The sequence below is a fragment of the Corynebacterium sp. FDAARGOS 1242 genome (assembly GCF_016889985.1).
GTDB lineage: Bacteria > Actinomycetota > Actinomycetes > Mycobacteriales > Mycobacteriaceae > Corynebacterium > Corynebacterium minutissimum_B.
Genome location: NZ_CP069568.1, coordinates 748,370 through 863,243, shown reverse-complemented (window position 1 = coordinate 863,243; position 114,874 = coordinate 748,370). Strand labels below are relative to the sequence as shown.

108 protein-coding genes, 8 tRNA genes and 1 pseudogene (2 of these 117 cut by a window edge) are annotated in these 114,874 nt (G+C 59.2%); 46 read left to right on the top strand and 71 right to left on the bottom strand.

What is annotated here, in order from left to right; genetic code table 11:
• The 4 genes from I6J72_RS04125 to I6J72_RS04110 form a co-directional block, all read right to left on the bottom strand.
• A protein-coding gene (locus I6J72_RS04125) for a universal stress protein (RefSeq protein WP_039675608.1) crosses the window boundary here: on the bottom strand, positions 1-172 show its beginning. The gene continues 269 nt to the left of window position 1, outside the view; only the first 172 of its 441 coding nucleotides appear in the window; it begins with the start codon at positions 170-172; its stop codon lies off the left edge, out of view.
• 113 nt (positions 173-285) lie between these two features.
• Positions 286-735, bottom strand: a complete 450-nt coding sequence (locus I6J72_RS04120; protein WP_039675610.1) for a universal stress protein — start codon at positions 733-735, stop codon at positions 286-288.
• 75 nt (positions 736-810) lie between these two features.
• Positions 811-2,910 carry an excinuclease ABC subunit UvrB gene (uvrB, locus tag I6J72_RS04115; RefSeq protein ID WP_204100021.1) on the bottom strand — a complete coding sequence of 700 codons (2,100 nt, stop codon included), beginning with the start codon at positions 2,908-2,910 and terminating at the stop codon, positions 811-813.
• A gap of 21 nt (positions 2,911-2,931) precedes the next feature.
• The gene (locus I6J72_RS04110; RefSeq protein ID WP_204100020.1) at positions 2,932-3,294 is read right to left on the bottom strand and encodes a DUF4259 domain-containing protein; all 363 of its coding nucleotides are present in this window, start codon (positions 3,292-3,294) and stop codon (positions 2,932-2,934) included.
• A 104-nt stretch (positions 3,295-3,398) separates the two neighbouring features.
• Here I6J72_RS04110 and I6J72_RS04105 point away from each other — a divergent pair, with 104 nt between their 5' ends.
• Positions 3,399-4,769: a DUF4185 domain-containing protein gene (locus I6J72_RS04105; protein ID WP_204100019.1), complete on the top strand. Its 1,371-nt coding sequence runs from the start codon at positions 3,399-3,401 to the stop codon at positions 4,767-4,769.
• On the opposite strand, the gene coaE is transcribed toward I6J72_RS04105, so the two are convergent.
• Both coaE and rpsA read right to left on the bottom strand, forming a co-directional pair.
• Complete coding sequence (gene coaE / locus I6J72_RS04100) at positions 4,770-5,369, bottom strand: dephospho-CoA kinase (protein WP_204100018.1); 600 nt, start codon at positions 5,367-5,369, stop codon at positions 4,770-4,772.
• 120 nt (positions 5,370-5,489) lie between these two features.
• Entirely contained in the window at positions 5,490-6,953 is a 1,464-nt protein-coding gene (gene rpsA, locus I6J72_RS04095) for a 30S ribosomal protein S1 (RefSeq protein WP_042531028.1), read from the bottom strand.
• 229 nt (positions 6,954-7,182) lie between these two features.
• On the opposite strand from rpsA, the gene I6J72_RS04090 reads away from it, so the two are divergent.
• Positions 7,183-7,923: a class I SAM-dependent methyltransferase gene (locus I6J72_RS04090; RefSeq protein WP_204100017.1), complete on the top strand. Its 741-nt coding sequence runs from the start codon at positions 7,183-7,185 to the stop codon at positions 7,921-7,923.
• A gap of 44 nt (positions 7,924-7,967) precedes the next feature.
• Entirely contained in the window at positions 7,968-8,438 is a 471-nt protein-coding gene (locus I6J72_RS04085) for an RDD family protein (protein WP_204100016.1), read from the top strand.
• Between the two features lie 3 nt (positions 8,439-8,441).
• On the opposite strand, the gene polA is transcribed toward I6J72_RS04085, so the two are convergent.
• Positions 8,442-11,105 (bottom strand): DNA polymerase I, encoded by a 2,664-nt coding sequence (polA, locus tag I6J72_RS04080; protein ID WP_204100015.1) that lies wholly within the window; start codon positions 11,103-11,105, stop codon positions 8,442-8,444.
• Between the two features lie 145 nt (positions 11,106-11,250).
• Here polA and I6J72_RS04075 point away from each other — a divergent pair.
• The 6 genes from I6J72_RS04075 (at position 11,251) to I6J72_RS04050 (ending at position 15,227) form a co-directional block, all read left to right on the top strand.
• Positions 11,251-11,327, top strand: a tRNA-Leu gene (locus I6J72_RS04075).
• Between the two features lie 75 nt (positions 11,328-11,402).
• Entirely contained in the window at positions 11,403-11,690 is a 288-nt protein-coding gene (locus I6J72_RS04070; RefSeq protein WP_115022321.1) for a hypothetical protein, read from the top strand.
• A 141-nt stretch (positions 11,691-11,831) separates the two neighbouring features.
• Positions 11,832-12,647, top strand: a complete 816-nt coding sequence (locus I6J72_RS04065; protein WP_204100014.1) for a DUF368 domain-containing protein — start codon at positions 11,832-11,834, stop codon at positions 12,645-12,647.
• Between the two features lie 3 nt (positions 12,648-12,650).
• On the top strand, positions 12,651-13,532 hold the full coding sequence (locus I6J72_RS04060; RefSeq protein ID WP_204100013.1) for an ABC transporter substrate-binding protein: 882 nt from the start codon (positions 12,651-12,653) through the stop codon (positions 13,530-13,532).
• Complete coding sequence (locus I6J72_RS04055; RefSeq protein ID WP_204100012.1) at positions 13,525-14,463, top strand: amino acid ABC transporter permease; 939 nt, start codon at positions 13,525-13,527, stop codon at positions 14,461-14,463. Before I6J72_RS04060 ends, I6J72_RS04055 begins: the two co-directional genes overlap by 8 nt.
• Complete coding sequence (locus I6J72_RS04050) at positions 14,463-15,227, top strand: amino acid ABC transporter ATP-binding protein (protein ID WP_304505309.1); 765 nt, start codon at positions 14,463-14,465, stop codon at positions 15,225-15,227. Before I6J72_RS04055 ends, I6J72_RS04050 begins: the two co-directional genes overlap by 1 nt.
• A 58-nt stretch (positions 15,228-15,285) precedes the next feature.
• Here I6J72_RS04050 and nusB read toward each other — a convergent pair whose 3' ends face one another.
• From nusB to aspS, 15 genes are all read right to left on the bottom strand, one after another.
• Positions 15,286-15,813 carry a transcription antitermination factor NusB gene (nusB, locus tag I6J72_RS04045; RefSeq protein WP_204100011.1) on the bottom strand — a complete coding sequence of 176 codons (528 nt, stop codon included), beginning with the start codon at positions 15,811-15,813 and terminating at the stop codon, positions 15,286-15,288.
• Position 15,814: 1 nt separating this feature from the next.
• Positions 15,815-16,378, bottom strand: a complete 564-nt coding sequence (gene efp / locus I6J72_RS04040; protein ID WP_039675637.1) for an elongation factor P — start codon at positions 16,376-16,378, stop codon at positions 15,815-15,817.
• Between the two features lie 127 nt (positions 16,379-16,505).
• A complete protein-coding gene (locus I6J72_RS04035; protein WP_204100010.1) occupies positions 16,506-17,597 on the bottom strand; it encodes a Xaa-Pro peptidase family protein in 1,092 nt (363 codons plus the stop codon).
• Between the two features lie 44 nt (positions 17,598-17,641).
• Positions 17,642-18,067 (bottom strand): type II 3-dehydroquinate dehydratase, encoded by a 426-nt coding sequence (aroQ, locus tag I6J72_RS04030; RefSeq protein WP_204100009.1) that lies wholly within the window; start codon positions 18,065-18,067, stop codon positions 17,642-17,644.
• A 32-nt stretch (positions 18,068-18,099) separates the two neighbouring features.
• The gene (aroB, locus tag I6J72_RS04025; protein ID WP_204100008.1) at positions 18,100-19,170 is read right to left on the bottom strand and encodes a 3-dehydroquinate synthase; all 1,071 of its coding nucleotides are present in this window, start codon (positions 19,168-19,170) and stop codon (positions 18,100-18,102) included.
• A 41-nt stretch (positions 19,171-19,211) separates the two neighbouring features.
• Positions 19,212-19,721, bottom strand: coding sequence for a shikimate kinase (locus I6J72_RS04020; protein ID WP_204100007.1), 510 nt, complete (start codon positions 19,719-19,721; stop codon positions 19,212-19,214).
• Complete coding sequence (gene aroC, locus I6J72_RS04015; protein WP_204100006.1) at positions 19,718-20,929, bottom strand: chorismate synthase; 1,212 nt, start codon at positions 20,927-20,929, stop codon at positions 19,718-19,720. Before aroC ends, I6J72_RS04020 begins: the two co-directional genes overlap by 4 nt.
• A gap of 51 nt (positions 20,930-20,980) precedes the next feature.
• Positions 20,981-21,373, bottom strand: a complete 393-nt coding sequence (locus I6J72_RS04010) for a prepilin peptidase (protein ID WP_204100005.1) — start codon at positions 21,371-21,373, stop codon at positions 20,981-20,983.
• Between the two features lie 74 nt (positions 21,374-21,447).
• Positions 21,448-22,248, bottom strand: a complete 801-nt coding sequence (locus tag I6J72_RS04005) for a shikimate dehydrogenase (RefSeq protein ID WP_204100004.1) — start codon at positions 22,246-22,248, stop codon at positions 21,448-21,450.
• Positions 22,249-22,254: 6 nt separating this feature from the next.
• Positions 22,255-23,448 carry an endolytic transglycosylase MltG gene (gene mltG / locus I6J72_RS04000; protein WP_204100423.1) on the bottom strand — a complete coding sequence of 398 codons (1,194 nt, stop codon included), beginning with the start codon at positions 23,446-23,448 and terminating at the stop codon, positions 22,255-22,257.
• A 22-nt stretch (positions 23,449-23,470) separates the two neighbouring features.
• Positions 23,471-24,019 (bottom strand): Holliday junction resolvase RuvX, encoded by a 549-nt coding sequence (ruvX, locus tag I6J72_RS03995; RefSeq protein ID WP_204100003.1) that lies wholly within the window; start codon positions 24,017-24,019, stop codon positions 23,471-23,473.
• Positions 24,020-24,048: 29 nt separating this feature from the next.
• Complete coding sequence (gene alaS, locus I6J72_RS03990; protein WP_204100002.1) at positions 24,049-26,736, bottom strand: alanine--tRNA ligase; 2,688 nt, start codon at positions 26,734-26,736, stop codon at positions 24,049-24,051.
• A gap of 67 nt (positions 26,737-26,803) precedes the next feature.
• Positions 26,804-28,162: a replication-associated recombination protein A gene (locus I6J72_RS03985; protein ID WP_204100001.1), complete on the bottom strand. Its 1,359-nt coding sequence runs from the start codon at positions 28,160-28,162 to the stop codon at positions 26,804-26,806.
• Positions 28,162-29,319: a phosphotransferase gene (locus I6J72_RS03980; RefSeq protein WP_204100422.1), complete on the bottom strand. Its 1,158-nt coding sequence runs from the start codon at positions 29,317-29,319 to the stop codon at positions 28,162-28,164. Before I6J72_RS03980 ends, I6J72_RS03985 begins: the two co-directional genes overlap by 1 nt.
• Before the next feature lie 213 nt (positions 29,320-29,532).
• The gene (aspS, locus tag I6J72_RS03975) at positions 29,533-31,338 is read right to left on the bottom strand and encodes an aspartate--tRNA ligase (protein ID WP_204100000.1); all 1,806 of its coding nucleotides are present in this window, start codon (positions 31,336-31,338) and stop codon (positions 29,533-29,535) included.
• A 202-nt stretch (positions 31,339-31,540) separates the two neighbouring features.
• On the opposite strand from aspS, the gene I6J72_RS03970 reads away from it, so the two are divergent.
• The 6 genes and pseudogenes from I6J72_RS03970 (at position 31,541) to I6J72_RS03945 (ending at position 37,813) form a co-directional block, all read left to right on the top strand.
• On the top strand, positions 31,541-32,434 hold the full coding sequence (locus I6J72_RS03970; protein WP_039675667.1) for a neutral zinc metallopeptidase: 894 nt from the start codon (positions 31,541-31,543) through the stop codon (positions 32,432-32,434).
• Positions 32,435-32,767: 333 nt separating this feature from the next.
• Entirely contained in the window at positions 32,768-34,357 is a 1,590-nt protein-coding gene (locus I6J72_RS03965) for an inorganic phosphate transporter (RefSeq protein ID WP_204100421.1), read from the top strand.
• 107 nt (positions 34,358-34,464) lie between these two features.
• A complete protein-coding gene (locus tag I6J72_RS03960; protein WP_204099999.1) occupies positions 34,465-35,187 on the top strand; it encodes a CBS domain-containing protein in 723 nt (240 codons plus the stop codon).
• Between the two features lie 152 nt (positions 35,188-35,339).
• A pseudogene (locus tag I6J72_RS03955) lies at positions 35,340-35,654 on the top strand (5,10-methylene tetrahydromethanopterin reductase); the annotation flags it as partial.
• The gene (locus I6J72_RS03950; protein ID WP_204099998.1) at positions 35,655-36,335 is read left to right on the top strand and encodes an FMN reductase; all 681 of its coding nucleotides are present in this window, start codon (positions 35,655-35,657) and stop codon (positions 36,333-36,335) included. It begins immediately after the preceding pseudogene.
• Between the two features lie 68 nt (positions 36,336-36,403).
• Positions 36,404-37,813, top strand: coding sequence for an L-serine ammonia-lyase (locus I6J72_RS03945; protein ID WP_204099997.1), 1,410 nt, complete (start codon positions 36,404-36,406; stop codon positions 37,811-37,813).
• Here the strand turns inward: I6J72_RS03945 and hisS are convergent.
• From hisS to tpx, 3 genes are read right to left on the bottom strand one after another with little or no spacing between them, the layout of a single operon-like run.
• Complete coding sequence (hisS, locus tag I6J72_RS03940; protein ID WP_204099996.1) at positions 37,810-39,087, bottom strand: histidine--tRNA ligase; 1,278 nt, start codon at positions 39,085-39,087, stop codon at positions 37,810-37,812. The two genes, I6J72_RS03945 and hisS, sit on opposite strands and share 4 nt — an antisense overlap.
• 5 nt (positions 39,088-39,092) lie before the next feature.
• Entirely contained in the window at positions 39,093-39,737 is a 645-nt protein-coding gene (locus tag I6J72_RS03935) for an MBL fold metallo-hydrolase (RefSeq protein WP_204099995.1), read from the bottom strand.
• The gene (gene tpx / locus I6J72_RS03930; RefSeq protein ID WP_204099994.1) at positions 39,738-40,235 is read right to left on the bottom strand and encodes a thiol peroxidase; all 498 of its coding nucleotides are present in this window, start codon (positions 40,233-40,235) and stop codon (positions 39,738-39,740) included.
• A gap of 102 nt (positions 40,236-40,337) precedes the next feature.
• Between tpx and I6J72_RS03925 the strand changes: the two genes are divergently transcribed.
• From I6J72_RS03925 to I6J72_RS03910, 4 genes are all read left to right on the top strand, one after another.
• Positions 40,338-41,198 (top strand): peptidylprolyl isomerase, encoded by an 861-nt coding sequence (locus I6J72_RS03925; RefSeq protein WP_204100420.1) that lies wholly within the window; start codon positions 40,338-40,340, stop codon positions 41,196-41,198.
• Between the two features lie 288 nt (positions 41,199-41,486).
• Positions 41,487-41,903: a hypothetical protein gene (locus I6J72_RS03920; protein ID WP_115022357.1), complete on the top strand. Its 417-nt coding sequence runs from the start codon at positions 41,487-41,489 to the stop codon at positions 41,901-41,903.
• A 38-nt stretch (positions 41,904-41,941) separates the two neighbouring features.
• The gene (locus tag I6J72_RS03915; RefSeq protein WP_039675689.1) at positions 41,942-42,193 is read left to right on the top strand and encodes a hypothetical protein; all 252 of its coding nucleotides are present in this window, start codon (positions 41,942-41,944) and stop codon (positions 42,191-42,193) included.
• A 91-nt stretch (positions 42,194-42,284) separates the two neighbouring features.
• Positions 42,285-43,394 carry an HNH endonuclease signature motif containing protein gene (locus I6J72_RS03910; RefSeq protein WP_204099993.1) on the top strand — a complete coding sequence of 370 codons (1,110 nt, stop codon included), beginning with the start codon at positions 42,285-42,287 and terminating at the stop codon, positions 43,392-43,394.
• A gap of 156 nt (positions 43,395-43,550) precedes the next feature.
• On the opposite strand, the gene I6J72_RS03905 is transcribed toward I6J72_RS03910, so the two are convergent.
• From I6J72_RS03905 to ruvC, 11 genes are all read right to left on the bottom strand, one after another.
• Positions 43,551-44,102: a DUF421 domain-containing protein gene (locus I6J72_RS03905; RefSeq protein WP_181815454.1), complete on the bottom strand. Its 552-nt coding sequence runs from the start codon at positions 44,100-44,102 to the stop codon at positions 43,551-43,553.
• 178 nt (positions 44,103-44,280) lie between these two features.
• Positions 44,281-46,440 carry a bifunctional UDP-sugar hydrolase/5'-nucleotidase gene (locus tag I6J72_RS03900; protein WP_204099992.1) on the bottom strand — a complete coding sequence of 720 codons (2,160 nt, stop codon included), beginning with the start codon at positions 46,438-46,440 and terminating at the stop codon, positions 44,281-44,283.
• Positions 46,441-46,610: 170 nt separating this feature from the next.
• A complete protein-coding gene (locus tag I6J72_RS03895) occupies positions 46,611-48,905 on the bottom strand; it encodes a bifunctional (p)ppGpp synthetase/guanosine-3',5'-bis(diphosphate) 3'-pyrophosphohydrolase (RefSeq protein WP_204099991.1) in 2,295 nt (764 codons plus the stop codon).
• 34 nt (positions 48,906-48,939) lie between these two features.
• The gene (locus I6J72_RS03890; protein ID WP_115022369.1) at positions 48,940-49,494 is read right to left on the bottom strand and encodes an adenine phosphoribosyltransferase; all 555 of its coding nucleotides are present in this window, start codon (positions 49,492-49,494) and stop codon (positions 48,940-48,942) included.
• Complete coding sequence (locus I6J72_RS03885; RefSeq protein ID WP_204099990.1) at positions 49,491-51,104, bottom strand: ABC transporter substrate-binding protein; 1,614 nt, start codon at positions 51,102-51,104, stop codon at positions 49,491-49,493. Before I6J72_RS03885 ends, I6J72_RS03890 begins: the two co-directional genes overlap by 4 nt.
• 3 nt (positions 51,105-51,107) lie before the next feature.
• Entirely contained in the window at positions 51,108-52,238 is a 1,131-nt protein-coding gene (gene secF, locus I6J72_RS03880) for a protein translocase subunit SecF (RefSeq protein WP_204099989.1), read from the bottom strand.
• Positions 52,239-52,241: 3 nt separating this feature from the next.
• Entirely contained in the window at positions 52,242-54,137 is a 1,896-nt protein-coding gene (gene secD / locus I6J72_RS03875) for a protein translocase subunit SecD (RefSeq protein WP_204099988.1), read from the bottom strand.
• Between the two features lie 174 nt (positions 54,138-54,311).
• Positions 54,312-54,644: a preprotein translocase subunit YajC gene (yajC, locus tag I6J72_RS03870; RefSeq protein ID WP_115022379.1), complete on the bottom strand. Its 333-nt coding sequence runs from the start codon at positions 54,642-54,644 to the stop codon at positions 54,312-54,314.
• 39 nt (positions 54,645-54,683) lie between these two features.
• A complete protein-coding gene (gene ruvB, locus I6J72_RS03865) occupies positions 54,684-55,769 on the bottom strand; it encodes a Holliday junction branch migration DNA helicase RuvB (protein ID WP_204099987.1) in 1,086 nt (361 codons plus the stop codon).
• 13 nt (positions 55,770-55,782) lie between these two features.
• Complete coding sequence (gene ruvA, locus I6J72_RS03860; RefSeq protein ID WP_204099986.1) at positions 55,783-56,388, bottom strand: Holliday junction branch migration protein RuvA; 606 nt, start codon at positions 56,386-56,388, stop codon at positions 55,783-55,785.
• A gap of 9 nt (positions 56,389-56,397) precedes the next feature.
• Complete coding sequence (gene ruvC, locus I6J72_RS03855; protein WP_181815455.1) at positions 56,398-57,012, bottom strand: crossover junction endodeoxyribonuclease RuvC; 615 nt, start codon at positions 57,010-57,012, stop codon at positions 56,398-56,400.
• A 104-nt stretch (positions 57,013-57,116) separates the two neighbouring features.
• Between ruvC and I6J72_RS03850 the strand changes: the two genes are divergently transcribed.
• Positions 57,117-57,815 carry a nitroreductase gene (locus tag I6J72_RS03850; RefSeq protein ID WP_239107486.1) on the top strand — a complete coding sequence of 233 codons (699 nt, stop codon included), beginning with the start codon at positions 57,117-57,119 and terminating at the stop codon, positions 57,813-57,815.
• Between the two features lie 12 nt (positions 57,816-57,827).
• On the opposite strand, the gene I6J72_RS03845 is transcribed toward I6J72_RS03850, so the two are convergent.
• Together I6J72_RS03845 and I6J72_RS03840 are read right to left on the bottom strand one after the other, a co-directional pair.
• Positions 57,828-58,583, bottom strand: a complete 756-nt coding sequence (locus I6J72_RS03845) for a YebC/PmpR family DNA-binding transcriptional regulator (protein ID WP_115022389.1) — start codon at positions 58,581-58,583, stop codon at positions 57,828-57,830.
• Positions 58,584-58,709: 126 nt separating this feature from the next.
• A complete protein-coding gene (locus tag I6J72_RS03840; RefSeq protein ID WP_204099984.1) occupies positions 58,710-59,576 on the bottom strand; it encodes an acyl-CoA thioesterase II in 867 nt (288 codons plus the stop codon).
• 105 nt (positions 59,577-59,681) lie between these two features.
• On the opposite strand from I6J72_RS03840, the gene I6J72_RS03835 reads away from it, so the two are divergent.
• Positions 59,682-60,164 carry a DUF3817 domain-containing protein gene (locus I6J72_RS03835; protein WP_204099983.1) on the top strand — a complete coding sequence of 161 codons (483 nt, stop codon included), beginning with the start codon at positions 59,682-59,684 and terminating at the stop codon, positions 60,162-60,164.
• Between the two features lie 70 nt (positions 60,165-60,234).
• On the top strand, positions 60,235-61,413 hold the full coding sequence (locus tag I6J72_RS03830; protein WP_204099982.1) for a glycosyltransferase 87 family protein: 1,179 nt from the start codon (positions 60,235-60,237) through the stop codon (positions 61,411-61,413).
• Here I6J72_RS03830 and I6J72_RS03825 read toward each other — a convergent pair.
• The 16 genes from I6J72_RS03825 to I6J72_RS03750 all read right to left on the bottom strand — a co-directional run bounded on the left by I6J72_RS03825 (position 61,410) and on the right by I6J72_RS03750 (position 73,042).
• Positions 61,410-61,868: a hypothetical protein gene (locus tag I6J72_RS03825; RefSeq protein ID WP_115022394.1), complete on the bottom strand. Its 459-nt coding sequence runs from the start codon at positions 61,866-61,868 to the stop codon at positions 61,410-61,412. The two genes, I6J72_RS03830 and I6J72_RS03825, sit on opposite strands and share 4 nt — an antisense overlap.
• On the bottom strand, positions 61,869-62,987 hold the full coding sequence (locus tag I6J72_RS03820) for a glycosyltransferase family 4 protein (protein WP_115022396.1): 1,119 nt from the start codon (positions 62,985-62,987) through the stop codon (positions 61,869-61,871).
• 17 nt (positions 62,988-63,004) lie between these two features.
• Positions 63,005-63,910, bottom strand: coding sequence for a phosphatidylinositol mannoside acyltransferase (locus I6J72_RS03815; RefSeq protein ID WP_204099981.1), 906 nt, complete (start codon positions 63,908-63,910; stop codon positions 63,005-63,007).
• 38 nt (positions 63,911-63,948) lie between these two features.
• Positions 63,949-64,575 (bottom strand): phosphatidylinositol phosphate synthase, encoded by a 627-nt coding sequence (pgsA, locus tag I6J72_RS03810; protein ID WP_204099980.1) that lies wholly within the window; start codon positions 64,573-64,575, stop codon positions 63,949-63,951.
• Positions 64,568-65,146, bottom strand: coding sequence for an HIT domain-containing protein (locus tag I6J72_RS03805; RefSeq protein WP_304505308.1), 579 nt, complete (start codon positions 65,144-65,146; stop codon positions 64,568-64,570). The genes pgsA and I6J72_RS03805 overlap by 8 nt, the downstream gene beginning before the upstream one ends.
• Positions 65,147-65,214: 68 nt before the next feature.
• Entirely contained in the window at positions 65,215-67,278 is a 2,064-nt protein-coding gene (gene thrS / locus I6J72_RS03800; RefSeq protein ID WP_204099979.1) for a threonine--tRNA ligase, read from the bottom strand.
• Between the two features lie 94 nt (positions 67,279-67,372).
• Positions 67,373-68,644, bottom strand: a complete 1,272-nt coding sequence (locus I6J72_RS03795) for a Dyp-type peroxidase (RefSeq protein WP_204099978.1) — start codon at positions 68,642-68,644, stop codon at positions 67,373-67,375.
• A 19-nt stretch (positions 68,645-68,663) separates the two neighbouring features.
• Positions 68,664-69,290 carry a copper chaperone PCu(A)C gene (locus I6J72_RS03790; protein WP_204099977.1) on the bottom strand — a complete coding sequence of 209 codons (627 nt, stop codon included), beginning with the start codon at positions 69,288-69,290 and terminating at the stop codon, positions 68,664-68,666.
• Between the two features lie 76 nt (positions 69,291-69,366).
• The gene (locus I6J72_RS03785; RefSeq protein ID WP_204099976.1) at positions 69,367-69,951 is read right to left on the bottom strand and encodes a copper resistance protein CopC; all 585 of its coding nucleotides are present in this window, start codon (positions 69,949-69,951) and stop codon (positions 69,367-69,369) included.
• 203 nt (positions 69,952-70,154) lie between these two features.
• Positions 70,155-72,239 (bottom strand): VWA domain-containing protein, encoded by a 2,085-nt coding sequence (locus tag I6J72_RS03780; protein WP_204099975.1) that lies wholly within the window; start codon positions 72,237-72,239, stop codon positions 70,155-70,157.
• Between the two features lie 176 nt (positions 72,240-72,415).
• Positions 72,416-72,491: transfer RNA gene (locus I6J72_RS03775), tRNA-Gly, on the bottom strand.
• A gap of 44 nt (positions 72,492-72,535) precedes the next feature.
• Positions 72,536-72,607, bottom strand: a tRNA-Val gene (locus tag I6J72_RS03770).
• 32 nt (positions 72,608-72,639) lie between these two features.
• Positions 72,640-72,710, bottom strand: a tRNA-Cys gene (locus I6J72_RS03765).
• 31 nt (positions 72,711-72,741) lie between these two features.
• Positions 72,742-72,817 (bottom strand) — tRNA-Gly (locus I6J72_RS03760).
• 38 nt (positions 72,818-72,855) lie between these two features.
• Positions 72,856-72,927 (bottom strand) — tRNA-Val (locus I6J72_RS03755).
• Positions 72,928-72,966: 39 nt separating this feature from the next.
• A tRNA-Gly gene (locus tag I6J72_RS03750) sits at positions 72,967-73,042 on the bottom strand.
• 215 nt (positions 73,043-73,257) lie between these two features.
• Here I6J72_RS03750 and I6J72_RS03745 point away from each other — a divergent pair.
• The 4 genes from I6J72_RS03745 (at position 73,258) to msrB (ending at position 75,730) form a co-directional block, all read left to right on the top strand.
• Positions 73,258-73,332 (top strand) — tRNA-Val (locus tag I6J72_RS03745).
• A gap of 129 nt (positions 73,333-73,461) precedes the next feature.
• Positions 73,462-74,103, top strand: a complete 642-nt coding sequence (locus I6J72_RS03740; RefSeq protein ID WP_204099974.1) for a dihydrofolate reductase family protein — start codon at positions 73,462-73,464, stop codon at positions 74,101-74,103.
• 20 nt (positions 74,104-74,123) lie between these two features.
• A complete protein-coding gene (locus I6J72_RS03735) occupies positions 74,124-75,320 on the top strand; it encodes a glycosyltransferase family 87 protein (RefSeq protein ID WP_204099973.1) in 1,197 nt (398 codons plus the stop codon).
• Positions 75,317-75,730 (top strand): peptide-methionine (R)-S-oxide reductase MsrB, encoded by a 414-nt coding sequence (msrB, locus tag I6J72_RS03730; RefSeq protein WP_204099972.1) that lies wholly within the window; start codon positions 75,317-75,319, stop codon positions 75,728-75,730. The genes I6J72_RS03735 and msrB overlap by 4 nt, the downstream gene beginning before the upstream one ends.
• 44 nt (positions 75,731-75,774) lie before the next feature.
• Here msrB and hemQ read toward each other — a convergent pair whose 3' ends face one another.
• Complete coding sequence (gene hemQ, locus I6J72_RS03725; protein ID WP_204099971.1) at positions 75,775-76,476, bottom strand: hydrogen peroxide-dependent heme synthase; 702 nt, start codon at positions 76,474-76,476, stop codon at positions 75,775-75,777.
• A gap of 125 nt (positions 76,477-76,601) precedes the next feature.
• On the opposite strand from hemQ, the gene I6J72_RS03720 reads away from it, so the two are divergent.
• Entirely contained in the window at positions 76,602-77,267 is a 666-nt protein-coding gene (locus tag I6J72_RS03720) for a DUF3000 domain-containing protein (RefSeq protein WP_370552154.1), read from the top strand.
• Positions 77,268-77,304: 37 nt separating this feature from the next.
• On the top strand, positions 77,305-78,537 hold the full coding sequence (locus I6J72_RS03715; protein WP_204099969.1) for an HRDC domain-containing protein: 1,233 nt from the start codon (positions 77,305-77,307) through the stop codon (positions 78,535-78,537).
• Here the strand turns inward: I6J72_RS03715 and dxs are convergent.
• From dxs to dut, 5 genes are all read right to left on the bottom strand, one after another.
• Positions 78,534-80,450, bottom strand: a complete 1,917-nt coding sequence (dxs, locus tag I6J72_RS03710; RefSeq protein ID WP_204099968.1) for a 1-deoxy-D-xylulose-5-phosphate synthase — start codon at positions 80,448-80,450, stop codon at positions 78,534-78,536. The two genes, I6J72_RS03715 and dxs, sit on opposite strands and share 4 nt — an antisense overlap.
• A 99-nt stretch (positions 80,451-80,549) precedes the next feature.
• Positions 80,550-81,857, bottom strand: coding sequence for a class I SAM-dependent RNA methyltransferase (locus I6J72_RS03705; protein ID WP_204099967.1), 1,308 nt, complete (start codon positions 81,855-81,857; stop codon positions 80,550-80,552).
• Positions 81,850-82,500 (bottom strand): DUF3159 domain-containing protein, encoded by a 651-nt coding sequence (locus I6J72_RS03700; protein WP_204100418.1) that lies wholly within the window; start codon positions 82,498-82,500, stop codon positions 81,850-81,852. Before I6J72_RS03700 ends, I6J72_RS03705 begins: the two co-directional genes overlap by 8 nt.
• Before the next feature lie 174 nt (positions 82,501-82,674).
• Positions 82,675-83,628 carry a DUF3710 domain-containing protein gene (locus I6J72_RS03695; protein WP_204099966.1) on the bottom strand — a complete coding sequence of 318 codons (954 nt, stop codon included), beginning with the start codon at positions 83,626-83,628 and terminating at the stop codon, positions 82,675-82,677.
• Between the two features lie 74 nt (positions 83,629-83,702).
• On the bottom strand, positions 83,703-84,179 hold the full coding sequence (dut, locus tag I6J72_RS03690; RefSeq protein ID WP_204099965.1) for a dUTP diphosphatase: 477 nt from the start codon (positions 84,177-84,179) through the stop codon (positions 83,703-83,705).
• A gap of 117 nt (positions 84,180-84,296) precedes the next feature.
• Here dut and I6J72_RS03685 point away from each other — a divergent pair, with 117 nt between their 5' ends.
• Positions 84,297-84,827, top strand: coding sequence for a DUF3093 domain-containing protein (locus I6J72_RS03685; RefSeq protein ID WP_204099964.1), 531 nt, complete (start codon positions 84,297-84,299; stop codon positions 84,825-84,827).
• A gap of 91 nt (positions 84,828-84,918) precedes the next feature.
• Here the strand turns inward: I6J72_RS03685 and I6J72_RS03680 are convergent, their stop codons facing one another.
• On the bottom strand, positions 84,919-85,209 hold the full coding sequence (locus tag I6J72_RS03680; RefSeq protein ID WP_204099963.1) for a DUF4193 domain-containing protein: 291 nt from the start codon (positions 85,207-85,209) through the stop codon (positions 84,919-84,921).
• Between the two features lie 314 nt (positions 85,210-85,523).
• Here I6J72_RS03680 and ppgK point away from each other — a divergent pair, with 314 nt between their 5' ends.
• Complete coding sequence (ppgK, locus tag I6J72_RS03675) at positions 85,524-86,309, top strand: polyphosphate--glucose phosphotransferase (protein WP_204099962.1); 786 nt, start codon at positions 85,524-85,526, stop codon at positions 86,307-86,309.
• 201 nt (positions 86,310-86,510) lie between these two features.
• A complete protein-coding gene (locus I6J72_RS03670) occupies positions 86,511-88,007 on the top strand; it encodes an RNA polymerase sigma factor (protein WP_204099961.1) in 1,497 nt (498 codons plus the stop codon).
• 82 nt (positions 88,008-88,089) lie between these two features.
• Here the strand turns inward: I6J72_RS03670 and I6J72_RS03665 are convergent, their stop codons facing one another.
• The 6 genes from I6J72_RS03665 to I6J72_RS03640 form a co-directional block, all read right to left on the bottom strand.
• Complete coding sequence (locus tag I6J72_RS03665; RefSeq protein WP_204099960.1) at positions 88,090-88,524, bottom strand: hypothetical protein; 435 nt, start codon at positions 88,522-88,524, stop codon at positions 88,090-88,092.
• Between the two features lie 121 nt (positions 88,525-88,645).
• Positions 88,646-89,338 (bottom strand): dihydroxyacetone kinase phosphoryl donor subunit DhaM, encoded by a 693-nt coding sequence (gene dhaM, locus I6J72_RS03660; RefSeq protein WP_204099959.1) that lies wholly within the window; start codon positions 89,336-89,338, stop codon positions 88,646-88,648.
• Positions 89,339-89,341: 3 nt separating this feature from the next.
• Positions 89,342-89,986, bottom strand: a complete 645-nt coding sequence (gene dhaL / locus I6J72_RS03655; RefSeq protein ID WP_204099958.1) for a dihydroxyacetone kinase subunit DhaL — start codon at positions 89,984-89,986, stop codon at positions 89,342-89,344.
• Positions 89,987-89,988: 2 nt separating this feature from the next.
• A complete protein-coding gene (gene dhaK / locus I6J72_RS03650; RefSeq protein WP_204100417.1) occupies positions 89,989-90,990 on the bottom strand; it encodes a dihydroxyacetone kinase subunit DhaK in 1,002 nt (333 codons plus the stop codon).
• Positions 90,991-91,140: 150 nt separating this feature from the next.
• On the bottom strand, positions 91,141-92,895 hold the full coding sequence (locus I6J72_RS03645; RefSeq protein ID WP_239107484.1) for a DEAD/DEAH box helicase: 1,755 nt from the start codon (positions 92,893-92,895) through the stop codon (positions 91,141-91,143).
• A 174-nt stretch (positions 92,896-93,069) separates the two neighbouring features.
• Positions 93,070-93,321 (bottom strand): DUF3039 domain-containing protein, encoded by a 252-nt coding sequence (locus I6J72_RS03640; protein WP_082013938.1) that lies wholly within the window; start codon positions 93,319-93,321, stop codon positions 93,070-93,072.
• A gap of 48 nt (positions 93,322-93,369) precedes the next feature.
• Here I6J72_RS03640 and I6J72_RS03635 point away from each other — a divergent pair, with 48 nt between their 5' ends.
• The 9 genes from I6J72_RS03635 to galE all read left to right on the top strand — a co-directional run bounded on the left by I6J72_RS03635 (position 93,370) and on the right by galE (position 103,228).
• Positions 93,370-93,819 (top strand): DUF3099 domain-containing protein, encoded by a 450-nt coding sequence (locus I6J72_RS03635; protein ID WP_204099956.1) that lies wholly within the window; start codon positions 93,370-93,372, stop codon positions 93,817-93,819.
• A gap of 82 nt (positions 93,820-93,901) precedes the next feature.
• Positions 93,902-95,443 (top strand): methyltransferase, encoded by a 1,542-nt coding sequence (locus I6J72_RS03630; protein WP_204100416.1) that lies wholly within the window; start codon positions 93,902-93,904, stop codon positions 95,441-95,443.
• A gap of 54 nt (positions 95,444-95,497) precedes the next feature.
• On the top strand, positions 95,498-95,941 hold the full coding sequence (gene dtd, locus I6J72_RS03625) for a D-aminoacyl-tRNA deacylase (protein ID WP_115022471.1): 444 nt from the start codon (positions 95,498-95,500) through the stop codon (positions 95,939-95,941).
• A 288-nt stretch (positions 95,942-96,229) separates the two neighbouring features.
• The gene (locus I6J72_RS03620) at positions 96,230-97,654 is read left to right on the top strand and encodes an HAAAP family serine/threonine permease (protein ID WP_204099955.1); all 1,425 of its coding nucleotides are present in this window, start codon (positions 96,230-96,232) and stop codon (positions 97,652-97,654) included.
• A gap of 46 nt (positions 97,655-97,700) precedes the next feature.
• Entirely contained in the window at positions 97,701-99,077 is a 1,377-nt protein-coding gene (locus I6J72_RS03615; protein ID WP_204099954.1) for an L-serine ammonia-lyase, read from the top strand.
• 127 nt (positions 99,078-99,204) lie between these two features.
• Positions 99,205-99,963 (top strand): transcriptional regulator, encoded by a 759-nt coding sequence (locus tag I6J72_RS03610; protein ID WP_239107482.1) that lies wholly within the window; start codon positions 99,205-99,207, stop codon positions 99,961-99,963.
• A gap of 195 nt (positions 99,964-100,158) precedes the next feature.
• A complete protein-coding gene (locus I6J72_RS03605) occupies positions 100,159-101,172 on the top strand; it encodes a sigma-70 family RNA polymerase sigma factor (protein ID WP_204099952.1) in 1,014 nt (337 codons plus the stop codon).
• 389 nt (positions 101,173-101,561) lie between these two features.
• Entirely contained in the window at positions 101,562-102,242 is a 681-nt protein-coding gene (locus tag I6J72_RS03600) for a metal-dependent transcriptional regulator (protein WP_204099951.1), read from the top strand.
• 2 nt (positions 102,243-102,244) lie between these two features.
• A complete protein-coding gene (gene galE, locus I6J72_RS03595) occupies positions 102,245-103,228 on the top strand; it encodes a UDP-glucose 4-epimerase GalE (RefSeq protein WP_204099950.1) in 984 nt (327 codons plus the stop codon).
• On the opposite strand, the gene I6J72_RS03590 is transcribed toward galE, so the two are convergent.
• Entirely contained in the window at positions 103,185-104,360 is a 1,176-nt protein-coding gene (locus I6J72_RS03590) for a DUF4192 domain-containing protein (RefSeq protein ID WP_204099949.1), read from the bottom strand. The two genes, galE and I6J72_RS03590, sit on opposite strands and share 44 nt — an antisense overlap.
• Before the next feature lie 359 nt (positions 104,361-104,719).
• Between I6J72_RS03590 and I6J72_RS03585 the strand changes: the two genes are divergently transcribed.
• From I6J72_RS03585 to I6J72_RS03570, 4 genes are all read left to right on the top strand, one after another.
• Positions 104,720-105,754, top strand: coding sequence for a PAC2 family protein (locus tag I6J72_RS03585; protein ID WP_204100415.1), 1,035 nt, complete (start codon positions 104,720-104,722; stop codon positions 105,752-105,754).
• 100 nt (positions 105,755-105,854) lie between these two features.
• On the top strand, positions 105,855-108,416 hold the full coding sequence (locus tag I6J72_RS03580) for an RNA helicase (RefSeq protein ID WP_204099948.1): 2,562 nt from the start codon (positions 105,855-105,857) through the stop codon (positions 108,414-108,416).
• Between the two features lie 90 nt (positions 108,417-108,506).
• Entirely contained in the window at positions 108,507-108,884 is a 378-nt protein-coding gene (locus I6J72_RS03575; RefSeq protein ID WP_204099947.1) for a hypothetical protein, read from the top strand.
• 148 nt (positions 108,885-109,032) lie between these two features.
• Positions 109,033-109,743: a VIT family protein gene (locus tag I6J72_RS03570; RefSeq protein WP_204099946.1), complete on the top strand. Its 711-nt coding sequence runs from the start codon at positions 109,033-109,035 to the stop codon at positions 109,741-109,743.
• 111 nt (positions 109,744-109,854) lie between these two features.
• Here I6J72_RS03570 and I6J72_RS03565 read toward each other — a convergent pair whose 3' ends face one another.
• Both I6J72_RS03565 and I6J72_RS03560 read right to left on the bottom strand, forming a co-directional pair.
• On the bottom strand, positions 109,855-110,385 hold the full coding sequence (locus tag I6J72_RS03565) for a carboxymuconolactone decarboxylase family protein (RefSeq protein WP_204099945.1): 531 nt from the start codon (positions 110,383-110,385) through the stop codon (positions 109,855-109,857).
• Between the two features lie 46 nt (positions 110,386-110,431).
• Positions 110,432-111,025 carry a peroxiredoxin gene (locus I6J72_RS03560; protein ID WP_204099944.1) on the bottom strand — a complete coding sequence of 198 codons (594 nt, stop codon included), beginning with the start codon at positions 111,023-111,025 and terminating at the stop codon, positions 110,432-110,434.
• 159 nt (positions 111,026-111,184) lie between these two features.
• Between I6J72_RS03560 and I6J72_RS03555 the strand changes: the two genes are divergently transcribed.
• On the top strand, positions 111,185-112,156 hold the full coding sequence (locus I6J72_RS03555; protein ID WP_204099943.1) for a hydrogen peroxide-inducible genes activator: 972 nt from the start codon (positions 111,185-111,187) through the stop codon (positions 112,154-112,156).
• A gap of 89 nt (positions 112,157-112,245) precedes the next feature.
• On the opposite strand, the gene I6J72_RS03550 is transcribed toward I6J72_RS03555, so the two are convergent.
• Complete coding sequence (locus tag I6J72_RS03550; protein WP_204099942.1) at positions 112,246-113,370, bottom strand: hypothetical protein; 1,125 nt, start codon at positions 113,368-113,370, stop codon at positions 112,246-112,248.
• Between the two features lie 94 nt (positions 113,371-113,464).
• Here I6J72_RS03550 and hrpA point away from each other — a divergent pair, with 94 nt between their 5' ends.
• Positions 113,465-114,874 carry the 5' end (the start) of an ATP-dependent RNA helicase HrpA gene (gene hrpA, locus I6J72_RS03545; protein WP_204099941.1) on the top strand. The gene runs 2,466 nt beyond the window's last position, so only the first 1,410 of its 3,876 coding nucleotides appear in the window; the start codon lies at positions 113,465-113,467; its stop codon lies off the right edge, out of view.

Genomic DNA, 114,874 nt, shown 5'->3' with positions numbered 1-114,874 from the left:
TTACGGAATCCTGGCGCAGAGTCTTGGACGCCTGCTCCTGGTTCTCGTAGTAGGCACAGCCGATAATGAGGGTGGCATCGAAGGCTGCGGCGATCTTGGCGGCGCGCTCCACTGCAAGCAGGGAGGACTTGGAACCGTCGGTACCGACCACGATCTTGTTGTAATCGCTCATGATGACCTTTCTTCGCGAGCCCTCACGCACACGGGGCTCGGTTGACAATCAAATAAAGTTTTCGCGCACCCGCTAGTCTAACAACGCGGGCGCCACCACGTCGATCGGAACCCCTAGTCCTCGGTGGTGTTGACCACAACGACGTCAGCATGCGCCTTGCGGGTCAGCTCCGTAGCCACTGAGCCGAAGACTCGGCCACGCACGGAATGGATGCCCTTATTACCCACGACGAACAGGTCAACGTTGTAATCGCGGCCCACCTCGATGAGGGCATTCACAGGGTCGCCCGACTTTGCGATGATTTCGATATGCTTCGCTCCCTCATTGTGAGCAATTTCAGCAGCGTTGTTGAGGTAGCTTTCGGACATCTCCTCGCTCACCACTGGTAGGCGAGCATCCTCCGAGTTCGGGGCGCCCAACATGGAACCGGAGTGGTTGTAGAACGCAGAAACGATGATCAAGGTGGCGTCGTAGGCGCGCGCCATCGATGCGGCGGACTGCACCGCACGCAAGGACGTCTTCGAGCCATCGGTGCCGACGGCGATAACGTTATAGCTCAGCATAATTCTCCTTATAAGTAGCGTTTAATCTGTTTCTAGTATGACACGCCAACCCACAACAAGGGCGCTCATTTTCACCTAAATTCCCGCTTCCCTGAGACCGCGCTGTTCCTTCTTCAAATCCGCAATCTCGTCGCGCAGGCGCCCCGCCAACTCAAACTTGAGCTCGCGCGCGGCGTCCCGCATTTGGGACGTGAGATCGTCGATAAGCGCCTGCACTTCATCTGCTGCCATGCAGGACACATCGCGCTTCTCGACGATTGACGTCGGATCCCCATCCGCACCGTCCTCAGCGCCGTCACCATCCTCATAGACTTGGTCGAGAATATCCGCGATCTTCTTGCGCAAAGGTTGAGGATCAATGCCGTGCTCGGTGTTATAGGCAATCTGCTTCTCGCGGCGGCGCTCGGTTTCCTCGATAGCCTCTTGCATTGAATCAGTAATCTTGTCCGCGTACATGATGACCTCACCGGAGACGTTTCGAGCGGCACGGCCAATGGTCTGAATGAGCGATGTTGTCGAGCGCAGGAAACCTTCCTTATCAGCATCGAGGATGGCCACGAGGGACACCTCCGGAAGGTCAAGCCCCTCACGCAGCAGGTTGATGCCGACGAGCACGTCGAACTCTCCCAAGCGCAGCTGCCGCAAGAGTTCCACACGCTGCAGCGTGTCGATATCCGAGTGCAGGTAGCGAACCTTGATGCCGTGCTCCAGCAGATAGTCGGTGAGATCCTCCGCCATGCGTTTGGTCAAGGTCGTAACGAGGACGCGCTCCTGCTTGGCGGTGCGGGCACGGACCTCATCAATCAGGTCGTCGATCTGTCCCTTCGTGGGCTTGACCGTCACCTTCGGATCCACCAGGCCGGTCGGGCGAATGACCTGCTCCACGAACTCGCCGCCGGAAGCCGTCATCTCAAAATCACCCGGGGTCGCAGACATGTACACGGTTTGCCCCACGCGATCCTCGAACTCGTCGAAGGTCAACGGGCGGTTATCCACCGCCGAGGGCAGGCGGAAGCCGAACTCCACGAGGTTGCGCTTGCGGGCCATATCGCCCTCAAACATGCCGCCAATTTGCGGAACGGTGACGTGGGACTCGTCGATGATGGTGAGGAAGTCCTCGGGGAAATAATCCAACAGCGTTGCTGGTGCCGAGCCGGCTGGACGGCCATCGACGTGGCGAGAGTAGTTCTCAATTCCGGAGCAGAAACCGACCTGCTCGATCATTTCCAGATCGTACTCAGTGCGCATGCGCAGACGCTGCGCCTCGAGCAGCTTGCCGCGGTTTTCCAAGTCCGCAAGACGCTCCGCCAGCTCTTCCTTGATGTCCTCGATGGCGCGAGCCATGCGTTCGGGACCGGCGACATAGTGGGTCGCTGGAAAGATGCGAACCTCGTCGACCCGCTCGATGACATCTCCGGTCAGCGGGTGAATGTAGTAGAGCTCATCCACGTCATCGCCGAAGAATTCGATGCGCACCGCGCGCTCCTCATAGGCGGGGATGATGTCCACGGTGTCGCCCTTGACGCGGAACGTACCGCGGGTAAAGCCCACGTCATTGCGCTCATATTGAATATCAACGAGCAGGCGAAGGAAGCGGTCGCGGTCAATCTCCTCGCCTTCCTCGAGCACCACGGAACGGTCCAGGTAAGACTGCGGGGTGCCGAGGCCATAAATACACGACACGGACGAGACCACGACGACGTCGCGGCGCGAGAGCAGCGCCGAGGTGGCGGAGTGGCGCAGGCGCTCCACGTCCTCATTGATGGAGGAATCCTTTTCGATGTACGTATCGGTCTGCGCGATATAGGCCTCAGGTTGGTAGTAGTCGTAGTAGGACACGAAATACTCGACGGCATTGTGAGGCAGCAGCTGGCGCAGCTCGTTGGCCAGCTGCGCTGCCAGGGTTTTATTCGGTGCCATGACCAAGGTGGGGCGCTGCTGCTTCTCAATCAGCCACGCGGCGGTGGCGGACTTACCCGTACCCGTGGCGCCCATGAGAACAACATCGCGCTCGCCGCGCGTGAGGCGCTCATCCAGTTCTGCAATCGCCGTTGGTTGGTCACCAGCGGGTTGATACTCTGATTCGACCTTGAACTCGCCGGAACGGCGCTCGACTTCACCGACGGGGCGGTGTTCAGAAACGGGCAGGATGGGATGTTCAGCAGCGAAAGCCATGCCGACCAGTCTAACGCGTCTTTAGGGCAAGGCGGCACGGGTCGAGCGCAGCCAGTCCTCCAGCTCACCTGTCGTCTCCCAGAGAGCATAGACCGGAGAGGATTCTGGTTCCATCGCTCTATTCATTCGCTTGCGCAACCAAGCCTTGGTCTGCGGGGTGCGCAACATTTGCACATCGTCCAGACACAAGCCGGCGGGAAGTTGATCGGGCGGCGTCGTGGCAAGGGCCCCAAGAGCGATAATGACTTCGGCATCATCGACGTCTAGGGGTGTATCCACACAGGAACGCTTAAAGTTGTCGAGATCGAAGGAGCCATCACGAATATCCGCGAGCACGGCGCACGCGGCGTGATTATCGAATGGTCCAACATCCCAGGTTCCCATGGAGGATGAGGTTAAGCAGTGAATGTGAACGACGCGGGAGCGAAAGGTAAATTTTGTCTACCAAGTCCTTTAAATGTTGCTGCGCTGTTTTAGAATCGGCAGTCATGAAGTTTCGTTCCCTTGCTAGCGCGGTAACCGTGACCGCTCTCCTCCCCGTCGCCCTCGTGGCACACGCCCCTCACGCCCTTGCTGCTCCCTGCACGCCGTACTCCAAATCCGGCAGTTTCACTTCGAAGCCTTCTGGCCCCGCAGGTGGCTCCTCAGTGGGCGGACTAAGTGCACTGTTCAATGGCTCGTCCAAGCCGTCGCAGCCTGAGCGCTCCACTACTGGCCAGCGCAGTAACTATAACCAGCGCCAGATCACCGGCGGCCCAACCCAGATCATGCAACTCATTACTGGCGCCGGCTCCCCCAACCGTACGGATCTTGACTTCGGTGTTTCCGGTACGGACCTCGGCATTGCCTACGCGGATGATGCTGGGCATTCCTACTACGTCTTCGGTGACACCATGGATTGTGTCGGCGAAGGTGATGGCTGGCGCTCCAATGTCATCCTGCGGACCACCGACCAGGATTACGGCGACGGTCTGAGTCTCGATGAAGCGCTCACCAATAGCGGCTGGTCAGGCTCCGGCCGCGCGAAAGAATTCATTCCCTCTCAAAAAGTCGGCGATGCCGACACTAACGGTGAGCGCACGACCATCCCTACGGCCGGCATTGCGGTCGACGGCGTGCACTATATCGATTACATGTCGGTACGCTCCTGGCATGACCCGAAGACCGGCTGGTCCACCAACTATGCTGCGACGGTGAAGTCCACCGACGGTGGTGTTACCTGGCACGCGGTTCCGGAGGCGACCCGCACCAACGCCAGCCACGGGTCACACGCGCCCATCCCGGGCGGAGCAAACTACCAGGACGGTTTTGAGAAGCTTCAGCAGTCGGCTTACGTCGAATACGGCGATTACGTTTACCGCTTTACCACCGGTCAAGGCCGCCGCGGCCCGGCGTACCTTTCCCGCGCGCTCAAGTCCGAGTTCCCTAACGAAGATGCCTTCGCCTACTACGCTGACGGGTCCTGGGTGGAAGATCCATCCCAGGCGAGCGTCGTGCTTGATGGCAAGGTCTCTGAGCTTTCCGTCGCCTACAACGATTACCTAGGCAAGTTCGTCACGATGTATGGCGTCGAGGGCGAGGGAATTGTCATGCGCACGGCGGATTCTCCCGAGGGCCCGTGGTCGCCACGCCGCAAACTTGTCGACGAATCCACGGCCAAGGTCATTAGCGGTGAGCCCCTCAATGACACGTACGCTCCCTACGTGCTGCCACACCAAGATGACCAGCACCTCTACTACACGCTGACCTCATGGCGCGATTACAACACCATGCTCATGCGCACGGATCTTGACTTCGTGGGCGAGGACATGGAAAACAACGATCACATCGCTGTCTCTGACGTCGTGGCGACGCGCTAGCTAAAAGCGACGCTTCAGCTCTTCAACGGCCGCCGCAACCTGCGCATCCAGCGCCTCGCGGGGGCCGTTGTTGTCAATGAGGACGTCGGCTGCTGCGCGACGAACATCATCAGGAATCTGCGCCGCAATGCGGCGGCGCGCGTCGTCTTCCTCAAGCCCCCGAAACTCCACGAGGCGGCGCACGCGTTCTTCCACATCGACGTCCACGACGATGGTCGCGTCCATGTCCTTATGCAGGCCATTATCCACCAACAGAGGCATGTCATAGACCACAAACTCCTCGCCAGCACGGCGAGCAGCGGCGAATCGAGCTTGCGTTTCCTCATGGATGCGGGGATGGGTAATGGAATTGAGAAGGTCCGTCTTCTCCCGGCTCGCAAAGGCACGCGAGGCAAGCAGGCCTCTATCGAGCGAGCCGTCTGCGCGCAGGATATCCTCCCCAAAAGCCTCTGCCAGCTCCGCTAGTGCGGGCTGACCAGGTTCGACGATGTCGCGGGCGATCCGGTCGGCGTCGACAAGCGCCCAGCCCTGCTCCACCAACAACTGTGCCACTGTGGATTTGCCGCTACCGATACCGCCAGTGAGTCCAATGAGTTTCATACCGGCCCACGATACGCCAGTAGATGCACTAAGGCCGCCCCTCCCGCTATACGGGGAGAGACGGCCTTGGTCTACTCAGAACCTCACGCGCTTCAGCGCGCCGAGGCCACGGAGTTCAGCTTAGTTGCCGGCGAGCTTGTCGCGCAGAGCAGCGAGCTGCTCGTCGGATGCGAGGGAACCGCCAACCTCTGCCTCGGTCTCGGATGCCGGAGCTGCATCCTGGGACTCGGAGGAGTAGTTGGAGTTGTTCGCAGCGGACTCAGCGGCCTCAGCAGCTGCTGCACGGTTGCGCTCGATCTGAGCGGTATGCAGGTTGAAGCGACGCTCGGACTCGGCGTAACGAGCCTCCCATGCCTGGCGCTGCTCGTCGAAGCCTTCCTTCCACTCGTTGGTCTCCGGGTCGAAGCCCTCGGGGAAGACGTAGTTGCCCTGCTCGTCGTAGGAGTCAGCCATACCGTACTTGGACGGATCGAACTCTTCGGTGTAGTCCTCGTCTGCCTGCTTAACAGACAGGGAGATACGACGACGCTCGAGGTCGATGTCGATGACCTTGACCATGACTTCCTGGCCAACGGTGACAACCTGGTCCGGAACCTCCACGTGGCGCTGAGCCAGCTCGGAGATGTGGACGAGGCCCTCGATGCCCTCCTCGACGCGAACGAAGGCGCCGAACGGAACAAGCTTGGTGACCTTGCCCGGGACGATCTGGCCCACAGCGTGGGTGCGGGCGAAGACGCGCCACGGATCCTCCTGGGTTGCCTTCAGGGACAGGGACACGCGCTCGCGGTCCAGGTCGACGTCGAGAACCTCGACGGTGACCTCGTCGCCCACGGTGACAACCTCAGACGGGTGGTCGATGTGCTTCCAGGACAGCTCGGAAACGTGAACCAGACCGTCGACACCGCCGAGATCGACGAAGGCGCCGAAGTTGACGATGGAGGAGACGACGCCCTTGCGGACCTGGCCCTTCTGCAGCTGGTGCAGGAACTCGGAGCGGACCTCGGACTGGGTCTGCTCGAGGTAGGCACGGCGGGACAGGACGACGTTGTTGCGCTGCTTGTCCAGCTCGATGATCTTGGCCTCGAGCTCCTGGCCGATGTACGGCTCCAGGTCGCGAACGCGGCGCATCTCAACGAGGGAAGCCGGGAGGAAGCCACGGAGGCCGATGTCGAGGATGAGACCACCCTTGACAACCTCGATGACGGTACCGGTAACCGGCTCTTCCTTGGCGTGCAACTCTTCGACGGCGCCCCAAGCACGCTCGTACTGTGCGCGCTTCTTGGACAGGATCAGACGGCCTTCCTTGTCCTCCTTGGTGAGAACAAGTGCGTCGATCTCGTCGCCGACCTCGACAACCTCATCCGGGTTGACGTCGTGCTTGATGGAAAGCTCGCGGGACGGGATAACGCCCTCGGTCTTGTAACCGATGTCGAGCAGGACCTCGTCGTGGTCAACCTTGACCACGGTGCCCTCGACGATGTCACCATCGTTGAAGTACTTGATGGTGGCGTCGACAGCTGCGAGGAAGTCCTCTGCGGTTCCGATGTCGTTGATCGCAACCTGAGGGGTGTTAGAAGTTGGCATGTAGTTATGCTCCGAAGTGACGTAGGAGATCGTGATTGGACAGTTACGCGTCTCTTGAAAAGCGTCATTAAGCAGCGTAAATACGCAAGGCTTAAGATGGATTTCAATCCCGACTCGCGGTCCGGCTGAACTCTCCTACAGTAGCCCAGTTCGTCCCGAGTCATAGACACGCTCGTCCAACACTACATCCATGCAGCTACAAGGGCAAATGTGCCACGCGAAAGGACCTATGTTTTCTGCCTCAGCGGCCAACCGCGTCTTTTGGGACTCCGACGCTGACTCATATCACGCTACCCATCCGGAGTATTTGTCCTCCTTCTATTGGTGCCCGGAGATGCTTCATGAGGCTGAGGCGCAGTTGCTTGGCGATGTCTCCTCGGCCACCGTCCTCGAACTCGGTTGCGGCTCTGCGCCCTGCACGCAGTGGCTGCAGGGACGCGCGGAGTTCGCGACAGGATTCGATCTCTCCGCCGGGATGCTCTCCCACGCCGAGCCCGGTCTACCACTAGTCCAAGCGGATGCCCTGGCACTTCCCTATCGCGACGACGTCTTTGACGTCGTCTTCTCGGCCTTTGGAGCCCTGCCCTTCATCGCAGATCTGGACGCAGCGCTTGCCGAGGTATACCGCGTCCTTCGTACCAGTGGCCGCTTCGTCTTCTCCGTGCCGCACCCGATGCGCTGGGTCTTCCCCGACGACCCGACCAGTCTGACAGCAGAGCTGTCCTACTTCGACCGCGCGTACCTTGAGCAGAACTCCGACGGTGAGCTGACCTACGCCGAGTTTCACCGCACCGTGGGCGATTGGCTACGCGCTCTCCAGGTCCGTGGAGGCTTCCAGATTCTTAACTTGCTAGAGCCAGAATGGCCGGAAAATCTCGACATCACATGGGGACAGTGGTCGCCTGAGCGCGGCGCACTCTTCCCCGGAACCGCGATTTTCGTCTGCCAGGCCATCGAAGCCTACTCATAACCCCACAGCACAGCGTGAACGCGCGGGGACGTAAGCTGGCAGCTATGGTTCTAGAACGCCTCGGGATTGCGCTGCGCCGCATGGTGGCATGGTGGATCGATGCTTTCCTCGCTGCGGCTATCATTCTCGTCATCAAGTGGCTCACCAACCTGGCCACCGATGGCGTGCTCAGTGGGCGCGCCGGCGAAATCTACGACATCACGGCCCTCGCCCTAGTTTTCTACGTCTACCGCGTGTGGGTCGAGGCGCAGAAGCAGACATCGCTGGGTAAGTGGTCCCTCAAACTGGAGGTTATTGCGCAACGCCCCGGCATTACCAGCGCCGCTATCCGCAACAGCTGGCTGTTGCTCACGCTGCTAGCGCTCACCGGGCTGCCCATGGTCGAAGGCATCATTCTCGCAGTTTTGGGTCTCAGTGTCGTGCTGATCGGCCAAACGCCCTTCGACCTGTTGGCGGGCTGCCTTGTGGAACGCCGCACGCCCACTGAGGATGAACGTGCGGTGGGATTGACCTAATTCCTAGTGTGCGGCCGCATCCCAGTTCTTGCCCTGGCCCACGGAAACCTCCAGCGGCACCGTTAACTCGATAGCCTTATCCATCTCGCGTTCCAAGATAGTATGCACCTTTTCCACCTCACCGGCTGCGACCTCCACGACGAGTTCGTCGTGGACCTGGAGCAATACGCGCGACTCCATACCCTCAAGTGCCTTGTCCACGCGAATCATGGCCACCTTGATAATGTCAGCCGCCGTGCCCTGAATCGGGGCATTGAGCGCAGCGCGCTCAGCATTCTCGCGAGCTACACGGTTGTCGGAGTTGAGTTCTGGTAGGTAGCGACGGCGACCGAAGACTGTTGAGGTATAGCCGTCCTTTCGAGCTTGGATCACCACCTCGTCGAGGTAGCGCTTCACGCCTCCAAAGCGCTCGAAGTAGCTCTCCATAATCTGCTTTGCCTCGCCGGCCGGAATTCCCAGCTGCTGCGATAGGCCATAGGCCGACAAGCCGTACACCAGGCCATAGGACATGGCCTTGACGCGACGGCGCAGCTCCGGAGTGACCTCATCGACGGGCACATCAAAGACCCTTGACCCCACATAGTTGTGCAGGTCCTCGCCTTCTCGGTAGGCCTCGATGAGTCCCGGGTCGGCTGAGAGGTGCGCCATGACGCGCATCTCGATTTGGGAATAGTCGGCAGTAATAAGCGTGTCAAAGCCCTCGCCCACCACAAACGCGGAACGAATCTGGCGTCCGGCTTCCGTACGCACCGGAATGTTCTGCAGGTTGGGTTCCGTCGATGACAAACGTCCAGTGGAGGTCACCGTCTGGTTAAAGGTGGTGTGGATGCGACCATCCGGGTGGATCGTCTTGATAAGTCCTTCCAGCGTGGTCTTCATCTTCTGGTACTCGCGGTGCGCCAAAAGATGGTCGAGGAAAGGATGCGGGTGGCTGGCAGCCAGCTGCTCAATTTCCTTGGCAGCGGTGGAATAGCCGGTCTTGGTCTTCTTCGTCTTCGGCATATCGAAGGTCTCGAAAAGCACTGCCTGCAGCTGCTTGGGCGAGTTCAGGTTGAGGGAGTCATCCCCTGCCAACTCGCGTGCAGCGCGTTCCTGTTCATTGACCTGCTCGATGAAGGCATCACGCTGGGTTTCCAGGATGTCCTTGTCCACGGCAATGCCGGCAGCCTCCATACGAGCCAAGATAGTTACCAGCGGTAGCTCAAGATCGGTATACAGCTCGAAGGAATCGATCTCTTGCAGTTGGGTCGTAAGCTCCGCGGCGAGCTCCATAATTGCCCCAGCTTGGTCTACCAACGGGTTGTCGTCGAGGATAGAGAGCTGCTCGCTTGCCTGCCCCAAAGACTTCTTCAGGTGACGCTGGTAGACGTCACTCAGCTCGTACGTGCGCTGGCCCGGCCGCAAGAGGTAGGCAGCGAGGGCGGTGTCATGCGCGATACCTCGCAGCTCGATGCCACGGCCGGCCAACATGTGGAAAGCGGCTTTGGCTTCATGGAAGTACTTCGGCGCGTCCGAGGACAGCCACTCAGCAAGGGCAGCATCATCCTCCGCGCTGAGATCAGCAAGTTCGAGCTGGAGGCCTTCAAAGGATTCGTCGACAAGCGCCAGCGCTGAGGCATCACCCGCACTCGGAGTTCCATTTCCTTGCACAAAAACCGCAACGTTCTTGCGCAAACTATCGCCGTCCTTGAGCCACTCCGCCACTGTTTGGTCAGTAATAGACACTGCGACCTCAGGCGACTCTTCCGCCGCTGCGGCCTCAGCATCCGCGTCGTGCGGAATGGCGCTCAGCACACGCTCGCGCAAGTTAGTGCCGAACTCCAACTCGTCAAAGCGCGCGGCTACGTCACTGGCGACTGCCCCTTGGAAAGCCAGGTCTGCCGGCCCCACCTCAAGCTCCATGTCCGTCACCATCTGTGTGAGCTGTCGGTTCAGCTTGACTTGCTCGATGCGGTCACGGAAATTCTGACCGGCCACGCCCTTAATCTCATCAGCATGATCGATGAGTTCGTCGAGGGAGCCATACTGCGTAATCCACTTCGTAGCGGTCTTCTCCCCCACCTTCGGCACACTAGGCAGGTTGTCAGAAGGATCTCCACGCAGGGCCGCAAAATCCGGGTATTGCTGCGGAGTCAGACCATACTTTTCCTCCACGGCCGCTGGGGTAAAGCGATGCAGAGTGGACACGCCGCGCATCGGATACAGAACCGTCGTGGACTCATCGACCAACTGCAAGTAATCGCGGTCACCCGTCACCAGCAGGGTCTCGTAATCAGATCCTGCCTGCGTTGACAAGGTGGCCACGATATCGTCGGCCTCAAAGTTCTCACGCGACAACGTCGTAATACCCAGCGTGCCCAAGACCTCGCGGATGAGCTCTACTTGACCGCGAAACTCCTCCGGGGCTGCTTCTCGTTGAGCCTTGTAGTCTGGGAACATCTCAGTACGGAATGTCTTGCGGCCAACATCGAAAGCCACGGCCACGAAATCAGGCTTCTCCTCGTTGAGAATATTGGCCAGCATGGACAAGAAGCCATACACCGCGTTGGTGTGCTGACCTCCCGAGGTGGAGAAATTCTCCGCGGGAAGTGCATAAAATGCGCGGAAGGCCATAGAGTGGCCGTCGATAAGCAAAAGTCGGGGCTGAGAAGTAGTCACCCAGCCCATCCTAACGTGTTGCGTGACGCGCCACCGCTCGCCCTCATTCCGCGCCCCATGGTCTTCTCCTACCGCCTTCAAACCGCCCTCAAACCGCGCGCGGGCAGGCAATTAGGTTTGCGTTAGTCGGCTGCGCTAATATCTTTCCCAGTGCGCCCCTGTAGCCCAATTGGCAGAGGCAACGGATTCAAAACCCGTCCAGTGTGAGTTCGAGTCTCACCAGGGGCACCATTCCACCCCACGACAGAGTATGTTGTGGGGTGTTAGCGTTTTCCCTATCTTCCCTTCCGAAAGGTTTCCCTTCCTATGCGTCGCACCATCATCGCTCTCAGCACCGCAGCTGCCCTCACCTTTTCTGGCACGGCCGTAGCCACCGCCGCTGAGTCGAGCGTGAAGACTACCAACTCCTCCACTATCTCTTCCAAAGCTGAGGACTCTTCCTACTACCAGAAGCTTCGTGAGTCTGCGGCGTCCTCCAACGACCCGGACCTCAACCGTTTCTACGTTGTCCTCCTCGACGGGCTCATCGGTCTCGCCGCCTTCGCCGTCATTGGTTCCCTGTACGGCGAGTTGGCCAAGCGCCTGCCCTTCTAACACTCCAGCGCATATCCTTCCTTCGAGTGAATAATTTGCATACGACTGCCGTTCGGTGAAAGAATAGGGAGTCATCTGCTCATCTCCTTCCCCTCGGCACGGCATTCCCACCGCAGGGGTAGTCAACGATACTTTCGGTTTATGCACTTTATTCTTAACGCCATCCGCGGCGCCCTCATTGGCATGGCCGAGTTGGTCCCCGGAATTTCCGGTGGAACCGTCGCGCTCATCGTCGGAATTTATGAACGCGCTCTGCGCAACGCCAATGATCTCATTTCCGGCCGCTTCACAAAGGTCGAATGGGGCTTTCTTCTATCCGTTGCCGCTGGCATGTCTATTGCTGTCTTCGGTTTCTCCACGCTGCTCCACAACTTCGTGGAGGGCCAAGTTTCCCTCTCCCGCGCACTGTTCCTTGGCATGGTCGCTGTGTCCATCATCGTGCCGCTGAGCATGATGTCGCGCTTTTCGCCGGGAGCCATCGTCGCGTTTGTCATCGCCACCGTCGCGATCTTTTTTGTCACAGGCTTTACCTCCAGCCCCGTCGAGGATCCCAGCCTCATCGTGGTCTTCTTCGCCGCGATGGTCGCCGTCTGCGCTCTCGTTCTGCCCGGTGTATCTGGCTCCCTCATCCTCTTAACGATGGGTCTCTACGAGCCGATCATCGGCGCAGTATCTGACCGTGACATGGTCACCGTCGGTGTCTTTGCGCTGGGTGCGGTGTGCGGCCTTGCGGCCTTTGTCAAGGTTCTCAACTACCTTCTGGATAATCACCGCGATCCCACCCTCGCGGCCATGGCAGGTTTCATGCTGGGTTCCTTGCGCGCACTGTGGCCCTGGGGCGCTGAGCAAGACGCATCCACGCCGATGATTCTGCTCATGCTCGTCGTTGGCGCTGTCATCGTGTCCATTTTTATTGTTGCGGACAGGCGCAAGGCCGCAACCTATCAAGAGAGTTAAGCCATGAAGAAAACCACGGCCGTCGTGGGCGCTGCTGGGCTGGCGGTGACAGCCATGCTCTCTGGCTGCGTCACCAACGAGGAACCCGCGCTTCCGGAAGGGTGGACCGCACCCAACGTCGACGAGGTCCCTGAAATCGCTGCCATGTATGAGGACGCCGACGGTGTCCTCACTGTGGGCACTAACCCACCTTTCGCACCTTTTGAGTTCAAGGACTCGGACGGCTCCATTATCGGGCTCGAGATGGATCTGGCACATGCCGTAGCACAGGTACTGGGCTTAGAGTTTCAACCAGTTGAGCAAGACTTTTCCATGATTCTCCCAGCTGTCCAGTCAGGCCAAGTTGACCTCGGCGGTTCTGGTTTTACAGACACTCCCGAGCGCCGAGAAAACTTTGACTTCGTCGATATTCTCTACGCCGGTATCCAGTGGGCCGCCCTTACCGATGGGCCCCGCGAGGTCGACCCCTCCAACCCCTGTGGCCTCACAGTTGCGGTTCAGCGCACCACCGTGTCGGAGACTGATGACCTCCGCCCCAAGCAGGAAGCATGCAACGGTGACCTCACTATTTTGCCGTATGACACGAGCGACAATGCCGCCCTCGCCGTCCTCATGGGCCGCGTCGATGCGCTTTCTGCCGACTCCCCCGTTTCTGCTTGGTCGGTGAACCGCTCGGACGGCCGCATGGAGATGGTCGGCGAGATGTTTGACGCCGCCCCCTACGGCTTCGCAGTGCCCAAGGACTCCGACTTGGGCCCTGCTGTGGCCGCGGCGTTCCAGCACCTTATCGACACCGGCGTATATGCGGAGATTCTTCAACAATGGGGCGTCGACGAGGGCCTCGTCGAGCACGCCATGATTAATGAAAGGCCGATCAATGACTAACTCTTCCTCTCCGGCAACGTCTACACCCCCGCCTAAAATCGAGGCCCGTCCGCTCCGCCATCCTTGGCGTTGGGTTTTCGCGACTGTTCTTATCCTCTTGGCCGTCTGGTTCATTATTGCCTCGGCCCGCAATGAGGCCTTTGGGTGGGGCACATATGCGCAGTATCTCTTCGACACCCGCATCGCCACTGCGGCCCTGCACACCATCGCCATTACTATCTTGGCCATGATCATCGGCGTTGTGGGTGGCGCCGCCCTCGCCGTTATGCGCATGTCCCCTAACCCGGTGCTCAGGGGCGTGTCCTGGGTCTTCCTGTGGCTCTTCCGCGGCACTCCTATTTATGTCCAGCTGGTGTTCTGGGGTTTGCTGTCTGCCCTCTATCAATCCATCAACTTGGGCTTTACGGAGATTTCTCTTACCGCCGTGCTCACCAATGCTTTCCTGCTCGCCGTACTGGGCTTGGGTCTCAATGAGGCTGCCTACATGGCCGAGATTGTGCGCTCCGGTATTTCCTCGGTTCCGGAAGGTCAGAAGGAGGCCTGCAAGGCGCTGGGTATGGGCTGGTGGATGACCATGCGCCGCACGGTTCTGCCACAGGCCATGCGCATCATTATCCCACCGACCGGCAACGAATTCATCTCCTTGCTGAAAACCTCGTCCTTGGTCGTGGCCATCCCCTACACGGCAGAAATCTTTGGCCGCGCAACGGATATCTCGGCCGCTCTCTTCGAGCCCATTCCGTTGCTCATGGTCGCTGCCACGTGGTACCTCGTCATCACCTCCCTCCTCATGGTGGGCCAATACTTCCTCGAGCGCCGCTTTGAGCGCGGAGCTACGCGTGAACTCACCGGCCGCCAACTTGCCGCGCTTGCCGACGCCGAAGGCACCATCCCACGCAACGTATCCGTCATCCCGGAGGTTAAGAAGTAATGCCGACTCCCATGATTTCCGCGCAAAACGTGTACAAGTCCTTCGGCCAGCTGGAGGTGCTCAAGGGCATCGACATCACCGTCATGCCAGGTGAGGTTGCATGTCTCCTGGGCCCGTCTGGTTCAGGTAAGTCCACGTTCTTACGCTGCTGCAATCACTTGGAAAAAGTCACGGCGGGGCGTCTCTACATTGACGGAGAGATCATTGGCTACCGTGAAAGCGATGGCGTGCTCTATGAGATCTCCGAAAAGGAGGCCGCCACTCAGCGCCAAGACATCGGCATGGTGTTCCAGCAGTTCAACCTGTTTAGCCACCGCACGGTTCTCGAGAACCTCATTGAAGCACCTATCCAGGTCAAGAAGCAGAATCCCCAGCAGGCTAAGGAACGTGCCATGGAGCTGCTGGACAAGGTCGGGCTAGCCCACAAGGCTGACGCTTACCCGGTGCAACTGTCCGGTGGCCAGCAGCAGCGCGTCGCCATTGCCCGAGCTGTGGCCATGGAACCCAAGCTGATGCTTTTCGACGAACCCACCTCCGCCCTCGACCCCGAGCTCGTGGGCGAGGTCCTGCGCGTCATGAAGGAGCTTGCCGCCGATGGCATGACCATGCTCGTCGTTACCCACGAGATGGGTTTCGCTCGCGAGGTTGCAGACAAGATCTTCTTCATGGACGGCGGCACCGTCGTCGAGTCAGGCACTCCGGAGGAGGTCCTAGACAACCCGCAGCACCAGCGCACCAAGGATTTCCTATCCTCGCTGCTCTAAGCAGCGTAAAACGACTAAAGTCCGGCCAGATTGTCATGATCTGGCCGGACTTTTGCTTTTAAGAATCGGAAGAATCCGACGTCTCTTCTGTGCCCTCATCCTCGGCTTCTTCGGATGAAGAAGCCATCGGGTTATCAGCAGACTGTGCTTGGATAACATCATCCAACACCGCGTGGATATAAGGCGCGGCCTGATTGTTGGAGTACTCCGAAGCAAGCTCTACGCCTTCGACGAGTGCAGTAGCGTTCGGGACGTCCTCATTGAAGAGAATCTCCCACACAGCCACGCGCATAATTGCACGGTCGACTGCCGGGATACGCTCGAGTGACCACTCATCAGAGAGGAAGCGGGCGATAGCCTCGTCGATGGAGTCGAGCTCCTCAGCGGCACCCGTCACAATGACGCGGGTGTAGTCAGCGATGGGAGCAACACCGTTCTCTGGGTCACGGGCAAGAACCACGCGGTCTTCGACGATAGCTACAGGGTCAACGTCGCGAGACTCAGCTTCGAAGAGGATGTCGGCGGCACGACGGCGCGCACGGTAGCGCGCGGTGTGGCGCTTATAGTTTGGCTCAGGCTGGGTCATCTTAGTTGTTGACGCGGGAGAGGTACTCGCCAGTACGGGTATCGATCTTCAGGATGTTGCCAATTTCGATGAAGAGCGGAACCTGGATCTCAGCACCGGTTTCCAGGGTGGCCGGCTTGGTGCCACCGTTGGAGCGGTCACCCTGCAGGCCCGGCTCCGTGTGTTCGACCTTGAGATCAACGGAAATCGGCAGCTCGCCAAAGAGAGCCTCGCCATCGTGGAAGGAGACCTGCACGCGCATGTTCTCCAGCAGGAACTTGCCGGCGTCACCGAACTTATCAAACGGCAGCTCAAACTGCTCGTAGGTCTTGTCATCCATGACCACGTAGTTCTGGCCATCGTTGTACAGGTAGGTCATGTCGCGGCGGTCTACGTTAGCGGTCTCCACCTTGACACCAGCGTTGAAGGTCTTATCCGTTACCTTGCCGGAGACCACGTCCTTGAGCTTGGTGCGCACGAAGGCAGGGCCCTTGCCCGGCTTTACGTGCTGGAACTCAACGATCTGCTGCAGCTTGTTGTCGATCTTCAGAACGAGGCCGTTCTTGAAGTCAGTGGTATCTGCCATGAAATGACTCTCCTGAACACATTGAAGTAGAAACTATGAAAACAGTGTCTAAGCATACCGTACGGCATATGAGTACTGTAGGTAGGGCCGCTGGAATGTCTCCAGCTCCTCCCGGCTGCCAGGGAGCCTAAAGCACCTGCAGGTCCTTCGGGTAGGCAGTAATAATCTTCGGTGCACCGGAGGTGATGATGAGGCTGTCTTCGATGCGTACTCCACCTTTACCTGGGACATAGATGCCCGGCTCGATGGTCAGGGTCATACCTTCGGCCAGTTCACCCGTCCCGGTCTTCGCGGCCGACGGCCCCTCGTGAACATCGAGGCCAATACCGTGGCCGGTGGAGTGGACGAAATACTCGCCATAGCCGGCTTCGCTAATAATGTCGCGGCAGGCCGCGTCGACGTCGACAAGCGAGGCTCCCGGCACCGACGCCTTCACGCCCGCTTCCTGTGCGCGCAGGACGATGTCGTAGATCTCCTGGGCGAACTCAGTCACTTCACCGATCACAAAGGTACGGGTGCAGTCTGAATTAAACCCACGGAGATGGGCGCCGAAATCGATGGTGACGAGATCGCCATTGCGTAGCTCACGGTCATCAGCACCATGGTGAGGTTTCGCGGAGTTCTCACCAGAAGCCACGATGGTATCGAAGCTGACGCGCTCCGAACCGAGCATGCGCATGCGGTATTCCAAATCCGCAGCAACTTGGCGCTCAGTGCGGCCAGCGGCAACCTCACCTGCCTCGATGAGCTCGGTAAGAGCCTGGTTAGCCAAAGCGGCGATTTCTTCAAGCTTCTGCAGCTCGATGTGGTCCTTGATGAGGCGGATATCTTCGATAACCCCGCTTACTGGCACCAACGTGACGCCTTCAGGCGCAGCCTCTTCCATGCGCTTAAGCTGTGACACGGTCACATAATCCGCCTCGTAGCCCACTCGCATTTCGCCGTCCAGTTGGCTAAGAAGATGCGGTCCTACGTCGCGGCCCAACACGGCCTCGATATCCGGAACCTCATCTGCGATCTGGGTGGTGTAGCGGCCATCGGTGGCCATCAGAGCGGAGAGATCCTTGCGCAGCAGCAGCCCACCATTGGAGCCGGAGAAACCCGTCAGGTAGCGCACGTGTGTCAAGTGCGTAATGACAACGCCGTCGATGCGCTGACCAGCCAGCGTCGAGGCTAGCCTGCGGCGGCGGTTGCTAAAACGAGTATCGGCTAGTGCCATGAGAGAACCACTCCAATCTTCCTAAAGGCGATACTCCATGATAGCTAATCCGCCACGAAGTACCTCAGAGCCGCGATGTAGCCATAGGAACCCAGCCCAGCGATGACGCCACGGGCGATGGGGCTGAGATAAGAATGCTGGCGGAAGGATTCGCGTGCATGCACGTTGGATAGATGCACCTCAACGAAACCTGCGCCATCGGCGACCTCCGCCAACGCGTCGCGCAGGGCCACTGAGGTGTGGGTAAAGCCGCCGGGGTTGATTATGACCGGCCAGCCCCCATCTGCGGCGCGGTGCACGTAGTCGATGAGTTCACCTTCGTGATTGGACTGGAAGAATATAATCTCCTCCTGCCCGGCTGCTGCGCGCATACGCTTCTCGATGTCCTCGAGAGTTTCACTGCCGTAAATCTCCGGCTGGCGCTTTCCCAAGCGGTTGAGGTTGGGGCCGTTGAGCACAAGGATGGGCATGATGTTCTCCTGCGGATGCGATGGTTGGGGTCTTAAGCGCTGAGCTGCGCGTAGGCGGCACGCAGTTCGTTGTCGCTAGCGTCTTCAATGCGGGTTGTCTCCCCGATTCCAGTCAAGGCTACAAAGCGGATCTGGCCGTCGCGATTCTTCTTGTCATGGCGCATAGCGTCAAGCAATTCCTCGAAGTGCCCTTGTTCATAAGATGTGGGCAGCCCTACGGAGGTAAGGATATCGCGATGCGTCTGGACCAGCTCAGCGCTGATGAGACCGCGAGCGCGCGATAGATGGGCAATGAACATCATGCCCACCGCAACTGCGCGTCCGTGGCGCCAGATGTAGTTTTCACGGCGCTCCACGGCATGGCCGAAGGTATGGCCGTAGTTGAGGGTTTCCCGCAAGCCAGATTCCTTGAGGTCCTGGCCCACAACGTGTGCCTTCACGGCGATGGAACGCTCAATTAGTTCGGGCAGGAAACCGTCCAGATCAAGGCAGGCGGCTGGATAATCGAGGTATCGCTCGATAATCACGGGATCGTGAATGAAGCCGGTCTTGATGATCTCGGCTGAACCCGCCACGATTTCATCCTCCGGCAGAGTGCGCAGCCGATCCAGATCCACAAATACCGAGTCAGGTTCGTGGAATGCACCCACGAGGTTCTTACCAGCGGCGGTATTGATGCCGGTCTTCCCTCCCACTGCTGCATCCACCATGGCCAAGAGCGTCGTCGGCGCCTGGATGATGGAGATACCGCGCATCCAGGTCGCTGCCGCGAAACCGGCAAGGTCTGTCACGGCTCCACCGCCAAGACCCACGACGGCGTCGCGGCGGCTAAATCCGGCCTTGCCCAACACGTCCCAGAGGTCGGCCAAGACGTCGAGCTGCTTGGCCGCTTCGGCGTCGGGAACCTCGGCCACAGTGGCCTCCAGCCCATGTTCGGCTGCAGCGGCGGCTAAAGCTTCGGCGGCAGCAGTAAGCGGAGGCTGATGGATGATAGCTACCTTAGCGGCGCCAATGGATGCGGCGCGCTCCACGATGCTCTGACTCAAATCCGTGCCGATGGTGACGTCGTAGGGCGATGGTCCGTTGACTGAGATGGTGTGCATGGTGGGAACGCTCCTTGTTGAATGCGGGCGCGGGGAGAGGATTACAGCGATTCGAGGAAGCTCAGAATGTCGCCCACTACCTGCTGTGGGGAGCGCACGCCGGTGCGCACCTTGAGGTCAGCGACCTCCGCGTAGAGCGGACGGCGGGTTTCGAGCAGCTGGGCATAATGTGCAAGCGGGTCTGCAGAGTCGAGAACCGGGCGGTTGCTATCTCCCAAGGTGCGTGCCACGCCTTCTTCTGGGGTGACATCGAGGAAGACAACGTTGAGGTTATCCAGCAGTGTGCGCGTGGACTGAGTCAGCACGGCGCCACCGCCAAGGCTGACGACGCCTTTGGTCGTCAATGCCTCTCGGACAACCTCGGCCTCGACCTCGCGAAATGCAGGTTCGCCCAGCTCGGAGAAAACCTTTCCACAAGGTTTGTCATAGCGCGCCTCGATAAGCTCATCTGAATCCACGAGGTCGCAATTCAATGCCCGGGCAAGGCGGCGGCCGATGGTGGATTTCCCGGCACCCGGTGGGCCGACGAGGACAACGTGTGGGGAGCTCATACCTCACCCCACTCGAGGCGGCGCGCCACATATTCCTGGTATGAGGCGATGTTGCGCTTGGTCTCCTCCAAGGAGTCACCACCGAACTTCTCCAGCACAGCGCGCGCGAGTACGAGTGCCACCATGGCCTCAGCCACGACGCCGGCTGCCGGCACGGCACACACGTCTGAGCGTTGGTGAATAGCTGTCGCGGCGTCACCGGTAGTCATATCGACAGTCTTGAGTGCGCGCGGCACAGTGGAAATCGGCTTCATCGCCGCGCGCAGACGCAGGGTCTGACCATTGGTCATGCCACCTTCCAGGCCGCCCGCACGGTTGCTTTCGCGCTCCACGCCTTCTTCCGCAGGCACCATCTCATCGTGAGCTTCGCTGCCGCGACGGCGAGCCTCCTCGAAACCGTCACCGACCTCGACGCCTTTGATGGCCTGGATACCCATAAGAGCAGCCGCAAGCTGTGCATCAAGGCGGTCCTCACCGGACGTGTGGGAGCCCAACCCAATGGGGAGGCCCTCAACGATGACCTCCACGATGCCGCCAAGGGTATCGCCCTGCTTCTTGGCGGATTCGATCTCAGAAATCATGGACTCCTCGGCAGTCTTATCAAAGGCACGCACCGGGGAGGCATCGATATCCTCAAGGGCATCAAAGCTGGGGTGCGGCCCCTCGTAAGGTTCAGAGGCACCAATGGAAATGACATGGGAGAGCACCTCGACGCCAAGGGTCTCGCGCAGGAAATTACGGGCCACGGTCGCGGCCGCCACACGAGCAGCCGTCTCACGAGCCGAGGAACGTTCCAGGATAGGGCGAGCCTCCTCATGTCCAAACTTCACCATGCCGGCAAAATCAGCATGCCCCGGGCGCGGGCGCGTCAAAGGGGCGCCGCGGCCGGAATTCATCGCCTTGGCTACCTCCGGATCCTCCATATCCAGCGCATCTGGAGACATGATGGTGGTCCACTTCGGCCACTCAGTATTGCCAATCATGATCGCAATGGGACTGCCCAGAGTTCGACCGTGGCGGATGCCGCTAAGCAGGGTGAGATCGTCAGCCTCAAATTTCATACGTGCGCCGCGACCATAGCCAAGGCGCCGCCGAGAAAGCTGGAGAGCGATGTCATTCTGAGAGACAGGCACCCCCGCCGGCATGTGCTCCATCATGGCGATGAGCGCTTGGCCGTGGGATTCACCTGCGGTAGTCCAACGAAGCATGCGCAACATTATCGCACGCCAGGTGTGGATTTGATGCCACTGGGCTGTGTATCACACCGTGTCGGGGCTGAAAATCAAGACAAGCCCTGTGGCGATCAGCATGCCAGGGCCGTGTGCCGGTGCGCGATCCCGCATCACGAGGCCCCACAGCACCGTGCTTATCGACGCCCCCATGATCGCCCCCAGAACCCCTATCACTCCCCCAACGTGGGCTGTTGCCATGCCGAGCGGGATCGCCAGCTTGAGATCCCCGCCGCCGATGCTGCCGCGCTGGGTGGCAAGCGCCAGCGCAATATAGAGCCCAGGCCATATCAACCCAACTGGGCTGAACCACCACAGCGATATCAGCGCTGCAGGAAGAGTGAGGTAATTGGGCAGCCGCTTGAAACGGATGTCAAAGATGATTAAGGCGCACCCCCACGCCAGGAATACAAGAACCCCCATGGGCAGCGAGCTTACCCTGTACCAGTTCTGCGTGCGCGCCAGAAGGCAAGTGCTAGAAAGCTGCTACCAGAAGGCTAGGCCAGCGCGGCATTGAGGGCCGCGAGCATCTCCGTGCGCGGAGCGGTATGGCCAGTAAACTGCTCGAATTGCGAGAAGGCCTGGTGTGCCAACATGATGTGGCCGCCAACAGTGGCAAAACCATCGGCAGCCGCATACACGGTAAGCGGCGTGGGCCAGGGATCATAGATGACGTCAAACACAGGAGCCTTCGCCAGCTGAGTGAGATAGCCGTCTAGGGCCACCGAGGGAACGGTCGAAACGATGAGATCGACCGAACGGGCCACGCCCACGAGGTCCTCGGTGAAGGTGATGGCTCGGAGGTTGAGCCCGAGGGCGTCGGCAAGCGGGCGCAACTCCGCGAGGCGATCCGAGCGGTTGAGCACCGTGACATCCGTGACGCCGCGCTGGGCCAACCCCCACAGCACTGGGCGTGCAGTGCCACCTGCGCCAATAAGCAAGGCCGACGTTGGTTCTGCCTCGCCGAGCAGTTCCGCGAGCGCGCCGAGCACCCCTTCGGTATCGGTATTGTCCGCTCGCCACCCGTCATCGGTGCGCACGAGTGTATTGGCTGAGCCGATGAGCTCAGCGCGCTCACTCACGATGTCTGCACAGGTCAGGGCATCAAACTTGAGCGGCATCGTTACCGAGAAGCCGAGGTACTCCTCACCCACCGTCGCCAAGAAGGCCGGCAAGTCAGTGACGTCGAACTTCGTGTACTCCCAGTCCTCAAGCTGCAGGGCGGCATAGCCCGCATTGTGGAGAACCGGGGACAGGGAGTGGGCAATGGGGCTGCCCAGGACTGCGGCGCGCGGCATCGGGGCTTAGTGCTCCTCTGCTGGGGCGTCGCCTGGTGCAGCACCAGCGCCCTCGGCCTCACGCTGGCTGTCGAGGATGCCAGAGCGTACCGCATCGTCGACGTTGGCAAGATGCTCATCGTAGTTATCGGTAAACACAGTGGTGCCATCACCGTCAACGGTGACGAAGAAGAGCCAATTACCCTCCGCCGGGTTCTCCATTGCCTCAATAGCCTCATTGGACGGCGATGCAATTGGAGTATCCGGAAGACCATCCTTAGCGTAGGTATTCCACGGCGTTTCGCGGTGGCGATCGTCGTCGGTGGTGGCCAGCTCAACGTCCTCCAGGCCATAGTTCACCGTGGAGTCCATCTCAAGGCGCATAGGTTCATCAAGACGGTTGAGGATGACGCGGGCAACCTTATCGAATTCGCCCGCCGGGGACTCGCGCTCCACCAAGGACGCAGAGGACAACAACTCATAGGGAGTCAGACCAATGGCCTGGGCTCGCTCGACAATATTAGTGTCGTTGTACTTCTTCGTTGAGCGCGTAATGAGGTCAGTGAGGATCTCCTGGGCATCCATGTTCGGGTCAAGAACGTACTGACCAGGGGCAATGAGTCCCTCCAGACGCTTCGGGTCCTCACCGCGAGCACGGACAGCATCCAGGGCCCACTCCGGGGCTCCCAGCTCCGCCGGATCCACGGTCGCGGCGATCTTCTCCAAATCCTCAGCGGAAACGCAGCCGCCCTCCGTACACGAGACCTGGGAAATTAGCGAGTAGATACCATAGCGGACATCGCCGCCGACCACGTTGACGTCGAGAAGCGTGGCTCCTCCCTGGACGTCGAGCAGATCGACCATGTTGGCATCATCCAGCAGCGCCTCCACGGCTGACTTCGCGCTCATCTCTTCCTGAAGGCGGTAAAAGCCCGGCTTGATCTGGCCTGCGCGCGGATTGCTATTGGCAGCTGATGAGAAGGCCTCCGGGGTCTTGACCACGTTTCTTTCCGCAAGTTCTGGGGCCAGCTCACCCATCGATGAACCTTCCGGAACCTCAATGAGCTGGACCGCGCCATTGCCTTGGCCTTCATAATCCAAGCTGCTGCCTCCTCCTAAAAGGCGGAATCCGATGTAGCCAAGAGCGCCGATGATAAGGACCAAGCTGGCAATGAGCACAGCCATTCCGCGTTGGCGGCGTTTGACGTGGTGGGGCTCCATCGAGCGTCCGATGCGTGAAGGGTTACGGCTCACGTACTTCGTCTCCTAGTTGTGAAGGCTGGTGGCCGTTCAACGCGACATCGCGCGCATCCAGCCAAGATTGCAAAATTTCCACGGCAGCAGCTTGGTCAATAACCGAGCGGCCACGCTTCTCTGATACACCAGAGGCCCGCAGCGCAGAGGTGGCCACCACCGTGGTGAGGCGTTCATCCACCATGCGCACGGGCGGAGGTGTCTTCATCGTGTCATCTTTTGCCAAGCGGCGGCGGATACGAAACGCTATTTCCTTGGCATGTTTCACGCTTTTAGAGCCATTGCCCTTGAGATCGCGCGGCAACCCAACGGCTACCTCCACAACCTCGTACTCGCGAATGAGCTGAAGAAGACGGTCAATATCGCCCTGATCGCGGTCCTTAAAGCCGGTTTCGCGCGGCACGGTTTCCACTGGCATGGCCAAGCGGGCTTCGCGGTCTGAGACGGCCACGCCGATACGCACAGTACCGACGTCAAGGCCCAGACGGCGGCCTGGGCCCGGGTCCTCTACTCCAGGTTTGTCCGGCTCAACGGCCATGCAGTTCCTCCTCTGGGCTGGGACGGCGTTTACAGGGCAGACAGCTCGTCGCGTACGGCGTTGAAGGCTGCCTCAAGACCTGCGGCGTCGGCACCGGAGCCCTGGGCCATGTCGGGCTTGCCACCACCCTTGCCGTCGACATAGCCAGAGATGGTCTTCACCAGGTCTCCTGCCTTAACTCCGCGTTCATTGGCGGCCTTGGTCGCGCCGACGATGAACGGCATCTTGCCGCCCTCATTCTCAGAGGCGAGCACCACGATGCCTGCGGCATCACCCAGGCGGTTCTTGATATCGGAGGCCAAGGTGCGCAAATCACCACCGTTGACGCCGTTGGGAAGCTTGACGGAAATAACGGAGAAACCGTTAATGTCGGTCGCACCCGCAATCATGTCCGCAGTTTGGGACATGAGCTGGGCCTTGTGCAGGTCCGCGATCTGCTTCTCTGCTGCCTTAAGCTTCTCGGTGAGCTGCGCAATACGTTCTGGGAGGTCCTCCGTCTGAACTTTAAGCTCGCGGGATACGCCTTCCACCAAAGCGGTTTCCTTGGAGTAGTAGCGGAACGCATCCAAACCAGAGTAGGCCTCGATGCGGCGAGCACCGGAGCCCACGGAGGATTCTCCCAGTACCGAGACAGGGCCAATTTCGGACGTGTTGGTCACGTGGGTACCACCACAGAGCTCAATGGAGAAAGGCCCGCCCATCTCCACGACGCGAACATCGGAGCCGTAGTTTTCTCCAAAGAGCGCCATCGCGCCCATTTCCTTGGCCTTATCCAGGGTGGTCTCGATGGTGTGGACTGGGAAGTGCTGGTCGACGGCCTGGTTGGTCACCAGGGCAATCTCCTCCAGCTGTTCCGGGGTGAGCTGCTCGGTGTAGTTGAAGTCAAAGCGCAGGTAGCCCGGACGGTTCAAGGAGCCAGCCTGGACAGCGGTGGGGCCAAGCACCTGGCGCAGAGCAGCGTGGATGAGGTGGGTCGCGGAGTGGGCCTGGACGGCTCCGTGCCGCCACTGCTCATCCACCTCAGCGGTAACACCGCTGCCCAGTTCGAGTCCGCCGGCGGTCACCGTGGCCTTGTGTACCCACAGCTTCTTGCCTACCTTCTGGACGTCATTGACCTCAAGCAGGGTCTCCCCCGCGAGGATGCGGCCGCGGTCAGCGGTCTGGCCACCGGCCTCGGCGTAGAGCGGTGACTGGTCCAAAATCACCTCAACGGTATCTCCCGCCTGAACCTCGGAAACCTTCTCGCCATCGCGAACCAGACCAATGACCTTGGCATCGGACTCAAGAGTCTCGTAGCCAGTAAAGACGGTCGGGTTGTTATCGACCCAGTCGCGGTAGAGCGAGAGGTCTGCGTGGCCGTGCTTCTTAGCTTGGCTGTCGGCCTTGGCGCGGCGGCGCTGCTCACCCATAGCGGCATCAAAGCCGTCCATGTCCACGCTGAGACCAGCTTCTTGAGCCATCTCAAGCGTCAGGTCGATGGGGAAACCATAGGTATCGTGCAGCTCAAAGGCCTTTTCTCCGGACAGCACCTTCGGGGTGGCCGCGCGGGAGGTGTTCTTGAGCTCATCCACGGCTTCGTCGAAAAGCTTGGTGCCGGACTCCAGGGTCTTAAGGAAGGCCTTTTCCTCTGCCACGGCCACGCGCAGGATGCGCTCGCGGTTGTCTGCGATCTCGGGGTAGGACGGAGTCATGGTGTCCATGATGGTGTTCATCAGGCGTTCCATGGTCTCACCCTGGGCTCCGAGCAACTTGGCGGACCGGATGATGCGGCGCAGTAGGCGGCGCAGGATGTAGCCGCGGCCTTCATTACCCGGGGTCACTCCGTCGAGGATCAGCATCATGCCGGTACGCGAGTGGTCAGCCACCACGCGGAAGCGGATGAGGTCCTCCTTCGGTGCATCCGGAACGTACGTCGCACCGGTAAGCTCCTCAGCTACGTCGATCACCGGGCGCAGCAGATCCGTCTCATAGACGTTGTCCACGCCCTGCAGGATGCAGGCCACGCGCTCGATTCCCATGCCGGTATCGATGTTCTTCTTGGGCAGCTCGCCGACGATTTCAAAGTTGCCCTTACCGATGCCCTCACCGCGCTCGTTCTGCATGAAGACCAGGTTCCAGATCTCCATATAGCGGTTATCGTCCTCGATGGGGCCGCCGTCCTTGCCGTACTCCGGGCCGCGGTCATAGTAAATCTCAGAACACGGACCACAAGGTCCGGGGATACCCATGGACCAGTAGTTATCCTCCATTCCGAGGCGCTGAATGCGCTCGCGGGGAACACCAATCTTGGTATGCCAGATGTCGGCTGCCTCATCGTCATCGAGGTAGACCGTAACCCACAGGCGCTCTGGGTCAAGGCCCAAACCGCCCTCGTCAAGGGAGTTTGTCAGCAGCGTCCAGGCGTGGGTAATAGCGCCTTCCTTGAAGTACTGACCGAAGGAAAAGTTACCCGCCATCTGGAAGAAGGTGTTGTGACGGGTGGTGATACCTACCTCTTCGATGTCCAGGGTGCGCACGCACTTCTGGATGCTGGTAGCCGTGCCATTGGCAAACGGTGGGTTCTGCTGGCCTAGGAAGTAGGGCTTGAAGGGAACCATGCCGGCGTTGACGAAGAGCAGGTTCGGGTCATCCAGGATCAACGACGCGCTGGGCACGGCTTCGTGGCCGGCCTTGACGAAGTGCTGGGTAAATCGTTCCCGGATCTCATGAGTCTTCACGAGCAAAAGTCCTTCACTGTTGAGTCGTTTCTAGTCAGCGCTCAACTTTACCCGTCGTGGGGCATGCTTATCGACGCCGCCCCCGAATGATGTCCCGCAATCTTCCCAAATAGTCACGCACGCGCTTTTCCGCACCGTGGTCAGTGGGGTGATAATACGTGGCGTCACCAAGCGCATCCGGCATGTATTGCTGCGCGACGACTCCCCGGGGATCATCGTGCGGATAGATATAACCCACAGCATTGCCGAGGCGCTTCGCCCCTTCGTAATGGCCATCACGCAGATGAGCGGGGACGTGGCCAATCTTGCCAGCTTGGACATCAGCTTGGGCTGCATTGATGGCATTAATGACGGAATTGGACTTCGGCGCGGTGGCCAGGTGAATGGTGGCTTGGGCCAGCGGAATGCGGGCCTCCGGCAGTCCGATGAGCGCTACGGCCTCCGCGGCAGCCACCGCGGTGGGAAGGGCCGTGGGATCCGCCATGCCGATGTCTTCAGAGGCATGGATGATAAGCCTTCGAGCAATAAACCGGGGGTCTTCCCCTGCCTCGACCATGCGGGCAAGGTAATGCAACGCCGCGTCGACATCAGAGCCGCGGATGGACTTGATAAAGGCGGACACCACGTCATAGTGCTGGTCGCCGTCGCGGTCATAACGCACGACTGCGCGATTAACGTTCGCGGTGAGAACCTCACTTGTCAGTTCCCCGCCATCCGGTACGGCCTCCGCTGCGGCTTCCAAGTAGGTCAACGTGCGGCGGGCGTCTCCCCCAGCCAGCAGCACGAGCTGATCCAAGGCTTCGTCGCTTGCGGTAATACGCCCATCCAATCCCCGCTCGCTGGTGAGCGCACGTTCGGCGAGGGTGCGGAGGGCAGCATCATCAAGCGGCTGCAAATGGCACAGAAGGGAGCGCGATAGCAACGGCGCTACGACTGAAAATGAGGGGTTCTCCGTGGTCGCAGCCACAAGGAGAACGGTGCGGTTTTCGACGGCAGCAAGCAACGCGTCCTGCTGGGTCTTTGAAAAGCGGTGAACCTCGTCGATGAAGAGGACGGTACGGCGGCCTTCGATCAACTCGCGACGGGCGTGCGTAATAACCTCACGGACTTGCTTGACTCCAGAATCCAGAGCAGAAAGGCCAATGAAGTTATCTCCCAGGGAGGACGCGATGAGTGACGCCAAGGTGGTTTTACCCGTTCCGGGAGGACCATAGAGAATAACGGAGGCTTCCCCGGAGCCCTCCACAAGGCGGCGCAGCGGGGTCCCCGGTTCCAGAAGGTGCTCTTGCCCCACTACTTCTTCAAGGCTCTGTGGGCGCATACGAGCAGCGAGGGGCGAGCCGGAGTGCGTGGCAAACATGTCTGCGCCCGCCGCAGCCGGGCGGAACGTGGCGGTATCATCGCCGAAGAGGGAATCCTGACCCATTAGGAATCCTGCAAACGATGAGCGACGCGGCCACTAAACTCCGCAACGTCTGCGCACATGTCATTGGGGCACAGCGCGGCAAAACGTGACAGCGCTTCGAAGGTCTCGTACAGGTCGCGCCGAATAAGGCGTTCATCTTCGGTAAATGGGCCCCGATCCGACGGCCGCAGGAGTGAGCGCTGCGGGTCATGGTTGATGTCCGCATTGCCCTCCGACAACGCCACCACACCTTCGATGCCGCCCGCGTACATCGTTGTGACGCTGGAAAAAGCCCAACCAATGAGGCAGGCGACGAGCAGCTCATGCAGTGTTTGCTCATCCGCCAACTGCGGCCAGACATCGACGATGCGTCGTTGCCAGGCGTGGATAAACACCTCTGCTTCCTCATCGCTAATGGGGCGCGTAAAGAGGAACTGCGGGAAGCCGGCCACCACACAAGCCACGTCAAAGCCGACGTTGCGGAAACCTGCCCACTCGTAGTCCAAGAAGGTCAGGGTGTGTCCCACAATGATGTTGTCTGGGGAGAGGTCAAAAGGGGTAAAGGCGCGGATTCGTCCCGAGCTCAGGTTCCCAGTAGCTGTGCGGGCCAACTCCAGCACGTGTTCCGGGGGTTCTATACCGGCTTCGGTGAGGATATCAGCGCCGATGAGGATAGAACTTTGCAGAGAGTCATCACGCAGCGCTTGGTGCTCGGCATACTCTGGGTGCTTGCGCAGCTGACGATTGAGCAACGCATCATAATCCTCTTTGCGGCTTGCCGTTCCGACATGCATTTTGCCGAGCGCGCTGCCGAGCCTGCGAAGCAGATCGCGGCGCTCGTTCTCATCGCTTCGCGTGAGAGTATCGGCAAGAGTATCGCCATCGCCAGCATCTGACAGCACGAGAATGCGCTTGTCGACGTCATGCGCCAACAACACCGGCCCCGGGCGCACCTCTTCCGACAGAGAGGTGGTGAATTGATACGCCACTACTTCGCGCAAGAGGGCGGCATCGTCGATAGTGTGGCCGGTAACCGGGTTGTATTTGATGACGACCGAGCGGTGAGGAAAGAAGGCACTTGGCGTGGTTCGTGCGCGCAGCACGACGGCGTTGCCGGAACCACCGAGAGATTCAATATCACTCAGCTCCGGTTCACCGCCGAAGCGGCGGGACAGCATCTGCGATGCTTCCTCGACCACGCTGTTTTCGACTGATTCCTGCTCCACAGCATTCACTGGCTCGTCTGCCTCCACTTGTCATTGGCCCAATCATGATACTCGCCTCTCGACCACGCGGCACGGCGCCCCCTCATCAAGGAGGCGACGCGCACGCACACGTGGCTAGAGGCAGATCATGTGATTGTGGACTGCGTTCATAGACCAGATAAAGGCCTATTCTGCCTTGGCCTCAGCCTTTGCGGCCTTCTCCGGCTTGAAATCGACACCCGTCTCCTTACGCTGTGCCGCTGGGATGGTGCCAGGGGCGTCGGTCAGCGGATCCACGCCACCACCGGACTTCGGGAAGGCAATGACGTCACGAATGGAATCAAACCCGCCCAGAAGGGAGACGATACGGTCCCAGCCGAAGGCGATGCCGCCGTGCGGCGGTGCACCGAACTGGAATGCGTCGAGCAGGAAGCCGAACTTCTCCTGGGCTTCTTCCTCACCAATCCCCATCACATCGAAGACACGCTTCTGCACGTCCTGGTTGTGGATACGGATGGAACCGCCGCCAATCTCGTTGCCGTTGCAGACAATGTCGTAGGCATACGCGAGGGCCTCGCCCGGCTCCTTATCGAAGGTGTCGAGGTATTCCGGCTTCGGGGAGGTAAAGGCGTGGTGGACAGCAGTCCACTTCGAGTGCCCCAGAGCAACATCACCGGATGCCGTGGCATCTGCGGAAGGCTCAAAGAGCGGTGCGTCGACAACCCAGGTAAAGGCCCAGTCGCCGTCCTTGATGAGATCGAGCTTCTTAGCAATCTCGCCACGCGCCGCACCCAGCAGTGCGCGGGAAGACTTAGTGTCGCCCGCAGCGAAGAAAATAGCGTCACCCGGCTTGGCACCAACGTGCTCCGCGATGCCCTCGCGCTCGGCATCGGTAATGTTCTTAGCCACCGGACCACCCAAGGTACCGTCCTCAGCGATGGTGATATAGGCAAGGCCCTTGGCGCCGCGCTGCTTGGCCCATTCCTGCCAGGCATCGAACTGGCGGCGTGGCTGAGAAGCGCCACCTTCCATGACGACAGCGCCGACGTACTCGTTCTGGAACACGCGGAAAGTGGTGTCCTTGAAGAAGTCGGTGCACTCCACGATCTTGATGTCAAAACGCAGGTCCGGCTTGTCAGAGCCGTAGTACTTCATGGCATCGGCGTAGGTCATGCGTGGAATCGGGGTCTTGATCTCATAGCCGATGAGCTTCCACAGAGCGGACACAATTTCTTCTGCCAGGGCAATAACATCGTCCTGGTCAACGAAAGACATCTCCACATCGAGCTGAGTGAACTCCGGCTGGCGGTCAGCGCGGAAATCCTCGTCGCGGTAGCAGCGAGCGATCTGGTAGTAGCGCTCCATGCCAGACACCATGAGCAGCTGCTTGAACAGCTGCGGAGACTGCGGCAGGGCGTACCAGCTGCCCGGCTTCAGACGCGCCGGAACCAGGAAGTCACGAGCACCTTCCGGGGTGGAACGGGTCAGAGTAGGAGTCTCAATCTCGGTGAAGTCGTGGCTATCCAGCACCTGTCGGGCTGCACGGTTGGCTGCAGAACGCAGGCGCAGGGCCTCAGCCTGGCGCTCGCGACGCAAATCCAGGTAACGGTACTTCAGGCGAGTCTCTTCGCCTACCTCACCGGAGGAAGAGGGGTCATCGATCTGGAACGGGAGCGCTGCAGACGTGTTGAGCACCTCGAGCTCGGTGACGTTGACTTCAATTTCACCAGAGGCAAGGTTCGGGTTTGCAGAGCCTTCCGGGCGGGGCTCAACCACGCCTGTGACCTTCACGCAGTACTCAGAGCGCAGGTCGTGAGCGCGTTCGGCCACCTCGGTTTCGCGGAAGACAACCTGGGCAACGCCGGAGCGGTCACGCAGGTCGATGAAGATAACACCGCCATGGTCGCGGCGACGGGCTACCCAACCAGTCAGCGTGACGGTCTCCCCCGCCAGCTCCTTGCGCAGTTCGCCTGCCAGATGTGTACGCAGCACGTTCGTTCAATCCCTTCTTATTGTTGACGCTCATGCCCACCCACGCCACGCGTAAACAGCACGCGCCGAGGAGCACAAGAATTTGAACAGCCCAAGTCTACCGCTCCCTCCAGACGCGCTCAGCGCGGGGGCCAGGCACCGTCTCGACGCAGCTCCCCATGAACCACAGCCAAGCCACTCTGCGTGTGGCAGAATCTGTTTCATGACTTTCAAATCTGGCGCAAGTTTCGACGGCAAGCGAGCCAGCTCAGGCGGTGGCGGCCGTGGCGGAATGATTGCTACCGGCGGCGGCGTGGGCTCCCTCCTCCTTATTGGCCTGTACCTCCTGCTGGGCGGCGACCCGGGAGCGCTCACCACTGATCAAACACAGCCTGACCAAACTCAGGTAGGCCCCGAAGAAGGCGGCGAGGATGCCTTCGCACACTGCCAGACTGCAGAAGACGGCAACAAGTACGACGATTGCCGTGTCATGTTTGCGGCACAGTCAGTAGATAAAGTCTGGGCGAAGCAGCTTCCGGAGCAGGCGGGCCTGGAGTATTCCGAGCCAGGCCGCGTCATTTTCAACAACACGACGGTCTCTGGTTGTGGCCAAGCTTCCGGCGCCACCGGCCCCTTCTACTGCCCTGCCGATGAGTCTGCCTATTTCGACACCGCGTTCTTTGATCAGCTTCGCAACTTCGGAGGCGAAAATGCGCCGCTGGCACAGATGTACATCGTCGCTCACGAGTTTGGTCACCACATCCAAAAGCTTGAAGGAACGCTGAGCCTTTCCAACTACAACGACCCCGGCGAGGACTCCAATGCGGTCAAGATTGAGCTGCAGGCAGATTGCTACGCAGGCCTGTGGGCACACTACGCAGACGAAGGTGATGATGCCCTCCTAGAAACCATCACTGAACAACAGGTCACTGATGCTGTTAACACTGCTCGTGCGGTGGGCGATGACAACATTCAGCGTCGTTCTGGCGGCGAGGTACGCCCGGATACGTGGACGCATGGCTCCTCCGAGGACCGCGCCAAAGCCTTCTTGGCGGGCTACGAGTCCGGCAAAATGGCGCAATGCGACACGTTGGAGCGTGGAGTCTACAAGTCCTAGCTGTAGTTAAGTTGGCGCGCCAGCAGCCTTGCCTTCCCTCTCACTTTGCACAGCCTTGCTTAAATAGGGCTGTGCACATTTTTCGTGTGAAACGAGGATTGTCACAAGGTGTGGCAACCCCGCACACCTCCTAGGGCATTTACTCAATAACATTTAGGACTGCCGACATAGCTCGTTCACTTTCTGGCCACCTAGGTTTCTTACGCTATCCAAGTTCCCGCCGGCTCGTGGTGGGTACCGCTCTATCTTTTATTACTTCATTGAGCCTGCGATTTACCTCGCTAGGCTCTGTTCTCAGAAAGGAACGACGTTTTGAGCACCGCCACACCGACGATGCCGGACCTAGAGACCGTGAACGGCAAGAACAGGGATTGGATCTGGCACCTGTTCTTCGGCGTTCTCACCGCCGGAACTCTCATCTTCTTTATTATTTGGGGCAACGGCGAGGTTGCCGAGGGCGCCAACCGCATCCTTTTGGTCACCGCCATCGTCTTCGCCCTCTTCATGGCCTTCAACATCGGTGGCAATGACGTAGCCAACTCCTTCGGTACCTCCGTAGGTGCCGGCACCTTGTCCATGAAGCAGGCCTTGGCCGTGGCAGCCGTCTTCGAGGTCTCCGGCGCTATTCTCGCCGGTGGTGAGGTCACGGATACCGTGCGATCCGGCATCGTTGACCTAGACGCCATCGACGGTTTGGACCCAATGGAGTTCGTGTACATCATGATGTCCTCGCTCCTCGGTGCAGCCATCTGGCTTCTCGTCGCCACCCGCATGGGCTGGCCAGTGTCGACGACTCACTCCATCGTCGGCGGTATCGTCGGCGCTGCGCTTACCGTTGGCTTCATCACCGGCAAGGGCGGTATGGACATGGTCCAGTGGGGCGGCATCGGCACCATCGCCTTCTCGTGGGTTCTCTCCCCGGTCCTCGGCGGTATCGCAGCCTACCTGCTGTTCAAGTGGATTAAGAGCTCCATCCTCGTCTACAACGAGGCAGCTGATGAGCGTCTGCGCGAAATCAAGACCCGCCGCGCAGAGCTGCGCAAGGAGCACAAGACTCGCTTCGAGCGCATGAACGAACTGCAGCAGATTTCCTACACCAACGCCATGGCTCGTGACGCAGCACTGACGTCCGAGGATGATTACGACCCCGATGCTCTGGAGTCCGAGTACTACCGCGACCTGCACGAAATCAACAAGGACTTGGATGATGTTCACGCGCACAAGGCCCTAGAAAATTGGGTCCCGCTGCTCGCTGCTCTGGGCGCCATCATCATTTCCGCGATGGTGCTGTTCAAGGGCCTCAAGCACACCGGTGTCGACTTCACAACCCTGCAGAACCTCCTCGTCATGGGCATGGTCGGCGCGGCAGTCTGGATGGCCGTGTTCATTTTCGCTCGTTCCCTGAAGAACAAGTCCCTGTCCCGTTCGACCTTCCTCCTCTTCTCCTGGATGCAGGTGTTTACCGCGTCCGCCTTCGCGTTCTCCCACGGTTCGAACGATATCGCTAACGCTATTGGCCCGTTTGCCGCAGTCTTTGACGTGATGCAAACCAACCAAATTTCGGACGAGGTGTCCGTGCCGCTACCAGTCATGATTGCCATGGGCATTGCCCTGGTGTCCGGTTTGTGGTTCATTGGCCGCTTCGTTATCCAGACTGTCGGTTCCGGACTGACCAAGATGCACCCATCCTCAGGTTTCGCCGCCGAGCTGGCAGCTGCCGCCGTGGTCATGGCCGCATCTTTGCTGGGTCTGCCGGTCTCCTCCACGCACATCCTCATTGGTGCTGTGTTGGGCGTGGGCATTGTCAACCGTGCCGCCAACTGGAACCTGATGAAGCCCATCGCCCTGGCGTGGGTCATCACCCTGCCGGCCGCCGCGGCTATCGCCGCCGTGACCGTCTCCATCCTGCGCGTGGTCTTCTAAGCTACCGCTCCTTTCCGCACACCGCCGCGAATCCTTACGGATTCTCGCGGCGGTGTCGCCGTTTTCGAAGCGTCCCACCCACACCGCGGTCCGTACACTGGGGTTCCATGAGCGAGAACTCCTTGACGCGCTTCTTTGCGGCCTTCAACGACATTGAACAGTTCCTGCGCCAAACCATTGGCGCGAAGAATTCAGATTCCTTTTGGTGGATGGTCGATCGCGCCCACGACAAACACCTCCTCAGCAAACGCCAAGCGGAGCAACTCAAGGATATTTCCGCCCTGCGCAACGCCATCGCGCATGGCCGCTACTACGGCGATGAGCCCATTGCTACCCCACATCCACAGGTCGTCAACCAACTGGAAAACCTTCAGCGCCTGCTCACTGACCCGCCCACCGCGCTATCGCTTCTACCCCACAACGAGGTGACCATTCTAGATCCAGATGCGGACATCCTCGACGCCCTCGCTCTCATCAACCAGACCGGATACTCACAAATCCCCGTTTATGACTCCGGTACGTTTACTGCACTGCTGACTACCAATGCCATCGCGCGGTGGGTAGCGGCGGATTTGGGGGAAGATGGTGCGATCAGTGCGGCGTCGGTAAGCGCAGTGCTCGCCATGACGGAACGCAAAGACCGCGCCGAGTTCCTTCCTCGCACCGCCACGGCCCAGGAGGTCGTCGATGTTCTCACCGAACCGACCAAGGACGGCACGCACCCAAGCGCGGTTCTCTTTACTGAACACGGCAAGCCTTCGCAGCGCCCAGTAGGCATCGCCACACCTGCGGACTTGGCCGTGCTTGTCGACGCCCTCGAGTGGGAATAATCCCTCACCCCACCCTTGTTGTCATGCCACAGAAAGGAGTTGGCATGCAATTCGGAATCTTTAGCATGGGTGACGTCACACAAGACCCCATCCGCCTCGCCGAGGATTACGCTTTCCTCCAGCACCAGGCTGGCGGGCGCAGTGATCTTTTCTATGGCCATGGCCGGGCAGACCAGGCGATTGTGGGCTTGGGTGGCCAGGTCTTTATTGGCTCCACGGAGCAGGACGCCAAGGACTTCTTCCGTCCCTACTTCGACAACGCCCCAGTCTATGGTCACGGCCCTTCGCTGGAGGAGTTCACTGCGCAGACCCCGCTGACGGTGGGCACGGTAGAACAGGTGGTTCCGCAGCTGCGCCGCCGCTTTGAGCAGCGCCGCCCGGATCATGTACCTTCTGATCCGCCGACGCACGGCGCGCTCGCTTCCTACGCGCTGCATGCACTGATCAGCCCAGGAGAGGAGAAATAGGTGCGTTCATTGGTTGTCGTCACGGCAGGTTTGTCCTCACCTTCTACGACGCGCGCGCTTGCCGACGCCCTCTCCGCCGCCACCGCCTCCCAGGTCACTGCCCGCGGCGAGGGCGTGGACGTGACGGTGGTGGAGGTGCGTGAGCTGGCCGGAGAATTGGCTGACTCGATGACCAACTGGGGCTCGCCTACTCCCCACCTCGAGGCGGCACAATCCGCAGTAATGCAGGCAGATGGCCTCATCGCCGTGAGCCCCGTCTTCCAAGGCAGCTATTCAGGCCTGTTCAAGATGTTCTTCGATACCTTTCAGCCGCGCGCACTCAATGGTCTGCCTACCCTTATCGCAGCGACTGGGGGCTGCAGCCGGCATGCGCTGGTGTTGGACTACGCCCTGCGCCCGCTCCTTAACTATCTGCACGCCACGGTGGTGCCGACTGGCGTTTTCCACGCCACGGAGGACTACGGCACTGCGGAAGGTGCGCGCACTGAGCAACGCATTGAACGGGCCGCGCGCGAGTTAGCCGACTTAATGGTTCGCCCCCGCGACCGTGTCGCTGGCCTGGCAGGTCCGCTGGGTGAAAAATCCCGGGCAGAAACCGGCACCGACACAGCGTCCGGGAGTGACTCCGATCCGACGGGATTCCGCGCGCTCCTGGCTGACCACAACGGCCAACCGGGCTAAGCAGTCGGCTACGGTACTCGGTACTATCGTGAATCGCTACTTATTGAAAGCCACCTAAGGAGGTCTCCATGACTATTAGCGTGACCGATATTTTCTCCATTGGAATCGGCCCCTCCTCCTCACACACTGTGGGCCCCATGCGTGCCGCGAAGGCCTTTCTCGAAACTCTCGACCAGCACCCGGCCAAGGTTCACACTGTGCTACGCGGTTCCCTTTCCGCTACCGGCCGCGGCCACGCCACCGACCGCGCCGTCATCCTCGGTTTGGCTGGCTGGGAACCGCTCAGCGTACCGCTCGACGCCGAACCACGCGCCGACGCCTTCATCCCTACTGAAGGCACCGTCGCTGGGCCCACAGGTGAAGTGCAGTACAGCATCGAATTCAACAACGAGCCGGTACCCGAGCACCCGAACTGCCTCATCTTTACAGCCTGGGACGACAACGGCTCAGTTCTTGCGGAGAACGCAGAATACTTCTCCGTCGGCGGCGGCTTCATCCTGTCTCGCGAAGAATTCGATGCCCAGCTTAAGACGGACACCGGTGTGCCCGCAGGCGTCGCCGCGGCTTCCGCCGAGGATACGGTTCCTTATGAGTTCCAGTCCGGCGAGCACCTGCTGCATCTGTGTGAAGCCCATGACAAGGCCATTTGGGAGATCGTCGCTGCCAACGAGGCTGTTCTCCACCGCGACGAGGGTGGGCTGGATTACGTCTACGAGCATCTCGACCTCGTTTGGGACATCATGCGCCAATGCGTGACCGAGGGGATCTCGACCAAGGGAATTTTGCCTGGTGGCCTGCGCATCAGCCGCCGTGCGCCGCGTATATATCAACAGCTTTTGGCCAAGCAGGACGATGAATCCTGCGGTTTTTCCGCGATGGAATGGGTCAACCTCTACGCGCTCGCTGTCAACGAGCAAAACGCCGCCGGGGGCCGCGTCATCACCGCCCCGACCAACGGCGCCTGCGGCATTATCCCAGCTGTGTTGCACTACGCCCGCGACTTCCAGTCCGACTTTACCCGCGCTGATGCCCGCCGCTACCTGCTCACCGCGGGGGCTATCGGCATCATCATCAAGTCCAATGCCTCTATCTCCGGCGCAGAAGTCGGCTGTCAGGGCGAGGTCGGCTCCGCGTCCTCCATGGCGGCGGCCGGCATGGCCGAGCTCCTTGGCGCAACCCCGGCACAGGTAGAGAATGCCGCCGAAATCGCGCTTGAGCATAACCTCGGCTTGACCTGCGACCCAGTCGGCGGCCTCGTGCAGATTCCCTGCATCGAGCGCAATGCCATTGGCGCGGTCAAGGCCATCAATGCCGCACGCCTAGCCCGCATGGGCGAAGGAACGCACTACGTCACCCTCGACAACGCCGTGCGCACCATGGCCGAGACCGGCCGCGACATGCTCTCCAAGTACAAGGAGACCTCGCTCGGAGGCTTGGCCAAGACGATGGGTTTCACTGTCTCCCAGGTGGAGTGTTAAACCAACTCACGCAGCTGCTTGACGACGTCCCCCACTGGCACGTTGCGCTGCTCATGCGCGGCCAAGTCCTTGAGGGCCACGGTGCCAGCCTCGAGCTCCTGGTCTCCGAGGACAAGGGCGAAGCGTGCGTTGGCGCGGTCCGCACCTTTCATCGCGCCCTTCAGGCCGCGGTCGCCGAAGGACATGTCAGCGGAGATGCCTGCCTTACGCAGGTCATTGATGATGACGGCCATCTTCTGCTTGGCCGCCGCACCCATGGCCACCCCGTAGACGGCCACGCGCTCGTCGACGCCCTCCAGCGAAATCCCCTCAGCCTCAAGCGCTAGCACCGTGCGGTCGACGCCGAGGCCGTAGCCAATGCCCGACAGCTCCTGACCGCCCAGCTGTGCCATGAGCCCATCATAGCGGCCGCCACCGCCGATTCCCGACTGCGCACCCAAACCATCGTGCACGAACTCGAAGCACGTCTTGGTGTAGTAATCCAGACCGCGCACCATCCGCGGGTTAATAGTGTAGGCAACGCCCATATCATCGAGCAGGCCCGTCACCGTCTCAAAGTGCTCACGGCACTCGGAATTGAGGTGGTCGAGCATGAGGGGGGCGTCGACAAGCTGCTCTTGGACCTCGGGGCGCTTGTCATCGAGCACGCGCAGTGGATTGAGCTCCGCCCGCGCCTTGGTTTCTTCATCCAGGTCCAGCTTGAACAGGAAGTCCTGCAGTTTCTCGCGGTAGGCCGGGCGGCACTCGTGGTCACCCAAGCTGGTCAGCTCCAAGCGGAACTGGCTCAAGCCCAAGCTGCGGTAGGACCGATCCGCCAGCGCAATAATTTCCGCATCCAAGGTGGGATCATCCACGCCGATAGCCTCCACACCCACCTGCTGTAGCTGGCGGTAGCGGCCGGCCTGCGGGCGCTCATAGCGAAAGAAGGGGCCAAAGTAATTGAGCTTCACCGGAAGCTGGCCACGATCTAGGTTGTGCTCGATGACCGCGCGCATGACACCTGCCGTTCCTTCTGGGCGCAGGGTGACGGAACGGTCTCCGCGGTCAGCAAAGGTGTACATCTCCTTCGAGACCACGTCCGTGGATTCGCCCACGCCGCGGGCAAACAAGGACGTGTCCTCGAAGACGGGGAGCTCGATGTGCTGGAAGCCGGACAGGTGTGCCTGATGCACAAAAGTCTCACGCACCTTGGCAAAGGTGGCCGATTGCGGCGGGACGTAGTCCGGCACGCCCTTGGGCGCGGACAGGGCTTTGAACTGCTTCTTATCACTCACGCCCTTTAGAGTACATCCCCCGCCGCGATGAGAAACGGATTGGTCGCGCGCTCACGACGCATCGTCGACGTCGGCCCATGGCCAGGGAGTATTGCCAGCGAATCATCGAGTCCCCGCACCGGCCCGCGCAACGAACGCTGCATCGCGGCGTGATCTGAATGCGGCAAGTCCGTGCGGCCAATCGAGCCTTTAAAGAGAACATCACCGGTGAGTGCCACCTCATCGCTCACCAGCATGACGCAGCCAGGCGAATGTCCTGGCGCATGGACAAGGTTGAATTCCAAGCCAGCCAAGGACAGCGTCTCACCGCCGATAAGGTCGCGGCGCTCGGCGACCTGCTTCATCGAGGCGCAGTCGAACAGCACTTGGGATTGGGGGGATACCCCGGAGCCGTCGACAAGCATGAAGGCGTCATCCGGGTGGATGTACACCGGCAGATCGAATTCTGCTGCATCCCTCGTGTGGTCAATGTGACCATGGGTAAGAACGACGGCCTCATACTCTAGGCCCTTCTCCCCCGCCAGCTGCACGAGACGATCGTGGGTATGCATCCCGGGGTCCACGATGAAGGCCCGGGAGCCATGGGACACCACGTACGTGTTGGTCTTGTACGGGCCTGCGGCGAAGCCGAATACTTCCGGGGTCGCCATCTACTTTAGAGCAGCCAGCGCGGCGTCATAGTCCGGTTCGGTGGTGACCTCTGGAACGAGCTCGGTGTAGACCACGTTGTGCTCCTCATCGGTCACGATGACCGCGCGAGCAAACAGCCCCTTGAGCGGGGAGCCTTCCAAAACCAACCCGAGCTTGTCAGCAAAGTCAGAACGGAAATCCGACGCGCTCACTACGTTCTCAATGCCTTCAGCCGCGCAGAAACGCTCCTGGGCAAAAGGCAGGTCGCGGGAGACAGACAGGACTACGGTGTTGTCCAAACCGGCAGCCTTCTCGTTGAAGGTACGCAGCTGCGCCGCGCATACCCCGGTGTCCAGAGATGGGAAACACGAAACCACCAAGCGCTTGCCAGCGAAGTCAGCCTTGGAGACCTCTTCCAAGTCAGTGCCAACCAGGGTGAAATCTGGCAGAGGCTCGCCGACCTTCGGCAGCGCCCCATTGGTCTGAGTAGGTTCGTTCTTAAAATTAACAGTAGTCATGGCACCCAAGGGTACTGACAGGTGGGGCGGCGCGCCATGAAGAACGCTCGTGAGGTTAAGATGAGTAAGTCGAAAAATCAGACCCCTGTGGAGGAAACAACGGTGCCTACCAACAGCCAGCGCCTAGATGATGCGCTCAACCAGCTCGATCGCGAGCTGAAGTCCCGCGACCGCAAGCAAAAGACCCGCCCGTTGGGCGTTGTGTTTGCTGCGGCCGTAGTCATTATCGCCCTCGTCGGCGGAATCTGGTTCCTTGCCACGCGTACGGGTGATGAGGAAGAGATCCAAGCGCAGGAGACCTCGGCTGCTGAAACTACATCTGAGGCCCCTACTGCTGAGGCGCTGACCGGCAAGCGCGAGAAGCCGCTCGACGAAACCGTGACCTGTGAATACCCGGAAGCTGGCGATGCTTCCCGCGAGGTCGCCATCCCGAAGGGCAAGAACATTCCGGCCAAGGGCGAGGTCACCGTTAACTTTGCTACCAAGCAAGGCGACATTGAGATGACCCTCGATCGTTCCCTGGCTCCCTGTACTGTCAACGCTATTACGGACATGATTTCGGCTGAGTACTACGACGACACCGTGTGCCACCGCATGACCGATGGTGGAATCTTTGTCCTGCAGTGTGGCGACCCGACCGGCCAGGGTTCTGGCGGCCCTGGTTTCCAGTTCGCCAACGAGTACCCGACTGATGAGGCTGACGACGAAGCCCTCGGCAAGATGACCCTCTACCCGAAGGGCTCCCTCGCCATGGCTAACGCTGGTCCAGATACCAACGGCTCCCAGTTCTTCATTAACTACAAGGACTCTGAGTTGCCGCCTGCCTACACGTACTTCGGTAACCTCACCGCCAAGGGCCAGAAGACTATCGACGCCATTGCTGCAAAGGGCGTCAAGGATGGCGCCGGAGGCGGCCAACCGGCTGAAGAGGTTCGCATCACCAAGGCCACCATCGAAAGCTAGCCTTTACCCCCGATACGGTGATTAACCCCCGCTCCCAGGTTGTGAGCGGGGGTTCTCCTTTGTTAAAGGCAGTATCATTTCTCTTCTGAGAATTTCTTAGCCTTGAGCTGTTCCTTTACCTCGCATTAACCTAAGCTGTTCCGGGCCCAATTGGAAAGCCCAGCTCACATCATGCGGGCAGTTGATTCACAGGGTGAAGAACTTTTTGACAAATCTCTTGCATATCAACTCTAGTCTCAGTAGCATCTGTGAGGTCTTTGAAATTCCCGAGATATAAAAGGAACGAGAATGAAGTTCTTCTCCCGTAAGGCCCTCGTAGCCGCCGCTACCGCAGCTACCGTTTCCCTGGCTGGCGTGTCCGTTGCTTCCGCTGAGACCACCACCGAGGAGACCAACTCCACCGCTACCGAGAACACCACCTCCGAGGACAACACCACCTCCGAGGACGACACGATCACTATCTCCGACAACGAGTCCGAGGACAACAAGAAGGACGAGTCCAAGGAGAACGACTCCAAGGAGAACGAGTCCGAGGACAACAAGAAGGACGAGTCTTCCTCTTCCTCCGAGGATGAGGGTTCCTCCATCTCTGAGATGGAGCCGAAGGAGATCCGCGACTGGATCGCCGTTTTCACCGCCATCATCGGCGCCCTCGGCACCGTCTTCGCCTTCTACACCAAGTACTTCGGCCCGAAGGCCAAGTAGTTTCTTCCTCCCGCTCGATAAAGATAGGACACTCCATCATGAAGTTCTTCTCCCGTAAGTCCATCGTTGCTGCTGCTACCGCTGCAACCATCGCTTTCTCCGGCACCGCTGTTGCCACCGCTGCTCCGGCTGAGCAGGACGGTTCCTCCGCAGCTTTCTTCGCTCTTTCCTCCGACGACGAGGGCAACGTAAGCCCGAAGGAGATCCGCGAGTGGATCAAGGTCCTCACCTCCATCATTGGCGCCATGGATGATGCAATGCGTCTCGGCGACAAGCTGGCTGGCAAGTAAGGCCTTAAGCCTTTTAATCCCCCGCTGCGCGCGGGGGATTTTTTCGTTTTCGAGTTGCGGGGTTGGTGGGCCTGTTTTAAGCTTCGTGGCCATGGGGGTATTAGAAACCTACTTCCACTACCGCAACTCGGGGATCGCGCTAGTGGAACAAGCATCCAGCTCACCCGACGAGCTCCGCGCACTCGGCGCCGACCCAGCCGACGCCACCGAGCTTTCCCACCTTCACCGCACCTACTTCGGGCACACCCGCTTTACCGGCAAACAACGCAAAGCACGTGCTGCCGCGATGGCACAACAACATAGCCTTAGCGTTCTCACCCTGATTGAGTCCTACACCGCCAAAGTCAACAAAGACCTCGATGCCTGGAACCTACGCATAAAACTTGCCGGCACCCCCGCCCACCGTATCCGCCAGGTTGCCACCAAGCGCTTAAAGGAGCTTCGTGTCAAGCGCACCGCTAAACCCGGAGTACGCTTCACCTACCGCTCTAAAGGGCCGAACTCCATCACCATCACCGATGACGCCACCGTCATCGCCGATATCCGCGGAACCCTAGAATCCGTTAATAAAACAAACCTGCTTGATGCTGCCCGCACCGTCATTGTCACCGGCGGTATTGGCACCAAACCCGCCGTACACGCTCAAGTCGTTGTCACCCTCAACGAACTCGACCAAATTATTAACGGTGATGGGGAGGAAATAGAACTTAACCTCACCAACGGCGGGCGCATGAGCGGGGCAGACTTTTTGGCCTATAAGTTTGCCGAGATTGGCTACGCCACCATCATCCACCCCCTTGAAGGCCCGGTGAACTCCTATAGGATTCAGCGGCATGCCAGCTGGAAACAACGCATCAGCCTGGCTGCCGAATTCCAAACCTGCTCTAGGCCCGGCTGCAACAAACCCGCTGACTACTGCGAAGTCCACCACCTCATCCCCTGGCAGGCAGGAGGTTCTACCAACCTCAAGAACCTCACCTTCCTATGCGCCTACCACAACGGCATTAACGACGATGACCCTAAACGCCCCACAGGCAGGGGCTACATGTTCCGGCTGAACACCGGGGTGAGCTACATCCCGCCCTGGGGTGTGCCAATTACCGCCATGCCCGAATACCAAGAAGCCCTTAACAGACTCGCCGCTGAGCAGGCAACAGGACAAGCCACAGGGCAACCACCCGACCCACCGGGTGCAAGCTGAAACTTCGCACCCACGCCGCAACGATGAACCCCGCCAACCACACCACGGTCAGCGGGCACATCGGCGATCCTGCACCTAAACAGGCAAATGCAGAGACGACGAAACCCGCCAACCAGAAAAAGGTTGACGGGTGAGTCGGCGTTGTCGGAAGCTGTCCTAGTTTTTGGAGCCGTCTTCCTCGACTTCTTCGATGCGCTCGGAACCGAGTACGTCTTTGAATACAGAGGCGTCGACGAGCTGGCCTCGTCGAATGACTGAAATGTGTCCTGTGGGTTCCAGGATCATCAGCTGTACGTCGTTGCGGCGGCCAAGCCCGGCTTTGCGCACCGCCGAATTAACGTCTCGCTCCGTGATGTGGGCGAAGACCATGTTGTCTTCCTGCAGTTCCCCCTTATAGACCAGCAGAACAGGGCGACGGTCAATGAACTTTGACCATGTGACGAACTGCCGGAAAGTGCCGAAAGCCGCTTCGAGCAGCATGAGGGTGAAAAGGCCGATGATGCCAGCCGCAAGTGTCGGCGGGTTACCGATAATCACGCGGCCAGCGACCGCGCCGAACATAATAATGATCACTGCATCCGACGCCGTCATGGATGTGAGCACACGGCTGCCAAAGAGCTTGACCAGAATCATGAAGGCTAGGTAGATGCCGAGGGTCGCGAACATCACCACGGGTATGCGGTGAGGTTCGATACCGAGCTGGTACATCGCTTCGCGTCCAAAAAGCCTCAAGGTCTCCACGACGCTCTACCTTACCTTTTCCTGTCAATTGCCCATGGAAAAAGCCCACACCAAAAGTGAGCTGCTCCCCATTAGTTGGACTGAAAAATCAGTTACTGACTAGTGGGGAGCAGTTCACAGTGTGGGCTTTAAAAAGAACTCCGAACTAGATGTTGAACTGCTTGCGCAGCTGCTCAATCATCTGCTGAATCGGGGCCGGAAGTGCAGTGGCAGCGAAGCCCACGGTAGCCAGGGCGGTCGCGATAGCGGCTGCAACAGCGGCGGTGATGCCCAGTCCCAGGCCTAGGCCGAAGGAAGAACCATCGAACTTGGAGCTGGTGTCCTTGGACGGCTTCGGGTCAACGGTCGGCTCAGTCGTCGGCGCCGGGGTCTCAGACGGCTTGTCCTCAGACTTGCCCTCCAGGGTGATCGGAAGAACAGCCTCGGTGCCGGCATCAGTGGTGATGGTCAGCTGCTGCTCGCCCTCAAGTCCTTCCGGGATGGTGAGCTTGACGGTCGCGCGGCCGCGCTCACCGAAGCTCTTGTCGCCTTCCTGAGCAGCGTTGTCGATGTCAGCCTCAACCTTTGCATCACCGAGAGCAACGGTAACCTTCTTCGCCTGCGGCTCCTCCTCATTGGAGTAGTTGAGGGAGGACAGGTCGATGGTGATTTCCTCGCCAGCCTTCAGCTCACCGGAAATGTGGGCACCAATCTGGCCCTGGCCGGTGCGAACCTTTGACTCGCCAGAAGCGATGTAGTCAATCATGGCCTGGGTATCCATGTAACCGACGTCGTTACGGTTCTTGATGGAACCCGGCACGAAGAAACCGTCACCGCCTTCCTCAGTATCGCTCGAAGCAAGGAAGGAAGACAGAGCAACGCTGTAGTTCTTCTTCGGGTCGATAGGCTCGCCGTCGATAGTGACAGACTTGACGCGCTTGCCCTGCTCAGCCTTCTGGTCATAGACCACGGAAACATTGCTGGACAGGCCCAAAGCCAGGCGCGGGCGGGACTGACCCGGCTTCCACTGATTCTCCAGAGCCTTGATGAAGTCTTCACCGCTAACCTCAGCCGTGATGACGGAGTTGCCGAAAGGCTGGACGGCGAAGATGTCCTTGTAGGTGACGTCGCCTTCCTTGAGGTCAGCGCGAACACCACCGGCATTCATGACGCCAAGGTCGATTTCCTTGTTGGTCTGCTTCGACATAGCGTAGCGCTGACCATCAGCAATGAAGTTGTTGAGGGTGGACTCCACGCCGCGGTTGGTACCAGTATCTTCACCATCGTTAGAACCGCGGTACATTGCCTTTTCAGTGGTGCCAGCGGTCTTGGAGCCCTCTTCGTCAGCTACCTTCTTGGCCTCGGCGACAACGGAGGCAACCTCTGCATCATCCTCCAGCCCCTGGAGAAGCTCAAAAGTCTCTGCATCCGCAACGTCGTACTGGGTGAGATCGACCTTGGTGATCTTCTTCTCAGCCTTGTCGAAGGTGATGTCGGCGTCGTTAAGCACCTTGCCGTACTCGTAGCCCTGTGCCCAGTACAACGGCAGTGCGCCCTCACGGGCGACCTCGCCCTGGGTCTTCACGTGGGTGTCGCCGCCGAAAAGCAGGTCGACGTCCTTGTTGAAGCCCTCTGCAAACTGCTGTGCGTCCTCGTGCATGAGTGCGACAACAACGTCGGCCTCGCCGGATTCCTTCAGACGGGTGGCTTCCTCATTCGTAGCCTTAACTGGATCGGTGAACTCAATGCCCGGAATGGCAGCGGCGGATACCTTGAACTTGGTGTTCTCAGTGACGGTGCCGACGAAGCCGATCTTCACGCCATCGACTTCCTTCACGAAGGAAGGCTTGAGGAGAGGCTTGCCGTCTTTGGTCACGTTCGCACCGATAATCGGGAACTCAGACTCCTTGACGATGCGGTCCATCAGGTCCTCAGTGCCCTTGTCGAACTCGTGGTTACCCACGGCAGTGACATCGAGGTTCATGGTGTTGAGGGCCTCGTTGGTGTATTTATCCTCAGAAATAGCCGATACGAAAGCGGAGCCGCCCACGTTGTCACCGGAGGACGTCAGAGCGTACTCCTGGTCTTTGTTGACGTACTTGATGAGGGCAGCCATGCGGGCAGCGCCCATCTCGGTGTAACCGCTCAATTCCTTAGTGTCCTTGTCAAACTTCTCAGCCAGCTCGAGGTGGCCGTGGAAGTCAGTGAAGTTGGTGACGGAAATGGTCACCTGGTCGGCCTCAGCGGCGAACGCAGGCGCGCCAGAGACGGCAACGGCGGTAACGGTGGTGGCGGCCAGTAGCTGACCAAAGCGACGGAAATTCACGGGAGTCTCCTGGGTATGAGAGGAATCTTACTCTCGTGTTTATAACGCATCGGTCACAATGACGCAGTGCTTCACGACGCCTCCACCAGCCCCTTCACTCAACATTCATCCACGCGTTACCCAGGGGACAGCAAGGGTTTAAGCTCGACCCCCTGATGGGGGGTGAGGACCTATGCGGTTACGCGGTAAACGTCAAAGACGCCTTCGGTATTGCGCAGCGTGGTCATGAGCTGGCCGAGCTGCTTGGTATCAGAAACGGAGAAGGTAAAGCGAACGGTGGCAATATGGTCGTCGCCCCGGTTTGAGGTCATGGACAACACGTTAAGGCTCTGCTCACTAAAGATGCGGGTGAGCTCGAACAGCAGACCTTGTCGGTCGAGCGCCTCCAGCTGAAGAGTGGCGGAGAAAGCGCCCGAGGACTTGGGGCCGCCTGCCCACTCCACCGTCATCATGCGTTCCGGCTCGGACTTGAGCTTTTCGGCGTTCGTGCAATCGGCGCGGTGGACGGAGACTCCCCCGCCGCGGGTAACAAAGCCGAAGATGGCGTCGCCCGGGACAGGCTGGCAGCACTTAGCCAGCTTCGCCATGACATCCGGGCTGCCTTCTACGAGGATGCCCGTACCAGTAGCGGAGTCCTTGGTGTGCTGCGCGCGGGAGTTCTCAATCTCGCTGAGCGGGGTGCGGGAAGCCAAGGCATCAACGGCATCGTCCTGGTCGCCGAAGAGCGCCATGAGCTGATTGGCCACGTGTTGCGCAGAGACATGCCCGGCACCAATCGCGGTGTAGAGCGCATCGACGTCTGGGTAGTGCAACTGCTCAGCTACCTGCTTCATAGAGCTAGCAGTAAACAGGCGGTGCATGGGCAGGCCCCCACGCTGGACCTCTGCTGCGAGTGCGTCACGGCCGGCCTCGAGGTGCTCCTCACGGCGTTCCTTGGCAAACCACTGCCGGACCTTCGTTTTCGCGCGGGGTGAAACGAGGAAATCTTGCCAGTCGCGCGACGGGCCCGCATTCGGGTCCTTGGACGTAAAAATCTCTACTTTGTCGCCGGATTTAAGCTCAGATTCAAGGGCCACCAGTTTGCCGTTGACCTTAGCTCCGATACACCTGTGTCCCACCTCCGTGTGCACCGCGTAGGCGAAGTCAACCGGAGTGGAACCCGCCGGAAGATTCACCACATCGCCCTTGGGGGTAAAGGCAAAAATTTGCTTGGTGGTCAGGTCATAGCGCAGCGAGTCGAGGAACTCGTTGGGGTCGGCGGCTTCCTTCTGCCAATCAAGCAGCTGACGCATCCACGCCATCTGGTCCACTTCTTCTTGGTGGCCGGAGTTCTTCCCTTTGGTTTCTTTGTAGCGCCAGTGCGCTGCCACGCCGAACTCAGCGTTGTAGTGCATTTCATGCGTGCGCACCTGGACTTCCAGAGTGGAGCCGCCTGCTGCAATCACCGTGGTGTGTAGTGACTGATACACGCCGAAGCGCGGTGAGGAAATATAGTCCTTGAAGCGTCCCGGAAGCGCCTGATAAAGCGAGTGGACAACACCGATGGCGGCATAGCAGGAATTAATATCGTCGACCAAGATGCGGATACCCACGAGGTCGAAGATCTCAGCAAAGTCACGGCCGCGCACGATCATCTTCTGGTAAATCGACCAGTAATGCTTCGGGCGGCCCATGACCTCGGCCTCAATGCCGTTATCCTTGAGTGCTTGGCCTACCTGAGCCCTGATTTCTTTGAGCGCACGATCCCGCGAAGGGGCACGGTCCGCCACCATGCGGACAATCTCGTCATACTTCTTGGGATACAGGATGGCGAAAGCGAGATCTTCCAGCTCCCATTTCACGCTCGCCATGCCCAGGCGGTGAGCCAAAGGCGCAATAACGTCTAGGGTTTGGCGCGCCTTCTTGGCCTGCTTCTCCGGCGGAAGAAAGCGCATCGTGCGCATGTTATGGAGACGATCGCACACCTTGATGACGAGCACCCGAGGGTCCGTGGCCATCGCGACAATCATTTTGCGAATCGTCTCTGCCTCCGCGGCCGCGCCGAGGGCAACTTTGTCGAGTTTCGTGACACCGTCGACAAGCCTGGCGACCTCCGGGCCAAAGTCCCGAGTGAGATCCTCCAAGGAGTAATCCGTGTCCTCCACGGTGTCGTGGAGCAGCGCCGCGGCCACCGTGGTGGTATCCATGCCGATCTCCGCAGCAATCGTTGCCACGGCCAACGGGTGGGTGATGTAAGGCTCCCCAGACTTGCGGACTACACCTTCGTGCAAGCGCTCGGCCGTCCGATAGGCATTGTTGAGAAGCTCAGCATCCGCCTTCGGGTGAAACTCCCGGTGAATCGACATCAACGGGTCCAGTGCCGGATTGATCTTGACCCGACCGCCGGTCAACGACCGCGCTAGACGTGCGGACATACCGCGCACGCCGCTTGGCCGCCATACAGCCTTGTCCTGCTTTTCAGTCATGTATGCCTCCGCACAGTAGCTTAGGCATACAAGCTTAGTCCGCAGCCCCCATTTGGTTCAGCACAACCAAGGGTGTTCCTTCGAGGCGTTGGCGTCCCTGCAGCCCATTGACTTCAAGCACAACGACGTTGCCCGCAACCTCTGCCCCTGCGGCTTCAAGAAGCAGCTTGGCGCCGTATAAGGTGCCGCCGGTGGCGAGGACGTCGTCGACAAGCACGATGCGCTTGCCTTTAATGTCAATACCACTATCCGGAATCTCCAGGGCCGCTGAACCGTACTCCAGCTCATACTCCTGAGTGAGCACCGGCGGCGGCAACTTGCCCTTCTTGCGGATGGCCAAGATTCCCATCTCGAGCTTGTATGCCACGGCAGAACCAAGCAAGAAGCCACGTGCATCCAATCCGCCGACCATGTCGGCGCCGAGCTCTTTGCAGGCTTCCGCCAAGCCATCGACCACGGCAGTAAAAGACGCAGCGTCCGCCAGAACCGGGGTTAGATCCTCGAAGAGGATGCCTTCCTCCGGGAAGTCTTGGACCAGGCGAACCTTGTCTTTTAAGGCTTGTGCTGCTGCGGCGTAAATCTCGCTCACGACTCTTCCTTTGCTTCGGTTTCTTGGTTACGGGTATCACTCCAGCGATCGAGATTCCACCCGATGCCGGCAGGGCCAGTGTAGGGCACCACGCCCGTGACAGCGCGGTCAACGATGAAACTCCGGGGCTGTGCAGATACCGGGATCGACGGCAGGTCCTCCCAAAGCTGTTGCTCGAGCTCGCGCAACGCACGAGAGTTCTTCACGCTGGAAGTTGGGGCGGAGTATTCACGAAGCGGGTCCACAGGCCCTAAATAGACATCGATGCCAGCAAGCCCCGTGGTGGGGTCAGGGGCAAGATTCGCTCGGGTGACGCGATCTCCGGAGCGATCCTCGATGGTGATTCCGGAGGGCTCGCACACAGCACGCAATTCCTCCAGCATGGCCTCGTACCGTGGATTGGGCGCCAAGTACCCCACGCCGATAGTCGTGCCTGCCAGGCCGCTTGCTACCGCTGGCTCAATGGGCACCCTGCTTATCGACGCCATCTGCGCCGCCACCGGGTCATCGTGCGGTACGGTGCGAACGTGGACCGCGGGAACCTCCACGCCAGACTGGCGGCTGGCGGCATCCGCCAAACGCTCGGTGTCCACGCAAGCAGCGAAAGCCTGACGAGCCCACGGCTGGGAAAAGAGTCCAGCGTCGGAGAAAGTGAAGGTATCGGTAAGGGTCCCGACTACCGGGGTGACGTCAAAGGGATTACCTTCGGCGTTGCGGTCCAACCAGGAAGGTTCCTTGAGGTGGGATTCGGCAACGCGCAGTTCTTCGGACTCGACAAGCGCGGAAGCGTCAGTAGTATCGGGCCAGACCACGACCTCGTCGAGTTCCGGCCTGTCGCCATAGTAGGAGTCATTGGCCTTCAGCACGATGGCGCCCGAGTCTTCCACGCGGTCAATGACGTAAGGGCCAAAGGACACCTGCAGCTCGGGGTCAAAGTGTCCGGGTTCGGTGGAAAAACCTTCGCGCCAGGTCTGGGCCACGTCCTCAAGCATCGACGGATCCTGTGCGTGCAATGCTGCGTTGAGTTCCTCCACGCTCATCCCCGAGCGGTGCGCAATCGCATGTGCTGGAAGAACGGTGCCGGGGCCAAAAAGATAACGCCAGCGCGAACCAGAATCAGGGTTGAACCATACCGTGAACTCCTTTGACTCCGGCGCACACTCCATCGCGGCGATATCCGCTACCAACGGCAGGTGGGACTCAAAGGTTTGGCTGAGTAGGCCCGCGGTGTACGACAACAAAAAATCGTCGCAGGTGACCGGAATACCATCAGCGAATTTCGCCTGGTCGGTGATCTTAAAATCTACGTGCGCACCTGGGTGCTCTGCATCCGAGGGGTAATACTCAGCGTGGATCAGATCCGAGTTCGGGACCATTTGTCCGGCGGGCCCAGGGACGTACATCGCCGGATACATACGGCTAGCAAGCTGCGGGGCGCCCGTAGCATCACCCCATGGCGTTGCTGCGTTCGTGCTGGCTAGGCGCGCATCGGTGAGAAGGCCGAAGGAGGGGGTTGGGGGGACGTCGTCAAGCGCGGCGTCCCGGTCCTCCCCGCACGCGGAGACGGTCACCGCTACTGCCAGCAGTGCCGCCCCTAGTGAACGACGCATGATTTAGCGCCCAGGGCGCCACGAGACGCCGCCAGACTCCTCAGTACGGGGCTGCGCTGCCGCTGCTGGCGACGCCACGGTGCGAAGAGGTTTCTCCCCGGAAGCGTCAGAGACGCGCGAGCCCTCCGCGCGGTAGGCTGCGACAACCTCGTTGTGCTTCTTCACGCTCTTGCGCTTGTTGGCCAGGGTCACCAGCAAGGTCGTTGCAAAGAAGATGGAGGAGAAAATGCCCTCGATGACACCAATGAACTGAATCAGCGCGAGGTCGCGCAACGTACCGATACCCATCAACCAGATAGCGACGATGAAAAGTGCGATGATGGGCAGCGCGGAAATCACGGACGTCGAGATTGAGCGCATCACCGTCTGGTTAATGGCCAGGTTGGTGAGCTCGGAATAGGTCTTGGAGCGCTGGCCTTCGAGGCCGGTTGTATTCTCATCCACTTTGTCAAAGACAATGACGGAGTCATAGAGGGAGAAGGTCAGCACGGTCAGCAGACCAATGATGACCGCCGGGGAGACCTCGAAACCAAAGAGAGCGTAAATACCGGCGATAAAGACACCGTCAAAGATGAGCGCGAGAATAGCGGCAAAAGCCATATCGCGCTGCAGGCGCACAGCCACGTAGATGGTCGCCACGACGAAAAAGACGAGCATGGCAATGATCATGCGCTGGGTAATCGATGAGCCCCAGGATTCCGACACAGTGGAGGAACCAATTGCATCGGGGCTAGGCGTGCCATTCTCATCTTCGACCTGGAATTTTTCAAAGATGGCTTGGCGCGCCTGGTTCACCTCTTCTGCGGAGAGGCGCTCCGAAGTGACCTCGAGGGTCTCGGAGGAACCCGCGCCGACAATCTGGACCAGCTCTGGCTCGATGCCGGTGGCTTCGGTGAAGGTCTCTTCAACCTGCTCGGTGGTGAGGTCACCTGCCGGCATGGTGAGCTTAGTGCCGCCCTCGAAGTCGAGGGACAGGGTAAAGCCGCGGATGGCAATCGCCAGAATCGAGGCGATGAGTAAGACACCAGCGATGGTGTACCAGGTCTTGGAGCGACCAACGAAATCGAATCCGCCCTCGTCCTCGTAGAGGCGGTCCATGCGGGAAATCTTGCGGGTGGTGGTATCGACAGCCATGGTTTATTTCTCCTCGTCCGTAGCAGTCGCAATTGGCTTGGCGACGCTCCCCTGAGCATCCGCAGCGGCAGTTTCGTCCTTGTCCGCCTTCTTGGCGTAGTAGCCACGCTCCCGGCGTTCCTCCACCAGGTTGTAGATGCCGCCCAGGCCATTCATGGAGGGCTTCGAATACGCCGGGCGGCGGCCGACGATCTGCATGATCGGCGCCATGACCAGGAAGGACACGAGGAGGTCGAAGACGGTGGTCAGACCCATCGTAAAGGCGAAGCCCTTAACCTCGCCGATAGCCAGGAAGTAGACCACGACCGCACCGATGAGCGTTACGGCATTACCGGTAACGATCGTCGAGCGCGAACGCTCCCACGCGGTACGGGTAGCGGAACGGAACGTGCGGCCTTCCAGCAACTCATCCTTGATGCGTTCGTAGTAGACCACGAAGGAGTCGGCCGTTGCACCGATACCGATAACCAGACCAGCCATGCCGGATAGATCCAGGGAGTAACCAATCCAGCGGCCCAGGAGTACCAAGGCGCCGTAGGTCAGCACGCCGGTAACGACGAGCAGGAAGAGCGACACCCAGGACAGCGCGCGGAAGTAGTAGATGGCATAGGCCGCCACGAGAATGAAGCCGACGATGCCGGCGATCAGGGCCGCCTTGAGTGCGGCCTTGCCGAGTGAGGGCGGCACGGTTTCGACCGTTCCGCCGGGCTCACCATTGGCACCGGTAAAGGACAGTGGCAGCGCACCGTAGCGCAGGTTGTTCGCGAGACTTTGTGCTTCCTCCTGGCTGAAGTCACCAGTAATGGAGGTGGCGGAACCCACCGGGGTGGGGCCCTGAATAACCGGGGCAGAAATCACAGCGGAGTCCAGAGTGATGGCGACCTGCTTGTGCAGGTTCTCCTGAGTCAGGGTGGCCCAGGTTTGGGAACCGTTAGGGCCAGTACCCGTTTTGAAGGCGAAGCCAATTTCCATCTGACCGGTCTGCGGGTTCAGACCACCAGTAATAGGTGCGTCGGTATCAATCTCGTTACCGGTCAGGCGGGTGCCGTTGGGATCCGTGATGCCGTCGAGAAGCGGGGCGGGGTTCAACAGGTAGGGCTGCTGATTAGAGTAGTCACAGGCCACGAGCGGCTTGGCCGGGTCATCGGTTCCAGCCAGCGGGTCCGTCTCGGCGTCACAGGACATCAGGCCCAGCGCCGCAGTCTGCGCGGTGGGGTCCTCCGACTGACGGTCCTTGAGGAGCACGTCATTGACCTTTTCGCGGCGCTCGGTCTCCTCGACGGAGTTGTCCGGCTCCGGCAGCGGCTTCTCAGTCACGGTAGGAGCCTTGGACTTCTTATCGTCCTTTTCCTTAGCGTCCTCGCCCTCTGCGGCAGGGTCGTTTGCGGAGTTGAGCGCCTCATGGATGGACGCCAGCGCCTCATTGGCATGCTCCGGGGTAGAAATGCCGTACTTGACCCAGCGATTGGCCATGTCCGTCATCGTCTTCTCCAGCTTCCCCAGGTCCGGCATCGGCTGCTCGCCTACCGGACGGAAGAGAAGTTGGGAGGTCTGGCCCACTGCCTGGGCTTGGGAGGCATCCTCACCCGGCACGGTAATGACCAAGGTGGAGCCGTTAATCACGACCTCAGAGCCGGAAACACCCATGCCGTTCACGCGCTGCTCCAAAATGGTGCGCGCTTGCTGCAGCTGCTCTTGGGTTGGTTCCTCACCCTGGGGCACCAAAGTCACTCGGGTACCGCCCTGCAGGTCAATACCCAACTTAGGTGTGGCCGACTTGTTGCCGGTCAAGAAAATGAGGGCATAAATCAGGATGACAATGAGCGCGAAGAGCGCCAGCGCGCGCTTGGGCCATTGCCGTTGGCTGGTGTTGACACCACCACGTTTCGATGCGGACACAAAGATCTCCTGTGTTGTGAGGAACAGGGCTAAAACTCAAAGGTCATGGCGTTGATGCACGGGGGTCACCCGGCGCCATGACTAAAGCACAGTCCATCATCGTACGTCATGGATTGCTGTTTTCCTTAACAGGCTTAAGGTGAGCCGCCTGCGATGTGACGAGCGCAACTAAATTTAGAGCTTGGGAAAGCGCTCGTCATTGTCGTCGTCGGCCGTCGTATCGGCCTCCGCTACTCCATCGGCGACATCGGCAGAACGCACAATCGCCATGGTGTCGAAGGTCATGACGGTGCCGTCCTTGACACGTACATCAATCTGCTCGCCATGCTTCGCGACGACCGTCCCGTGCAGGCCGCCTGCAGTAACGATGTTCTGGCCGGGGGTCAGGGAAGACTGCAGCTCCTTCATCTGGTTTTGCCGCTTGCGCTGTGCGCGCATGGTCATGAAGCTCGGCAAGATGACGAGGACAGCGAGGACGAGAAGAAGAACTACTTGGGTACCATTCATAAGTGGCTAGTGTGCCAGAAACCCTACCTGCCGGGCCAATTAAAACAGCCCGCCGCCGAGCGTTCCGTCTGGTGCCTCGAGGCCAAGATGCTGCCATGCCGCTGTAGTGGCAACACGGCCGCGTCCAGTGCGGGACACCATTCCAGCGCGCACGAGATAAGGCTCGCAGACCTCCTCCACGGTGGAAGGCTCCTCACCCACCGCGATAGCCAAGGTATTAACGCCGACGGGCCCGCCGCCGTGGCCTTTGATGAGGGCTTCGAGGACGGCACGGTCGAGCCGATCGAGGCCGCGCTCATCTACATCGAAGACCTTCAGCGCTCCCTGCGCCGCCGCGACATCGATATGACCGTCGCCGTTCACCTCGGCATAGTCACGCACGCGGCGAAGCAGGCGGTTCGCAATGCGCGGGGTACCGCGAGAGCGAGAGCCAATCTCCACGGCGGCATCCTGGTCAATATCGACATCGAGGATGGTCGCCGCGCGCGTAATGACCTTGGTCAAATCCGCGGTGTCGTAGTACTCCATCTGTGCGGTAAAGCCGAAACGGTCACGCAACGGGCCGGTGAGCATACCGGCACGTGTTGTGGCGCCTACCAAGGTGAAGGGAGGGATCTCCAGCGGAATCGACGTCGCGCCAGGGCCCTTGCCCACGATGACATCAATGCGGAAATCCTCCATGGCCATGTACAGCATTTCCTCTGCGGGCCGCGCGATGCGGTGGATCTCATCGATAAAAAGGACATCGCCTTCCATCAAATTCGACAGCATCGCTGCCAAGTCACCGGCACGTTCCAACGCCGGGCCGGACGTCATGCGCAAGGAGGTGCCCAGTTCCTGGGCAATGATCATCGCCATCGTCGTCTTGCCCAGACCCGGCGGCCCAGAGAGCAGCACGTGGTCCGGAGTTACCCCGCGGTTCTTCGCGCCGTTCAGCACGAGCGACAGCTGTTCGCGCACCTTAGGCTGGCCGATGAACTCGTCAAGAGACTTCGGGCGCAGCGAGCGTTCAATATCGTGCTCACCCTGCTGCTCCGCTGCATCGACGTCCTGGTTGCGCTGCGGCGGGGTGGACAGATTCATACCGTCAGGGAGCTTGAACTCAGTACGTTCGACATCAGACATGGCAGCCGCTCCCCTACTTCTTCGCGCCCAGCTGGCTCAGCGCAGCACGCAACACAACCGGCGTCGCCGCATCAGGCTGCTCCGCGGCCACGGCTTCCACAATCGGACGTGCGGCCTTGTCGGTAAAACCAAGGCCCACCAGGGCTTCGACAACATCGTCCACGACGGGTCCGGTGGCTGCGGGGGTGGCCGGTGGGACGTCGGAAAGCGCCGGCGCAAAACCCGACACCTTATCCTTGAGCTCCAGCACGAGGCGTTGCGCCATTCGCTTGCCCACGCCGGGAATCTTTTGCAAGCGCGCGGCCTCCTCTCCCGCAATGGCCTGCGCCAAATCCCCAGCTCCCATCACCGACAAGGCCGCCAGCGCGAGCTTCGGCCCCAGACCAGATACCGTCTGCAGGACATGGAACATATCGCGATCATCAGTACTGGTAAAGCCATAGAGTGTCATGGAATCTTCCTTGACCACCAGCGTTGTCATCACGTGGGATTCTTCCCCACGCTGGAGGGTCCCCAACGTCGTTGGGGTGGCCAGCACCTTATAGCCCACGCCAGCACATTCAATCACGACGTGATCAAGCTGAATGTCAAGGACGGTTCCGCGCAGGGATGCGATCATGGCTTTTCCTTACTTCATAGTGGTTGAGGGCGTACGGGAGACAGATGCAGTGCGGGGCGAGCTTCCCCGTACCCCGCTGGTGCGCGCGCCAGCACCTACCCCGGCGCTGGGATCACTGCCATTTACCCACGCTAATGCCGGGGCGCGCCAACAGTGGCACACCGCTAGCGCCAAAGCATCGGCCGCGTCCGCCGGTTTTGGTGCTTCACTTAGCCCCAGGATACGGGTAATCATCGCAGTCATCTGCTTCTTGTCCGCTCGCCCGTTTCCGGACACAGCTTTCTTCACCTCCGACGGGGTGTACATGTGCACGGGGATGTCGCGCTCGGCCGCCGCTAGGACGAGAACCCCCACAGCATGAGCAGTCTGCATAACAGTGGAGACTTCACCGCGTTCGAATACGCGCTCGAGAGCGACCACCTGCGGCTGATAGTCGTCCATCCACTCCCGTACGGCTACTGACAGCCGCTGGAGACGCTCCCCCAAATCCTTATCGCTAGGCGTGCGCACTACCCCCACGGCAATGGGGATAACTGCGCGCCCGCGCCCTGCTTGGACAACGGACAGACCGCAGCGCGTTAGACCTGGGTCAATGCCCATAACGCGCAAGCCTTCCAAGTTCACCGCGGCCTCCTTAACGTGTGCTACCACGAGCTAGTGTACACACACGTGTTCTAGACCCTCCACCGCGGTTCGTTCTCATGCCTGAAGGGCGTACAGTGGCCCGCATGTCAACACATGCACAAGAATTGTCCGATTTCATCCGCTCCCGCCACTCCCCGCGCGCTTTCTTGCCGGAGCCTCTCCCGGCTGAGGTCATTGAGCAGGTGCTTATCGACGCCCAATCGGCCCCCTCCAACTCCAATACCCAGCCGTGGAACGTCCATCTCGTTGGTGGCGAGAAACTCAAGGAGTTGAGCGCGGCGCTCATTAAGGAGTTCGATACCAACGGCCTCAACCCGGATTTCACCATTGACTACGGTGAAGGCATTCACCCACAGCGCTCCCAGCACTTGGCTGCAAAAATGTACGGCCTTATTGGCATCGCACGCGAAGACGTCGAGGGCCGCAGAGAATTCGTCAGGGAGAATCTGCGCTTCTTCGGCGCGCCCCACATCGCGTTGCTGTTCATCCCTCCCCTGGGCGACCGCATCCGTGCGTCCTTCGATCAGGGAACCTACGCGGAAAACTTCCTGCTCTCCCTGACCGCACACGGCTACCACGGCGTACCGCAAGGAATGGTGTCTTTGCTCGCGCCCACCGTCCGCGAGTTCCTCGGCGTGGATGAGGACCAGAAGCTAGTCACCGCTATTACCTTCGGTAAGGCCGATGAGACTAGCCCGGTCTTCAACACCAATCCAGGCCGCGCACCCCTGTCCGAAACCGTGACGGTGCACGGCATCGACAGCCTGGAGTTGAAGAAGTAGTCAGCGCCGAGGTTAATCGGCGTCGAGCTCAGCGAGGACTTCGTCGCTCAAGTCCATGTTCGTGTACACGTTCTGGACATCGTCGGAGTCCTCGAGCGCGTCAATGAGGCGGAAGATCTTGCGGGCATCATCGGCCTGCAGCGGCACCTCAACAGAGGCGCGGAAGTCGGTATCGGTGTCATCGACCTCAATATCGGCTTCTCCGAGAGCCTCGCGCACAGCCGGAATATCACCCGGGGCGCAGGTAATCTCGAACTTCTCGCCGTTGTCCTTGACTTCTTCGGCGCCGGCTTCCAGTACGGCGAGGAGAATGTCATCCTCGCTCTGCTCGCCCTTCTCTACGAAGACGAGGCCGGTGCGCGAGAACATGTAGGCCACAGAGCCCGACTCGCCTAGGTTGCCGCCGTTCTTGGACATCGCAGTGCGCACCTCAGTCGCCGCACGGTTGCGGTTATCCGTCAGGCACTCGATTAGCATGGCCACACCATTGGGCCCATAGCCCTCGTACATGACATTTTCCCAATCAGCGCCGCCGGCTTCTTCGCCGGAGCCGCGTTTGCGGGCGCGCTCGATGTTGTCGTTAGGAACAGAGGCCTTCTTGGCCTTCTTGATCATGTCATCGAGGGTCGGGTTAGCCGCAGGATCGCCGCCGCCGGTGCGTGCCGCGACCTCGATGTTCTTAATCAGCTTGGCGAACTCCTTGCCACGTTTGGCATCGTTAGCCGCTTTTTTATGCTTGGTAGTTGCCCATTTGGAGTGGCCTGACATGTCATCCCTTTCGATGTGGATGTATGAAACTGGTGCAATTATACGGGTCCGCCGTCGCCGGCATTACTAGGGGTGCCCCAGGCGCCTATACGGTGTTGACTTACCTTGTCTGCTGACTAGGTCGGCTTAGACGTTCTGCCAATTACCATTTGCCGTAGAGCCGCTGACGTCCTCACGCATCCTGCGAGTCAATCCTTCTTGCATAGCTAAGGCAAGTAATTCGCCGCGTTGGTTGAAAATTTTGCCCTGTGCCAATCCAGTACCGCTCTGTGCCGAAGGTGACGATTGGGAGTAAAGCATCCATTCATCCGCACGCACTGGGCGCAGGAACCACAGGGAGTGATCGAGGCTGGCCAGCTGAATGCGATCGCCCTGGTGTGGCAAGAGCGCAGTGCGGATAAGTGTCATATCAGACATGTAAAGCAGTGCAGCCTGATGGAGGGCCTGGGAGGGGGCGTCGGCAAGCGCGGCTCCCGTGTTACGGAACCAAATATTCCGAAATCCGGCGCCCGTCGTCTCCGCAGCGGTGGGGTCACGTCCCTCCTCCGGAACGAGGCGCACGTCCCAGTCCTCCCACTCCTTCAAAATGATGCGGGTGGCATACGGTGACTCCGTAATCGTCTCCGGCGCTGGCACTACCGGCATTGGATCCTGGTGCTCCGGACCAGTATCGCCATCCTTGTGAAAGCTGGCGATGAGAACGAAGATAAGGCGCTCGTCTTGAAAAACGCGCACGTGCCGGGTGGCAAAGGAGCGGCCATCCCGCACCCGCTCGACGCGCAGAGTAGCCGGCTGGCTGGAGTCCCCCGGCCCCACGAAGTAGCAGTGCAGCGAATGGGCCAACTTGCCCTCGACGGTGCGCTGCGCGGCGTGAAGTGCCTGCGCCATAGTCTGACCGCCAAAGGTGCGCTCAATGCGGGAAGGCACAACAGGGCTGCGGAAAGTATCCTCACCCACCTGCTCGATATCGACCGCCTGTGCCACCGATGCCATGCTGTCATCCTCCTCAACTGTTGCTTATGGCGCGCACCGCGCTAACCTCGCCCATCCTACTCACAGGGTTCAACTCCTTCGACGTGAGTGCGTAGTATGTTCCGCATGACATCAACTACTCCACACAGCGTGCACCGCGTGGCCGCCTGCCTCGAGATGTTCACATGGGCGCTGCTTATTTTCTCCATGATCCTCAAGTACTCCGGAACCACCGAGGCTCTTACCCCTTTCGCGGGTGGAATCCACGGTTTTGGTTTCTTGTGCTTCTTGCTCATGACCGCCCTGGTGTGGATTAATAACCGCTGGCCACTAGGCGTTGGCATCCTCGGGTTGGTGGTGACCGTTATTCCGTTTGCGGCGCTTCCCTTTGCCGTCTGGGTATCCAAGCCCGGTTTAGTTGATGGACCGTGGCGTTTTGTCGATGATGCGCAACCGCAGGGATTTTTCGACAAGATTCTGGCACAAGCCGTGCGCCATCCCGTGCGCACCGCTATCATTGGCCTCATCGTCGTGGCCATTGTGTTCAGTGTCCTTCTGATGCTAGGCCCACCCGTCGACGTCGAGTCCGCCATTGAAAACAATCGTTAAAGTTCCCGCCGTATGGGCTGGGTGGGCCATTGCCCGCGTCCTACTCATTGCCTTGCTCCTAGGCAATAGGATGCCAAGTGGAGACATCAACTACTACTTAGAAGGTGTCTACGGCAACGACAGTTCCGCGATGACGGAATATCCGCAGCCGGGAACGTGGCCAAGCGTTGTCCTCGCATGGCTTACCGGGGATAACCCCGATAACTACCGCGTGGCCTTCACGGTCATGATGCTCTTGGCTGACGCCCTCTTCCTGGCCCTCCTCCTCCGCAACAATGACGGGCGGCGCTCCGTGTTCGCTGCCGCGTGGTTCTGGGTTTTCTTCGGCACGGCGGCCGGTCATGTCTTTGTGTGGCGCCTTGACTTGTACCCAGCACTCCTTGTCGCAGGCGCAGGCGCACTCCTCGCTACTCATCCACGCATAGCTTCTGCACTTCTAGCGTGGGCTACCACCGTCAAACTCTGGCCGGGTGTGCTCGCCGCTGGCCTGGTGGGAGCTGCCCGCTCACGGACAACCTGGCAACGCCTAGCCGCATTCTGTGGAACCATTGTCGGAATATGCCTGGCTGTTGCAGTGCTGACCGGCGCGGATCGGCTCGTGTCTCCCCTGTCCTATCAGGAGGAGCGGGGACTTCAGATCGAATCTCTTGCGGCCACGTGGCACGTTCTTCAGGCGCACCGTCACCCGGGCACGTGGGAAATAGGTTATGCCGCATCCAAAAGCTATGAGATCACCGGCCCCGGCGTGGATACTGCTCTAACGCTCAGCACGATCGCCATGGTGTGTGCCCTGGTGTGGATAGTCGCCGTGGCTGCCTCTCGTTTCCTGCGCGGCGGCTGGGATCCCCATTCCACCGTTGTCTTCTTTGTCGCCGCAACTCTTCTGCTCATCGCAACCAATAAGGTCTTCTCACCGCAGTACATCGTGTGGCTTGGCCCCATCCTCGCCGTGGCTATCCGTTCGGAGATTCCGCGGGAGACACCGAATGACAAGCGGTTGGCATCCGACCGCACTGGGCTGCGCACCATCATGGCCATTCTCGCGGTAGCCGCGGCAGCACTGGGAACGTATATCTATCCCTACGGTTATGACTACGTGTGGCTTCACCTGGGTGAGAATCTGCAGCCGGTCTACGCACTCGTGGTGCGCAACCTGCTGATTCTCAGCATGGCTGTTACCGCCCTCATGTGGCATCGCCTTGAGTTCACCGCCGCACGGACTGCGGAGCAGTCAACGCGGACAGATTAAACGTCGATCTGGCTGAGCTCAAAGAACTCCGGAAGCTTGGCCGTGCCGCCCAAGCGGAGCCACTTCACTGCCGGACGCAGGCGTAGGGCGCGGGTATCGCTGACCGCCTCGTTGTAGAAGCGGTGGGCGAGGTGGATGCGCCCCTCGGCGTCGGCAAGCAAGGCAGGCCTAGTTTCGAAACGCTGCGCAATCGCTGCTGATAGCTCCCGCTCACGCGTCGTCCGCTCATCGAAATTCCCCTGGGTCAAGTCCGTGGACTCAGCGCGTGCTGCAAGGTGTTGGAGCTCCGGAGCCAACGCGCTGATCACCGCCGCCCGACGGTCAAGGGTAGCCTCAAGCTGCGCGAGGGCCGCGTCGGTACGGATGTGTAAAGAGTTGAGACGCTGCGCCGTCAACAATGCCCACATGGCAATAACGAGCACCACGGCTAAGGCGATGACAAGTTCAATGGCCATCTACTTCACCTGCACCTTCGTTCCATCCGCCACAGTTTCATAGACCTGCATCACGGCTGCGGCGACGTGGTCCCAGTCGTACTCACGAGCGCGTTGCTCGCCTGCTCGTGTCAAGGCCGCGCGCTTGTCCGGGTGAGCCACGAGTTCTTCTAGAACTCGGGCGAGGTCCGTAGCGTCCCCGTTGCGAAAGAGCACACCCGCGGGAGTATCCGATTCGACATTGCACACCGCGGCAAAAGCTTCAAGGTCTGACGCCACCACGGCGCATCCAGCGGCCATGGCCTCCACGAGCACAATGCCGAAACTCTCCCCGCCAGTATTAGGCGCAACATAAATATCCGCTCGACCAAGGATGGCGGCCTTCTCCGCATCGCTGACGCGGCCGACGAAGTCCACGCCAGGGACGCTGCGTGGGTGGCCACCGCCCATGACGGTCACACGCACTTTTTCCGGAAGGAGTGTGAGGGCTTCAAGGAGAATGTCGAGGCCTTTGCGTGGTTCATCGAGGCGCCCCAGGAACACGATCTCTACCGGCGTCTCACTACCGCCTTCGCGGGGCAGTGCGTGGTCTTGAGCCTGTGCGCGTTCACGGGCATAGACCGAGGTATCCACTCCATTCGGGATGAGGACGGGGTCCCCACCAAGTTGCTCAACCTGCCAGCGCCGCGCCATCTCCGACACAGCAATTCCTCCGCGAATCTTCTCCAGATACGGGCGAAGTATAGGTTTGACCAAGGTGAGAACCAACGAACTGGAGGCGGACGCATGGTATGTCGCCACGATGGGCCCCTGCACCATGGCTAACGCTGCCATGGAATAGCTCGGCGAATTGGGTTCGTGGATATGAAGGACGTCGAACTGCCCTTCCCGGATGAAACGCTTGATATTGCGGCCCACGTGCGGGCCAATAGCGAGACGAGCCACGGATCCGTTATAGGTAATAGGGATTGCCCAGCCACCTTTGCGGACGAAGCTAGGCACCTGCGTGCTTGTCGACGCCGGCCCCAGCACCTCAACCTCGTGTCCTTGCTCGATAAAAACCGTAGCCAGGTCAAGGATGTGGGCCTGAACTCCGCCGGGTTCATCAAAAGAGTAGGGGCAGACAATACCGATGCGCATGATGGTCTTCCTCTTCCCTACTGTGTGTCTCGCTGCTTGTGGCGGCGACGTTCAACGTCCGTGTTCCACTGCGGCTGCAACATATGCCAGTCTTCCGGATGCTCACGGATGTTGTCGGCAAAGCCATCCGCCATCCGTTGGCAGGTTTCCTGCAGCGTTGTGGCCTCTATCTCAGGGCTCACGGAAAGCCCCCAGCCATCGCCGTCGAAGTAGGAATGCACGACATGCAGCGCCGCACCAGTCTCGATGGCCAATTGGGCCGGACCTGCCGCCACGTTGGCGTCCTCCCCCATGAAGTCCACAGTGACGCCAGTACGGGTGAGATCGCGTTCAGCTAGAAGACACACCACACCGCCACGTTCAAGAGTGTCTTTGAGACGCGGGAAAGGTGAGACCGAGGCTCCGGTCAGAGGGAGGACGGTAAAGCCGAGGCTTTCACGGTAGTCCACGAAGGCATCGAAAAGCGCCTCCGGCTTCAGCCTCTCTGCCACCGTGGTGAACCCTCCGTAGTGGTTCACGCAGAACACACCTGCCATGTCCCAGTTTCCCGAGTGCGGCAAAGCGAAGATGACTCCACGGCCGGACGCGATGGACGCATCCGAATGTTCTTTGCCTTTCATTCCTGCGAGAAGCTGCTCATGTAAGGACGGGTCCGCGTGGATGGCAGGCAGGCGAAAAGCCTCAAGCCAATAGCGCATATAGGATCGCATAGAGTCCCGCACCAACGTCCGGGTGACATTCTCTGGGCCCACCACACGGCTGAGGTTCTGGCGTAGCTGTTCCATTCCCGCACCATTGTCGCTGGCATAGTCGGCGCCGCGTTCAAATAGCCACGCTGCAACTGGCTGCGGAAGATAACGCACAATCTTCCAACAAGCAATATATGCGGCAGCAGTAAGGTTCTCCCGATTCACACGTGCCATGGTAGATGCTCCCTCCTTGGGAATGGGGGCTTAAGGGTCTACAGGTCCTTCATAAACCGAGATGTGGTGTCTTGGCGTGCTGCCTGACGCATGCGCTGGTAGATAGTGAACACCGACCCCACGGCCAGCAACCACAACGCAATCTCCAGCGCATAGGGAACGCCGAGCCCCTCGAGGCCCACGCCACCCAGGCCGAGGATAAGGCGTTCGGGGCGTTCGACGAGACCGCCGACCATCTTAAAGCCGGAAGCTTCTCCACGGGCCTTGACATAAGAGATGACCTGGGAGCTGACCAGCACAATCATGCAGGCGGCGAAGTTCAATGGATGGGCATTGTCAATGTAGACCATCCAATAGGCAATGGCGGCGAATAGTGCGCCGTCGGTGATGCGGTCACATGAGGCATCCAGCGTTGCGCCAAACTTCGATCCGCCCGTGGTCAGGCGAGCCATTGTGCCGTCGAGCATGTCGAACGCAGAAAACAGGCCGGACAGAATAGCAGCAGCAAAAAGGTGATCGAGCGGGATAAGGATGACCGAGATGGCGATGGTGACGATGGTGCCCACCACGGTTACCGCATTCGGGGTCAAGCCCATCTTGAGAAAGAGCTTGGCCACCGGTACCACGACCACGGCGGCGGGCTTGCGCCCATGAACACTAAGCATGTGCTTCTCCTGGAATGAGTCCCTCGTCAGCGAGCTCCGCCCACCCCTGTGCGAGCAGAGAGCGGGTGTCTTTGAGGAGCTGCGGCAGCACTTTAACTCCATCCACAATAGTCATGAAATTCGAGTCTCCACTCCAGCGCGGCACAATATGCATGTGGAGATGCTGACCCACAGATCCTCCCGAGGCGCGTCCCAGGTTAAACCCAGCATTGACCGCGTCAGGGCCCGAAACCTTTTTGAGAACCCGAATGGCAGCCCGGGCAAAGCGGAAAAGCTCCTGGGACTCTTCTTCGGTGAGATTCTCAAGCTCAGATTCTTGACGGTACGGAATGACCATCATGTGGCCGGCGTTGTAGGGGTACAAATTAAGTACGCAGTAGACGAGCTCACCGCGGGCCACGATGAGTCCGTCTTCGTCCGCCATCTGCGGAATCTCGATGAAAGGATTACGAGCAGTTTTAGGTACGTCGCCGGCACCGCCCTCACGCTTGATGTAGCTCATGCGGTACGGCGCCCACAGGCGCTCCAAGCGGTCGGGGCTTCCCAGGCCGGTATCGACGTATTCTTCCACTCTGTGTTTCGTCCTTTCTTCGGGGTCCAGACTCCCCTGCCTGGACGTCGTCGTCTCAGGAAATCCGCTTAGACGCGCTCGGCGATGCTGTCTTTGGTTGGCTGTTCGTTGTTGCGCTCGCGAACCCACGCCTCAATGACCTCGACAGCGGTTGCCACCGGCACGCCGTTGACCTGAGTGCCGTCGAGGAAGCGGAAGGACACCGCGTTGGCCTCGACATCTCGCTCACCTGCGAGCAACATGAAGGGAACCTTGCCGGTGGTGTGGTTGCGGATCTTCTTCTGCATGCGGTCATCGGAAGTATCAACATCAGCACGCAGCCCACGCTTGCGCAGTTCGGCGCAGACCTCCTCCAGGTGTGGGGCGAAGGTATCAGCAACCGGAATGCCAACCACCTGGTGCGGGGCCAACCAGGCAGGGAAAGCACCAGCGTAGTGCTCAAGGAGCACACCGAAAAAGCGCTCAATAGAACCGAACAGGGCGCGGTGGATCATGATGGGGCGCTGCTTGGTGCCGTCCGACGCCGTGTACTCCAGCTCGAAGCGCTCCGGAAGGTTGAAGTCCAGCTGGACGGTGGACATCTGCCAGGTACGGCCAATGGCATCGCGTGCCTGCACAGAAATCTTCGGACCGTAGAAGGCTGCACCAGCCGGATCCGGAACCAAGTCGAGCCCAGACTTCTCCGCTACCGACTGCAAGATCTTCGTCGAGCGCTCCCAAATCTCATCAGAACCGACGTACTTATTCGGGTCCTTGGTAGAAAGCTCCAGATAGAAGTCATCCAGGCCGTAGTCCTTGAGCAGGGAGATGATGAACTCCAGTACCTTGGTCAGCTCTTCCTCCAACTGCTCCGGAGTGCAGTAAATGTGGGAGTCGTCCTGGGTAAAGCCGCGCGCACGGGTCAGGCCGTGAATGACACCGGACTTCTCATAGCGGTAGACAGTACCGAACTCGAAGAGGCGCAGCGGCAGCTCGCGGTAGGAGCGGCCACGCGAGGCGAAGATGAGGTTGTGCATGGGGCAGTTCATCGGCTTGGCATAGTAGTCCTGCGGCTGCTTGGTGCAGTTGCCGTCGTCGTCCCACTCGCCGTCGAGCTGCATCGGCGGGAACATGCCGTCTGCGTAGAAGTCGAGGTGACCAGACTTCTTGAACAGATCGCCCTTGGTCAGGTGCGGGGTGGACACGAAGGAGTAGCCGTCCGCGATGTGGCGGCGGCGGGAGTGCTCTTCCATCTCCATGCGCACGGTCGCGCCATTGGGGTGGAAGACCGGGAAGCCGGAACCGATCTCGTCCGGGAAGGAGAACAGGTCCAGCTCCGCACCGAGGCGGCGGTGGTCACGCTTCTCTGCCTCTTCCACCATGGTCTTGTAGGACTCAAGCGCCTCCTTAGATTCGAAGGCGGTGCCGTAGATACGCTGCAGACCAGCTTTGGACTGGTCACCGCGCCAGTAGGCGGCCGAAGAACGCGTCAGAGTAAAAGCGGGAATGTACTTGGTGGTTGGAACGTGCGGTCCACGGCACAGATCGAACCACTCCACCTCACCGGTGCGTGGGTTGATGTTGTCGTAGTGGGTCAGATCTCCGGCACCAACTTCGGCGGCCTCATCGGAATCCGGATCTACGTTGCCCTTGTCTTGGACCAGCTCCAGCTTGAAGGGCTCGTTGGCGAGGGCTGCTTCGGCTTCCTCAGTGGTTTCGTACACGCGGCGCTCGAAGCGCTGGCCGCCCTTGATAATCTTCTTCATGCGCTTCTCAATCGCCTTGAGGTCCTCGGGGGTAAAGGGCTCGGCGGTTTGGAAGTCGAAGTAGAAGCCGTTCTCAATGGCGGGGCCGATGCCCAGCTTGGTGCCAGGGAACTCGGCCTGTACGGCCTGGGCCATGACGTGACCGCAGGAGTGGCGGATAACAGCGCGGCCGTCTTCTTCGCAGGCGGCTACGGGCGTGAATTCGGCGTCGGTCTCCGGGGTGTGGGACAGGTCGAAGAGGGTGCCATCGGCACCGCGGACCACGACGACTGCTTCTGGGCCCTTGTTGGGCAGGTCATGCTCGCGCATTGCCGCACCCACGGCAGTTCCGGCCGGGACCCTAATCGGCTCGTAGTTGACCGGGACTGCTGGAATCATTTCCGCCATGACTTGTTGCGCTCCTTTTGCGCTCACGCGCCGCTCGACATACCTGGCCGAGCAGCACTCATTGAGAAAGTTACAGCGGCTAAGTCTACCCCTGCTAACTGCGGATCAGCGACTCGCCCCAGAAGGTTTCGCCCTCGGTTCCGGCAGGCACATAGTACATGGCCGAGCCGATGTGGGTAATCCACTCATTGAGCCGGTCAGCTTCATCAAGGCGCGCCTGGATTGGTTCGAATTGCTTTGACGGGTCCTTCTGGTAGCAGATGAAGATCTGCCCGGCATTACTGAGCTCGCCCCGAGCGGTCGTCTCCGGCGTTGGCGGCAGGTTGTAGTTAAAGGGTCGGCGCAAAATCTTCTGTTCTGGGTGATCGGCCGGCGGATGAGCGCGCGCAACGTGAGAGTTTTCATCAATCGCCTTGAGCCCGAACTCATTGCGGGCGTCAAGATCCACCGAGTCGAATTCTTCCTGTGCTCCCAGCGGTGCGCCAGTATCAAGCGTGCGCCCAGTAGCGGTTTCGCGCCCAGCACGGTCGAGCTCTTCCCATGTATCGAGGTTCATGTGGATGCGGCGCACCACCATGGCGCTGCCACCAGCGAAGGTGCCTTCATCAATCCAGACTTGCTCCGCAAAATCATCGTCCGTACGCGGGTTAACCGTGCCGTCCTTTTGCCCGAAAAGATTGCGGGCCGTTGTGCCCTTTGGCGCGGATCCATAGGCGTGGCTGAAGCCCTGCTGTACCCAGGCGACATCCGCGTAATCTTTGCCGGCACGCGTCATGTGTCGGAGCACATGGGCTGCCGTCAGCGGGTCATCGCTGCAAATCTGCAAGACGATGTCAGTTTGCCCCCACTCCGGGCGCAGGTCATCGTGCTCGTAGGCGCGGACATCTCTAAGCCAGCTGGGCTTGGCGACGTCCACCGCATCGAAAAAGCGCTCTCCCCACCCACACGTCACGGTGAGGTTGGCGGGAGTCACAGCAAGTTCAGGTTCGAGGCTACCAAGTGGGTTCTCCCCTGTACACAATCGGCGCGCGTCTTCGGTCCACAAACGCATCAGGGCCTTAGCACCACGAGCACCAACATTCTTCTTAAGGTTGAAGCCCACTAGTTCAACGTGTGCCTGTACTGGAGTTTGGATTCCGGCTTGGTGTTTGCCATCGAAAGCGACGATGTCGCCGCCCATGGTTTCTTCAGCCTCAGTCGGCCCCGTACTGGCAGCGTCACCAGCTCGCTGCGCGTCGTGCTGACCAGCAGTATCGGAGGTATCAGTATCGGCTTGTGCGCAGCTGGCCAGCGCTACTGCGCTGGCAGCCACTGCACTTCCGGCTAGCAATCCACGCCGGCTGACAGGTTCCTCGAACCCGCTCATTGTTTCCTTCTCTCTGTGTTTAGTGCTTGTGATCCATGTGGTCGCCGTGATCCATATGGTCGCCGTGCTCCATATCGCCATAGTTCTCGTCGCCTGCACCGATGGAACGTACGGGGATGTCGCCGAGTTCGACCGTGGATCCGTCGCCCAGCTCCAGCGTCATCGTCACGTGTTCACCGGCCATAATCGGCTCGGCCACGCCCATAAGCATGAAGTGGTAGCCGCCGGGCGCCAGCTCCACAGATTCACCGGCCGGGATGTCGAAACCGCCGGCTTTCTCCTGCATGACACCATCGACGACCTCATGAATCTGGTTCTGCTTCGCCTCGATAGACGAGGTGAAACCTACGACCGAGATGTCCTTGTCCGTGGTGTTGTGGAGCGTGCCGAAGATGGCGGTCATGTCAGAGCCATCCTCCATCGCACGCACGACGCCATCCTCGAAGGAAATGGCGTCATTATTGGCATCCTTCGCTTGGCTGGAGTCGGCTGAAGCAGACTTCTCGGCTGTCGAAGCTGCACTCGAAGCAACGTCCGTGGACGCTGCGGTTGAGTCTTCCTCACTATTCGAGCAACCGGTCAAGGTAAGACTTGCAACCGCAAGGGCTGCTACGGAAGAACGAAGGGCGGTACGAGACATCAGCATGGAACATGCCTTTCTGTATTAAGGGGATTTCTCCAGCAATTGGTGTGTTAAGGCCGCTAGCGTGTTGATAGGTTTCTTAGGAGTCGCCGTTAGCACGACGAGTCTTCGCACCGAAGACGAAGACCACAGCCGCCACGACGAGTACCGCGCCTAGGCCGACAATCCACTTGGCAGGACCCGACAGTGCGCTGAGCGGCGCATCAGTATCGCCTTCTTGACTGTCGTTGTTGTCAACTTCGCCGGCGCTGCCAGCTGAGCTTGCCCCGGCAGCATCGGCACCGGATGCAACACTGAACTCCACCGAACCAGGTGTGGGGTGACCATCAGAAGACGTGATACGGAATCCCACCTGGTAGTCGCCATCGCCGGGGTCAATATCCTCAGGAACCTCGACGGTGAGATTACGGCCATTGATGGTCGGTTCGGCGTCGAACAGAACCTCGCCCGAATCTTGGTCAGTGACAGCGAAAGTGTTGAAAGTGTCCTTCGGAATGCCGGAGAACTCCAGCGTGATCTCACGTGGAAATTCCTCGAGCGGAGTGTCACTCACCACGTTGCCGCCGATAACCGAATCGTGGGCCACCGCCATCGGCGCAGAAAAGCCAAGCAAGAGCCCAATGGCTCCGGCGGCGAGGGCGGTGGTGACCTGACGCAGCTGCATCGTGCGGACAACTCCTTGTGGGTCGGATGAAACTTTTGATGGATGTTCCCTCATCCTATAGCCGGGAGGGACGCGCTAGCCAATCCTTCACCCCGCGCGGAGTGCGCGAGGTTACCAAGTAGTCGCTGCGACGAGAGGGAAAGTTCCCCGCCGCAGCGAATCTTGTTGAATAATTGTTTCATCGCGAGCGTGAGCTGCGAGTTTTACCTGCCTCGGCCGCGGAGAAGAAATGCGACGAGGCCGATAAGGACAATCAAGAGAATGAGTCCCGCCGCCCCCAACGCGTAAAGGAGCCCACTCATCGTCTTGCCAGACTTGTCATCAGCGCCACGGGCTTGGTTCTTCGTCTCTGTCTTGTTGTCATCCGAAGGGTGTGGCTGTTCAGTCTTGTCACTGACAGGCTCATACTTCGGCCCCTGGATAGGTTCACCCAGCACCTTGGAAGTGAGGTAATACTTCATCGTGGCACGTTTGTCAGTGAGGTTGTCTTCGCTATCCCCTAAGTCAGTTTGCTTACCTGCGTCCAGCGTCACCACGATGTAGTAGTCACCCTCCAACCAGTTCGCGTTGCCATAGGAGTTTGCCGCATCAGAACTGAAGCGGTTGGCAAAGGCAGTAGGCTTGGCCGCCGAAGCCGATCCCTCATCCCCCTCATTGGGCCAGATCACGAATTCTCGTTCCCCAGCTTTCTCACGGACTGGATTGAGGATCGACACGTTAAGGCCTGAATACTGGAGAGCCCGCTCGTCCGAGACCTCACCAGCTCTAATTGCGGCGGCCAACTGCTGGCCTTCCTTCATAGGGACCTTATAAACATGCGCTTCGCCCTGCACAATGTCGGTTTCGATGGTCTGACCACTGCGAAGCTCCGCGGCATTGTCAAACCAGTTTCCGGGAGCCATTTGTTCAGCACCGTTGGCGTTGGCATGGAGTTCACCGTCCATCTCGCTGCTGAGACCGCTAACAAGTTCATCCATATTGGATACCGGGTCAACACGGTGAAGCAAGATCTCCACGTCAAAGGGCTCATCGACCTTGTACTCACCTGCGCGCATCGCGGTCAAGACCAAGTCACCTTGGCAGTTCTCGGAACCGATTTCGTAGGTATAAGCGTTAGCGCTAGGCAGGGCGTCAGATACATTGCCAGTGTGCGCACTGTCCGAATCAGCTGTGCACTCATCTGAGCCTTCATCGCCTCCATGCGTACCCGTTGGTGGTTCTGTACCATCGCCGAAAAACGTCTTCATAAATAAGCTATTCGGAGTTCCTACTGACCCTTCTAGAGTTTTGTACATCGTCGCCACATAGCGCTCGCCTGGTTTGACGGGGATAGACCATGACTCCGCGTGAAAGTCGGTGCGAGAATCCTCGCCGCCATTCGGCGGGGCATCCAACTCAGCCCGGAAGATGAAGTCCTCACCGGACTCCCAACGCGGCAACTCCGTCGGCTGTGAGATGTCTTCGCTACCTTCAATCTGTTCCACGGTGGACTCATAAAGGTTTGCAGCGCGCCCAGCGGCCTTCTTAATCATTGCCGCCAGGGAATCTGCATCATCGGCGTCCAGATACTCGCCGCCTGCGGCATCTGCGATACAGGAGAGCTCCTTACGGGCCTCCTCATCGACGTTAAAGCCAATGGTGTTGATGACCAGGTCGATGCCCTGCTCATGAAGTTCTTTAGCTACTTCACATACCGGCGGCGGCGCGCAGGTGTCGATTCCGTCAGATACAAGCACGATGGTGCCGTGCTGGCCACCCAATTCCTCTGCGGCCTTCTTCAAGGAATCACCAATTGGTGTATACCCCTTAGCCTGGAGTGCGTCGATGGGGCCAGTGAACGAATCCCCTACGTCCTTCTTCGGTCCGCTCACCACGTGTATGTCGCGGCAGCCTTCTTCTTGATTCTCTGGGGCCTCATCAACCGTTCCGCCGTAGGTAACAAGCCCGAGCGGAATGGTTCCACCCAACTCATGTACAAAGTTCTTGGTCGCGTCTTTTGCTGCGTCCAGACGCGTCTGACCACCAGCATCCTGCGAGTTCATGGATCCAGACGAATCCAGCACCAACATTGTCGCACCGCTGTTTTCATCTACGGGAGCAGCATCCTCCGAGCGTGGGGATGGAGATGCTTCAGCTGCGGGAGAATCCGAGTCAGTTACTCCAGTGGGGTTCTGCGCGCGGGCAGGTACTCCGGAAGCCCCGAGCGCTCCCAGGAGCACCAGCAGCATAACAGCGATAAGAGCCAACCATCGCTGGGCTGGTGTTGAACGTGTGGGCAGAGTTGTCATAAAGAGGTGTCCGCTTCCTTGAATTGAGATTGCTGTGAGTAACACCATAGATAAAAACTCGGAAGCGATCCCCGCTGTGGGGAAGCTTCCCCCCTTTCCGACCCGCCCTTAACCCCACCCACGGGTAATGAAAAGAGTAAAGGGCGTCTTTCCTTTGTGGAAAGACGCCCTTTTCGTGGAGCGGATGACGAGACTCGAACTCGCGACCCTCACCTTGGCAAGGTGATGCGCTACCAACTGCGCTACATCCGCGTGACAAGCCGTGGCTCGTCACGGGTTTCCGTAAAGAAACCCTGTGCGCGATACTGGGATTGAACCAGTGACCTCTTCCGTGTCAGGGAAGCGCTCTCCCGCTGAGCTAAACGCGCGCAGTGCCCATGGAGTGGGCACTAACAGTTTGAGGTGGAAACGGGAATCGAACCCGTGTGCACGGTTTTGCAGACCGTTGCCTCACCACTCGGCCATTCCACCGTGGCGATACCGCCTCACACACTACATGTGCTGGAGCGGATGACGAGACTCGAACTCGCGACCCTCACCTTGGCAAGGTGATGCGCTACCAACTGCGCTACATCCGCATTCGAAACCAGGCCCGGTTTCTAGGACAAAGTCCTTGTGCGCGATACTGGGATTGAACCAGTGACCTCTTCCGTGTCAGGGAAGCGCTCTCCCACTGAGCTAATCGCGCTTATGTAATTGTCAAGGCCGTCCAGCTAAGTGGAGGTCTTGGAGCGGATGACGAGACTCGAACTCGCGACCCTCACCTTGGCAAGGTGATGCGCTACCAACTGCGCTACATCCGCATTGCATCTTCCCGGCTGGTGTGCCGTGGTGCGAGTAAAGACATTATCGTGCACCGTCCCAGTTTCCAAATCCGCAGCCCACGGCAATAATTCCACCAACTGCCAAAGGTCGAAGATTACACCGGTGTGATTGAGACCCATTTCGGCGAAAATGCGGTTGAGCTGGGCGATTAGGGGGTTAGTCTAACTGCGGTGTAGCTTAAGGGCTGCACCGAGGTTCTATAGCTCAGTGGGAGAGCGTTCCGTTCACACCGGAAAGGTCGCTGGTTCAATCCCAGCTAGGACCACCAAACCCCGCAGCTACGCTGCGGGTTTAGCTGTTTTTATAGTACTGCATGTGGCCTCAACATGGATACAGAGTAGCTGGACCATGGATACAAAGTAGCTGGCCGCAGTTAGCCCACGTACCCTCGGATGTCATGGATGACACCGCACTCATTGACTCGTTGCTGGGCCCCGATAGCGAGGGAATTCGCCTTATCGCGGTCAGCACTCTCCATGGCTCGGCCACTATTGACGGAACGTCGGACCCTATGGGCAATGACGCCGATGCCAAGCTCTTCGCCGCGTTACGCGAGTGGGCGGACGTTGCTGTGGTCGGCTCGGGCACGGTGAAGGCGGAGGGGTATGAGGCGTCGACAAGCACGCGCCTCGCCGTCTTCAGCCACTCCCTTAATTTTGAGGGTTTCGAGGAATTCATCGCCGGCAGTCCCATTATTCTCACCCCAGAGGATCGTGCGGACTCCGAAGAGGCACATGCCTTGGCTACAGCTGGTGCGGAGATTGTGAGCACTGGTACTGGCACGGTCACTGAGGCCATCGAGGCCCTTCGTGCACGCGGCGCTACACGAATTTCCTGCGAAGGTGGACCGTCGGTTTATTCAGCCTTCATCGAAGCTGGGCTTGTGGACAAGCTGTACCTGACAATGGATCCGCATCTGTCACCCTCTGTGGAAAAGCCCGTTGTCGACGGCAGCGCGACGTCTCCAGCGCTTTGTTTAGAGCTCGAGAACGTCACGCCTGTCGACAGCACGGTGTTTCTGCGCTACCGGCGCATATAAACCCCGTAAACTCTCTTGCCGTGACTTCTCTGGCCTCCTCTCCCCCGACCCCTGCCCGACTGTGGACAGCCGCCGCGTGGCCGACAGCCGTCGTTCTTGTGTTTCACCGTGTTGTCGTCCTTGCTTTTACCGGGACGGTCACGGATGACTTCGGCACGGTGTACCGCGCGATTCGCCGCTTCTGGGAAGGTGCGCCAGTATATGAGCAGGATTATTCCTCCGTAGAACCGCTTTACCTCTACAACCCCGGAGCAACGGCACTGCTCTCCCCCATGGGTATCGTTTCTGAGGAGCACGCACGCTACGCCTTTATCCTCGCCAATGCTGTGGCCATCATCGCCGCCTTGACGCTCCTGACTCGCTATGTGGGCCATAGCCTGCGCGGCCCTGTATTGCCCATCAGCATCGCGGCAGCTTTTGCCTCCGAGTCCGTCATCAACACCTTGGTGTTCACCAACATCAACGGCCTACTCCTGCTGGCCATGGCAGCATTTCTCGTCCTCCTAGAGAAGCACGGTTGGGCAGCAGGGCTATGCATCGGACTAGCCATTTTGGTCAAACCCCAATTCGCGCCGCTACTTTTCCTCGCACTCGTGCGCACCCGGTGGTGGGCACTGGGCCTCGGTCTGGCCGTGCCCATCACTGCCAACCTCATCGCCTGGCCGCTCATTCCGGGCGCTGAGGGATTCCGCAAGCATCTTCTGCCCTACCTTTCCACCACACGTGATTATGCAAATGCTTCATGGCCAGGTGTGAAGGCCTACTTCGACATGCCAGGAGCCCTCTACTACCCCATATGGCTGCTGTTCGCTGTCTTGTGCGCCGTGGCCATCCTCGGTTTGCTGCGCTGGCGCGACTCCGAGCCCGAATTCTGGGCACTGAGCACTACCGGCATCATCATGGCGGGAATCTTTTTCCTGTCATCACTAGGACAGCAGTACTACTCCATGTGGCTTTTCCCCATGATGTTCACGGTTCTGCTGCATCGCTCGGTTTTCCACACGTGGGGCGCATGGTTGGCGGCATTTTTATTCTTGGCGCCGTTCGAGTGGACGTCGACAAGCATGCCCACCGCCGCACATTGGATAAGTGTGTTCATCGCCACCATCGGGTGGGGTTTGCTCATCGTGGTCACTGCCGCATCGGTGGTCGGCTGGTGGATATCCGAACGCAATGGTGGCCCGAAGGCGGACAAGAGCGATAAAATCCCCGCATGACCGATTTCAAGCTCATTGCGGATACCGAATGGCGCAAGCGCCTCACCCCTGAGGAGTATTACGTCCTGCGCGAGGCCGGAACCGAGCCCCCACACGTTGGCGAATACACCAACACCACCACCGAAGGTGTGTATTCCTGCAAGGCCTGCGGCACCGAGCTTTTCCGTTCTACCGAAAAGTTCGAGTCACACTGCGGTTGGCCGTCCTTCTTCTCCCCACTGGCAGGAGACAAAATCATCGAACGCGAAGACAACTCGCTTGGCATGCGCCGCGTCGAGGTATTGTGCGCCAACTGCGAATCACACTTGGGCCACGTTTTCGAAGGCGAAGGCTACGATACCCCTACCGACCTGCGCTACTGCATCAACTCCATCTGCCTCACCCTCGAAGAAAAGCCGGTCGAAGGTTAAACCTTCAACCGGCCCATTGTGAGCTCTCTGCAGACGGCTCCGCGTTAGGGAAGCACGGCGATAAGCTCTGCCACATCCTTGACGCGGCGGCCCGTGTGGAACGGGATTTCCTCACGCACATGGTGGCGTGCCTCGGTGTAGCGCATGAGGTACATCAGATCGACGATGCGGTGTAGCTCAGGAGCCTCAAAAGCAAGGATCCATTCGTAATCACCTAGAGCAAACGCCGGAACGGTGTTCGCGCGAACATCCGGGTAGTCACGGCCCTGCATGCCGTGCTCCATGAGGATGCGGCGGCGCTTTTCCTCATCCATGGTGTACCAGTCATAAGAACGCACGAAGGGGTACACAGAAATCCACTCGCCTGGTTCTTCACCCATGATGAAGGACGGCAGATGGGACTTGTTGAACTCTGCCGGGCGGTGCAGGGCGTTGCCTACCCACGTCACCTCAGACACCTGGCCCAGGACGGTCTCTCGGCGGAAATCAGCGAACGCCTTTTGAATGTCGGCGAATTCTTCTGCGTGCCACCAGATCATGAAGTCCGCGGATTCGCGCATGCCGGACAGGTCATAGATGCCACGCACGACAACCACGCCAGCCTGCTCGAGGTCAGCAAAGAATTTTTGTGCCTGGGCGATGGCCTGCTCACGCTCAGTGCCCAGTGCGCCAGGAATCACCTGAAACACTGCGTGCTGCGAATACCGCTGGACCTTATTGAGCTCGTTGAAGTTGACCTTCGACATGCATTTCTCCTTGCTAGGAAGCGATTAGAATTCCTATCCATCATAAGTTGTAGACCTTGCCGTGCGCCACTAGCCCACGGCGCGCCTTCCCCCGCTTGCGGCACAGAACTTATACGTTGTTTCCCGTGAGCAATTCAGACGTTTCTTCGCGCACCTTGGCAGGGGCACCGACCAACCTGCATGATCGTGCTTCGTCCGCCAACGGCTCCCAAACTGCAGAGCCGTCGACTCCGGCCGCTTTCACAGAGGCCGTTGAGTCCCTTCATGCAGCGCAGCTGCGCTCTGAAATCACCTTGGGCACCATTCGCCCGCCGCAGCGACTAGCGCCGTTTAGCCATGCCATTGGTTTGGAGGTTGAGCGCGGACACCACGACGCAGACATCGTTCCAACCGATTCCGAAGGTGATGCCTTCGGTCGTCTCATCCTTCTGCACGACCCTGGCGCTGAAGAAGCGTGGGAAGGTGCCATGCGCCTTGTCGCCTATATTCAGGCTGACCTGGAGGATTCGGTAGCAGGCGATCCGCTGCTTCCCGACGTCGCCTGGGAGTGGCTCACCGAGTCCTTGGAGTTGCGCGAGGCTACCCACACCAATCTGGGTGGAACCGTAACGTCAACGTCCTCGGTGCGCTTTGGCGAAATTGGCGGCCCGCCGCGTGCCTACCAGCTTGAGATGCGCGCGTCCTGGACTGCTGAGGGACTTGACCTGGCTCCACACGTCGAGGCATTCTCCCAGGTGCTAGCGCTCGTTGCCGGCCTGCCGCCGGAAGGCGTGGCCGAACTCGGCCGCTAAGCACCGCGATACATAAGCTCACGGAGGAGGCCCAGGGATGCCCGAACTGCGCCACGTGCCCAAGGATGGTACCCCGAAGGTCCTCGCGTCCCCGCGTGACTTCCATGCGGCCGCCGACCAACTCGCAGCTGGTACTGGACCTTTTGCTATCGATACCGAGCGCGCCTCCGCCTACCGCTTCGATGACCGCGCCTTCCTCGTGCAGATTCGCCGAGAAGGCGCCGGAACGGTTCTGCTAGCCCCAGAGAATCACCGTGCGGAGTTTACCGCCGCGCTGGCGCCCGTACTTACTGGGCAAGACTGGGTTCTCCACGCAGCGCCTTCTGATCTTCCTTCTTTGGCGTGGCTCGGCCTCTACCCGGGAACGCTGTTCGATACGGAGCTGGCCGCCCGCTTCGCAGGTTTTGCGCATCCCAACCTGGGTGCCATGATACTGGAGCTTTTCGACGTCGAGTTGGAAAAGGGCTTTGGCGATTCCGACTGGTCTGAAACCCCTATCCCGCAGAAATGGCGCAACTACGCAGCACTCGACGTTGAGCTCCTCAACGAACTGGCAGTAGCATTGCGCGATATCCTCGCAGAGGAAGAGAAGCTGGACTGGGCCTACGAAGAATTTGACCATATCGCCGCTGAACACGCAGGCATCACCGCGCCAGAGCCGCGTTCGTGGCGCGAGCTCAAAGGCGTATCCTCCCTGCGTTCGCGCGAGCAGCTCGCTGTAGCCCGTGAGCTGTGGCAACGCCGCGAATCTATAGCACGTTCGCAGGACCTCGCCCCTAATCGCCTGCTTCCCCATCGCGTGCTCGTGGAGATCGCGCGCCGAGTTCCCACCACGCCCTACGAGATCAACAAGATCAAAGGCTTTCCCCGACGCCGTGGCGGAGCGACCCTGCAATGGCTCGATGCCGTCACCACGGCGCTTAAGAGCCCGAAAGAAGAATGGCCGGTCCAGCTACGCAGCCCGCAACCTGTGCCCTCAAAGTCTGTCTTTACCCGCGAGTTCCCGGAACTTTGGTCTGTGTATCAAGACATTCGCGGCGCCTTCGAGGACCTCGGTGACGAGCTCACCATGAACTACGAACTCATCCTTAAGCCGAGCCTTGTCCGCGCAGCTGTGTGGGCTGCCTTAGGACCTGAAGGCGGCGTGGCCGGCGAGATTTCTGGTTCTGCGGACATTCCCGGCTTCTTGCTTTCCCAAGGAGCGCGCGAATGGCAAGTAGAACTTGCTACCCCGCTCATCGCAGACGGCCTCCACGCCTTCCGTGGTTAGGCCTCGCCTGAGCCTTCCTCGTCGCTGCGCGCAGCAACCCACTCCTCAACCGACTGCGCAATGCCCTGCGGCGTAATACCGAACTCATCGAGGATTTCTCCACGGCTGGCGTGGCGCGGGAAGGTGCTCGGTATGCCGAGACGATGCACCGGAGTATCCACGTCTGCTGCGTCTAGGGCCTCGGCGACCATGGAGCCCACGCCGCCGCGCAGCACGCCATCCTCGACAGTCACGACAAGGTCATGGTCGCCAGCCAGCGCCACAATGGACTGCGCAACGGGCACTGGCCACCGTGGGTCCACCACCGTGACGTTGAAGCCGCGTGCCTCAAGCAGTTCAGCAGCACCCAGTGACCGAGTGCTCATTGCTCCGACAGAGACAATCAGAACGTCGGTCGCTTCCTCTTCAGTGTCATCGGAATAGCGCAGGATGTCCACGCCATCATCCAAGCGCTTGAGTTCGTCTGTGTCTTCAAGCAAATTGCCCTTGGGGAAACGGACGACAGTGGGGCCATCATCAATGGCGATAGCTTCGTTGAAGAGCTCGCGGAGACGAGCACCATCGCGCGGTGCAGCAATGCGCATGCCCGGCACGATGCTCATAAACGCCATATCCCACACGCCGTTGTGCGAAGGACCATCGGAGCCCGTTACGCCCGCGCGATCAAGCACAATGGTCACCGGCTGCTTGAGCAAAGCAATGTCCATAATGACTTGGTCCACCGCGCGGTTGAGGAAGGTGGAATACACCGCCACCACCGGGTGCATCCCGGCCAAAGCCAAGCCAGAAGCAGAGGCCATTGCATGTTGCTCAGCAATACCTACATCAAAGAAGCGCTCCGGAAACTCTTCTTGGAAAGGCGCCAAGCCAGTAGGCCCAGCCATTGCCGCAGTGATTGCCACAATATCCTCGCGAGCGTGACCTGCCTTGATGAGCTCTTCAGAAAAGGCTGCGGTCCACCCTGGCTGTTTCTGCCCCTTGGACACGCCAGTCACCGGGTCGATAGCACCTGTGGAGTGCATTTGGTCCTTCGGCTCATTGACGGCCGGGGCAAAACCATGTCCCTTCTCCGTCACCGTGTGGACGATGATGGGACCCTCATAATCGCGGGCATAGCTCAGTGCGCGGACAACCGCATCAATGTCGTGGCCATTGATAGGACCGACGTATTTGATACCGAGCTCCGGGAACATCTCCGTGGGCATGACGGTGGACTTCACGCCTTCCTTCATGGCATGAAGGGCATCAAAAGTACGCTCACCGACCCAGCCCATGGATTTCAGGCGCTTTTTACCCAGTTCCATGAACTCGTCGTATCCATGCTGTGCACGGATACGACCAAGGTTTTCTGATAGCCCGCCAATAGTGGGCGAATAAGAACGGCCGTTGTCATTAACTACGATGACCACGTTGCGGTCTTTATCCGCGGAAATATTGTTCAGCGCTTCCCAGCACATGCCACCGGTCAGGGCGCCATCACCCACGACGGCCACGGCGTTGCGGTGCGATTCGCCGCGAATCTTAAAGGCCTTAGATAAGCCATCCACCGTGGACAGTGCGGCCGACGCGTGCGAAGATTCGGTCCAGTCATGTTCTGACTCAGTACGGTCGGTGTAGCCAGACAAGCCACCTTTCTGGCGCAGAGTATCGAACTGCGCGGTGCGGCCGGTCAGCATCTTGTGCACGTAGGACTGGTGAGAGGTGTCGAAGACGATGGGATCACGAGGAGAGTCAAAGACGCGGTGAATCGCCACGGTGAGTTCAACCACGCCCAAATTGGGGCCGAGGTGGCCACCGGTGACAGATACCTTCTCAATGAGGCGCTGGCGGATATCCGCCGCGAGCTCGGCCAGCTGCGTCTTGCTCAGAGCCTTGAGATCAGCTGGCGATTCAATGGAATCCAGAATACTCATAGAGCTGCCGTCAACCCCTTCATCTTTCGTACTTTCTTTACCACCGTACCCGCTTATGTACGTGACACGACAATCATTAGGCAGTGCTTCTCTTCTGTCTTAGGCAGCAGGGACGAGCAGTGCCAAAGTTTCAAAATGATGAGTCCCCGGGAAAGCGTTAACCATGGCTAAACGCTGCAGTCGATAACCGTGCTCCGACCACGCGGCGAGGTCACGGGCAAAGGTTGCAGGGTCGCAACCAACATGCAGCACTTTTCGAGGCTCCGCCACAGCTACTGCAGCGATAACATCAGCACCTGCACCGGTGCGTGGAGGGTCCAGAATCACGCTGACCGGCTTCGGCAGCTGGGCCGCAACCTCCTCGACTGTGGCGGTGCGAAACTCCACATCAATTCCCTCCAGCCCTGGTTGCGCGCCAGAGGCTGCGGGTGAATAGTCAACGGAATACACCGTAGTGTGTCCTCCCTGCGGGGCAGTGACCTCCGCTAGAGCTGGCACGAACAGTCCCACACCGCCATAGAGATCCCACGCCACTAGCTGCGCAACGTCACTACGTACCTCGTCCGACTGGACGCCGTCACCGCTGGCTGGCGCAAGCCACTCGCGCGCGATGCGCGTATAGGTATCAGGCGCTGCGACGTGTGCCTGCCAGAACGCCGTGGGCGGGAGGCGGAACTCGCGGCCATCCGCCCGCTGGACCACATCCTTCGCCGGAGCCTCGATAACCTCCCGCACCGTTTCGACACGGCGTCCCCTCGGTGCTTTACGGGACTCCACAACGTGGCGGTTGCCATCACTGTCCATCACGGCAATGACCTCAGCACCAGGCGTGAAGGTACGGGAATTGGGGCCGACGAGGCCGTCGACCAGCCCCGGTACTAGTTGGCTACAGGCCACGTTCGTGATGAGTTCGGTCGAACCACGTTTCCTCGTACCGGCACGCCCCTGCTTGTCGACGCCCAACCGTACCCGCGTCCGCCAGCCTCGTTGCGGTTGCAGGTCGATGCTCTCGACCTCGGGGGTGTGTTCAATGCGCGCAACGCGGCGAAGTTGGTCAAGCAAGACCTCAACCTTGATTCGCGGTTCCGCGGCTGGATCCAGTTCGGCGAAATCGCAACAACCGGCTCCTTTTTGTGCTGCCGGGCATGACGACTCCACGCGGTACTCCCCTGGCGCAATGACCGCACCACGCTCTGCTTCTACAAAAGACTTCTTGACCTTCCGTGCGGTCACGGTGAGGCGATCTCCTGGGAAGCCGCCCGCAACGAAGCACACACGGCCATCCGGGGCTGCACCGATGCCAACCCCTCCATGCGCCATCCGCTCGATAGTGATGTCGAAGGACTGCCCCTTTGTGACAGGTTGAACCGCCTCAGCGGCAGAGGACGTGGCGTCGGGACTAGTCATCGACGGTCTCCTTCTCAGTGGTGGCGACTTCAGTAGTAGCGTCCTGAGTAGTAGCGTCCTTGGTGTTTTCTGAAGCTTCGTCCACAGCCGCATTGGCGCGGCGCACCATCCAAATAGTGAGCAGGGTGACGACGCCGGTAAGGGGCCAGCCCATGATGATGCGGACAATACCCAGGGTGGTGGTCGCGTCGGCGTCGTACAGCGCGCGTTGCACAGCAAAACGGGCGATGAAAACCACAGCCCAGCCCGCTGTAGCCCATGCATAGGCACGGCGTGCCTTCGGAATCGTGCGCCAACTCATGTCATCGCCGTTGAGGCCCTTCCACACCACGCCAACCAACGGCCAGCGCACGACGATGGATATCACCGCAACGATAAAGAGCACCAACGACATCCAAATTCCGTAAAGGAAATAGCCTTTGGCATCCCCTGTAAACCACGCGATGCCCGCACAAATTCCTACTCCTAGCAGGCCCGACAGAGCCGGCTGAAGCGTTTCCTTGCGCAGGAGGCGCCACACGCTAATGAGCAACGCCACACCCAAGGCAGCGAAGAGAGCCGGCCCCAGGCCCCAGACATTATTCACCGGGATGAGGACGAGTACCGGCAACGTCGCTGAGACTAAGCCGGTAAGGCCGCCCATCTGCTCTAGGAGGGAAGGCTCAGCGTTGGCTTCTGCCGTCGCCGACTCTTCTCCCCCTGTGTCCGGCGCAGCGCCATCGTTGTCCAGAGAAGTAGCGGCAGATGTAGCGGCTTCGTACTTATCCGCGTCAGGATTAGGTGTGGTCACGGTGGTGAGTGGTCCTTGTAGGTACTGTTAGTTCTTGTCCGTGTCATCGAGCTCACGCAGCTGTTCGCGAGCCTGAGCTTCTGCAGGAGTTTCGTTCTCGCGACTGCCGGCGGTGTCTTGGGCGCCGGCGTCTGCGTTGTTGGCCGCTGCCTCTTGTTGGCGCTGCTGTAGAGCCTGCGAGACCTGCTCCGCTAGTTGCTGTGGCAGCATCACGGGCAGGGAGCTACCAGCAAGGATCGGGTCCTCACCGCGGTAGATGAAGGTGCGGGCCACGACTTCGCGGCCGAGCTTAGCCAACTCCTCTTCTTTCCCCGCTGGGGCTGCCAGCGTGAGGCGGTACATCCAGCGCGGTCCTTCCACACCGATGATGCGGATGCCGCCCTTGTCGCTAGTGCCAACGATTTCTGAACCCCATGGCCCATCCTCCGGGTGAGCAGAAAAACCATCAGACTCCAAGCCATGAATGATGTCGGCTGCGGACTCCGACCACTGACCCGAGGTGCGCGGAGCAGCGAAAGCCACCGGAGTCATCCGACCATGCGAGGTGAGGATGTGAAGCATACGGGGGCCGTCCTGCCCCATCTCTACCTGTACCTGGGAACCCTTAGGCAGCGGGATACGCATCGAGCCAAGGTCAAGCAAACCGACGGAGAAATCTTCGAAGTTGAACTCTGTGATATCAACGGTGTCGCCATCGTAGGGGCCCATGTCACCATTGACAGCATCGTGAGCTACGGCCTTAATGCCCCGCGCTGCGGCACTATCGGCACTATCGGCGCTATCGGCATTATCATTGTCCTCGCTCACAAGGCCTGCTGAGTGCGAAGACTCAGCCGCGGTGTTCTCCGAAGCCTCGATGGGAGCTGCAGCGTCGTTTTCTGCGTGTGCCGGTGCGGCAACACCCGACGCTGCCTCGTCGCGCTCAACAGTGCTCTCTGAGCTGTTCTCTTTGTTCTTCTTGCCAAAGGGCCACAACGCCATTGTCTCTGCCTTTCTGCTAATCGGTGTGGGCACGAACGATGTTCGTTCAGTGTCTACTGGGATCTACTGGGGTACTAGTTCACGCCGGTGGAACCGTAGCCACCGTCGCCGCGTGCGGTGTCATCAAGCTCCTCGACCTCGTTGAAGCCCACCAGCTCCACGCGCTGCACGATGAGCTGCGCAATGCGCATACCGCGCTCAACCTCGAAGGTCTTGGTTGGATCGTGATTAATGAGACATACCTTAATCTCCCCGCGGTAATCTGCATCAATAGTCCCCGGAGTATTGGTGACGGAGATGCCATGCTTGGCAGCCAGACCTGAGCGCGGGTGGACCAATCCCACCGTGCCCAGCGGCAGGGCAATCGCAATACCGGTGCCAACCAGAGCGCGTTCACCGGGGCGCAAGGTGACATCATGTGCGGCATAAAGATCCGCGCCAGCATCGCCTCGGTGGGCGCGCTTTGGCAACGGAAGCTCTTTATCAAGGCGCTTTACCTTGACATCACCAAAAGGACTGACCGGATCTACAAGGGGGTGTTGCTCATTCACTCGGCCCAGCCTACCTTGTCCCCTCTACCTAGGTTCCACGTCCCAGGGGCGCTCACGCCCTTCGTGCTCCCCTGGGAGGTTAGGCCACTCATCGAATGGTGACTAGAATCGAGGGCCATGACTTCCAGTTCCTCGCCAGCCGAGCAGACCCCTGCTGATGATTCCCCGGTTGTTCTCTACCGCGAGCGCCAGTGGGTGCCGTGGTACTGGTGGCTAATGGCAGCTTTCGTTGTGGTGATTAGTACAGCAACGGTCAGCCTGAACCGCGGAATTCTATGGGTCATCATTCCCGCTATCTTGCTGTCCGCCATCGCTGTATGGGTGCTGCTGACATGGTCCAACACTGTCGTGCGCGTGGAGCAAGACAGTGACGGCACTAGGTGGCTGACGGTCAAGGAGGCCCAGCTGCCCCACGATGTGGTCGCGCGCAGCACTGCGGTGCCCGCCACCGCACGTCGAAATGCACTCGGCCCGCAGCTGGACCCAGCAGCTTTTATTGTCACGCACGGTTGGGTTCCTGAGCACGTCATGCTCGTCCTCGATGACCCCGAAGACCCCACCCCCTATTGGCTCATTGGTTCAAAGGACCCCGAGAAACTGCTCGCGGCTTTCCTTCCCGACCAGGCCGGGGCGAGCGCGACTCGCTGAGGGCGTCACAGTGTCTTCAGTACCCACAGTGGCCAACAACGGCTCGCAGTGGCCACAGCCCGCTCAAGGGCGACATGCTTAAGCAGCGCTGTTAAGCACAATCCTTGCACACAAGTTCACCGTTCTCTTCGTGATCCAAGCGCTTGTTGGACTGGACAAGAAAACATAGCGAACAGGTGAATTCGTCGTCCTTGCGCGGAACAACGGTGACGTTGAGTTCTTCGCCCGTCAGGTCAACTGACGGCGGCTCAAACGCCTCAACAATTTCACCGTCATCATCCATGCCATTGTTATCGTTTTCTGCTGCCTTGAGACCCTCGAGAGAGTCAGCCTCAAGCTCGTCTTCAGCTCGGCGACGCGGTGCGTCATAATCGGTGGCCATAGTATTCGCCCCTGTGTGTCAGATCGATAGGAATGTGTATTTATCGACGGCATCCTAAACCACGCGCGCCTTACTGTCACACTCGCCTCGCCGCGGGGGCACGATTCTGTTCACCCCCGCATCATTCTCCTTGAGCATTACCCCATTACAGACTCCTTTTTTCGTGGATTTTTCCGCCTAGAAAAATTACCTTGATCCACCTCACACAGAAGACACTCCGCCTCTTTCCGGCGCCGCCTATGTCGCCTCTGCCACACCTAGATGGCACCGGAATGCCTGCACATCATGCGGGAGAGTTGCTTAAACTAGACACCATGACTGCGCAACACTCACAGCACCAAGCACCTCACCATGAGGGCCACTCTTTCGGTATCGATGTCGGCGGCTCCGGAATCAAGGGCGCCGAGGTAGATCTCGCTACCGGTGAATTCGTGGGCGACCGCCTCAAGATTGCTACCCCCAAGCCCGCGACTCCAGAGGCCGTTGCCGAGGTTATTGCTCAGATCGTCGCCGAAAAGGGCTGGGATGGCCCCGTTGGCATCACCCTGCCCGCTGTGATCAAAAACCAGGCCGTCCGCAGCGCCGCCAACATTGACAAATCCTGGATCGGTATTAACGCCCAGGAGTTGTTGAGCCAGTTCCTCGATACGCCTTTTACTGTGCTGAACGACGCCGACGCGGCCGGTCTCGCCGAAGTTGCTTACGGTGACGACATAGTCCGCACGGGCCCGGTTATCTTCCTTACTCTCGGCACCGGTATTGGTTCTGCGTTCCTTCTCGACGGCCAACTTTTCCCCAATACCGAAATCGGCCACCTCATCGTGGGAGAGCAAGAAGCAGAGCACCAGGCGTCCTCCGCAGTCAAGGATCGCGAGGGCCTCAAGACCAAACAGTGGGCCAAGCGTGTGAACCGAGTACTGTATGAATACGAGGCACTGTTTAACCCGTCCGCATTTGTTATCGGCGGTGGCATTTCCCGCAAGTTCGACAAGTGGGGCGAGCATCTGAGCATTGAAACCCCAGTAGTGGCAGCTCAACTACGCAATCGGGCAGGTATCGTCGGCGCTGCCATGGCGGCAAAAGAAGGTATCCGCCCATAATCAGAGGAGCGTTAAACTTTCCTAGTTGACCCCAGTCACCGCCAGTAGGCGAAAATGATCTATACTGGGCTGTCGATTACCCAATATTGAGCGGCGCGCCTCTCCTGCTCATCTCGGAGGCGGGCTAGCATCGGGGACTAGTTGCGATGACTTTGCGATTCCCCATATTTTCCACATAGAGAGCAAGTCGAAAGGGCGTACGTGGCAGCCACTGATTCTTCAGACCAGGTACTCGGTGAAGGCGAGAACACCTCCGAGGCATCTGCACCTGCACAGAAGACCGCCAAGAAGACGGCAAAGAAGACCGCTAAAAAGACGGCAAAGAAAACGGCTAAAAAGACCGCTAAGAAGACTGCGAAGAAAACAGCTAAAAAGACTGCCAAGAAGGCGGCCAAAAAGACGGCTAAGAAAACCACTCGCAAGTCCGCTCAGAAGGCTACGAAGAAGACAGCTAAGAAGACCGTCCGGAAGTCGGCAGCCAAGAAGGCGACGTCTCCGGAGGAGAATTCTGAAGCAACCGAGTCTGATGAGGACCTGATCGAGGACCAGACTGACGACTTGGACGCTGACGCAGTCGACGACGCGGACTTGGACTTTGATCCGGATCACGCCGACATCGACGATGATGACGAGTTCGGCGACGAAGATGATCTTGAAGGCGAGGATGCTGACGACGAGGACGAGGACGATGGCTCCTCCGTCTGGGACGAGGACGAGTCTGCCGCCCTGCGCCAGGCGCGTAAGGACGCAGAACTTACTGCGTCTGCTGACTCCGTTCGTGCCTACCTCAAGCAGATTGGTAAGGTCGCTCTGCTCAACGCCGAGCAGGAGGTCTCGCTAGCCAAGCGTATCGAGGCAGGCCTGTACGCGCAGTACCGCATGGACGAGATGGAAAAAGCCCGCGCAGAGGGCGATAAGGCTGCCAAGCTTTCCCCCATGGAAAAGCGTGACATGCGCGCTATCGCCCGTGATGGCCGCAAGGCAAAAAACCACCTTCTTGAGGCTAACTTGCGTCTCGTGGTGTCGTTGGCCAAGCGCTACACCGGCCGCGGCATGGCTTTCCTTGACCTCATTCAGGAAGGAAACCTGGGTCTAATCCGCGCCGTGGAGAAGTTTGACTACACCAAGGGCTACAAGTTCTCCACTTACGCCACGTGGTGGATCCGCCAGGCTATTACCCGCGCCATGGCGGACCAGGCCCGCACCATCCGCATTCCGGTGCACATGGTGGAGGTCATCAACAAGCTTGGCCGCATTCAGCGTGAGCTGCTGCAGGACTTGGGCCGTGAGCCCACCCCGCAGGAGCTGGCCAAGGAGATGGACATCACCGAAGAGAAGGTGCTGGAGATCCAGCAGTATGCCCGCGAGCCGATCTCCCTGGACCAGACTATTGGTGACGAGGGCGATTCCCAGCTTGGTGACTTTATCGAAGACTCCGAGGCAGTTATCGCCGTCGATGCCGTCTCCTTCACCTTGTTGCAGGATCAGCTTCAAGATGTGCTGACGACCCTCTCCGAGCGTGAGGCTGGTGTGGTCCGGCTGCGCTTCGGTTTGACCGATGGCATGCCACGCACTTTAGACGAGATCGGTCAAGTCTATGGCGTTACCCGCGAGCGTATTCGCCAGATCGAGTCCAAGACCATGTCGAAGCTGCGCCACCCGTCGCGCTCCCAGGTCCTACGCGACTACCTGGATTAATCACTCGTTTCCCCTGCGGGGATGAGGGATAAGAAGCGGCGAAGAAGGAACTGTCCTTCTTCGCCGCTTCTCCTTTAAGCACCTAAGGTTTTAGACCAAAAAGAAAGATCATGGCCATGGGTACAAACGGAGCTGTCATGGCCCAGCCGATGCCAATTACTAGTGCGGCAATCGCCATGCCTCGGCGCTTATGTTCGGTTCGGCGCCCCTCGGCCAAGATCAACGCCAAACCGCCCAAAGCCGCGCCTGCCAGACCAGTTCCAATAGTCAGGACGGACAGCAGAAAACCCGCTGAGAACTCACAAAGCGTCAACACAATGATGAACACCGGCGGGATGACCGCCACCGCGAGCGCCCAGGGAGACCACGGATTCGGCCGTGAGAACCTCTCCGTCGGCGGCGGCGCATCAGACGTCGCAAAAGAAGCGACGCTTGGAGCGCCATAGGCATAAGGATTGGGCGCATTGTAGGAACTGCCGGTGTGTCCAAAAGGATCCGCTGCGTTGGGCTGGTTCATGGGGTCTCCACTTTCGTCGAAACTCAACTGGGATGCACCTCACACAGTATCCGACCGCCGCGAGCACAGCACTACCAGCGGGGGACGCTGCCCGCTAGAAGTGTTGCCTCAGTCTTAGCCCTCAGTTCTCTTCTTCGAGTCCTTGTGCAATAGCATCAGCAATCCGGTCGATAACTGGAGTGTCATCAGCTTCACCGCTCACGGTGATGGACGCGCCGTGGGACGCACCGAGAGACATCAGCATCATGGCCGAATCTGCTTCCGCTTCTTCCCCATCGAAGAAAATGACGATGTCACCCTCCGCCTGAGCCGCCATTTCAGCGACCTTCGAGGCTGGACGCGCATGTAGTCCGGCTGCGTCCGCGACGGTAACGGTACGCGAATACATCTCCCCAGACGCCGCCGAGTCACTCGTTTTCGACGCTCCGAAAATGTCGATCACCTGTGCCGCCGCCGTGGCTACGGCAGCGAGGTCATCTCCTTGCTGCGCAGCAGTGGCAGCAGCGATAGCCGCCTCGACAAGCGGCGCATCAACAAAGGTCACCGGCTCGTCATCGAGGAACTCGAGCACAGACTCGACTGTCATCGTGGCCGAGCCTAAGTCAGTAAGAACAACCACGCCGAGCCCTTGGCCAAGAAGGTCGTTAATGGCTGTCTCAATGAGATCGTATGAGGTGCCAATTCCCCCGTCCTCCAGTCCACCGGCAGAGCGGATCGTGACATCCGCGGCCATTTGGGCGGCGAGTTCAGCTAGGCCTTCGGCCAGCTTCGCGGAATGGGACACGAGGACGAGGCCGACGTGTGGTTGTGACATCGACTAATCCTCCTGCGCTGCGTCAGCAGCCGCGGCGAGAAAGAGCGCCGTCGATGCCGCACCGGGGTCCTTGTGGCCTACAGATCGCTCGCCCAGATAGGAGGCGCGCCCCTTCGTCGCCACCATCGGAATGGTAGCTTCAGCGCCTTCAGCGGCGGCGTCGGCAGCCGCGCGCAGCACGTCAGCAGGGCCTCGTCCGGCATCTGCTTCCTCACGAGCAGCACGTGCAGCAGGGAGCCACGCGTCAACCATGGTCTTCTCCCCTTCGGCTGCCTTACCGCGGGCGGTGATTCCTTCAGCGGCAGCCTCGATAAAGGCCGCGGTTGTGGACGCATCGAGATCACTAGAGCCAGCAGCCTTGGCAGCGCGCAGGAACGCCGTGCCCAACAGCGGGCCAGAGGCACCACCTACGGTAGACATCAGAGTCTTAGCGGCAAGTTTGAGGACATCAGCGACGGTGGAACCATCGGCAGTAATCTCAGCCTCGACCTTGTCCACCACGGCGCGGAAACCGCGGTCAACGTTCTCGCCATGGTCGCTATCACCAATCACTCGATCGAGTTCAATGAGTTCTTCACGGTGTTCATGAGCTGCAGCAGCGCAGTTCTTCATCCACGCCTGTGCCCATGCAGTTGAAAGTTGAGTCATGATTACATTCCTTGTCGTAGTGCGGTGGTGTGGCAGGGGGCGTCGAAAAGCGCCAGGTCCTCCTCGTCAGCGCGCATCACGGTGACGGAGCACCCAGCCATGTCCAAGCTGGTAACGAAATTCCCCACAAGCGACCGTTCGATGGACACGCCCGCGGCGTTGAGGCGTTGAGCCACGCGGCGGTAGACCACATAGAGCTCCGAGGCTGGTGTAGCCCCCATACCGTTCACGACAACGATGGTGCGCTCGCCTTTGTTGAGCTGGAGGTCGGCGAGGATAGGGTCAAGCAAATGGTCCGTTACGTCGTCAGCAGAAATCAACGGGATTTCTTTGCGGCCAGGCTCACCATGAATACCGACGCCCAGTTCAACTTCGTCCTCCGCCAAGTCAAAGGACGGCTTGCCTACATGCGGCACGGTACAGGCGGTCAGTGCGGCTCCCATGGAGGCGGTATTCTCCACTACCTTCTTGGCCACAGCCGTTACCGCAGCAAGGTCATCACCACGTTCGGCAGCTGCTCCCGCGAGCTTTTCAACGAGGAGGGTTCCTGCCACGCCGCGGCGGCCCGCGGTATAGGTCGAATCTTCAACGGCAACATCGTCATCCACGATGACCTGACTGACCTCAATGTCATCGACGTCAGCGAGTTCAGCTGCCGTATCGAAGTTAAGGACGTCCCCCGTATAGTTCTTCACAATGTAGAGCACGCCCGCGCCGGCACTGACGGCGTCAGTCGCTGCTTGGATGGCATCCGGCGTCGGTGACGTAAACATTGCGCCAGGGACAGCAGCATCCAGCATGCCGTGGCCAACGAACCCCGCATGGAGTGGCTCGTGTCCCGAACCGCCGCCAGAGACAATGGCGACTTTGCCGTTCGCCTTCTTCTCTGCGCGGGTTATGAACAGAGGATCCGTGGCGCGTGTGACGATGTCACTGTGCGCCCGCACAAAACCTTCTACTGATTCGGCGACGACGTTCTCCGGCGCGTTGATGAGCTTCTTCATCATCCATCTCCTTGGATTCTCTTAAGCCACAGGCCTGTGGGCAGGATGATGTCGAGCTTACACTTGCAGAAAACAGTTACACCGTTCACTTTTCCGGGTGGGGAGTTCATCGCGCCGCTACCGAGGCGCCGCCGCAATCTTAAGGACCTGCTACCACTTGCGCAGGTATTCGATGCGCTGGCGCAGCTGTTCGGCGTCGCACAACGCGGTGGGTGGGCCACCGCAGGCCTTTCGAGCTTCGGTATGGATGGCGCCGTGGGGCCGGCCAGTGCGCTGTGCAGTGATGGACACCACCGTGTTGAGCTCCTTGCGCAGCGCAGAAATCTCATCCACCACGCCCGCGTCAGAACCGCCGGTGCTTGCCGACGTCCCCGCGGCACCACCTTGTCCTCCACGTTTCGGCGCATGCGGGGTGCCGTACAGCTTGTTGCGCTGCTCCTCTGCTGCCTCCGCTGCCCGGCGCGCTTTCTCCTCGGCTTCCCGCCGATCCATCTCCTCTGACTGCTTCTTGCGCAAGAGATCCTTGACCTGGTCGGCGTCGAGAAGCCCGGGAATGCCGAGAAAATCTTCGTCCTCGTCGGTCATGGCGCCGGTAGTAAACTGCGAGCCGTTGTAGAGCAGGCCAGAGAATTCCGCCTCGGCGCCAAGGGACTCGTACGAGGGCTCAAGCATGTCGGGCTCGGTCTTCTTCTGGTTAGCGTCCTCCAGAAGTTCGTCGTCCCAGCCCTCCTTGTCGGGGTTCTTCTCCCCTCCCAGGACGTGATCACGCTGCTTTTCCATGTTCTCGGCAAGGCCCAAGAGCACCGGCACGGAGGGTAGGAAGACCGAGGCGGTCTCACCAGGCATGCGGGAACGTACGAAACGGCCGATGGCCTGGGCAAAGAAAAGCGGGGTCGACGCCGAGGTGGCGTAGACACCTACGGCGAGACGGGGAACGTCAACGCCCTCAGACACCATACGTACGGCCACCATCCACTCATCCGTGGATTCAGAGAACTCCGCAATGCGTGCGGAGGAACCTGGGTCGTCTGACAGGATGACGGAGACCGGGGTGTTGGAAATCTGTTTGAGGATCTTCGCGTAGGCGCGCGCGGTGGTCGTGTCGGTAGCTAATACGAGGCCACCAGCATCCGGCATGTTGCGGCGCATCTGCATCAGGCGGGTATGTGCGGCGTGCAGAACTGTGGGAATCCACTCGCCCTTGGGGTCCAAGGCGGTGCGCCACGCCCGCGCCGTTTGCTCCGGGTTAAGAATGTCCCCTAGACGGGCCGCATGTTCCTCACCGGCGCTATCCCGCCAGCGGGACTCGCCGGAGTAGCTGAGGAAGACGACGGGGCGCACGACGCCGTCGGCAAGCGCATCGCCATAGCCATAGGTGTGATCCGAACGAGAAACGAGGTGGCCCTCCCCATCCTCCTCGTATCGCACGAAAGGAATCTGCGAGTCATCGGAGCGGAAAGGCGTACCGGTGAGCGCTAAGCGGTGTTCGGCGTCATCATAGGCCTCGCGCACGCCGTCGCCCCAGCTCTTGGCATCACCGGCATGGTGGATCTCATCGAGGATCACCAAGGTGCGTCGTGCCGAGGCCACCGCGCGGTGCTTGTACGGGTGCATGCCCACCTGGGCATAGGTCACTACCACGCCATCCATCGCTGGGTTCACGCCAGATGAGTTGGTGAATTTCGGATCCAATGCCAACCCCACGCGGGAGGCGGACTCGGACCACTGCACTTTGAGGTGCTCCGTTGGCACCACTACGATGACGCGCTCAACGGTGCGGTCCGCCATAAGCTCGGTGGCTACACGCAGCGCAAAGGTAGTTTTACCGGCACCAGGAGTCGCCACCGCCATGAAATCCTTCGGCTTGGTGGCCAGGAATTTGTCCAATGCGGCGCGCTGCCACACACGGAGTGAACCATTATTGGCAAATCTTTGTGCTGATGACTGTGTCGACACGGTCAGCGTCTATCCCCCTCTACTTTCCCAAAACCCGATGCTGTATGTCGTTCTTCGCGCTGCGCCTCCTCTTCGGGCAAGACACCGCGTGCCACGCCCTCCTCTAAGGACGACGTGGCGTTCCTAGCGGCGGCGCAGGCTCTTGTATTCGCGCTCGCAATCAGGGCACACAGGCGAACCGGGCTTAGCCTGCTTAGTCACCGGGAAGGTCTCGCCGCACAGCGCAACGACGTACTTGCCGTTGACCGCGGAATCGAGGATATGGTCCTTCTTGACATAGTGGAAGAACTTCGGGGTGTCGTCATTGGTCGACGTATCCTCGCGGACATCAGGGCGCTCAATAGTCTTAGTCGTCGTACTCACGCCCCCTATCATGCCGTATCGGTATCGAAGTTGGCGAGTCCTCCCGCTACGCTTGTGACCATGACCCCTTCGAACTCGCGTGATAACGCAGGCCGCACCCCACAATCGGGGCGGAGACGCGGGCGGGCGTTTGGCCGTGAGCGCTACCTCATCACCACAGCCAAACTCGCCCCAGGGCAAGATCGCCATCGCCGCGAGGTTATCTACTTTGTCTTGCAGTTCTTGCGCATCCCCTCCCTCATCATCGCCGGAGTCCTGGCCTACGTGTGGCAGTGGTGGATTCCGGCAGCACTTGTCGTGGCTGTGACCTTCCCGTTGCCGTGGATTGCAGTTGTCATTGGTAATAGCCGTGGGCAGAAGAAGGATAAACGCGAAAAATCAGTGTACAAACCAGCACTGGCACGGCAGATGGCGCAGGCGCACCGCGAGCAACTAGAGCGCCAGGACCGAGGCGCGTTGCCTGGCGCGCCGCAACAACCTCCACCTGACACCATTGACCACGACGACTAGAACTCTTTTTAAGGCATTAAGGAACTAAGGAACTATTGTGAGCACCTCCGACTCTTCCGGCCCTTCTCCTTTCGGCCCACCCATGAACCCAGAGCACCCCATCGCCGAGTTCGCCCATGACCTAGTCCAGGTCTTCGACAAGGCGGGCTTTAACGCTGATGGGATTGCTGGACACTTGGGCCCGGAGTACACAGAGGCTTTGCATCGAGGGGAGCCCGCCGCTGTGGCGATGGGTACCCACGGCGATGCTGTAATCGACCACCTCATCCGAATCTTCATTTTGCACGAGCACGTGCCGGCCACGCTGTTGTCTGAGGTCTTAGGGGCGCGCCTTGCCACCAACCTGCTCGATTCAGGCGTAGCACAGACCGATGAGCACGGCACCGTTTTCGTCGCCTACGACATTCGCCCGCACATCATCGTGGGCCGCAACCGTGTGGTTTTCTCTGATGTCGATGCTTCCCTGGTGGATCACGTGCCGGGCCCTGACCATGTTTTGGGCGTGGGCTCTGCCAGTCTTTCCCTCCTGCATTCCACCCCGACGTCCCCGGTGTCCTCCGTGCTAGATCTGGGCACAGGTTCCGGTGTGCAGTTGCTGGGGCAACTGGATTCTGCGGAGCACATCGTGGCAACGGACGTCCATGAGCGCGCGCTTGACCTGGCCCGCGCCACTGTCGCTGCTGCAGGTGCTACCTCGCGTGTGGAGTTGCGCCAAGGCTCTTGGTTTGAACCTGTAGCTGGGGAGCGCTTCGACCGCATTGTGGCCAATCCACCTTTTGTAGTGGGTTTGCCGGAGGTAGGCCATGTCTACCGCGATTCCGGTCTCAACCTTGATGGGGCTAGTGAGCTCGTAGTCTCCCAGGCCGCGGAGCATCTCACCCCAGGTGGCACCGCCCACCTGCTGGCCGCGTGGGTCCACCAAGGTGAGGAATCCTGGCAACAGCGCGTTGCTTCGTGGTTGCCCGATACCGGTGTGGCTGCGTGGATCATTCAGCGCGACGTTGCCGATCCTGCACTCTACGTGTCCACGTGGTTGGCCGATGAGTCCGTTGATGTGCGCAGCACCGAGGGGCAAGCGCGCTCACGTGAATGGTTACAGCACTTCCATGATCATGAGGTCACCGGAATTGGCTTTGGGTTCGTCGCCATTCAACGCATCGACGATGATGAACCTTCCGATATCTTGGCGGAGACCATGTCCCAGCCAGTTGTCGATCCGCTCGGGCCCGAAGTCGAGGAATACTTTGCCCGAGTGGAGTGGCTGCGTGGGCTTGTGCCCGGCGAGTTGGAAAACGCTCATGTGCAGTTGCGCCCTGGCGTCGCCCGGGAAGATGTCGCTCTTCCCGATACTGAGGTGGGAATGGGCTTTACCCGCGCCGCACTGCGCCTTACGCGCACCGATGGTCCGCGTTGGCAGCACGATGTGGACGAGCACCTAGCTGCCATCGTGGCCGGTCTGAACCCGCAGGGTTTGAGCATTGGCGAGACCATCGAGCTGTATGCCGCCGCGCAAGGCTATGACGAGGCTGCGCTTGTCGACGCCGCCCTCCCCGCCATCGTCGATCTCATCCGCCACGGCCTTGTGATCCCGACCGAACTGCTGGCTTTCTCACATACCGACTAGCTGCTTTAACCAATCACAGATAACCCTGTAGAAGAAAGGTAATTCCGCTCCCCCATGCGTGCAGTACTTACCCGTGTGTCTCAAGCTTCAGTAAGCGTTGATGGAGACACCGTTGGCTCAATCGACTGTCCCGACACCGGCGGGCTGTTAGCTCTTATTGGCGTCTCCACTGAAGATCTTGGCAACTGGCCCCCTCGTGCGGAGAAAATGGCGCGCAAGATCGCGGAGCTCCGAATCTTAGAGGGCGAACGTTCAGTACTCGAGGCTCAAGCGCCAGTATTGGTTGTTAGCCAGTTCACGCTTTATGGTCGCACTGCGAAAGGCCGGCGGCCTTCCTGGTCCGATGCTGCACCAGGACACGAGGCAGAACCAATCATCGATGCCATCGTGACTCACCTGAAAGAGCGCGGGCTACGCGTCGAAACCGGTCAGTTTGGCGCTGAGATGCGTGTGTCTTCAGTAAACGAGGGACCATTTACCGTGCTGGTAGAAACGTAATTTTGGCATCCAGCCGGCCAACCTTGTTGAACAATGCATAAACACGCGGAGAAAGCAAACTCAAGCAGAGTGATAATTTTCCTACCTCCAATGCGATAATTTATTATCATTTCTCTCCACTTTGTGCTTATACTGAGGGCACAGCGGAGCAAACGGGCTGTATATGCAGTAAATGTGAGAAAGCTCCTCACATACTGCAAAGCAAGATTGCAGACGAGAATCTTTTCTCACTACAAGGTTGCAGAAGCCCAATAGCTTCGATCAACCACTAGGACAGTAGGAAAGAAAATGTCTCACTCAGTATTGCGACACAATCACGATAGGGACCAACACCCCGAAAACCGCGCAGAGATGCCCGAGAGCCTCGCGGTCTCACAAAGTTCAACCCCTGCATCAGGCCAGTCATCTTCCGTCCCCGGCATCGACACCCCGTTCGAAGGGCGCAAGGGTGCCCCGAAGTGGAATAAGGAAGACACCGTATGGATGCTCTCCCTCTTCGGCACCGCCATTGGCGCCGGCGTCCTCTTCCTCCCCATCAACGCCGGTATTGGCGGCATCATCCCGCTCCTCATTATGACTGTCATTGCTCTGCCAATGACCTTCTGGGCGCACCGCGGCATGACCCGCTTCGTGCTCTCCAGCTCCAAGCCGGACGGTGACCTCACGGACGTCGTCGAGGAGCACTTCGGCGTCAAGGCCGGCGTCTTGATGAACATCCTGTACTTCCTGTCGGTATACCCCATCCTTCTCGTGTACTCGGTGACCATCACCAACACGGTCAATTCCTTCCTGGAGAACCAGCTGGGAATCACACCACCTGATCGCTGGCTCACCTCCCTGCTGCTGGTTGGCGGCCTCATCCTCATTGTGCGTATGGGCAAGGACGTCGTCGTTCACGTCATGTCCTACCTGGTGTACCCCTTCATCGGTGTGCTCGTTCTGCTCTCTATCTACCTCATCCCGAAGTGGAATACCGCTCTGTTTGAGTCCTTCGATCTGAGCGTCGCTCGCGAGGCTTCCGGCCACAGCCTGGGGGTTACCCTGATGCTGCTGGTTCCGGTCATGGTCTTCTCCTTCAACCACTCCCCGATGATTTCTTCCTTTGCAGTTGACCGCCGCCAGACCTACGGCAAGTATGCCGAAGTTAAGGCCAGCAAGACTCTGCTTCGCTCGGAAATCCTGATGGTTGCTGTGGTCATGTTCTTCGTCTTCTCCTGCGCACTCAGCCTCTCCCCGGAGCACCTGGCTGAAGCAAAGGCCCAGAACATCACCATCCTGTCCTACCTGGCAAACCACTTCGATACCCCGGTCATCCAGTGGATTGCTCCTATCATCGCCATGATTGCCGTGGCTAAGTCCTTCCTCGGCCACTACCTCGGTGCTGCTGAAGGATTCGAAGGCCTCATCGTCAAGGGCAGCAAGAAGGCCAACAAGGATGACGCCAATTCCCTGCGCAAGCTCAACTTCATCACTCTCATCTTCATGCTGGTCACCTCCTGGCTCGTTGCCTGGGCTGACCCCTCCATCCTCGGCATGATTGAAACCCTGTGTGGCCCGACGATTGCCATCATGCTCTTCATCATCCCGATGGTCGCCATCCACAAGGTACCTGCACTGCAGCGCTTCAAGGGCAAGGCTTCCAACTACTTCGTATTCGTGATGGGCCTGGTTGCACTGGCCACCATCATCTACTCCATCGTCCAGGCCTTCTAGAACCGGCACCCCGCAAGAAACACTCAGAGGATTCAAGGAAAGAACAATGTTCATCAGCATCTTCGATATGTTCAAGATTGGCATCGGCCCCTCCAGCTCCCACACGCTGGGACCAATGAAGGCAGGCAAGGCGTTCGTTGACGAACTGCAAGAAAAAGGCCTCTTCGACAAGGTCACCCGAGTACAAGCTAACGTCTACGGCTCACTTTCCCTCACCGGTATCGGCCATTCCACTGACAAGGCCATCCTCCTCGGCCTCGCTGGCGAAGAGCCCGAAACCGTTGACATCGACGGCATCTCCGAGTTCGTCAAAAACGTCCGCAGTAGCGAGAAGCTCATGCTCGGTGGAACTCGCGAGGTCGATTTCCCCAAGGAAGGAGGATTCTTCTTCCACGATGAATACCTCCCCATGCATGAAAACGGTATGTGTCTCATCGCTTTCGCCGGCGAAGAGGACATCCTGCACAAGACTTACTACTCAGTGGGCGGCGGCTTCATTGTCAAACAAGAAGACTTCGCAATGCGCGGTTCAAACAAGGTGGATATCCCCTTCCCGTACTCCAGCGCTGAAGAGATGCTCGAACTGTGTGAAAACAATAACTTGACGCTTCCAGAGCTCGGGTTGGCCAATGAGCTAGCACTGCGTTCACAAGAAGAAGTCACTGAGCACCTGGGCAAGGTACGTGATGTCATGTTCACCGGCATCGAGCGCGGCTCCTCTACCGACGGCCCGCTGCCTGGCTCGCTACTAGTGCCGCGCCGTGCCGCTGCGCTGAGGCGTCGTCTCGAGCAAAGCGATCATCACGACGATGGTCTCGATGTTCTGAGCTGGGTCAATATGTTTGCCTTGGCCATCTCTGAAGAGAACGCATCCTGCGGTCGCGTTGTGACCGCGCCGACTAATGGTGCCTGCGGCGTCGTGCCTGCAGTGCTTGCCTACTACGACAAGTTCGTCGAACCGGTCACTGAGGAAATGTTTGCAGACTATATCTTCGCCTGCAATCAGATTGCGTCTTTGTACAAGATGAACGCGTCCATCTCCGGTGCCGAGGTTGGCTGCCAGGGCGAAGTGGGTGTCGCTTGCTCCATGGCTGCAGGTGGTCTCGCCCAGCTCATGGGCGCTACCCCAGAGCAAGTATGCGTCGCCGCAGAAATCGGCATGGAACACAAGCTTGGCCTCACCTGCGACCCGGTCCTCGGCCAGGTTCAGGTCCCCTGCATCGAGCGCAATGCCGTCGCTGCTGTTGACTCCATCACCGCAGCCCGCATGGCCCTCGAGCGGGAAAGCAAGCCCTGTGTGTCCCTCGATGAAGTTATCTGGACCATGTACAAGACTGGAAAGGATATGAACGCCAAGTACCGTGAGACGTCGCAAGGCGGTCTGGCACTTGCAGTCCATCCGCCAGTCGCCGTATGCGGCTAGAGACCTCCTAAAGAATCGGTGAGCCGGGTGAGCACAGCAATATTGCCGCTGGTGTTCACCCGGCTCACCGCTTTCGTGTGGTAACTTCTCTATAAACTGACAGGAATATAAGGACATGCTTCAGCTAATGAATCTCTCTAGCAGCCATGCCTCCGAAGAAAATATCCTCGAGCAGTACGTACCACTCGTCGAATTTCTCGGTCAGGCCATGGGCCCTAATACCGAGATCGTTCTCCATGATCTCGATGTACCCGACCGGTCCATTATTGCGATTGCCAATAGTCATATTTCCGGCCGCGAACTTGGTGGCCCAGTCACGGATTTTGCGCTCTGGTTTATGAAAAAGGGCGATGCCGCCGCCGTCCCCATGATGACGGGATATCGTGCGGTCAACGCCGAAGGCAAAATCTGCCAATCATCCAGCTACTTCATCCGCGATGAAACCGGCCACATGCGTGGCATGCTGTGCATCAACGTCGACGTTTCGGAGTTAATTCACATCCGCGAAGCCGCCGACGCCCTCATCGGCAACGCTGATGATCCGGCATTCGACAAGAAAAAGGCCTTTAGCGGCTATCCCGAGGCTTCGCCCGAGCCCCCGCGCCCCATGGCCGCTGTTCCGGATCAACAAGAACCAGCCGAAGAACACATCAGCGAGTCCTTGGGAACAAACGTCGAGCAGCTGCTCGATTCGATGCTCGATTCTGTAATTTCCAAGCAGAACACAAACGTCTCACGCATGCACCGGGACGAGCGCATTCAGGTGGTCTCCGAATTGGAAGATGCTGGGTTCTTCCTCCTTAAGGGCGGCATTGCAGCGGCTGCCTTGCGTCTCGGAGTCTCTGAGCCAACGATTTACCGCTATCTCGTTACGGTGCGCGGCTAGGGGCGGGTATGGTGACTCACCATCGCTAACGTGCCACCGAGCACATTTTCTCCCCGCGGTGCGACTCCCCCGAAAAGGTGGAGCCCTACCGCGGGGATTGCGCTGTTTTGAGCATTCCTTACATTCCAGGGAACTCAACCGCATGGTGCATCGTTGTACCTCTTGAAACCGGCGAACAACTCAGGAGGCTTCACGATGACCCACGCATCGGCCAACACCGCCACTGGCACCGCAGATACCACTTTCGAAGAAGAACAGGAAGTAGACCGCGGCTCACGCCGTAACCAAACCAATGACAATCCCTCCGCGGACCTTGTCCGCGTTTACCTCAACGGAATTGGTAAGACCGCGCTGCTCAGCGCCGAGGACGAGGTTGAACTGGCCCAAGCCATTGAGGTGGGTCTCTACGCAGAATACAAGCTGGCTAATGCCGAGAAGCTGACCCGCGCTGAAAAACGTGACCTGAAGATTCTTGCCCGCGAAGGCAAGAAGGCCCGCTCCCACCTCCTGGAAGCTAACCTGCGTTTGGTGGTCTCCCTGGCGAAGCGCTACACCGGCCGCGGAATGCCTCTGCTAGATCTCATCCAGGAAGGCAACCTGGGACTTATTCGTGCGATGGAGAAGTTCGACTACGCCAAAGGCTTCAAGTTCTCCACCTACGCCACGTGGTGGATCCGTCAGGCCATTACCCGCGGCATGGCTGACCAGTCCCGCACTATTCGCCTTCCTGTGCACTTGGTGGAACAGGTCAACAAGCTCTCCCGTATCAAGCGTGAGATGTACCAGTCCCTGGGTCGTGAGGCAACGAACGAGGAACTGGCTGAGGAATCTGGTATCGAGGAATCCAAGATCGAGATGCTTCTACGCCAGTCCCGTGACCCAGTGTCCCTCGATATGCCGGTAGGTACCGATGAAGAGGCCCCGTTGGGTGACTTCATTGAGGATGCTGAGGCTACCGACGCAGAGACCGCAGTCGTTGCTTCCATGCGCCACTCTGATATCCGCTCCGTCATCGGTTCCCTGGAAGAGCGCGAGCAAGACGTTATTCGCCTGCGCTACGGCCTCGATGACGGTGTGCCGCGCACCTTGGACCAAATTGGCCGCAAGTTCGGCCTTTCCCGTGAACGCGTCCGCCAGATCGAGCGTGAGGTCATGGCCAAGTTGCGTGATGGCAACCGTGCCGACCGCCTCCGCGAGTACGCACTCTAAGTAAAGCTAGATACGAGCCGCCCAGCGGTCACGGCCCACAGATGTGGCGTGAGCCATCGAGACATCCCTCCTATTCTGTGACGACTAGCCACGGGGTCTGGGAGGTCGACGCTCGGTGGCTTTCGTCGTTTCGCACCCAACCTCCTTTCCACCTCCCCCAATAAAACTCCGAGCCAACGCTGGAGCAACTAGCGCTCTGTGAGCCACGGAATACGCTATTGTTTAAGTTATTCTCTTAATAGATTGCTATTACCGCGCCTAAACCTATGTGGCCACGGAATGTCTGCATGGCAGATACACGCTCGAGTTATCCGCCTAGAATGCTTTCTTAGCCGCTACTAGCGCTTCGTGCCGACTCCAACCGCCCTAACGCAGAAAGGTAAACCCACGTGAGGGACCTAGTAGACACCACGGAAATGTATCTGCGGACCATTTACGAGCTCGAGGAAGAAGGCATCACCCCGCTGCGTGCCCGTATTGCAGAGCGCCTCGAGCAGTCTGGCCCTACCGTGTCACAGACCGTGGCGCGAATGGAGCGCGACGGTCTCCTTCATGTGCGCACCGACCGCAGCCTTGATCTCACCGCCGAAGGGCGTGAGTTGGCTACCAACGTCATGCGCAAGCATCGCCTCGCTGAGCGCCTGCTGACCGATGTTCTGGGACTGGATATTCACCAGGTTCATGATGAGGCATGCCGTTGGGAACATGTCATGAGTGAGGAAGTGGAAAAGCGCGTCGTCGCAGTTCTCGAAGATTCTTCTCGCTCGCCTTTCGGAAACCCCATTCCGGGTCTGGCACAGCTCGGCGCCTCCCCGGCTGAGCTCGAGCTAGGAACCCGAGCTATCGATTTGCCCAAGGGTGAAGAAACTGAAGCCACAATCGTGCAGATCAACGAGGTCCTCCAAGCGGATAATTCCACTTTCCGTGACCTTTATGCGTCCGGACTTCAGGTTGGCTCACCGGTGACCGTGGTGAATGACAACGGCTCCATCACGCTGAGCACCGAAGACGGTAAGACGATTGAGTTAGTCGATGATCTCGCCCACGCAATTCGAGTCGAGGTGAAGTAGCTATGAAGCTTCTGGTCACTGGTGGTGCTGGATACGTCGGTAGCGTGTGCGCTGCGGTTCTTGTGGAGGAAGGCCACGACGTCACAATCATCGATAACTTTTCTACCGGCAATCGGGACGCCGTTCCCGAGCAAGCGCGTCTCGTGGAAGGTGACGTAGCGGATGTGGCGCGTTCCGTTCTCTCCGAGGGCGGTTTCGAGGGCGTTCTTCACTTTGCCGCGCGGTCTCTCGTCGGTGAGTCCGTGGAGAAACCCGCAGAGTACTGGCAGCACAATGTGGTCACCACCTTGACGCTTCTCAATGCTATGCGCGAGTTCGACGTCAAGAACCTCGTCTTCTCCTCAACGGCTGCCACCTATGGTGAGCCGGAGCAGGTCCCGATTACAGAAGCGATGCCGACTAAGCCGACCAACCCCTATGGTGCTTCAAAGCTCGCTATCGATGACATGATCACGTCCTTTGCCAAGGCTTATGGCCTAGGCGCTACCTCTCTGCGCTATTTCAACGTGGCCGGTGCCTACGGCACGATTGGTGAGAACCGTGAGGTTGAAACCCACCTCATCCCGCTGGTGCTTCAGGTGGCGTTGGAGCACCGCGACAAGATCTTCATCTTCGGTGATGATTACGATACTGCTGATGGCACCGCTGTTCGCGATTACATCCACATCCGTGACCTTGCGGATGCCCACGTGTTGGCGTTGAGCACCAACACTGAAGGCACCCACCGTATCTATAACTTGGGTTCCGGCGATGGCTACTCTGTCAGACAGGTTATTGAGACCTGCCGCGAGGTGACCGGCCACCCCATCCCGGCAGAGTTAGCTCCCCGGCGCGCAGGAGACCCAGCAACACTGGTAGCTTCCTCCGACAAAATCAAGGCGGAGCTCGGGTGGAATCCGAGCCGCACGGATCTCACCACCATTGTCACCGATGCATGGAACTTCACCCGGCAGCTCGGCGAGCGAGCTCACTCGGCACGCCGCTAGTTATTGGGGTTGTAGGGGTCACTGCAGTTGAAGGGGCTCCGCCTGTTTTGCCAACAGCAGTGTTGTACGCCTCATGGGCCCCACTGCGAATGGTGTCACGTATCTTCTCATGCAGCCCATAGCGGTAGGCCCGACACAGTAGTGAGCCTAGGCGGTGGCTGGGGAACTCTTCTGCCACCGTCTGCAGGGCGGGTCCCGCATGGATTTCCCAATCTAGCTTTAGCTGTGCCAACGCGAAAAGTGTCAAGGCGTTCGCTCTGATTTCGCCGTCGAATGTGCGCGCGGCCGCTAGCAATAGGTGTGCGGCCTCCTTCCCTGCTTCCGCGCATTCACCGACCACCAAGTCCCGAGTCCAGGTGGTTGACAGCCACACCGCACATGTCTGAAGCATATCGACATCGCCGGCTGCCTCCTCGAGGGTGGTTACCTTGCTGAGCGTCCATTGAACATCGTCCAGAAAGTTATCAATGAGCTCCTTGCGCTTGGCTCCTGTCGCAGCCGCTACGCACGCACGCAATCTCGTCGCGTTATCGCGCGCTTGACGGGCAAGGGCTTCCGCCTCGAGGGCGTCAACGTGAGTGTTTCCACGTGCAAAGACGGAAAAGAAGTCTTCACGGCTGAGTTCCGGAACGACGTTATGGTCCACCAAGGAACGCATCGTGGGGGCGTCGGTCAATGCCGGTACGGTCCCCTCAACCCATTTTTTCATTGGGCCACTACCGTCGGTGTTCACCGTGCCATGGAGCATGGCATAGTGCTCGCCGCACGCAATCTCCCTCACATACCATGCCGCGTCAACATCAATGCCATCGCGGACTCGGTCCAAGTTATAGAGCCAACAGGAAATCTCTTCGAGCTCTTCTAGCGGGCGATGCGAGACGAGGAAGGCGAAGATTCCCTCGCGCGCCTTATCAGCTAGCGTAGCGGCTATATCTGGAAGGACCTCTTGGGCATCTGCGATGTCGACGCGGGCAATGGGGCCCATGGCAGACCCCCGTGGAGTGGTATCAATGGCCATGAAAATGACCGACTCCGTGGGATAGAAACCTAGGAGACCTGGGATGTTCGCAAGAAGGTGGCCGGGAGTTGTAATCGGTGGGGTGTTGTCTGTGTGTGCTGCGTAAGAACTCATGTCTTCAGCCTGAAGCAGGTACCGCCGCGGTGCCAGAAGCGCGCTTCGGTTTCTGCCGATTCTGTGGATAACCCTCCCCGACCCTCTCTACAGAAGCCACAAAATTGAAGTTATCCACAGATCAGGCTTTAAATCCTGACGTCCCCGCACGACGCGGTGTGGCGCAATCCCTGCTTCTATGGCATGCTAGATCGATCAACACGAGTTTTCACCGGCCTCGCACATCAGATGTCGACAAGGCTGATCCGGTGGGAACCTGGGAATAGGCGGCAGCCCCATAGCGTTGCATGCCACAGAACGCTGATGAAGTCCGTACGCTCGATACCAAGCGCCGGACACGAAGGGAGAGTCACTACACCATGCAGGAAGAACAGCGCCGCATGTATGAGCTGGAGTACCCCGCTCCAGCGGTCAAGGACGATTCCACTGAAGGCAACGGTCCCACCATGATTGTGGCTATGAACGGCTACGCCGATGCCGGGCAGGCAGTGGAGGCTAGCGCGGACCACCTCAAGGCTGCCTTGGACAACCGCCAGCTGGCATCCTTCAACAATGACGAGCTCATCGATTACCGCTCTCGCCGTCCGGCTGTCACCATTGATCATGACCGCACCGTGGAGATCGAAAACACTGATCTCGGCATCAAGGTACTGCGCGATAACTCTGGGAAACCTTTCCTGTTGCTTTCGGGGCCAGAGCCGGATTTGCGGTGGGAGGCGTTTACAGACGCCGTAGTCAACTTAGTGGAAAAGTTCGATATCAAGAACACCATTATGCTCTACTCCGCCCCAATGCCGGTGCCGCACACTCGGCCAACGGTTGTCACTGCACACGGTAATGCGCCTGAACTCCTTAACTCCATGGTGCGCATGGAGTCCACGATGATGGTGCCGGGGGCCGCTGCCCTCTATCTCGAGCGTGCTCTGGATAAGAAGGGCCGCCACGTCGCTGGCTATACCGCTCACGTGCCGCACTACCTGGCGGCGTCCCCGTACCCGGCAGCTACGCTTCGCCTATTAGATTCCGTTGCGTCCGCAGTAGATCTCAACATTCCGCTGGGCAGCCTTGAAGCCGACGTTGACCGCATCAACCAGCAACTGGAAGAACAGGTTGTCGATTCAGAAGAGATCGCCGGCGTGGTCAACCAGCTCGAAGAGCAGTATGACGCGTACATGGAGCGCTACCGTAAGCGCCATCCGCAAGCGATCATGCCGGGCGAAGAACACATGCCTACTGGTGAGGAAATTGGCGCGGACTTCGAAGCTTTCCTCGCCGGCCTCGACGACGATCCCGATATTCTCTCTGAGAATATCGACGACCGTGAGGACAACTTCGGCAACAACGAAGGCCCAGAATCCGGCTCCGGGGCTGCTGACATGGGCGACGACGTGTAAGTCGTAATTCTCTGACTTTTCCCTTCTTCCTCATTGTCTGCCGTCATGAGTGGCCCGCCCCTCTGCGTAGCCACTCATGCTTTCGCCTAAGGTGGGACTGGTGAACCTTTCTCAGATGCTGCCAGATCTCGCCGAAGTCCCCGAGTCAATGGTTGATGAGGCTATTTGGGACACCTTCCAGTCATGGACCTCTGGCCGGGGTATTTCGTTGTATCCCGCACAAGAAGAGGCGTCCCTTGGCATCCTCGCCGGCGATAACGTCATCCTCGCCACTCCAACTGGTTCCGGTAAGTCCATGGTGGCTAACGCCGCGCACTTCATCGCCCTCGCCCGTGGCCAGCGAAGTTTCTACACCGCGCCCATCAAGGCGCTCGTGAGCGAGAAATTCTTCGCCCTGTGTGAGATTTTCGGACCGGAGAACGTCGGAATGATGACCGGTGACGCCACTGTCAACGGTTCTGCCCCCATCATCGCCGCCACCGCGGAGATTGTGGCCAACATTGCGCTTCGCGACGGCTCAGAAGCCGCCATCGACCAAGTAGTCATGGATGAGTTCCACTATTACTCCGAACCAGACCGCGGTTGGGCTTGGCAAGTACCACTACTGGAGCTACCCAAGGCCCAGTTCCTCCTCATGTCTGCCACTCTCGGTGATACCGCGTGGCTGGAGAAGGACCTTACTGAGCGCACTGGGCGCACCACTACCCTCGTAGCAGGTACCACCCGCCCAGTCCCGCTGGATTTCTCTTACGTATTCTCCGCAGTGCACGAGACTATCGAAGAGCTCCTCAAATCCGGTAAGGCGCCCGTTTACGTGGTGCACTTTTCCCAACGCGAGGCATCCGAGCGCGCCCAAGCGCTGACTTCTCTTTCAAAGATCATCACACCACAAGAAAAGGAGGCCATCGCCTCCGAGCTTGGCGCCTTTCGCTTCACCACCACCTTTGGCAAAGATCTGTCGAAGCTTCTGCGCAAGGGCATCGGCGTGCACCATGCGGGAATGTTGCCTAAGTACCGCCGCCTAGTGGAGCGCTTGGCACAAAAGGGCCTGCTCAAGATCATCTGTGGCACTGACACCCTGGGTGTGGGCATTAACGTGCCGATCCGCACGGTGCTTATGACGGGCTTGGCCAAGTATGACGGCACGCGCCAGCGCATCCTCAAGTCTCGTGAGTTTCATCAGATTGCAGGCCGTGCCGGCCGCGCAGGTTATGACACTGAGGGCACGGTTGTCGTTGAGGCACCTGAGCATGAGATTGAGAATGCCAAGGCTCGGCGTCGCCTCGGCGATGACCCGGCGCGTCTGAAGAAGCTGAAGAAAAAATCCGCGCGCGAGGGCGAGGTTTCTTGGTCGGAGAAGACCTACGCCAGGCTTATCGACGCCGAACCGGAACAACTCACTTCCCAGTTCCGAGTTTCGAACTCGATGTTGCTCAACGTCTTAGCTCGCCACGGCAACGGCTATGAGCATCTCAAGCACCTGCTGCGCACTAGCCACAACACCCGTGCTCGTCAGAACGAGGACATTCTTACCGCGCTTAGCTTGTTCCGCGGCCTGCTGAATGCCGGAGTGGTCCAAAAGTCCACCAAGGGGCTCGATATTTACGGCCGCCCCTATCACGTGGTGCGCGAGATGCCGCGCGACTTTGCTCTCAACCAGCCCCTAGGCCCCTTTGCCCTTGCCGCACTGACTTTGCTGGACCCTGAGTCGGAGTCCTATGCCCTCGATGTCATTTCTGTTTTCGAGTCTGTACTTGATGACCCGCGCCAAGTGCTTATTGCCCAGCAAAAGCAGCGGCGAGGCGAAGAGATCGCAGCGCTCAAGGCGGAGGGCGTGGACTATACCGAGCGCATGGCTATCGTGGAAGACATCACGTGGCCCAAGCCCTTGGAGGAGCTCCTCGAGCAATCATATGAGACCTTTTGCCAGACCAACCCGTGGGCTAAAGAGTTTGAGCTGCGGCCTAAGTCGGTAGTGCGTGACATGCTGGAGAGCGCCATGACGTTCTCAGACCTCGTCGCGACCTACGGCCTTGCTCGTTCGGAAGGCGTTATCCTGCGCTACCTCACTGACGCTTGGCGCACGCTTAAGCAATCCATCCCTGAGGAGTATCTCACCGAAGAGCTTGAGGATATTATCGTGTGGCTCGGTGAGCTCATTCGCCAGGTGGACTCTTCGTTGGTCGATGAATGGGCAGAAATGGCTGGCGAAGACTCCCCTATCTCCCAGAAGGATCTAGACCGAGAGCTTGCTTTCGGCGTAGAAGATCCCACAGCGCTCACCGCAAACCAGCGTGCCTTTGGCATCATGGTTCGCAACTACTTCTTCCGGCTTGCCCAGCTTTTTGCTTTGGAAAAGGAGGACCGGCTGGCTGAGCTGCTGGAGTATCTCGATGAGGTTCCGGACTTTGGTGAGGCGCTTGACGCGTACTTCGACGATTACGACGATATCGATGTCGGTCCGGCTGCACGTGGACCCGAATACTTCGTCCTCGACAAGGGCGACACGTCAGTGAAATCAGGATCGCGGTCGTGGACTGTGCGCCAAATCCTCAAGGATCCTGAAGACGACAACTCCTACCAGATTGTGGGCACCGTGGACTTAGACGCGTCGGATGAGGCCGGCGAGGTACGCCTATCTGAGTTGCGCGTAGAGTACTAAAAAGACTCACCGGAACACTAATAGACTCCACCTGACAAAGCCTGAATACTACGCGCTCACTTTCACGTCAAGAGTACAGTGGGTGGCGCTATGACTCGACCAGATTCTCCAGCCACCAACATTCGCCTCGCCGGCGTGCACTTCGATAGGCATGAGGAAGCAGTCACGGTACATTGGCTGCTCGGCGGCCTCCCCCATCACCGTGACGTGGTCTTTTCCCTCCACACCGTCAATCTAGAGCTCACTATTCGCTTTGACAATGAGCACTTAGAATCTATGGACATCGCATCCTTTGGGGAAGATGAACGCGACATTCGGCGGGAAGTAGATTATGAATACACCTACACCCCAGAAGCGCTGGCCGTGACCATCCCATCCTCACACTTCGACCTACAGGAGCAAGTTTTTACCTTGGACCTTTCCGTAGACGGCATGTCGTGCGGAGAATGGACCGGAACTGTTGCCTAAGGCTAGCTACATCCAGCTCATCTAAGGCTGCGCTACCACCGCTCAGCTTAGCCTATACACGCTTTACAAGCCTGTGACCAGCGGGGATACTGAGAAAGTGAGAGTTCTCTAGACAACTGAAAACCTGAGCTGGGTAAAGGAACAGGCCATGACCATTCATAGCAACGAGCCCCACGGCGCGTCCCACAACGCGCGGCTAAATTCTCTGCGGGCGGGTGTGCTCGGCGCTAACGACGGTATTGTCTCCGTCGCCGCACTTCTGTTAGGCGTGGTGGGATCGGGGGCGTCGGCAAGCGCCATCCTCACTGCAGGTCTCGCTGCCACTGTGTCCGGCGCCGCCTCGATGGCGCTTGGCGAATACGTATCTGTCTCTGCCCAGCGCGATTCTGAGCGGATGATGATCACCAAGGAAACGCGCGAGCTTGAGGAACTACCCGAGCAGGAGCACGAGGAATTGGTAACCATGCTCTCCAGCTATGGCATGGGTTGGACAACTGCAGACACTGCAGCGCGTGAAATTGCCGCCGAAGACAGGCTTCTCGAAGCACACCTGCGTTTAGAGATTGGCATCGACGGTGAAGACCTCACCAACCCGTGGCATGCGGCGTTCTGGTCAGCCGTGTCCTTCTTGGCAGGCGCCTGCCTGCCCTTGCTGTCCATCTTCCTTGCACCGGAGGCAACAGCACCATTCACCGTTGCCATTGTCACGCTCATCGCCCTCGCCGTCACCGGATACGTGTCCGCCCGCCTCGCAGGCACCGACACTACCCGTTCGGTTCTGCGCCTTGTTATCGGTGGCGCCTTGGGGTTGGCCATCACCTACGGAATCGGCGTTGCCTTTGGCGGAGTCGTGGGCTAACTCCGCCTCACAGATCTCAACCGACTCCGGCACATCCTCCTATGCAGAAACGTCCCACCACCGTCACTACGGTGTGGGACGTTTCGTGGATTAAGCGGTAAAGGCTCGCCTCTAAGCGTTACGTACGGCCTCAGCCTGCAGCGCCTGAGCTACAGCCTGGACCACGCCAGCAACCTTGATGCTTTCCCAAATCTGCTCCTTGGTCAAGCCTTCCTCGAGCAGAGTCTTAGCGTGGGCAGACAGGCAGTGCTCACAGCCGTTAATGGCAGAGACTACGGTGTTCCACAGCTCAAACGTGGCTTTGTCTACGCCTGGCTTAGAGATGATGTTCATGCGCAGACCAAACTTCACCTGTGCATAGTCGTCACCCAACCAGCTCTTCGCGCGGTAGGCCACGTTGTTCATGGCCATCACCGTGGCGGCACCGAGTGCAGCGTCGATAGCTTCCTCGCTCAGGTGCTCGCGAGCATCCTCCAGAATCTCCTTGAGCACCTGGTCATTGCGGGTAGCGGCTGCAGCAGCAACCAGGCTGCCCCACAGCTGCTCCTCGTTGAGCTCGGTAGTGCGAGAAAGAGTACCAAGGTTAAGTTTCTGATCCTTGGCATAAGCCGGAAGTGCGGACTTCAAGTTATCGATAGACACTGAGGGTCTCCTTTCGAGAGCTCTCTGTTTAGACAGCGGCCTCTGGTTAGAGGGCGGACTGAACGACGTCCAGCTTGTTGATGTTCTTCGTCGGGTCGTTAGCCTCCCAGTTGCAGGCACAAACCTCTTCCGACTGCAGTGCGTCGAGCACGCGCAGAACCTCATCAACGTTGCGGCCCACAGCGTCCGGGGTCACGGAGACGAACTGGATAACGCCATCTGGGTCGATAATGAAGGTGGCGCGGTCTGCCACTCCATCGGCGTTCTCCACGCCGAGGGCACGAATCAGGTCGTGGCGAACGTCGGAGAACATCGGGAACGGAACTTCCTTGAGCTCCGGATGAGTAGCGCGCCAGTTGAAGTGTGCGTACTCATTATCGGTGGAGCCGCCGAGGATCTGGGTATCGCGGTCCTGGAATTCCTCATCCAGCTTGCCAAAAGCAGCAATCTCAGTCGGGCACACGAAGGTGAAGTCCTTCGGGTAGAAGAACACAACCTTCCACATGCCACGGTACTTATCCAGGGACACCTGCTCGAAGTAGTCCTCCGGCTGGTTCGCGTTCACGTCGTGCAGATCGCCGCCCTTGAGCGCGGTCAACTCGAACTCGGGGAACTTTTCGCCGACGGTCAGGATAGACATAGAAAGGGTCAACTCCTTGAAGAAACTGTGATGCAAATCTCTGTAACCACACGCCAGTGTGCCATCACACAGGCGCATAGCCACTCACTCGCCAAGTATGCCAACAGTTCCTTCGCAAGTCAATAGTTTGACTTATTTATAAGTGTTAGAGTTATAGGCATGAACAATAAGGAGTATCGTCCGACGCTAGCCCAGCTGCGCACCTTCGTCACCATCGCGGAGAATAAACACTTTGGAACCGCAGCGTCCAAGCTCGACATCTCCCAGCCATCCCTGTCACAAGCCCTCGTCGCCTTAGAACAGGGCCTCGGAATACAACTCATCGAGCGCTCTACCCGAAAAGTCATCGTCACCTCAGTTGGCGAAGAGCTCCTCCCCTTTGCCAAGGCGGCCCTCGAGGCCTCCGATGCTTTCCTCGCCCGCGCCCGCGGGGCCAATGGCACGCTCACCGGCCCCTTGACCATTGGCGTCATCCCCACTATCGCGCCGTATATCCTCCCGGCACTCCTCCAGTCCATCACGGAGGTCTACCCCGAACTCGAACCGCGCTTCGTGGAAGAGCAGACTCAACACTTGCTCGACAAACTTCGTGAAGGCACGATCGACCTCGCCATTACGGCCCTTCCCACCGAGGCCGCCGGCATGGTGGAAGTGCCGCTCTACGCTGAGCACTTCACTGTCGTTACGCCCTCCAAGCACCCTCTAGCAGGGCGCTCCGATCTCACACTAAAGCAACTCGAAGACCTCGACTTATTACTGCTTGATGATGGCCATTGCCTCCGCGACCAGGCGCTCGACCTCTGCCGGCGGGCCAAGATTAACCCCTCCGAAGCAACGAATGCAGTCACCCGCGCATCATCACTCACCACCATTCTGCAGCTCGTCATGGGCGGACTCGGTACCACGCTCGTGCCCGAGTCAGCGTTGGCAACCGAATGCACGAGCCCTGATCTAGCAGTAGCGCGTTTTGCACCTGCCGTCACCGCCGAGCGACAAGTAGGCCTGACGTTCCGGTCGTCCGCAGCGCGCGCCGAAGAGTTTCACGCCTTCGGTTCACTGGTCACCTCTGCCTACCAGGCAGCGGTGGAACGCTCACGTGCACTCGTTCCCGTCACCTCCCCAGACAAGTAAAACGACAAACGCCACCGTCTTGCCTTCACGCTATGAAGCGTGAAGGAAAGAGGTGGCGTTCTCACCTACCCACTAAGGCAGACTTTTATCTACGCTGCCGGCGCGTAGCGTCCTTGGCACTGACGGCACAGGTGAGCCGTGGCCAACTGCATTGCCGGACCAACAATCAAAAGTCCAAGGCCCAAGGTAATAAAGGAGGCCACTACGAGGAGGCCGGACAGCACGAGGAGCAGCAGAATGTGACTGTAGTTCTGCTTGCCCAGCTTCAGGCCCTGAGAGAATGCCTCACCGATGGAGGAGGTATCCGCGGCCAACCACGGCATGAGAGTGAAGAAAGGCTGAATGAACAAGGCAATGAGCCCAACCACAATCACTCCGCCAAACACAGAGCCTACGAGGGCCAGGATTTGGCCCTCCTCGAGCTGCTCCATGCTGCTGGCGCCCGTCGCCGCAGCACCACCGAAGCCCAAGAAAAAGATTGCGACAATGGCGATCACCATGGCAATAGCCGCAAGGACACCTAGTACGAGGTTGACTACCAACGGCTGCACCCAGCGAATACCTTGGAAGAGGGTGCCCCACGTCGGCTTTGGCGTGTCAATCTCGCGGTACGCCAAGCGGTAGACGATCAAGCTGATAACCAAGGCTAGGATGCTCACGAGAAGCGACAGGAAATTAACAGTCAGACCTGTTTCCACGCTATCGCCGTTCTGCTGAACGATACTCAGAGAAATCTGCGGAACAACCTGAACGATACCGACCACGAAAGCACCCAAAATCCAGAGCACCGGATTCTTCAGTGCAGCACCGAAGCCCCACTTAATAGCCTCGATAGCGCTCACTGGGCCGGTGTAGGCGGGGCCTGCCTGCGGGCCGGGGCCCGCGTAGCTGCCGTCCTCACCGTAGCTCGCACCAGCGTAGCCCGGCTGGCCGGTGTTGTAGGCACCGTAGCCGCCATATTCTTGGCTTGCGCCATAGGCGTTCGCGCCTTGCTGCCCTGCACCATGAGAGTTTCCACCGAAACCCTCATTCGAACCATAGCCGCCGTTAGCGCCGTATCCGCCAGGTTGGCCGAAACCTGCCTGGTCTTCCGGGTGGTTTGTCGGCTCATAACGCGGCAATCCACCGTTGTTTCCAGCACCGTTATTGGCGCCGTTGCCAAAACCATTGTTGGAGGAATTGTCCTCCGATTTAGGGTCAAAGGGATTAGTCATTGATTGTGTCCTTTACATCTTTGGTCACAGTGACAACACGAGAGTACCAACAACTTCATGAAAATCCGTGAGCGAGTAGACTTTTAGGGCGATTATGACTGCAACTCGCGATGAACTCTATAGCGCTCTCACTAACGTTTCGTTGAGTGATGAACGCGCATTCCGCCGCCGCCTCCGTAAAGCCCGCGCCCCAAAGGCCCTCGAAGCAATTGGCGCAGATATTGCCGCAGCACAAAAACGCGTGGCCGCCATCGACGCTGGAGTGCCGGACATCACGTACCCAGAGCAGCTTCCCGTTACCTCACGTCGGGAGGATCTCGCCGAGGCCATCGCGAACAACCAGGTGGTCATTATTGCCGGTGAGACTGGTTCCGGTAAGACAACCCAGATTCCAAAGATCTGTCTGGAGCTAGGCCGTGGGCGCCGTGGTCTCATTGGCCATACCCAGCCCCGCCGTCTTGCTGCCCGCACAGTCGCTGAGCGCATCGCCGACGAGCTCGGTCAATCCATCGGGGAATCTGTTGGTTACGCCATTCGCTTCGATGACAAGGTGTCTTCCACCACAGCTGTAAAACTCATGACCGACGGTATTTTGCTTGCAGAAATGCAGCGCGACCGTTTCCTCAACGCCTACGACACCATTATTATCGACGAGGCCCACGAGCGCTCCCTCAACATTGACTTCCTGTTGGGCTACCTCAAGCGGCTTCTTCCTAAACGGCCAGATCTCAAGGTCATCATCACTTCTGCCACTATTGACCCAGAGCGCTTCGCCACGCACTTCGCTGACGCCGATGGTGAACCTGCCCCTATCATCGAGGTCTCCGGACGCACCTACCCGGTAGAGATCCGTTACCGTCCGTTGGAGATTGAATCTGGTGGCAAAACCATTGATATCGATCCCTTGGACGCCCTGTGTGAGGCCATCGAAGAGCTCATGGCCGAAGGCGAAGGCGACATCCTTTGTTTCTTCCCCGGTGAACGCGATATCCGGGATGCAATGGAGGCCATTGAAGGCCGCCACTGGCGTGGTGTGGAAGTCACTCCCCTTTTTGGACGCCTATCCAACCAAGAACAGCACCGCGTTTTTAGTCCACACCGCGGGCGAAGGATCGTGCTCTCCACCAATATTGCCGAAACCTCGCTAACCGTTCCCGGAATCCGCTATGTCGTGGACACGGGCACGGCGCGTATCTCGCGCTACTCCACCCGTACCAAGGTCCAGCGTCTGCCTATCGAGCCTATTTCCCAGGCCAGTGCCAACCAGCGCTCTGGCCGTTGCGGACGTGTGGCCGATGGTATTGCTATTCGCCTCTACAGCGAGCAGGACTTCCTCTCTCGCCCCGAGTACACCGACCCAGAGATTCTGCGAACCAACTTGGCCAGCGTCATTCTGCAGATGATTTCGCTGCGACTAGGCGATATTTCGGAGTTTCCTTTCGTCCAGCCTCCCGAGCCCAAAGCCGTACGCGATGGTCTGCTTCTCCTCCATGAACTGGGCGCA

Bases quoted from the DNA above. Each gene is read 5' to 3' on its own strand.
- I6J72_RS03985 (WP_204100001.1), bottom strand. From the start codon at position 28,162: ATGGGTCAGGATTCCCTCTTCGGCGATGATACCGCCACGTTCCGCCCG.
- galE (WP_204099950.1), top strand. From the start codon at position 102,245: ATGAAGCTTCTGGTCACTGGTGGTGCTGGATACGTCGGTAGCGTGTGC.
- ruvB (WP_204099987.1), bottom strand. From the start codon at position 55,769: ATGTCTGATGTCGAACGTACTGAGTTCAAGCTCCCTGACGGTATGAAT.
- I6J72_RS03915 (WP_039675689.1), top strand. From the start codon at position 41,942: ATGAAGTTCTTCTCCCGTAAGTCCATCGTTGCTGCTGCTACCGCTGCA.
- I6J72_RS03680 (WP_204099963.1), bottom strand. From the start codon at position 85,209: ATGGCCACCGATTATGACGCACCGCGTCGCCGAGCTGAAGACGAGCTT.
- I6J72_RS03935 (WP_204099995.1), bottom strand. From the start codon at position 39,737: ATGGCGACCCCGGAAGTATTCGGCTTCGCCGCAGGCCCGTACAAGACC.
- I6J72_RS03640 (WP_082013938.1), bottom strand. From the start codon at position 93,321: ATGATAGGGGGCGTGAGTACGACGACTAAGACTATTGAGCGCCCTGAT.
- ruvX (WP_204100003.1), bottom strand. From the start codon at position 24,019: ATGGCCGTTGAGCCGGACAAACCTGGAGTAGAGGACCCGGGCCCAGGC.
- I6J72_RS03585 (WP_204100415.1), top strand. From the start codon at position 104,720: ATGCAGGAAGAACAGCGCCGCATGTATGAGCTGGAGTACCCCGCTCCA.
- I6J72_RS04110 (WP_204100020.1), bottom strand. From the start codon at position 3,294: ATGGGAACCTGGGATGTTGGACCATTCGATAATCACGCCGCGTGCGCC.
- I6J72_RS03840 (WP_204099984.1), bottom strand. From the start codon at position 59,576: ATGGCATCGGTGGCACAGGCGGTCGATATCGAGCAGGTGGGTGAGGAT.
- msrB (WP_204099972.1), top strand. From the start codon at position 75,317: ATGACCGATTTCAAGCTCATTGCGGATACCGAATGGCGCAAGCGCCTC.
- I6J72_RS03905 (WP_181815454.1), bottom strand. From the start codon at position 44,102: ATGTACCAGCTCGGTATCGAACCTCACCGCATACCCGTGGTGATGTTC.
- polA (WP_204100015.1), bottom strand. From the start codon at position 11,105: ATGGGCTGGGTGACTACTTCTCAGCCCCGACTTTTGCTTATCGACGGC.
- I6J72_RS03560 (WP_204099944.1), bottom strand. From the start codon at position 111,025: ATGTCTATCCTGACCGTCGGCGAAAAGTTCCCCGAGTTCGAGTTGACC.
- I6J72_RS04050 (WP_304505309.1), top strand. From the start codon at position 14,463: ATGCCGACTCCCATGATTTCCGCGCAAAACGTGTACAAGTCCTTCGGC.
- I6J72_RS03795 (WP_204099978.1), bottom strand. From the start codon at position 68,644: ATGAGCGGGTTCGAGGAACCTGTCAGCCGGCGTGGATTGCTAGCCGGA.
- I6J72_RS03885 (WP_204099990.1), bottom strand. From the start codon at position 51,104: ATGCGTCGTTCACTAGGGGCGGCACTGCTGGCAGTAGCGGTGACCGTC.
- I6J72_RS03555 (WP_204099943.1), top strand. From the start codon at position 111,185: ATGAACAATAAGGAGTATCGTCCGACGCTAGCCCAGCTGCGCACCTTC.
- I6J72_RS03605 (WP_204099952.1), top strand. From the start codon at position 100,159: ATGACCCACGCATCGGCCAACACCGCCACTGGCACCGCAGATACCACT.
- I6J72_RS03920 (WP_115022357.1), top strand. From the start codon at position 41,487: ATGAAGTTCTTCTCCCGTAAGGCCCTCGTAGCCGCCGCTACCGCAGCT.
- I6J72_RS03980 (WP_204100422.1), bottom strand. From the start codon at position 29,319: ATGCTGTCCCGCCGCTTCGGCGGTGAACCGGAGCTGAGTGATATTGAA.
- I6J72_RS03835 (WP_204099983.1), top strand. From the start codon at position 59,682: ATGACATCAACTACTCCACACAGCGTGCACCGCGTGGCCGCCTGCCTC.
- hemQ (WP_204099971.1), bottom strand. From the start codon at position 76,476: ATGTCGAAGGTCAACTTCAACGAGCTCAATAAGGTCCAGCGGTATTCG.
- mltG (WP_204100423.1), bottom strand. From the start codon at position 23,448: ATGGAGCCCCACCACGTCAAACGCCGCCAACGCGGAATGGCTGTGCTC.
- tpx (WP_204099994.1), bottom strand. From the start codon at position 40,235: ATGACTACTGTTAATTTTAAGAACGAACCTACTCAGACCAATGGGGCG.
- I6J72_RS04065 (WP_204100014.1), top strand. From the start codon at position 11,832: ATGCACTTTATTCTTAACGCCATCCGCGGCGCCCTCATTGGCATGGCC.
- I6J72_RS03850 (WP_239107486.1), top strand. From the start codon at position 57,117: ATGTCAACACATGCACAAGAATTGTCCGATTTCATCCGCTCCCGCCAC.
- dtd (WP_115022471.1), top strand. From the start codon at position 95,498: ATGCGTGCAGTACTTACCCGTGTGTCTCAAGCTTCAGTAAGCGTTGAT.
- I6J72_RS03715 (WP_204099969.1), top strand. From the start codon at position 77,305: ATGCCCGAACTGCGCCACGTGCCCAAGGATGGTACCCCGAAGGTCCTC.
- I6J72_RS04070 (WP_115022321.1), top strand. From the start codon at position 11,403: ATGCGTCGCACCATCATCGCTCTCAGCACCGCAGCTGCCCTCACCTTT.
- thrS (WP_204099979.1), bottom strand. From the start codon at position 67,278: ATGGCGGAAATGATTCCAGCAGTCCCGGTCAACTACGAGCCGATTAGG.
- I6J72_RS04020 (WP_204100007.1), bottom strand. From the start codon at position 19,721: ATGAGCTCCCCACACGTTGTCCTCGTCGGCCCACCGGGTGCCGGGAAA.
- dhaL (WP_204099958.1), bottom strand. From the start codon at position 89,986: ATGACTCAACTTTCAACTGCATGGGCACAGGCGTGGATGAAGAACTGC.
- I6J72_RS03945 (WP_204099997.1), top strand. From the start codon at position 36,404: ATGACTATTAGCGTGACCGATATTTTCTCCATTGGAATCGGCCCCTCC.
- rpsA (WP_042531028.1), bottom strand. From the start codon at position 6,953: ATGCCAACTTCTAACACCCCTCAGGTTGCGATCAACGACATCGGAACC.
- I6J72_RS03620 (WP_204099955.1), top strand. From the start codon at position 96,230: ATGTCTCACTCAGTATTGCGACACAATCACGATAGGGACCAACACCCC.
- I6J72_RS04010 (WP_204100005.1), bottom strand. From the start codon at position 21,373: ATGGGGGTTCTTGTATTCCTGGCGTGGGGGTGCGCCTTAATCATCTTT.
- I6J72_RS03590 (WP_204099949.1), bottom strand. From the start codon at position 104,360: ATGAGTTCTTACGCAGCACACACAGACAACACCCCACCGATTACAACT.
- I6J72_RS03785 (WP_204099976.1), bottom strand. From the start codon at position 69,951: ATGCAGCTGCGTCAGGTCACCACCGCCCTCGCCGCCGGAGCCATTGGG.
- dxs (WP_204099968.1), bottom strand. From the start codon at position 80,450: ATGAGTATTCTGGATTCCATTGAATCGCCAGCTGATCTCAAGGCTCTG.
- efp (WP_039675637.1), bottom strand. From the start codon at position 16,378: ATGGCAGATACCACTGACTTCAAGAACGGCCTCGTTCTGAAGATCGAC.
- I6J72_RS04055 (WP_204100012.1), top strand. From the start codon at position 13,525: ATGACTAACTCTTCCTCTCCGGCAACGTCTACACCCCCGCCTAAAATC.
- I6J72_RS03895 (WP_204099991.1), bottom strand. From the start codon at position 48,905: ATGACTGAAAAGCAGGACAAGGCTGTATGGCGGCCAAGCGGCGTGCGC.
- nusB (WP_204100011.1), bottom strand. From the start codon at position 15,813: ATGACCCAGCCTGAGCCAAACTATAAGCGCCACACCGCGCGCTACCGT.
- I6J72_RS03960 (WP_204099999.1), top strand. From the start codon at position 34,465: ATGAGCGAGAACTCCTTGACGCGCTTCTTTGCGGCCTTCAACGACATT.
- I6J72_RS04005 (WP_204100004.1), bottom strand. From the start codon at position 22,248: ATGCCGCGCGCCGCAGTCCTGGGCAGCCCCATTGCCCACTCCCTGTCC.
- aroC (WP_204100006.1), bottom strand. From the start codon at position 20,929: ATGCTTCGTTGGACTACCGCAGGTGAATCCCACGGCCAAGCGCTCATC.
- I6J72_RS03970 (WP_039675667.1), top strand. From the start codon at position 31,541: ATGACTTTCAAATCTGGCGCAAGTTTCGACGGCAAGCGAGCCAGCTCA.
- I6J72_RS03630 (WP_204100416.1), top strand. From the start codon at position 93,902: ATGAACCCAGAGCACCCCATCGCCGAGTTCGCCCATGACCTAGTCCAG.
- pgsA (WP_204099980.1), bottom strand. From the start codon at position 64,575: ATGCTTAGTGTTCATGGGCGCAAGCCCGCCGCCGTGGTCGTGGTACCG.
- I6J72_RS03830 (WP_204099982.1), top strand. From the start codon at position 60,235: ATGCCAAGTGGAGACATCAACTACTACTTAGAAGGTGTCTACGGCAAC.
- I6J72_RS03815 (WP_204099981.1), bottom strand. From the start codon at position 63,910: ATGGCACGTGTGAATCGGGAGAACCTTACTGCTGCCGCATATATTGCT.
- aroB (WP_204100008.1), bottom strand. From the start codon at position 19,170: ATGCACACCATCTCAGTCAACGGACCATCGCCCTACGACGTCACCATC.
- dhaM (WP_204099959.1), bottom strand. From the start codon at position 89,338: ATGTCACAACCACACGTCGGCCTCGTCCTCGTGTCCCATTCCGCGAAG.
- secF (WP_204099989.1), bottom strand. From the start codon at position 52,238: ATGGCTGTCGATACCACCACCCGCAAGATTTCCCGCATGGACCGCCTC.
- dhaK (WP_204100417.1), bottom strand. From the start codon at position 90,990: ATGAAGAAGCTCATCAACGCGCCGGAGAACGTCGTCGCCGAATCAGTA.
- I6J72_RS03550 (WP_204099942.1), bottom strand. From the start codon at position 113,370: ATGACTAATCCCTTTGACCCTAAATCGGAGGACAATTCCTCCAACAAT.
- I6J72_RS03700 (WP_204100418.1), bottom strand. From the start codon at position 82,500: ATGGGCGGCCTTACCGGCTTAGTCTCAGCGACGTTGCCGGTACTCGTC.
- I6J72_RS03965 (WP_204100421.1), top strand. From the start codon at position 32,768: ATGCCGGACCTAGAGACCGTGAACGGCAAGAACAGGGATTGGATCTGG.
- I6J72_RS03635 (WP_204099956.1), top strand. From the start codon at position 93,370: ATGACCCCTTCGAACTCGCGTGATAACGCAGGCCGCACCCCACAATCG.
- I6J72_RS03910 (WP_204099993.1), top strand. From the start codon at position 42,285: ATGGGGGTATTAGAAACCTACTTCCACTACCGCAACTCGGGGATCGCG.
- I6J72_RS03780 (WP_204099975.1), bottom strand. From the start codon at position 72,239: ATGACAACTCTGCCCACACGTTCAACACCAGCCCAGCGATGGTTGGCT.
- I6J72_RS03610 (WP_239107482.1), top strand. From the start codon at position 99,205: ATGAATCTCTCTAGCAGCCATGCCTCCGAAGAAAATATCCTCGAGCAG.
- I6J72_RS03790 (WP_204099977.1), bottom strand. From the start codon at position 69,290: ATGCTGATGTCTCGTACCGCCCTTCGTTCTTCCGTAGCAGCCCTTGCG.
- I6J72_RS03615 (WP_204099954.1), top strand. From the start codon at position 97,701: ATGTTCATCAGCATCTTCGATATGTTCAAGATTGGCATCGGCCCCTCC.
- I6J72_RS04035 (WP_204100010.1), bottom strand. From the start codon at position 17,597: ATGGCACTAGCCGATACTCGTTTTAGCAACCGCCGCCGCAGGCTAGCC.
- I6J72_RS03685 (WP_204099964.1), top strand. From the start codon at position 84,297: ATGACTTCCAGTTCCTCGCCAGCCGAGCAGACCCCTGCTGATGATTCC.
- I6J72_RS03820 (WP_115022396.1), bottom strand. From the start codon at position 62,987: ATGCGCATCGGTATTGTCTGCCCCTACTCTTTTGATGAACCCGGCGGA.
- I6J72_RS03665 (WP_204099960.1), bottom strand. From the start codon at position 88,524: ATGAACCAGCCCAACGCAGCGGATCCTTTTGGACACACCGGCAGTTCC.
- I6J72_RS03740 (WP_204099974.1), top strand. From the start codon at position 73,462: ATGGATGACACCGCACTCATTGACTCGTTGCTGGGCCCCGATAGCGAG.
- I6J72_RS03575 (WP_204099947.1), top strand. From the start codon at position 108,507: ATGACTCGACCAGATTCTCCAGCCACCAACATTCGCCTCGCCGGCGTG.
- uvrB (WP_204100021.1), bottom strand. From the start codon at position 2,910: ATGGCTTTCGCTGCTGAACATCCCATCCTGCCCGTTTCTGAACACCGC.
- I6J72_RS03695 (WP_204099966.1), bottom strand. From the start codon at position 83,628: ATGGCGTTGTGGCCCTTTGGCAAGAAGAACAAAGAGAACAGCTCAGAG.
- coaE (WP_204100018.1), bottom strand. From the start codon at position 5,369: ATGAAACTCATTGGACTCACTGGCGGTATCGGTAGCGGCAAATCCACA.
- I6J72_RS04120 (WP_039675610.1), bottom strand. From the start codon at position 735: ATGCTGAGCTATAACGTTATCGCCGTCGGCACCGATGGCTCGAAGACG.
- I6J72_RS04090 (WP_204100017.1), top strand. From the start codon at position 7,183: ATGTTTTCTGCCTCAGCGGCCAACCGCGTCTTTTGGGACTCCGACGCT.
- I6J72_RS03570 (WP_204099946.1), top strand. From the start codon at position 109,033: ATGACCATTCATAGCAACGAGCCCCACGGCGCGTCCCACAACGCGCGG.
- ruvA (WP_204099986.1), bottom strand. From the start codon at position 56,388: ATGATCGCATCCCTGCGCGGAACCGTCCTTGACATTCAGCTTGATCAC.
- I6J72_RS03825 (WP_115022394.1), bottom strand. From the start codon at position 61,868: ATGGCCATTGAACTTGTCATCGCCTTAGCCGTGGTGCTCGTTATTGCC.
- I6J72_RS04085 (WP_204100016.1), top strand. From the start codon at position 7,968: ATGGTTCTAGAACGCCTCGGGATTGCGCTGCGCCGCATGGTGGCATGG.
- I6J72_RS03705 (WP_204099967.1), bottom strand. From the start codon at position 81,857: ATGACTAGTCCCGACGCCACGTCCTCTGCCGCTGAGGCGGTTCAACCT.
- I6J72_RS03845 (WP_115022389.1), bottom strand. From the start codon at position 58,583: ATGTCAGGCCACTCCAAATGGGCAACTACCAAGCATAAAAAAGCGGCT.
- yajC (WP_115022379.1), bottom strand. From the start codon at position 54,644: ATGAATGGTACCCAAGTAGTTCTTCTTCTCGTCCTCGCTGTCCTCGTC.
- I6J72_RS04060 (WP_204100013.1), top strand. From the start codon at position 12,651: ATGAAGAAAACCACGGCCGTCGTGGGCGCTGCTGGGCTGGCGGTGACA.
- aroQ (WP_204100009.1), bottom strand. From the start codon at position 18,067: ATGCCCATCCTTGTGCTCAACGGCCCCAACCTCAACCGCTTGGGAAAG.
- I6J72_RS04105 (WP_204100019.1), top strand. From the start codon at position 3,399: ATGAAGTTTCGTTCCCTTGCTAGCGCGGTAACCGTGACCGCTCTCCTC.
- ppgK (WP_204099962.1), top strand. From the start codon at position 85,524: ATGACTGCGCAACACTCACAGCACCAAGCACCTCACCATGAGGGCCAC.